The sequence below is a fragment of the Desulfovibrio desulfopostgatei genome (assembly GCF_053570645.1).
In genome coordinates this window covers 1396997-1512339 of record NZ_JBRBQS010000002.1, presented here as the reverse complement: position 1 = coordinate 1512339, position 115343 = coordinate 1396997, and the positions used below count along the sequence as shown (strand labels likewise).

Genomic DNA, 115343 nt, shown 5'->3' with positions numbered 1-115343 from the left:
TCACCAGCACCCACCGCGGCCACGGGCACTGCCTGGCCAAGGGCGGCGACCTCAAGCTCATGATGGCCGAAATCTATGGCCGCTCCACCGGTTACTGCAAGGGCAAGGGCGGCTCCATGCACATTGCCGATTTCAACATCGGCATTCTTGGCGCCAACGGTATTGTGGGCGGCGGCGGCCCCCTGGCCGTGGGCGCGGCCTTCAGTTGCCAGTACAAGGATACCAAGGGCGTATGCGCCTGCTTTTTCGGCGATGGCGCGTCCAACCAGGGCACCACGCAGGAATCGCTGAATATGGCCAGCGCCTGGAAGCTCCCCGTCATCTTTATCAATGAAAACAATGGCTACGGCATCTCCTGCCCGCAGAGCAAATCCATGGCCATCACCGACATTGCCGACCGCGCCGCCGGATACGACATGCCCGGCGTTGTCATTGACGGCAACGACGTGCTCGCCGTGTACGAAGCCGTGACTATGGCCGTAGAACGCGCGCGCAAGGGACAGGGGCCCTCGCTCATCGAATGCAAGACCTACCGCTGGCGCGGCCACTTTGAGGGCGATGCCTGCGTATACCGCAGCGAAAAGGAACTGGAAGAATGGAAGGCCAAGGATCCCATTCCGCGTTTTGCCAAAAAGCTGGTGGAAACCGGCACCGCCACTCAGGCGGAACTGGACGCCATCACCGTATCTGTGGCCGCCGAAATTGAAGCCGCCGTCAAGTTTGCGGAAGACAGCCCCTTCCCCAAGCCGGAAGACCTGCTGGAAGACGTGTACGCATAAAGCGTTTGCCTGAAACTGCGGAAACCACCTTCAGATTTTCAGAATGGAGAAAAATATGGCGATCAAAACCTACCTGCAAGCGCTTAACGATGCCATGCGTCAGGAGATGGAGCGGGACGAAAACGTGTTCATCATCGGTGAAGACGTGGGCAAGTTCGGTGGCTGCTTTGGCGTGACTCAGGGCCTTTTTGACCAGTTTGGCGAACGCCGCGTGCGCGACACCCCCATTACGGAAAGCGCCATTGTGGGCGCTGCCGCCGGCGCTGCCGCAGCCGGTCTGCGCCCCGTGGCCGAACTGATGTTTGTGGACTTCATCGGCGTCGCCCTTGACCAGCTCTTTAACCAGGCCGCCAAGATGCACTACATGTTCGGTGGCAAGGCCAAGGTGCCCATGGTGCTGCGCATGCCCCAGGGCGCTGGCGTGGGCGCTGCGGCCCAGCACTCCCAGAGCCTTGAAGCATGGTTCATGCACATTCCCGGCATCAAGGTATGCATCCCCTCCACCCCGGCAGACGCCAAGGGGCTGCTCATCAGCGCCATCCGCGACGACAACCCCGTTGTCTTTCTCGAACACAAGATTCTGTACGGCGTGGAAGGCGAAGTTGGCGACGAGGCGACGCCCATTGAGCTTGGCAAGGGCGATGTAAAGCGCGAAGGCACGGACGTAACCATTGTGGCTACCTCGCTCATGGTTCACTCCGCCCTTCAGGCCGCAGAAACCCTGGCTGCTCAGGGCATCAGCGCCGAAGTGGTAGACCCCCGCTGTCTGGTGCCCCTCGACAAGGACATCATCCTCAATTCCGTCAAGAAAACCCACGCTCTTGTGGTTGCGCACGAAGCCGTCAAAACCGCCGGAGCAGGAGCGGAAATCGCCGCCATGGTGGCCGAGGAAGCCCTGGACTATCTGGACGCGCCCATTGTGCGCGTGGGCGCTCCTTACTGCCCCGTTCCCTTCAGCCCGCCGCTGGAAAAGGCCTATATTCCCGGCGCGGATCAGATCGTCGCTGCGGTCAAGTCGTTGCGATAATTAAGCCGCTTTCAAGGGGCAGGCTCAGGCACAAGGCCTGCCCCATAGCGGCGGAGCACGATTGCAACAGCCATTGCAAGCACTGCGGCAGGCCCTGCCTGCTCACTACATCCACCGGAGTCAACGTGAAAGCAGCCATTATCGCCAATCCGGCATCAGGCAAGGACATACGCCGCATCGTCGCGCACGGCAGTGTTTTTGACAATCAGGAGAAGGTGCGCATGGTGCGCCGTATTCTGGTTGGTCTGGCCGCCGCCGGGGTACGTGATGTTCTGTATATGCCCGAGGGCTACGGCATCGTGCCGCGCGCCCTGAGCGATCTGGAAGCTCTGGAAACGCCTGTGAACGTGGCTCCGGTGGACATTTACCTGCACAACACGCAGGAGGACACCATCAACGCCGCAGCCCTCATGCAGCAGGAGGGGGTTGCGGTCATCATCGTCATGGGGGGCGACGGCACAAGCCGCGCCGCCTGCAAGGGCGCGCGCAAAACGCCTATTCTGCCGCTCTCCACAGGCACCAACAATGTTTTTCCTGTCATGGCCGAAGCAACCGTGGCTGGCCTTGCCGCAGGAGTGCTCGCCTGCGGCGGCGTAACCATTGACGAAGGCTGCCGCGAGGCCAGCCTGCTTGAAGTGCATGTGGACGGTCAGTTCAGGGACATCGCCCTGGTGGACGTGGCCGTGTACGATGATCTTTTTCTCGGCTCCCGCGCCATCTGGGACATCACCAAAGTCAGCCAGATAGTCGTTTCCCGCTGTCGGCCAGACAGCATAGGCCTCTCCACTGTGGCCGGGCAGCTCATGAGCATCTCGCCCGAAGAACCGCGCGGTCTGGCCCTTGATCTTGACCCCGATTTTGCCTGCCGCGTGCGCGCCGCCATCGGCCCCGGCCTGTTTGCCGACGTGGGCGTTTCCCGCGTGCGCCAGCTTTTGCCGGGCGACGATGTGCCGGTGGGGCTTACTCCCTGCGTGCTGGCGCTGGACGGCGAGCGCGAGGTGGAGGTTCGGCGCGGGCAGAGCGCCAGCATACGTTTGTCAGAAGACACCATGCGCGTGGTGGATGTGGCCCGCGTCATGGAATACGCCCGGCAACGAGGGCTGTTTTTGCGCGGCGCGCAGGTCTGCTACGCCAACTAGGCGGCATATCTGCATCATGCCTGAATACCCCAACACCAGGAGCATGTTTATGAAACTCAAGGCTGCATTCATTTTTCTGAGTCCGCGTGGCGAAGGCAACGGCGTCAAGGCCGAGCACCGCAGCTGGACGCGCACCCCCGGCGTGGAACTGCTGACCATTGGCGTGACATCCTACAGGGAGGCCGTTGAAGCGGCGCAGAAGGCCGTGGAAGAAGACGGCTGCGTTGCCATCGAGCTGTGCGGCGGCTTTGGCTACGAGGGCGCGGCAATGGTGGCACGGGCGGTCAAGGTGCCTGTGGGCGTTGTGCGCTTTGACATCCATCCCGGCCTCGGCAACGTCAGCGGCGACGGTATTTTTGCCTGACGCAACAACCTGTTTGCGGCCCGCAGGGTGCTGCCATCCAGTGCATTCCCGGTTTGCGCCCGGTTTAAGTCCGGTCTGATCCGGGCATGCGGCAACAAGGAGGATACGATTATGGCTATTAACGGCAAAGTTGTTCTGGTTACCGGTTCCGCCCAGGGTATAGGGCGCGGCATAGCCCTGCGCCTGGCCAAGGACGGCGCGGATATCTGCCTTGTGGACATGAACGCGGACAAACTGGCTGCCACAGCGGGTGAAGTACGCGCCCTTGGCCGCAAGGCCACCACCTTTATTGCCGATGTAAGCGACCGCGCGCAGGTCTTTGCCGCTGTGGATCATGCGGAAAAGGAACTGGGCGGGTTTGACGTGATGATCAACAACGCGGGCATTGCTCAGGTCAAGGCCCTGCTGGACGTCACCCCCGAGGAGCTTGAACGCATCTTCAGAATCAACGTCAACGGCGTGCTCTGGGGCATTCAGGCAGCAGCCACAAAATTCATGGCCCGCAAACAGAAGGGCAAGATCATCAGCGCATCTTCCATTGCCGGGCATGATGGCTTTGCCCTTATTGGCGCGTACAGCGCCACCAAGTTTGCCGTGCGCGGCCTTACCCAGGCGGCAGCGCGGGAGCTTGCCTCAAGCGGCATTACCGTAAACGCATACTGCCCCGGAGTGGTCGGCACAGACATGTGGGTGGCCATTGACGAGGGCTTTTCAAAAATCACAGGCGCCCCCAAGGGCGAAACCTACAAGAAGTACTGCGAAGGCATAGCCCTTGGCCGCCCCGAAACACCGGAAGACGTAGCGGCCTTTGTTTCCTATCTGGCCGGGCCGGACTCCGACTACATGACCGGGCAGGCCGTGCTTATTGACGGCGGCATGGTTTACCGCTGACGGCATCGGCCCGGCTGACGGCAAAAAGGCAGCCTTCCGCCCCAACACCCAACATCGCAGGAGAACAGCAGTGAGCATAGAACTTGCCATGCCGAAACTTGGTCTGACCATGAAGACCGGCAAGGTTTCCAAATGGTTTGTGGCCGAAGGCGCCGCAGTCAAGCAGGGCGATGATCTGTTTGAAGTGGAAACCGACAAAATCACCAATAAGGTGGAAAGCCCCGCCGATGGCGTGCTCTTCCAGATTATGGTGCAGCCCAAACAGGAAGTGGCCGTGGGCGCCGTGCTTGGCATCCTGGCCGAACCTGGTGAAACAATCGCCCGGGTTGAAGGCGCGTCTGACTCCCCCGCTTCCGCCACAGCGGAAGCGGGCGCGCCCAAGCCCGAAAAAACCAACGCGTCAGCCGCTGTGCAACCCTCTGGCACTGGCGGGATAGCGTCTCCTGCCGCGCGGCGGCTGGCGCGTGAACTTGGCATTGACCTTGCCTGCGTAGCAGGTTCAGGCCCCGAAGGCCGGATTGTTGAGCGCGATGTGCAGGCCCGCCACGAAGTTATCGGCAAAATCAAGATCACGCCCCTTGCCGCCGCCGTGGCCGCCAAGGCCGGGCTGGATATCTCCACCCTCACAGGCACGGGCGAAGGCGGCAAGATCGTGCGCGAAGATGTTGACCGCGCCCTGCACCCGGAAAAATTCGCGACGGCGGCCCCAAATGCGTCTCAGTCAACCTGCTCCAGCGCCGTTTGCGGCAGCGAGCCAAGCTCCGTGCCCATGGAAGGCATGCGCAAGATAATTGCCGACAACATGCTGGGCAGCCTGCAAAACTCCGCCCAGCTCACCCTTGTGAGCGAAGCGGATGTAACCCCCTGCGTGCACATCATCAACGACTTCAAGGCCCGCAACAAAAAGAACAAAGACTTCCGCCTTTCCATGAACGACATGCTCATTCTGGCCGTTTCCAAGGCCTTGAAAAAGCACCCCCGCATGAATGCCACCTTTGACGGGCAAACCATCACCCGTCACGGCGAAGTGCATATGGGCGTGGCCGTGGCCCTGCCCGAGGGCCTGATGGTGCCCGTGCTGCACCATACGGACAGGCTGACCCTGCTCGAAATAGCCAGGGAAGCCCGCCTGCTGGCTAGCCGCGCCCGCAAGGGCGAGCTGACGCCTGACGACATGAGCGGCGGCACCTTTACGATCACCAACATGGCGCATTCCGTGGTGGATTTCTTCACGCCCATTCTCAAGCCCGGTGAAACGGGAATCCTGGGCGTGGGCCGCGTGGTGGAAAAGCCCGTTATCCGCGAGGGGGCCATAGTGGCCCGCTCCATGATGGGTTTGAGCCTTACCTTTGACCACCGCGTTGAAGACGGCGCACCCGCCGCTGAATTTTTGAAGACACTTGTGGAATATCTGGCGGAACCGGCCCTGCTGCTTTTCTAGGGCATTCCCGGCAGGGCTGCGTCAATGCGCGCCCATACAGCAACCAGCACAGATCAGGAGAACACAATGTACGATGTAGTTGTCATAGGTGGCGGCCCCGGCGGCTATGCTGCGGCCATTCGCGCTTCGCAGCTCAAGGGCAAGGTGGCCTTGGTGGAAGGCGGCAACATGGGCGGCACCTGCGTTATGCGCGGCTGCATTCCCAGCAAGATATGGCTGCGCGCCGCTACCCTGCTGGAACAGTCGCGCAAGGCTGGCGAATTCGGTCTGGAACTCACTGTGGGCAAGCTGGATTTTACCGCTGTTCTGGCCCGCAAGCAGGGCGTTTCCAATGATATCCGCATGGGTATGGAAGCGCTGCTTGCCAACAACGGCGTGGATGTGATCCCCGGCATGGCCGTTGTAACCTCGCCCACTTCTGTGGATGTGGCGGGCAAAAAGGTTGAGGCCAAAAGCATTATCATCGCCACGGGCAGCACCCTTGCAAAGCCCGATGTTCCCGGTCTGGATCAGGCCGCCTTTACCAGCGACCAGCTGCTGGACATGACGGAAGCCCCGGCCTCGGTGCTTATTACCGATCCCACCTATATTGGCGTTGAAATGGCTACCCTGCTGAGCATCCTTGGCAGCAAGGTCATCTTTGCCGTGCCCGGCCCGCGCATTCTGCCTGACGAAGATCAGGATTCCAGCCAGCGCATGTCCCAGTCCCTGCGCGAGCGCGGCGTGCAGATCATTGCCCGCCACACCCTCGTCAAGGTTGCGGGCAAAACCTGCACCCTCAAAAGCGGCGACAAGGAACAGACCGTTGAGGCCGACAGGGTGCTGGTATCTGGCCGCAAGCCTGTTGCCGCTAATCTTGGTCTGGAAACGCTTGGCGTTAAATTCAATGAAGACGGCGGCATAGCAGTTGACCAGCAGTGCCGCACATCCTGCCCGGGCATTTTTGCCATTGGCGACTGCACGGGCGGCTGGATGCTCAGCCATGCGGCCTCTGCCATGGGCATCTGCGCGGCGGAAAACAGCATGGGCGTGCCCGCAAAATTCCCCTCCCACCTTGTTTCGCGGGCCATCTGGGGCAGCCCGGAAATGGGCTCCGTGGGCCTTTCTGAAGAACAGGCCGAGCGCAAGGGCTACGAGGTTGAAGTGGGCGGTTTTCCATATTCCATCAACGGCTATGCCATGTTGCGCGGCGAAGTGGACGGCGCAGTAAAAATGGTTGCCGATGCCGACACGGGCGAAATCCTGGGCGTGCACATCGTGGGCAGCAATGCTTCCGAGCTGATCGGCGAGGCGGTGCTTGCCATGCAGCTTGAATGCACGGTGCGCGAATTCGCCAAGGGCTTCCGCGTGCATCCCGCCTTTTGTGAAACCGTTGTCGATGCCGCGCGTGATGCCGCCGGGTGGGCCCTGTACCTGCCCAAGCGGGGCTGACGCCGTTGAAGGAACCGGCGGGGGTGCCGTTGGGCCCGGGGTAAAGGCCTCCCCGGCCCCCCGCCGTAAACAAGCTGAATCTGTTCTGCATTACAAGGAAGCAGCCATGTCCGCCTTATCCCTTTGCCAGCCAGATACCGATGCCAGCTCCGTGCCCGGCCAGCCTGTTCCGCTGGAGGTGCTGGATCTTGGGCGCATCGAATACGGCGAAGCCCTGAACTTTCAGAAGCGCCGCGTGGAGTCGCGCGTCAGCGATTCCGTGGACGATACCCTCCTGCTGCTTGAACACGACCCCGTCATCACAATGGGGCGCGGCGGCACAACGGCCCATCTGCACGTGACCGAGGAACAGTTGCAGCGTCAGGGCGTGGGCCTCTACTGGGTGGAACGCGGCGGCATGGCGACCTTTCACGGCCCCGGCCAGCTTGTGGCCTATCCCGTTATCCGTCTGCGGCAAAAAGACCTGCATCTGTATATGGAAAAGCTGCTGGCCGCCATCGCCTCGGTGGTGCGCTCCTTCGGGCTTGAGCCGCAGCTGGGCGTTCACGGCCCCGGCGTGTGGGTAAACGGCGGCAAAGTCGCCAGCGTGGGCGTGGCAGTGCGCAAATGGGTGACCTTTCACGGCATGGCCCTGAACGTGAATACCGATGTGGACTGGTTTCGCCTCATCACCCCCTGCGGCAACCCTGCGGAACGCATTACCTCCATAGCTGCCGAGCTGGGAAGTCAGGTTGATTTTGCCGAAGTTTCGCGCCGTTTTGTACAGGCATTTGCCCGCGAGTTCGACTTTGCACCCCGCACCGGGCTGGCTGCAAGCCGACCGGCCTGGCTGACTGTTTCCCTGCGGCCTGATGCCGGGATACGCCCGGTGGAGAACATGCTGGCCGACCTCAACCTGCACACCGTGTGTCAGGAGGCCCAGTGCCCCAACAAGGGCGAATGCTATTCGCGCGGCACTTCAACTTTCATCATCATGGGCGACAGATGCACCCGAGGCTGCCGCTATTGCGCCGTAGCCAAAGGACATCCCGCGCCTCTCGATTCCAACGAGCCGGGCAACGTCGCGCAGGCCGTGCACAGGCTTGGGCTGCACCATGCTGTCATAACGTCTGTTACGCGGGACGACCTGCCGGACGGCGGCGCGGATCATTTTGTGTGCACCATCAAGGCCATACGCCAGACAAGCCCGCAGACCAGCATTGAAGTGCTGGTGCCGGATTTTCAGGGCGACCGCAACGCTCTTGAGGCGGTGTGCGCAGCCCGCCCCGATATGTTCAATCATAATCTTGAAACCGTGCGGCGGCTTTTTGCTCAGGTGCGCCCTGGGGCCAGCTATCAAACTTCGCTGGAAGTACTGCGCTACGCGGCCAGTCAGGGCCTGCGCGTAAAATCCGGCATCATGCTGGGCCTTGGCGAAACATGGAGCGAAATTCGCCTCGCCCTGGCCGATCTGCTGGCGCACGGCTGCCGTTTTCTGACCCTTGGCCAATATCTTGCGCCCTCTGGTGCGCATGTGCCTGTGGCGCGGCATCTGGCCCCTGACGAATTTGACCACTGGAAGGCAACAGCCCTTGCCATGGGCTTTACGGGCGTGGCTTCCGCCCCGCTGGTGCGCAGCTCGTACCGCGCGGAGGCTATGCTGACCAGTCTGACAGACGCGGCCCCGCTGGCTGCCAATACTTGCGAAGCGTGCTGAGGAGAAACGTATGAAGCTGAGGATGCGCAAACGCGGCCCAATCATGGCCGCCCCGATGTTTCCGGCGGCCCGTACGCTGACGGCCCATGCTCTTGCGGCCTGCATGATAGCGGCCTGTATCGTGCTGTCAGCGGCTGCGTTGCCCGCCCATGCTGCCAGTGACCAGCAGAACACCGAGGTCAGGCCGGGCAGAACGTGGTTTATTGATGAATCTGGCTTTCATGCCTCTGCCCACGCCAACATGTCGTGCGCAGACTGCCACGCAGAACAGGCCGATCACCAGCACCCACGGGCCGACAAGCTCAACAAGCCCGCCAGTACGGCATTTGATAGGGAAACCTGCCTGCAATGCCACGGCGAAATTGAAGACAATCTGGCAAAGGGCACGCACGGCGGCAAACCGGTAATGAAAACGCAGGACTATAACAACTGCGTTACCTGTCACAACCCGCACTATGTTCTTGCGCCCGAGGCCAGAGCCAAGGGCCTGCGCCCTGCGGGCGACATGAGCCAATCCTGCGGCGTGTGCCACAAGGCTCAGACAGACCTGCCCAAACCAGCGCCCGATGTGGCCGCTTGCCTTTCCTGCCACGGGCTCACGACCGGCAAGGGCATAGCCGCTGGCGCTGGCGTCTCTGCCGCCAAACCTCATGGCGGTTCCCCAGCAGCGCCTGTGCCCTTTAACAAGGGCAAGGAACCGCTGGGGCCGGTTATGTGCCTCTCTTGCCACGGGCCGGAATCAAACGCTGCCGCGCCTGCCGGGGCCATGCCCAGAATCTCCGCCGAGGGCATGAAATCCATGACCCACGGCGACATGAACTGCCTCACCTGCCACAAGGATGCGGCACGGTACCCTCACAACAGGCAGGAGCGCGTCAACTGCCTCACCTGCCACACACGGCATGACGAAAAGACAATCCACGATGCCCACAGCAATGTGAGCTGCGGGGCGTGCCATCTTTCCGGCGTCACCCCGGTGCTCAAGGACGGCAAGGTTGATTATGTCATCAATTCCGGGCCGCTTAACGCGCATTCCATGACCCTTGCCAGCGGCACGGCCTCCTGCGTGCGCTGCCACAGCGCTGGCCCCGCTGTCACTTCCGCTACAGGCTCGGGCGGTACAGAGGCTGGTGGTGCCACAAACGGCTTTGCGGGCAACGGCAAGGTTGGCGCTGCCAACGCTATTCTGCCGCCCAAGAGCGTGCTGTGCATGGGTTGCCACGCGGCTACGTTCAGCGTGCAGGATACCCCCGGGCAGATCGGCCTCGGTATATTTGTGCTGGTCTTTGCTGGTATGGGACTGTTCTGGCTCTCCTGCGCCAATCTGGGCAAGGGTTCGCCGCAAAAGCCGCAGACTGCTGATGCCGCAACGGGCCAGAGCCACGGCTGCCCCACGCCGCACCAGCACGCAAGCGCGGAAAACCGCTGGGCTGCCCTGTGCTGCGATGTCTTCCTGCAACGGCGGCTCTATCGCGAATCCCACCTGCGCTGGGCCGTGCATGCGCTCATATTCTTCCCCTTCCTGTTCCGCTTTGTCTGGGGTCTGCTGGGTCTGACGGGTTCGCTTCTGTCGCCCGCGCAGGAATGGCCCTGGCTGCTGTTGGACAAAAACTGGGGTGCTGGAGCCTTCCTCTTTGATCTGAGCGGGCTTGCCCTGTTGCTGGGCCTGTTGCTGGCCGCCATGCTGTGGCGGCGTGAAAAAAGCGCTGCTGCAAACGCGCCGCGCCACGACTGGCTTGCGCTGTATCTGCTGCTGGGCATCACGCTTACGGGCTTTGTGCTTGAAGGCATGCGTATTGCCCTCACGGGCATGCCCGAAGGCAGCGGCTATGCCTTTGCCGGACATGTGCTGGCACTGGGGCTCGCTCCTCTGGGGCAGGCAACGCTGGCGCGCATCTACGGCTGGGGCTGGTACGCACATGCGGTGCTGACCGCGCTGACGGTGGCTTACATACCCTTCAGCCAGTTGCGGCACATGTTCACAACTCCCCTGTTCCTGCTTGTTCAGACCATTCGCGGCCGCCACTAAGGCCTTAAACCATCACATTAAGGAGTAAATCATGGAAATTGCCGGATACAACATGCCCGAGGAACTGTACTACGACCAGTACCACTTCTGGACCCGTGTTGACGGCGACGAGCTGGTCATTGGCATGGACGACTTTGCCGAAAAGCTGGCAGGCCAGATTGTGTTTGTGCAGCTGCCCTTTGTGGGCAAGGCCGTCACCGCCGGTAAAAAGTTTGCCAAGGTGGAATCGGGCAAATGGCTTGGCACCGTCTACAGCCCCGCCGATGGCGAAATCACGGCAGTCAACGAAGAGCTGGAGGCCAACCCAACCATTATCAACGCCGACTGCTACGGCAAGGGCTGGATGTACAGGATCAAGCCCGCCGACATGAGCCAGATCAATACCCTCATTCACGGCGGCAAGGACGTTCTTGAAGCATGGCTGCAAGAGGACATCAAGAAGTTCAAAAAGGATTAAATCATGCGTCACACAGCATTCAGCATACGACAGCGCATGGCGCTCGACGCCTGCACCGAATGCGGGCAGTGCCTGACCGTGTGTCCGGCGGTGGCGGCATCGGGCGACGCGGATCTTTCGGCTCAGGTGCGTATGGACAACCTGAAAAAGCTCCTGCGCGACCGCAGTTTCTTCTGGCGGGCCTTGGGCGAAGTGCTGGGGCGCGAACCTGTGGCCACGCCGGAGCGCCTCAAGGAATACGGCACTTCGGTGTTCCGCTGTTCGCTCTGCGGCGATTGCGAGGAAGTATGCCCCGCTGGCCTGCCCCTTAAAGATCTGTGGCTCGCCCTGCGCGAAGAACTTTCGCACACGGGCGACGCCCCGGAAAAAATCCGCATGATCCGCACCAATCTTGAAGACAGCCACAACGTCTTTGCCGAAGACAACGACGAGCGCGGCGACTGGGTGGACGACATGCGCAAGCCCCCCAAGGGCGGCGGGCAGAAAGCCAGGGCTGAAGTGGTCTATTTTACAGGCTGCGTGGGTGCGTACTTTCCTCTGGCGCAAAAAATCCCCATGGCCTTTGTGGAAATTCTGGAAGCCGCAGGCGTGGATTTTACCATCATGGCCGGCGATGAATGGTGCTGCGGCTTCCCCCTTGTGGGTTCCGGCCAGAGCGCCGATCTGCCCGCCATCATCAAACATAATGTGGAGGCCGTGAAGGCGCGGGGCGCCCGCAAGGTCGTGTTTACCTGCCCCTCCTGCTACCAGATCTGGCGCGAATCCTACCCGCCGGAATTTGAACTGGCGCATGCATCTGAAATGGTCATGCAGCTCGTGCTTGAAAACAAATTGCCCCTTGGCGAGCTGCCCATGACAGTGACCTACCACGACCCCTGCGATCTGGGGCGCGGCGGGCGCGTGTTTGACGAGCCGCGCGAGGTCATGGCGCGCATTCCCGGCCTGAAGCTAGTGGAAATGGAGCATAACAGGCGGCATTGCCTGTGCTGCGGCGGCGGCGGAAACCTGGAAATGATCGACCCCGATCTTTCGGCGGCCATGTCCAAGCGCAAGGTTGAAGAAGCCGTACGCACCGGAGCGCAAGCCATTGTGACCAACTGCCAGCAGTGCGTGCGCACCATGACCACCTATGCCAAGCGCAACAAGGTGAACATAGAAGTGCTGGACATGAGCCAGCTTGTGGCCCGCTCACTCCAGGCGCACGCCAGTGAGGCAAAAGCCAGGGCAGACAGCGCGGCACAAGCAGTTCAGACGGCGGCATCAGCGCAGGCATAATGCCCAACGACACTGTGGCATGCCGGCGGGCAGCGCAGGAACAACAAAACGCAGCACAAACGGGGTGTACAGCGCGGAAAGGGTAATCCGGACTGCAAGAGGCGCGTACACCCGATCAGGAGGCGCATATGCAGTGGCGATTGCTTGATCTGCCGCCGCTTACGGCGGCGGAGAACATGGCTCTTGACGAGGTGCTGCTTGAAATTCGCGGCAGTGGCCGCTCGCAGGATACACTGCGCTTTTTGCAGTTCAAACCGGCAACGGTGCTTGTGGGCTTTCATCAGTCAATTCAGGAAGAAATCCGCCTTTCCTACTGCCGCGAGCAGGGAATCGACATCAACCGCCGCATCACGGGCGGTGGCGGCCTGCTGTTTGATGAAAACCAGATCGGCTGGGAACTCATCTGCGACAAAGCCTTCTTTGGCGTGGGCATTCCCAATGCCAATCTGTTCCGCCGCCTGTGCGAGCCAACCGTCACTGCCCTGCGCGGCATGGGCATTGACGCGGCCTTTCGCCCCCGTAACGACATAGAAGTTGCGGGCCGCAAGATTTCCGGCACGGGCGGCACGGACTGCGACGCGGCATTTCTATTTCAGGGTACGTTGCTGGTGGATTTTGACGTGGAAACCATGCTCAAATGCCTGCGTGTGCCAGTGGAAAAGCTGAAAGCCAAGGAAATTGATTCCGTCAAAAAACGCGTCACCTGTCTGGCGTGGGAGCTTGGGCGCGTACCCGCCAGCGCCGATATCAAGGCTGCACTTGCCGATGCCTTTGAGCGGCACATGGGCATAAACCTTGTGCCCGGCGGCCTGACCGCCGAGGAGGAAGACCTGCTGGCCGAGCGGCTGCCCTATTTTCAGTCGCAGGAATGGATAGACATGGTGCGCCCCACCTATGAAAAAACGGAGGTGGTGCAAGGCGCGCGCAAATCGCCTTACGGCCTTGTGCGCGTGACCATGCAGCTCAACATGCCGCGCCGCGTGCTTAAAAACGTGTTTATTACCGGAGACTTTTTGTCTTTTCCCGCACGCGCCCTCTTTGACCTTGAGGCTGCCCTGCGCGGTCAGCCCCTGAATACGGAGCACCTCTGCGGCATCATCCATGACTTCTTCAACGAAGGGCATATCGCCATACCCGACATGAACGCGGAAGACATCTGCATTCCCCTGCGCATGGCCATGGAAAAAGCCGCCATTGCCCGCCACGGCATACCCATTGAACACTGCAACCGCATCTTCACCACCAACGGGAATTTTGATCAGGTGCTGGCCGCCGGGCCGCAAGCCCTGCTGCTGCCCTATTGCGCCAAACTCAAGGATTGCGACCTCCGCTTTACCAAGGCCTGCCGCGCTTGCGGCGAATGTTCCGTGGGCGAAGCCTGGGCTCTGGGGCATGAGCGCAAACTGCGCACGGTCTGCATAACCAACTTTGAAGATCTCATGGAAGAACTGGGCAAGCTCAAGGGGCAAGGCGTCTCCGCCTTCATCGGCTGCTGCTGCCAGCCCTTCTACATCAAGCATGCGGAAGATTTTGACCGCATGGGCCTGCCCGGCATTCTCATAGATATAGAAAACACCACCTGCTACGAGCTGGATCAGAGCGAGGCCGCCCATCAGGGGCAGTTCCGCAGCCAGACAAGCCTGAACATGCCCCTGCTGCACTCCATTTTACGTGTGGCGCAGCAGGCGCAAGGCCATGCCGGGAGGTAGCCCCATGCGCGTACTCAACTGCGATGTTCTTGTGGTTGGCGGCGGCCCCGCCGGGTCAAGCGCCGCGCGAGCGGCTGCTCTGGCCGGGGCTTCCGTAATTGTTGCCGAACGGCGGCGCATAGTGGGCAGGCCCGTGCGCTGCGCGGAATACATCCCGGCCATGCTGGTTGGTCAGGCCAATGTGGGGGACGAATATATCGTGCAGCGCACAACAGGCATGCGCAGCTTTCTGCATGGCCGCTGCATACAGGATATGAGCGCCCCCGGTTGCGTGATCGACAGGGAAATGTTTGATCAGGCCCTTGCCCGCGCCGCCGTGAGCAGCGGCGCGAGGATTCTTCCCGGTCACGCCGCTGTTGGCCGTGAAGGCGGCGCGGGCGGCAGAGTGCTGCTGTCCGCGCCCAACAGCGCCACCGTAGGCGTGTCGGCCAAGGTTGTTATCGGGGCTGACGGCCCTGTTTCGCGCGTGGCGCGCTGGCTTGGCCTGCCCCGCCCGCACTGCCTGCCGTCCATTCAGGTGCGTCTGCCCCTGCTGGAACATCTGGAACACACGCACATCTATTTTGATGAAAGCATCCGCGCTGGCTACGCCTGGGTTTTCCCCAAGGGCAATGTGGCAAACGTGGGCCTTGGCATGCTGTCCACCCCCGGCAGGCCGGGCCTGCGTTGGGCGTTGCGGCGCTTTGTGCGCGGCATGGCCGGGCTTGGCCTTGTGGCCGACAGGCCGCTGGGCCTCACAGGCGGCTGGATACCCGCAGGATCGCCCCGCCCTTGCGTGTATGGCGATACTGTGCTTGCAGGCGATGCGGCAGGGCACACCCATCCTATCACAGGGGCCGGTATTTTTCAGGCTGTGGTGGGCGGCGAAATGGCTGGCCGCTGGGCTGCCAAGGCCGTTCTGGAGGGGGATCTGGCCCTCCTGCTGGGCTACGAGGAAGAATGGGCCGATTTTTACGGCGACGCCCTGTCGCACGCGCACCAGCGCCGCCTTTTATGGGAGGCGCACACAGGCTCGCTCGACAAGGCCATCAACAGATTCTGGATAGGATTCAGGGAATACTATGCTGCAAGCTGAAGAATCCTGCGGAAATTCCGCCACTGGAACATACGGCGGCTACTATTCCTCGTGGCCGGCGGATATCCCTTCTGCACTGCGCTGGGATAGTGCGCGGCTTAATGAAGCACGTGAACTTTCGTGGAAAATCCACGGCAAAAAAATACTGTTCTATCTGCCCGGCATGTATGTACGCGACGGCGTGCAGGGCCAGTACCCGGCGCTTTCCATAACCGGGGCCGACTGCCGCCAGCAATGCGCCCACTGCGGCGGCAAGCTGCTGCTTAATATGCCTGACGTAAGCTCCCCCCAGAGGCTGCTGCAAAAGTGCCGCGATCTGATGGCGCAGGGCGCGCAGGGGGTGCTGCTTTCCGGCGGCTGCAACGGGCGCGGGCAGGTGCCGTGGCAGGATTTTACCGACACCATTGCTGCCATAAAGCAGGAAACCGACCTCTACATTTCCGTGCACTGCGGCATGGTGGACGACCGCGCGGCTCTGGCCCTGCGGCGGGCTGGCGTGGATCAGGCCCTGCTTGACGTTATTGGCAGCGAAAAGACCTATGCCAGCGTTTACCATCTGCCGGACGGCCCCCAACTGCTGGAGCAAAGCCTTGAAGCTCTGGCTGCGGCAGAGCTGCCCGTGGTTCCGCACATTGTGGCAGGGCTACATTTTGGGCGGTTTGCGGGCGAAAACCACGCGCTGGAAATTCTGGCGCGTCACCCGCCCGGGCTGCTGGTGATCGTGGCCTACATGAACCTTGCCGGAACAGTCATGGAAAACGTGCGCCAGCCAGACCCGCGCGGCGTGTGCGGGCTTGTGATCCGCGCGCGGGAGCTTATGCCGCAAAGCCAGATAAGCCTTGGCTGCGCCCGCCCGAGGCGGGATGCCAGCGCGCTGGAAGTTCTGTCGCTGCGAGCTGGCATCAACCGGATGGCCCTGCCCTCGCACGAGGCCGCCGCACTGGCGGCCCGCATGGGATTACAGGCGGAATTTCGCAAAACATGCTGCTCGGTGCTGTTGGGCGAGGGAACAAAGGGCTGGTAGCCACCGCCGCCAGGCCTGCCTAAGTGTTACCCGCACAACGCTTGCCGCAATAACTTTTGCTGGAGACAACATATGAGCCAAGCCACCCAACTTGAGAACCAATGCCCGCCCTGCTGGCAGCAAACACAGCCCCAAAGCCCTGAGGTTGCGCGCATGAGCCTTGCCGCCGCCATGACGCTCGACTTCGCCCCCGGTTCCTTCTACCGCAACGCCTGCCTTTCGTGCATCAACCTGCTGCTGACCTACCGCTCTGGCTGCGCGGCAAAGTGCGCTTACTGCGGCCTTTCTGGCGCAAAAGAAAAGAAGGAAAGCACGAGCAAAAGCTTTATCCGCGTGACCTGGCCAGCATTTACCGTTGATGAAATTGTGGCGGGCATTGTGCGGCGTCAGGAGCGCGTCAAGCGCATCTGCATTTCCATGCTCACCAACAGCCGCGCCCCGCGCGACGCCGCAGAGATATGCCGCCGTTTGCGTCAGGCCATTGATATACCCGTTTCCATGCTGGTTTCGCCCACCATCCTTACCCGCAGAAACCTTGAAGAACTGCGCGATGCCGGGGCGGACAAGGTCGGCGTAGCCATTGATCTTGCCACGCCCGAGCTGTTTGACCACTATCGCGGTTCAGGAGTTGGCGGCCCGCACTCATGGAAGCGCTACTGGCAGTGCCTTGGCGAAAGCCTGGACATATTTGGCAAGGGAATGGCCGGGGCGCACTTTATGGTGGGCATGGGCGAAACCGAGCAGGACATGTGCCGCGCCATGCAGCGAGTGCACGACATGGGCGGCAACACGCATCTGTTTTCGTTTTTCCCCGAAGGGGGTTCGCCTCTGGCGCACCGCCTGCCACCGCCCATTGACCAGTACCGACGCATTCAGCTGGCGCGCTGGCTCATCGACAATGACCACGCCCACGAGCGGTTCTTCACCTATAACGACCGCCGCGCCCTCACGGGATACGGCCTCTCCAAGGGCGATCTGGATGCAGTCATTGACACTGGCGAGCCGTTCCGCACCTGCGGCTGCACCGGGCGCGACGGCGAGGTGGCCTGCAACCGCCCCTACGCCAACTCCCGTCCAGGGCCTGGGATACGCAACTATCCTTTCAAACCTGAAGAGGCGGATGTACGCCACATCCGTCTGCAAATGGGATTGCCCGCCTGATGCGGGCGCAGGCGGCCCTTGCCCGTACGCCCCTGCTGGCGCGGGCCGCCTGTTGCGAATATTGCCCGATCATCCACAAGGGAATACGCTGCAAACATGATTATTGCTTGTCTGGGCGACAGCCTCACTTACGGCTACGGCATTCCGCGCCCCAAGGTATGGACAACCCTGCTGGCGCGGCGCACGGGCATTGACGTGCGCAACTGCGGCATCAACGGCGACACCACGGGCGGCATGCTGGCCCGCTTTCACCACCATGTGGTGCAGGCGGGCGCTGACGCGGTTCTGATCATGGGCGGGTTCAACGATCTGGCGTTAGGAACAGGGCTTGGAACTGTCAAGGCCAATATTTTTGCGCTGGTGCAGCACAGCTTCAACGCACGGGTGCGCCCGGTGCTGGGGGTGCCCATTCCTGTGCATGCGCCCATAAGCTTTCCCCTGCTGGGCAGCGTTGACCTGCCGCGCGCCAGTGCGGACTACGCCGCCCTGCATCAGTGGATGCGTGTACTTGCCGAGGATTTCTCGCTGCAATGCGTGGATTTTTCGCAGGCTTTTGCTGGTTTACCCAGTCAGGCAGGGCCAGCGGATGGCAATGCCTCTGACAGGCTGTCCGCACTCTATACAGACGGTCTGCACCCAAGTGAAGCGGGCCACGAGCTGATGGCGCAGCAGGCGGCCCGCATACTTGGCTGATTACAGATCGTCGTCTGAATCAAAATGAAATTTGGGGGTGTGCACGACACTCCCGCGGCGGCTCACCTTGACCAGCACTTCTGTAACAAAGAGCGAATCATTGTTGGTGGTCCAGAAGTCGGTAATATAGCGCTCATGCGAGCCATTGTCGCAAACATAGTTGTTTGAGGCGCACCAGCGCTGCAGTTTGCGGTAGGTGCTACCGATGGTTTCGTGCGAGCCTATGTGGTAGCAGCTTGCCGCCAAGTACCCGCCATAATCCGCCATTTTATCTTCCCCGCAGGGGAATACGGTTTTTTGCAGCAGTTTGACGGGCTGCTCCTCGTTTTGCACCCTGTTTTCTATGGAAGAAAAATTGATGATGACCGGCCCGGTGATATTATTGCCCACTTCTTCAACATAATTGGTAAAATCCATGTTGATGATGGCAGACTTGATATCAGAAACAAAGGTCTGGTCCATAAAAAGCATGCGTTCCGGCGGAATATACTTCACCGAGACACTCTGCTGGCAGTTTTCCAGCACAATTTCTGCTTCGTGCAGCAGTTCAAGCCAGTCGCGCACAGATGTAAGCCGCAGAAACAACAGCTTTTCATCCTGCTGCAACAATTCAATCTTGCTCATGAATATTTTTCGCAGCGCGGAAAGCGAGGTATTGCTGCCCACTTCAAAAGCGGCGCGGATCTCGCTGAGGTTGAACCCCATCTGCTTGTAGTATTTCAGCGGCGGGATGGCGAGCAGTTCATCCTGCGTATAGTAGCGGTAGTTGTTGCCCCCATGCCTCTTGGAAGAAATAAGGCCGAGGTCGTCATAAAAGCGCAGAGCCTTTTTGGAGATCTTGGAGATCTCGCTCATCTGGCTGATGGTGTACCCTTGTTTTGTCATGGCGTTGCCCGGATTTTTGAAGGGTGGGCAAAAAGGGATGATTATGCGCCTGCCCGAACCTCACAACATCCTATATCGAGCATTTGCGCCACCAGCCAGAAGCAAAAACGAGGCCGGGCACATCCCTTGCGCCGGGGAGAGGCGCACCCCTCCCCGGCAATGGACATTTAGTTGGAAATGTAGCGGTTTATGGTCGCTGCACCTTCGGCATGGGCACGAAAGAACATGCGCACCTGGCCTTCATCATCCAGGTCATAACGCGATTCTTCCAGCAGGCCGTTGGCTTCCGCGGTCAGGAGGGCGTTGAGCACGTCAGACTTGTTGAAAGCCCGAAACGAACTGTACCCGTCTTTGAGCGCGCACAGCACATCTTCTGTGCAGGCCTCGTTAACCGTTGTCATATACTTGAGAATGGCGAAGTTAAGCGGCTTTTTCATGGCAAATTATCCCTTCTTTCTGAAAAAATCCAGCGGATTGACGGCAATGATAAAGATGCCGACGATCATCACGACTGCGGCCAGCCAGGCAATGGGGGCAAGGGCGTAGCCGTCGATGCCGAACCACAGTCCGAGCACCAGCCAGCAGAAGAAAGGTCCCCAGAAAGAGAACGCGCCGTTGCACGACATGCCAAGCGCCGTTCCGCACATGGCGTTGCCCTTGTACCAGAGCATAAAGGCAAAGTACGCGCCAAAACCAGCCACGATAAACCAGGGCATGGCGTCAACATCGGTAAAGACAGTGCGGATCATCCCAAAGGCCGAATCGCCGCCAATAAAGGCAAACAGGGGCACAAGAATCAGCAGGTTGGTCAGGGCCGAGGTAAGCTGGCGGATGGTGATGCCGATTTCAGGATCAATCATGGAAGTGGCGTAGCCGCCCACGCAACCTTCAAGCCCCCAGCCAAAGGCGGCCAGAAAACCAAAGGCAATGCCCACAAAGAGGTTCGGCGGCGCGTTGTCGGCAAGCCCCGTGCTGCCGATCATGACGCTGGCCATAAAGCAGATAAAGATACCCAGCATGGTGCGCGGGGTCAGGGCCTGCTTGAAGAGAATGCGGCTCAGAATGGCGCCGATGGCCGGGCAAAGCGCGCTGATGGGCACAATGATGGAGCCGGCGCTCTGCAGGCCAAGCACGTAGCAGGTACTGGCAAGGGGGCCGCCGATAACTGCGGCTGCCATGAGGATAGCGCCGGGCTTGGAGGCCATGCTGCGAAAAACATCGCCAAACTTGCCCTTGCCAATGGCAATCAGCACTGCCCACACGGCGCTGCACGCGTCAGTGGTGGCCGCGCCAAGCGCGCCAAGCAAAAAAAGCTTGGAAAATTCAGAAAGAGTGGAATCGCCGCCGTACCATACTCCCCACACGCCCAAGGTCATGGCGAGCGTCATGAACGCGGTGTATGTTCCGTATGCTACCCCAGACATGGTGGCAGTAACCATGCCACGTCTTCTGAAACTTGTGGCAAGCTGCTTTTTGGCTGCCTGCGCCGAGGTTTCCATACCTGTTGACCCAAATTGTGCTGATTGCTCCATGGCATTCTCCTTCCCTCGGGAATTGGTGTCGGCTGCGGGCTGACCCAGCCCTCAAAGGGAGGCTCGGCCCACTTTGATTCACCGTAAGCATTCTCCGCACTGGAAGATCAAGGCCTTTTACAAAAAAATGCCCCTTGATGGGCATCTTTTTACATAAATTTTGTTCCGGATATCGATAATTAAAAGTAGTAATTATATTTAGTAAATATAATTAATGCAATAACAATGACCTTAATAGTCTGTTTTAATTTGAAATTCATAATCAGGCCTGCTGGTTCATTTTTTCACACAAAATGGCATTGGATAGTAAAAAAGTTTGCAAAAACCCTTGACCTTCCCCCTAGGGGTAAAGGTTGACTTAGCATCATGCCCGCACTGCCCTTTTGCAAAAAGGCTGTGCAATGTCGGGCTATCACGGAGCTAACAGACTGGTATCCGTAGCAAAAATATCCACGCCCAAAGGCGTGAAAATGGCTGCTCAAGCGCAAGCAAGCGTGAACCGCTGACGATAAAAGATACGCCGACGCCAAGATATCCTTTCTTTCTTTGCGCCGCCTGTGGAGGACGACGTGACCCAGTTTTACGGAAAAACAAAGATCTGCTACGGCCCTTACGCGCTGGAAACCCTTGAGACCTTTCCAGCCAGCCATGCCTTTGTGGTGACAGACCCTTTTATGGTCAAAAGCGGATTTGCCGATCAGGCCGTGAGCCATCTGAAACGCAAGGGCATTGGCCACACGCTTTTTTCTGGCGTGGAACCTGACCCATCTCTTCAGGCCGTTGTTGAAGCTACGCGCCTTTTTTTGGGCAGCCAGGCAGACATGATTATCGCCATTGGCGGCGGCTCGGCCATTGATATGGCAAAGGCCATCTCCTACTTCGGGCGCAGGGCCGACAGCAACAGAAAAACCACGCTTGTCGCCATCCCCACCACCAGCGGCACAGGTTCGGAAGTGACCTCCATTGCGGTTATCACCGACAAGGTCAATTCGGTGAAAATTCCGCTGAATGACGAAATGCTCATTCCTGACGCCGCCATTCTTGATGCCCGCTTTACGCGCACCGTGCCCCCGCACGTGACCGCCGCAACCGGCATGGACGTGCTGACCCATGCGGTGGAAGCCTATACTTCGCGCTACAGCAACGTGTTTACCGCCATTTATGCGGAGCAGGCCATCCGCAATGTTTTTACCTACCTCAAGCGCGCCTATGACCACGGCGACGACATGACCGCGCGCGACAACATGCTCATCGGCTCCTGCATGGCCGGGCTGGCATTTACCAACAGCGGCCTTGGCGTTACCCACAGCATGGCCCACAGCCTGGGCGGCCTGTTCCACATTCCGCATGGCCTTGCCAATGCCGTGCTGCTGCCCTTTGTCATCGGCTTCAACAGCTTTGACGCGGGCGTCAAATACACAGAAATTGCAGCCTTTATCGGCCTTGAAAGCACCACTGTGGAAGAAGGCACGCGCAACCTGATAAACGCCGTGCGCGACCTCAACACCTCCATGAAGATCCCCGCACGGGTTCGCGAGCTCAAGGTAGACGAACAGGTTTACCGTCAAAGCCTGGATTCCATGGCCGCCAACGCGCTGGAAGATATCTGCACCAGCAGCAACCCGCGCATGCCCTCGCACGACGACATCGTCACCCTGCTCGAACAGGCATGGTAGTACAGGCCTCGTAGCAGATCTGCAGGATTTTCTGCAACCGCCCATGAAAAAAGGAGTTACCAACAGGTAACTCCTTTTTTTGCGCTTGCGCACTGATGGCGGCAATAGCCTGTTTGCCGTCAATACAGACCAATATTAGGCCTCTGCCCTGCCTGCAAAGGCCTGCCCGCATAATCCGTGTTAAATTCTATCGGCACGCCCGCGCCAATCAAGGGGGAATCCTGCCCCGGCCTGAACGATGTCTCGCCGCCCGCAGGGCCTGATTGCCAAGGGCCGCGGTATGTCCACGGCCCGGTGGATTCGCACTGCTCCTTGACTATGGCGGCTATTTCCGCAAGCCCGGCTGTTTTCACCGAGCGGTTCTCGTGCAGCACTTCAAAGAGGTCTATCCACTGGTTGGCCGTCCATTCGTTGGCCCCGTGTCTGTAGAGGCCCATGATGGAACCGTGGTACTTCAGATAATCCAGATAGATGCGCAGCATTTCCTTAAGATTGGGCGTTGGCGCACCGGGCACTATATCTTTCAGAGAAATGCTTTGCAGGGCAGATATCCAGGCGTTCTGCTACGGATGGGAAGCGCTGCGTCATATGGCTGCGCGCAACCTGAAAACCCGTTGCCTGCATGGCCTGCCGTATGTTTGCCTGGTCTCTCAGTAGGGGCACACAAAGGCTGGGCCGGTAAAATCCGCAACGCCGGGCCCCGCCAACCTTGCCGTTACTGCCGTGACTTGCAAATCTTCAGCACTGCGGCATCCGCCGCGTCATTTGCTGAGGGCTCAAAACAGACAATCTCCCCATTGCAGTATGAAACCTGAAACATTTTTTCCGGCGCAGAATCGTCAGCATCGTCCTTATCTGTCAGGGCGATTGAGTATAAAATGCCAAAGTCGCCCTCGGCATTTTTGTAGGGAATGGACTTTTCTATTCGAATCCTGATGGAATCAGGATTTTTGAAACCATACACCATACTGTATGTTTCAAGATACCGCACAAGTACGTTGCGCAATATATCTTCATCCATGACCTGATACGTGTCACGCGGAATGAACTTTTCCGTCATGGATTCATTATAGGCTAAAAACTTATCCGCACTTTCTCTTTCTGCATTGTCAATATACAGAAATTCCTTGCAATATGCGGTCAGCTTGTCTGGCTTAATGGCGTTTTTCTCGATATTTTCCGCCAGTTTCAATCTGTACAGCACATAGTTGGGGGGTAATGCCCTGTATTTGATATTAATGGCGTTTGCTTCATCAAGGTTTTGAAAAAGATCGCTTTCAAATTTGCCTTGCGCTTCTGTCAGGTCGCGTCCCTTCATTTCGAGGTATGCCTTGGCTGATTCAAATCCATAGGCTCCGCCCGCAACGGCAACCTCTTGGGAGGATGATGCGGCTAAAGCCCCTTGGCCTAGGCAGAGGATCAACAGGGCGGTGCACCAGTAAAGAAATCTTGCCGTAGGTTTCATCCAGCGCCTCCCTTTACTGTTCAGACAACAATACTAAAAAGATAAGAAACGGAACAAAAATGGCATAATTTGACAATAAATATCTACCCCAGTCTCTTGGACAGGGCAACAACGTACACTGGCCGATAAGTCAGCCGAACCCCCAGCCCCATGCTGTAGCGGGAAGTGTAACCGTCAATAAATTCAAGATATTTGCGTTTGTTCCAGCCCACAGGCCTGATGCCCGTTACGCCAGTATGCCTCAGGTGCAGCAGCACGTCATGCGGGCTGGCAAAATCCAGCGTGATTTCGCCCTGCTCCATTGCAACCAGTTCAAAATCCTGCTCAAGATAACCTTGCAGAGCGGCAGCATCGGGATAGTCCAGCCCAACACCCGTAAGTTCGGCAACTTCGTACAGGTTACCGGGCAAAAAACTGCTGAAGGCCAGTAGCCCCCCCTTGGGCAGATACCGGGCGCAACGGTGCAAAAAATCTTCAATATCCGCAAACCACTGCACGGTTGAGGCACTGCAAATGGCGTCATACGGGCCGCAGAAGTCCAGCGTTTCCGCATCCCCCTCGCGGCAGAAAAGCACGTCTGGCTGTTGCTGCGCGAGGGCCTGCACTTGCGGGCTGCTATAAAGATCGTTGACGGTGAGGCTGCTGGGCTGTGCGCTCAGGATATGCTGCGTCAGCAGGCCCGTTCCCGCGCCTATTTCCAGTATGGTTGCACCACTGGGAATGTGCGGCGCTGCAAGCGCCCAGAGGTGCGAGGCAATCTGCCGTTGGGCCTGGGCCTCAGCATCATAACTTGCGGAAGCAGCGCTGAAGCGCCGCCTGACTGATGAAGCACTCATGGCAGTTCTACAGACACAAAAGGAATATCCGGCATATAGTGCGGCTCGTCCAGCTCCAGCACCGGGATTGCAGACCAGGCTTTGCGCATGTTTGCAATGGGAAATATCCTGTCTCTTTTGCTCAGAATTGCCATGTTCCAGCCAGTAAACTGCACCCTGCCCGGGCGGGCAGAACATTCCCTGATATGCCTCAGCTCCGCCAGCAGTGAATCCACGCTGCGTGCCAAACTGTGTGGTGATCTGCGCGCTTCAAAAACGGCCCGGTGCGCGCCGCACATGCGCCGGTTAAAACGATCCACGCTTTCGGCGGAAAGGTTCTCAAGCGTGGCATCATAGACCGCCACCGGTATGCCAAGAGTATCATCAACAGGCGTGAGCGTTCCGTTAATAGCAAGGGCGCTGCTCACAGCACAGTGCAAGCCCGGCAAGACCAGAGAGGCCGCATATACGCCAAGCGACCATGCCCGCACCCGCACCTCGCTGTAAGGGCGCAGGGCCTCCGCATCCAGCGTCATGTCAGAATAGTCATAACACACGGCAAAATCGCAGTGCGCGGTATGCGGGGAATCTGCAGCCCAGGCAAAGGGGCGGCTGTCCATGCCCCACCCGGCAAAAAACAGTTCCAGGGTCGGACAACCGGCGCGCCGCAAAAAATCAATATTCATGCAGCAACCTGTTCAGCAGGGCTATGAGGGATTCAACCTCCTCACGCGCGGTTCCGGCTGTGAGCGAAATACGCAGGCGCGAGCTGCCCGCAGGCACCGTGGGCGGGCGTATGCCCATAATGTAAAAACCCTCGCGCTGTAAATGCCCGGCAATGGCAAGTGTGCGCTGGTTTTCGCCCGTAATGACGGGCACGATCTGCGAGGTGCTGCGTACCGATTGCCCAAGGCCATCAGTAAAAGCATGCAGCATGCCCGCCAGCCCGGCAAGATGCTCCCTGCGGGCCGCAACCTCGGCGCTGGCAAACTTTGCAAGCACAAAGCGGCTCCAGGCAATGTTGACCGGTGGCAGGGCCGTGGTAAAAATAAACGGGCGCACGGTATTAACTAGGTATTCCCGCAGGCCTGAGGAGCAGATCACATACGCGCCCAGAGAGGCCCAGGCCTTGCCCATTGTGCCCACCAGAAAATCAATGTCCGCCGCGCAGCCCTGCTCCTCGCAGCAGCCAAGCCCCTTTGCGCCGCGCACCCCCACGGCGTGGGCCTCATCAATATAGAGCTGCACAGTGGGGTTGGCCTTTTTCAGCGCCACCAGCCGGGGCAGATCGCAGGCATCGCCGTCCATGCTGAAAATGGATTCGGTGACGATGATGATGTTCTCGTAATCCGCAACGTGTTTTTGCACCAGCATTTCAAGCTGGGCGTAGTCATTGTGCCTGAAGCGGATGCACTTTCCCTCGCTCATGCGAATGCCGTCAATAAGGCTGGCATGCACCAGCTTGTCGGCCAGAATAAGCGTGCGGCTTGTACACACGGCGGGCAGAATGCCCTGATTGGCGTGGTAGCCGCTGCCGAACACAAGTGCGGCCTCCGCGCCATAGGCCATCGCCAGTTCCCGCTCAAAAGCCTCCTGCTGGTCGCAGGTGCCCGTGAGCAGGCGCGAGGAACAGGCGCTCATGCGCAGGGTGGAAGCATCCTGTTGCGACCAGAATTCCTTCCGCAGGTCGGCATCGTCGCCAAGTGAAAGATAATCGTTGGAGCTGAGGTTGATGAAGGGCGCTCCGGCCTGCTCCCTCTCGCGCCGCACTGCATCAATATTGCGCAGGGCGCGCAGGCTGCCGTTCTGCTTTTTTCCATCAAGCCACTGTGTATATTGCATCATTCTCTGTCCGTTAGGCATCTCTCGTCTGGCAGCAAGGGGCCAGCCGCGTATCAAAGGCATGCAGAAAGCATTGAAAGAAACGGCGCAAACGCCTGCCAGTACTACGACGCTGCAAACAGGGTAGCCGCTTCCTTAGCAGGATATCGTCACCCCCAAAGGGCGGCAAGTCAATCGCGCCGCATGGAGGCTGCCCTGTTTGAAGTTCGTCACTCTGGCCGTTGCTGAACTGTTTTTCTGTGAAATCAGGCAAAATTGCAAATAACTGCCGGGGTCAAAACCGCAAGCAGCCATTGTTATTCACAAATCCCTCTTGTCTGCCGTGGCAGGTATGCACATCCAATCAGATCAGATGCGCCTCTGCTCCGCAACACCCTCCACATGGATTGCGGCAAAAGGGCGCGCCGGACAAACATACTCGCATGCGCCGCAGCCTGTGCAGCGCTCTGCATCTACAACCGGCTTTTTGGGGGCATCATCCGGCCCCACCAGATTGATCACCCTTGGAGGGCATATCTTGGCGCAAGCCGTACAGGCTACCTTGTCCGTCACGGTTATGCAGCTCTCAAGGACAATAACGGCCCGCCCGATCTGCATGGAGCTTTTTACTGCCGGAGTGACAGCCCGTATGGCCCCTGCGGGGCAGACTTCCGAGCAGGTCACGCAGTTGACGCGGCAGTAGCCCCGCTCAAAGGAAAGCGTGGGTTGCAGCATGCCGCTGCCCATATCCGATGCGCGCAACACCAGATTGGGACAGGCAGAAACGCAGAGCTGACACCCGGTGCAGCGCGCGCCAAGCATCTGCGCGGACTGCGCCCCCGGCGGCACAATGGCCGTTTGCCGCTCATGGCTCTGCCTGCGGGTAAGCGCCGGAATGGCCGAAGCGCTTCGGCCAAAGGCAAGCCCCGGCACGGCAACGCCAACCAGAGCTGCAAGCACGCTGCGCCGTGCGCCATTAAGCTTGCCTTCTGCCGCTGTTCCCGCAGGGGCTGTAGCCTGTGGCTGTATGTGCTCCTCCGCATGTCCTTTTGACAGCCTGGAGGCATAGCTGACGGCCCCCTGACGGCACACTCCCACGCAATTGAAACAGGCCACGCAACGGCTTGCATCAACGCTTCCGGCTTCTGCGTCAATACAGGATGCCTTGCAGGCCTTTTCGCACAGGCCGCACTTTTTACAAGCGCTTTCATTTATACGGAACTGGAATAGCGAAAATCGGCTTAAAAATCCCAGAGTGGTTCCCACAGGGCAGACCGCGTTGCACCACAGCCGTCCGGAACGCCACGACAAGCCCCCAACCACGGCAAGGGTGACAGCCGCTGCTGCCAGTGCTGCCAAACCTTTCTGCCACACCAGTGTGGGGGCGACACCATAGTTTCCCGCCCGTTCCGAGGCCCAGGCTAGCGCGTTGCTGCCTGTTGCCCAAAGGGGGGCCAGCAGATCAGCCGCCATACGGCCAAAGGCGCTGTAAGGTTCAAGCAGCGAAAAAACCAGAGGCACGCCCGTCAGCAGGGAAAATACAAAAATGCCAAGAAACGCCAGCCGCAGCAGGCTACGCGGGGAGGAGTAGCGGAAGCGGTACTTGCCAGCCCTTGCGCCGATAATGTCCTGCACCACGCCAAGGGGGCACAAGACAGAGCAGTAAATCCTGCCAAACACTAGCGTCAGCAGTGCTATGCCCGCCACAATACCCAGACTGCCCGCCAGCAGGGCAGGCACAAGCTGCACCTTTGCCATAAAGACCAGCGATGGAGCAAACAGCCCGCTCACATCCACAAACAGCAGACAGATTGCAGCAAAACAGAGCGCGGCCAGCACGATGCGAACGATCCGTAACATGGGCTATCCCTGCCTTGTTCTCAGATTTTCAACAAACTTGCCCAGACGCGCCATTTCATCCGGGATGGCGATCATCTGCGGGCAATGCGTGAGGCATTTGCCGCACCCAGTGCAGCGCGCCGCCTGCCGCAACTCGGGGACTGAACGCTCATATTCCACAAGGTAGGCCCGGCGGGCCTTTTCATAGTCAGGGTCGCGCGTCCCCTTGGGAATCAGTTCATCGTCAAGGCAACGGTTAAAGTGGGCAAATACAGACGGGATATCAACGCCATAGGGACATGGCATGCAATAGCCGCACGTGGTGCAGCGGATGTTTGACTGGGTCAGAAAAACATTCAGCGCCGCTTTGAGAACTTCCATTTCGCGGCCGGAAAGCGGCTCGTAAGGAGCCAGCGCCCGCAGGTTGTCCTGAAGGTGTTCCATATAGGTCATGCCGCTCAGCATGGTGATCACGTTGGGCAAGCCCGCCACATACCTGAAGGCCCACGATGCGCCCGAGGCCTCGAGCCTTTCCGCCTGAAGGATGGCAAGCGCCTTTTTGTTCAGCCGGGCAAGCCGACCGCCAAGCAGAGGCTCCATGACAATCAGCGGCAGGCCGCTTTGCTGCATTTTTTCAAACATCCACTGCGTGGGCGCAGGGTCTTTGGGAATGAATTTTGCCTGATTGGGCGCAATCTTGTATTCGTGCAGCATGTCGTGATAATTGAGCTGCACCATGGCAAAATCCCACGCGACGTCACGCGAGAGCAGATATTCCAGCGTTGGCGCATTGCCATGAAAAGACCAGCCAAGGTTGCGAATGCGGCCTTTCTTTTTCTCTTCAAGCAGATATTCGAGCACGCCGTTCTTTTCGTAAACAGTCTGATAGGCTTCTACAGACTGTATTGCGTGCAGCAAATAGTAATCAAAGTATTCTACCTTGCATTTTTCAAGCTGCTTTTCAAAAATTTCCCGGGCCTGTTCCCTTGTGGGCATAAGAAACGTGGGCATTTTGTCGGCCAGATAAAAGCTCTCGCGGGGGTAGTGCTGCAAGGCCTTGCCGATGACGCTTTCTGAAACGCCGCGATGGTACGGCCACGCCGTATCAAAATAGTTCACCCCGTGGGCAATGGCATAGTCCACAAGGGCAAAGGCCCCCTGCTCGTTCACTTCCGGCCCGGTGGGGCTGTCTGCACCCGGCAGCATGGGAAAGCGCATGCAGCCAAAACCCAGCAGCGATACCTTGTCCCCATTCTTGGGATTGACGCGGCAGGTCATCCTTTCCGCAGGCGGCACGGGCTTTGGCTGCTCAAAACTGGGCAAAAGGCGCAGCTTGTCCAGCCCGTAAAGCACCGCGCCCCCTGCAACGCCTGCCCCCGCGGCCTGTAAAAGGCGGCGCCGCGATACCCCGGAAGACTTATCATTCTTGTCCATAACAGCTCCGCAGTGGAAGTATGTTCAGGATATCAGCAGGCTGTCTGCCCGCTCTGTGTAGTGGTATGACTGCCATAAAGACAGCCCGGCAATATGCACAAGGCCTGCGCCTGTGCGGCATGCTGCCGGGAACAAAGACGCATGGCCCTGGCAGAACGCGCAATCACGCTGTCCAGATTTTGTGGGGGGAATATAAAGGCAAGTGTCCGCTGCCGGACCGTTCAGGTTTTAGGTTTTGCTGTTGCCCTCGCAGGCATTGATAATGCGGCAGGCGGCGCAGGCAGCGCCGAAGCCGTTGTCGATATTGGTCACAGTGACGCCGCTGGCGCAGGAGGTGAGCATGCCAAGCAAGGCGGACAACCCCGCAAACGATGCCCCATAGCCCACAGAGGTGGGAACCGCCACAACGGGCTGCGGCACCAGACCGCCGACCACGCTCGCCAGTGCGCCCTCCATGCCCGCAATCACAATGACGGCGCGGGCGGCAAGCACCTCCGGCAAGTTGTTGATCAGGCGGTGGATGCCCGCCACGCCTACATCTGCAAGAATTTTTGCGCGCACGCCAAGCATGCGGCAGGTCTCACGGGCTTCTTCCGCCACGGGCAGGTCAGAGGTGCCCGCGGTAACAATGGCAACTTCGCCCTGCTTCCAGACAATGGGCTTGACGACAAGCGTAAGGGCGCGCCCAAGAGGATTGTATTCGGCATTGGGGCACACCGACTGCACATGGGCCGCCATTTCTGCCGAAACCCTTGTGGCCAGCACATTGCTGCGGTCGCCCACGCGGAGGAATATTTCGCCCACCTGCTCAGGGGTTTTGCCCTCGCCGTAAATGACCTCAGGAAAGCCATTGCGCGCCGGACGCTGCAAATCAAACTTGGTGTGCCCAAGATCAAGCACCGAACTCTCGCGCAGCAGATTCATGCCATCGGCAACAGAGAGGCTTCCGTCCCTGATATCTGTGAGCAGTTTTTCCAGTGAACCACCTGACATACTTCTACTCCGACATGATCGGGCTTCATTGCCCGCGATCTTTATTTGCCCCGTACAATCTGTAGCGTCAAGATTACGCCAGAGCAGGCAGAATCAACTGGCTGGGCCAGCGACCGCAACTTCGTCCACTTCCGCAAGATGTACCCGCAGCATATTGGGCCGCTCTGTTTGGCGGTGGCCGATGCCGTAACCCGTGCTCAGGGTTGTCATGGCCGGGGCTGCCTTGAAGACATGGGCCAGAGCGGCAATGATGGCCGCCCCGGTTGGGGTTGTGGCCTCATGCTCCACCCCGCCGCGTGTGGTGGGGATGCCATGAAGAATCTCGACTGTCGCCGGGGCAGGAACTGGCATCATGCCGTGCGCGCAGCGCACAAAACCGCCACCAAGCTCCAGGGGCGAAGACCACACGGCATCAACATCAAGGGCATGAAAACAGATGGCTGCGCCCACGATGTCCACAATGGAATCCGTAGCGCCAACTTCGTGAAAGTGCACGTCTTCCAAAGCCTTGCCATGCACTTTGGCTTCTGCCTCGGCAATGCGGCGGAATATGTTCAGGCTCGTCTGTTTGACCGGGTCTGCCAGTGTGCTTTGCGTGATGATTGCTGTGATGTCGGCCAGATTCCTGTGGGGCAGGTGACTACCCTGCGCGGGGTTGTGCTCATGCCCGTGAGGGTGTTCATGACCGTGGCTGTGCCCGTGCTGGTGACCGTTCAAGCGCACATGAACCTGCATCCCCTGAATGCCGTTGCATTTTTCTGGCTGACACTGGAGCGCAAACTCGTCATCAATGGCGAGCTTGGCCAATTCTGCCTTGAGATAATCGGGGCTGACCCCAAGATCAATCAGGGCGGCCAGATTCATATCGCCGCTGATTCCGGCAAAGCAATCGTAATACAGTATCTTCATAAAGCCCCGGCAAGAGGTGTGCATCTGGAAAAATAGGGCAGGCTGCCGCCGCCCGTGCGCAATATAGGTATTTTGCCCGCAACAGGGAATAGACAATACAGTTTGATTCTTGCCTATTTCTGCATGATGGCGGCGATCCGGCACACCGCATGTGCTGCCTCTACACGTTTTTGCCCATTTCAAAGGCCTGCGCCATGCTGGGGGAGCCCTTTATATCACCCTTGTTCCACGCGCCAACGCCGTACACAACGCCCTTTTCCACCGATCCTTCAAGGCAGTAGGCAAAACCCCTGAAGCACTCGATGGTTCGCTCCATGTGCGACAAATCAGGGTCCGCAGCGGCAATAATGTAATACATGATCTTGTTCTTGATTTCAGTGTAGCGAGCAACTGTCCTGTCCATGAGGGCTTTTATCTGCGCGCTCACAGAATAGAAATACACGGGCGAGGCCAGCACAAGAACATCGGCCTTGATCATTTTTTCCAGCATGGTTTCCATGCCGTCCTTTTGCACGCAGGCTCCCTCATGGCTCTGGCAGTACCCACAGCCAAGACATGGAGCGATTTTATGTTCCTGCACAAAAATCTTTTCCACCTTATGGCCTGCCTCCTGCGCTCCCGCCATAAACTGCTCGCACAAGAGATCAGAATTACCGCCCTTGCGTGGGCTGCCGCAAAAAATCAGGATGTTTTTCATTACTCGCTCCATATGCTGCTTTGTAGGTATTTAATCCCTTGCCAGTTGCTGGTCAGACGCAGATTCTAGCTATTCAAGGGCGTTTTTGTGAACTTCAACCCAAATATTTAAACTATTACTTTAACTTTTTATCAGGCATTTTTGCTGTCAAACTGCCTTTGCGTCAGGCACGCAAACGTGCTCGCTATACCCCAGCCGCTGCTTTATTCTTTTAAGAGCCTTAGCAAAAAGCGTATAGTCCGATTCTCCCAAATTATTGCCCGATTGTCCGATGATTCAAACTATTGTGTTGTTTTTATCCATGCTCTTCTGGTAAAAAGCCAGAAAGGGAGAACGACCATGCCCCAGCAAGACAAAGAAAAATGCGACATGCTCAATATTCAGCGGCAGGCGCTGGCCCGCAACATTGCCCGCCAGACCGAGCAAAACCACCGTCTGGAAACGGCAGTGCCGGGCCTTGTGCTTGTGCGGTACGAAGCGCCGACCCAGCCCGCAAGCTGCATGTACGAGCCAACTATCTGCCTTGTTGCCCAGGGTGCCAAGCGCGTTATGCTGGGGGGTGAAGAATATCTGTATGATGCCAACCACTACCTGATTTCTTCTGTCGGCTTGCCGGTGGTGGCAAATGTGGTGGAGGCCAGCCCGGAAGTGCCGCTGCTGGGCATGGTGCTCAAGCTTGATATGCGCATGCTGGCCCAGATGATGGTGGACAGCAATCTGCCAGTCACACGCGCGGCAAAATCCGGGCGCGGCATGCGGGTCAGCGAGGTGTGCATGCCCTTGCTCAACGCCTTTCAGCGGCTGCTTGACCTGCACGACCACCCGCAGGATATCGCCGTGCTCTCGCCCCTGATTCACAAAGAGATACTTTATCGCCTTCTGCTGGGCGAACAGGGGCATTATCTGCGCCAGATCGTAGCTGCTGGCAGCCATGGCTTCCAGATCGCGCAGGCCATTGACTGGCTCAAGAAAAACTACGTCCAGCCCTTGAAGATAGACAGCCTTGCCAGACAGATCGGCATGAGCACTTCAACCTTCCATTTGCATTTTCGCGCAATGACCAGCATGAGCCCGCTGCAATACCAAAAGTGGATGCGCCTGCACGAGGCCAGACGCCTCATGTTCATGGAGCATCTGGACGCCACCAGCGCCGCCTTTCAGGTGGGGTACGAAAGCCCCTCGCAATTCAGCCGCGAATATCGCCGCCAGTTCGGCACGCCGCCCCTGCGCGACATTAAGGGGCTGATCAGCACCCAAAGCGACTGCACTTCCAGCAGCCACAAGACAATGTGAAGCCATCCGCACACTAAGGGCACTTTGAGTTTGCGATGCTGTGCGGTGGCAAGGCTCGCGCCGAAGCGGGGCAACCTCCCCCGCCATGCCTCTATTTCTTCGTGTCCATCTCCTGCATTTTTGACTGATATTGACTTTCATTTTCTTTTCCTTCATTTTCCTGGTTCATCAAGTGCCTCAGCCGCGAACAAATGCACGCTGCCCTCCTCCAATCACAGCTAGTTCAGGAAGAAACATGACGCCTTTACAGGTTATTTCCGCTCTGCAGACCCTCACCAGCATTCATCAGCCCGTATTTTTGTGGGGCGCGCCGGGAGTGGGCAAAAGCCAGATAGTGTCCCAAGTCGCCGCCATGCGGGGCATGGCCCTGCGCGATATCCGCGCCGTGCTGCTTGACCCCGTTGATCTGCGCGGCTTGCCGCGCCTTACAGATGCTGGAACCGCCGTATGGTGCCCGCCTGCTTTTTTGCCAGGGGCGGGCGACCCACCGCAAGGCATACTCTTTCTTGATGAACTCAACGCCGCCCCGCCGCTGGTGCAGGCGGCCTGCTATCAGCTCATACTCGACAGAGCCATTGGCGAATACCGCTTGCCGGATGGCTGGTCTATCGTGGCCGCTGGCAATCGGGAAAAGGACAAGGCAGTCTCGTACCGCATGCCTTCTGCCCTGGCTAACCGCATGGTGCATCTGGAATTTGACGCCAGCCTTGACGACTGGCTCGCCTGGGCGCAGGGAGCGGGCATTCGCCGCGAGGTATGCGCCTTTTTGCGTTTTCGCCCCCGGCTGCTGCACGATTTTGACCCGCAGCGCATGGAAAAAGCCTTTGCCTCGCCCCGCTCGTGGGAATTTGTTTCGCGCATACTGGAGGCTACACCTGCCCACGAGGTGGAATACGAGCTGTTTCAGGGCACAGTCGGCCCCGCAGCCGCGGCGGAGTTCATGGGCTTTCTCTCCGTATGGCGCGAGCTGCCCACGGTGGATTCCATCCTGGCGCAGCCAGAGGCCGCAATGGTGCCTCAGGAGCCAGCCGCCCTGTACGCCACGTGCGAGGCGCTGAGCCTGCGCGCGGCAGAAGACACCATGGATGCCCTTACCGCCTATGCCGAGCGCCTGCCCGCAGAATTCAGCGTATTGCTGATGCGCGACGCCGTCTGCCAGAATACGGATGTGGTGAACACCCCGGCCTTCAACCGCTGGGCAGAAAAAAACGCGGAAGTTCTGCTCTAAGCCATGCACACATTCGAGAACCAGCCATCTACCCAGCAAAAGCCAACCGCAACCGCAGCGGACGCTGATGCTGCAACTCTGGCGGCCCAGCACTGCATCACGCACGCCCGCGCAGCGTTGGTCATGGAGCATCCCTTCTTCGGCTCTCTGGCCCTGCGCCTGCGCTTAAAGGCAGACCCAACCTGCGCAGATATGTGGACAGACGGCAAAACCCTTGGCTACAACCCGGCATTCTCCACGGCCCTTTCGCAAAAATCGCTGGTGGGGGCAATGGCGCACGAGGTTCTGCATCTGGCCTTCGGGCATCATCTGCGCCGCAAGGGGCGCGATGCAAAACTGTGGAACCGCGCCTGCGATCTGGCAATCAATCACATCTTGGTGGAGTCCGGCTTTACCCTGCCTCAGGGCTTTGCCCACAATCCGGCCTATGCGGGCATGAATGCGGATGAAATTTTTGACGCATTGGCAAGCCTGCAAGACGCCCCCACCAACAAGGGCGGGCAGAACGCGCAGGTTGCGCAGGGCGCGGAACAGACAGAAGGCGCTGGCGCAGCGGCCTTTGATGGTGGCAAGCAGACAGAGCAACCGGAGCAGCCCACCCCGCAAGGCGCGCAAAACAGCAAGCAGCAAAAGGACGAAGACGCCGACCCGCAGTCCGCCGCTGGCAACAAGGCCGCAGCCAAACGCGAAAAAGGCCGCCCGGAACAATCAGAGGGCAAAACCAGCTTCACCGGCGAGGTGCAGGATCACCCAGATGCGCAAGGCATGCAGAGCGATCAGGCCCTCAAGGCCGCCGAGCAGGAGGCGGATATAGCCATGATGCAGGCCATGCAGCGCGCCCGCAACATGGGCAGCATGCCCGCAGGTCTGGCCCGTCAGCTTGACCGGGCGTGGCGGCCCAAGCTGGACTGGCGCACGCTTTTGCAGCGTTTTTTGGAGCAGTGCGCGCAAAACGACTATTCGTGGACAACGCCCAACCGCCGCTATCTGTACCAGAACATCTACCTGCCTGCCCGGCGTGAGGCCCGCCTGCCCCACGTGGCGCTGGCCGTGGACTGCTCCGGCTCTGTGGACGAGCAGGCGCTGGCCATGTTTTGCGCAGAGCTTGCAACCGTGCTTGAAGCCTACGACACCACGCTCACAGTACTGTTTCATGACACCAAGGTGCAGAAAACCCTAACGCTTACGCGCATGGACATGCCCGCCAGCCTGGCGCCAGTTGGCGGCGGCGGTACGGATTACCGCCCTGTGTGCGCCCATATTGAAGACGAGCGGCTGGCCCCCACCTGCCTGATCTGGTTTACCGATCTGGAGTGCGACCGCTACCCCGCCGAGCCGGAATATCCTGTGCTGTGGATTTGCAGCGCCCCGCACGAGCAACAGCCGCCATTCGGTCAGGTGGTATGCCTGACGGAACCTGCGGCCGCGCTGGGCGCGGTCTGAACCGACCGCCAGAATTAAGCGCATTAACCAATTGCCCGAGCCGCCCACAGCAGGCCCCCAGCATCGGCCAGCGGTTTGCCGCATGCGTCAGATCAGCAAATGATGCCAGCCTCCAACCAGCACCCAAGCACCACACGAGGTCGCCATGCATATTGAATGGAAAATAACCAAAAAACGAGGCTACATGCGGCCCATCCTGCAATATTCCGTGCGGCTTGAAGAACACGAAAAAGCCCTGGCCCTGCCCATAGTAAGCATAGTTTCAACCATTCCGCAGCCAGAAGAAGAGCGGCAGGATTACTGCTATCCCGGCCTGTTCGAGCGGGCGCAGGGCTACACCCCCACCCGTTTTCACACCCTTGAGGCACCATCGCACAAAGGGCATTCGTGGACACGCAGCCTCACCCTGCCCTGGCGCGAAACCAACGAATACCCGGAAGTGGAAGAATCGTTCCAGCGCCTGCGCGCCGCCCTGGAAGCAGAAATTGAAAGGGCAGACAACAGCCAGCCCATGAGCGTGAGCGGCACCGTACAAACCTCTGCCGCCGCCAAGGTAATGCTTGCCCCCAACCTGCTTGCAGAGCGCTTTTTGCGCCTTGCCGCAGGAGCACAAGCCGCAGGGCAATAACTATAATGATGTGTTACTGCAAATATGTGAACATGGACATGCTTTTAATTAGCAACCTAACAATAAAAAAATGGTTACATACTGCGCGTAAAAATCATCACACATCTATCAGCATAAAATATATGGTTTTTTAAATATTGAAATAAACTCATAAGATATGAGTATTATTTTGACATAATCATCATACGACTGTATATTCACAAAAATTCTGATTCATACAGACAATACAAGGCATTTTCCAAGTCATAACTTGTTATTAGTCTGTTTTTCCTGCTTCACCTTCCCGCATCACCAGATACACCGCACATCACAAGACCACGGGCCTGAGACTGATAACGTGCCATAGGCTGACTGAGAGGCTGCTATGCGCATCAAGTACAAGGTTTGGTGCCTTACCGCTGCAATTATCAGCATAATCGTTTGTGCTGATATCTATTTTGGTTATCGCGAAATTGAGTCTTCCATCCGCACAGAATTGCTGCGTGATGCAGAGGACTTCCGCGCCATTATCATGTCCACCCGCCGTGTTTATCAAAAACAGTTCATTGAAAGCGACCTGCCCGTAACCGATGCCACCATCGGTTTTTTGCCTGCGCATGCGCTCTCCAGAATTTCGGCAGAATTCCATAACTGGAGCACCAGCGGGCTCAGGTTCAGCAATGTGTCTGACAGGCCGCGCAATCCCGCCAACATGGCAAATCCTCTTGAGCTTGACGCCCTGGCATGGTTCCGGGCCAACCCTTCCGCCAAAAGCCGGATGGTTGAAGTGAAAGAGAACGGCCTTTCCTTCTATCACTATACCAGCCCCATCAAGGTTGAAGAATACTGCCTGCGATGTCATGGCTGCCGCGAGAACGCCCCCCAGGCCATTGCTGCGGCCTATGCTGATTCATACGACTACAATGTTGGCGACCTCCGTGGAGTTTTGAGCATTTTCTTGCCGTCTGAAGAACTGCGCCACCAGTATTATTCTGAATGGATATTCCAGATTGTGATGCACATTCTGGGGTATCTTGTGCTCTTGCTTGCGCTTGGCTCCCTGCTCAACAAATACGTTGTTGCCCGTTTGGCGCGGTTGGAAGAAAGCACCCAAAAGCTCGCCGCAGGCGATTACAGCGCGCGGGTCGATACAATGGGCAAGGATGAAATTGGCGATCTGGCCGAATGCATCAACAGGATGGGCGCTGAAATCCAGAAGCGCGAGCAAACCCTGCGCGAGAATGAGGAGCGCTTCCGCCTGACCACAAACAGCATCAAGGACGCGCTGATTCTGCTGGATTGCTCCGGGCACATCATCTTTTGGAACAAGGCGGCGGAGACCATTTTTGGCTATACGGCAGACGAGGTGATGGGGCGCGTTTTGCACGAATTTTTGGTGCCGCCCCGCTATCGCGATAAAATGGCTGAAGGTCTGAAAGATTTTTGCCTCAGCGGCCAGGGGGATTTTCTGGGTTCTGGCGTTGAATTGAGCGCCCTGCGCAAGGATGGGCAAGAATTTGCCATTGAGCTTGCGCTGTCTACCATGAACATGCAGGGTCGGTGGATTGCCATCGGACTGGTCAGGGATATCACAGAGCGCAAGCAGGTTGAGGCCGAGCTTGCGGCCCACCGTGAACGGCTGGAGGCGCTGGTGGAGTCGCGCACCCAGGATCTGATTATTGCCAAAAATGCGGCAGAGGCTGGCAGCGTTGCCAAGAGCGCCTTCCTCGCCAACATGAGCCACGAGATTCGCACCCCCCTGAACGCCATCACGGGCATGATCCATATTTTGCGCAAATCGGGCCTCACCCCCAATCAGGTGGAAAAGCTCACCAAGATCGAGATCGCCAGCAGTCATTTGCTGGAAATCATCAATAATGTTCTTGAATTATCAAAAATTGAAGCCGGAAAGTTCGTGTTGCAACATGTGCCAGTGCATGTTTCTACCCTGCTTGAGAACATCACTTCCATTCTGGGGCAGAAGGCGCAGGAGAAAGGCATTGAGCTGATTGTGGACGCTGCGCCAGAAACCTGCCCCGTCTATGGCGATGACAGCCGGTTGCAGCAGGCCCTGCTCAACCTCGCCACCAATGCGCTCAAGTTTACGGATCACGGCTATGTTAAGGTGGCAGTGCGCCCGGAATCGCAGACAGACAGCACTGTGACGTACCGCTTTGAGGTGGAAGACACAGGCATTGGCATCAACCCGGAAATGCAGCCGCGCCTGTTCAGCGCATTTGAGCAGGCGGATAATTCCATGAGCCGCAAATACGGCGGCACAGGCCTTGGCCTTGCCATCACCAAAAAGCTTGCGGAACTCATGGGCGGTAAGGCGGGGATGACCAGCGTGGAGGGCAAAGGCAGCACGTTCTGGTTCACTGCCGTGTTGCGCAAAGACGCGCCCCCGCACAACGAACCAACCAGAGTCAGCGCTGAGGATGCGGAACGCACCATCCGGCAAAAGCTTGGCAGCAAGCGCATTCTGCTGGTGGAAGACGAGCCTATCAACCGTGAGATTGCCCAGGCCCTGCTGGAAGACGTGGGCTTTATCGTTGACCTTGCGGAAGACGGCGGCAAGGCCATTGAGCGGGTGCAGGCCGCTACCTATGACTTGATACTTATGGATATGCAGATGCCGCACATCAACGGACTGGAGGCCACCAGGCAGATTCGCCTGCTCCCCGAAGGGGCCGCAATCCCCATTATCGCCATGACAGCCAACGCCTTTGCCGAAGACCGGGAACTGTGCATCGAGGCTGGCATGAACGACTTTATCGCCAAGCCCGTTTCAGTGTCGCTGCTCTACCAGAAGCTCTGCGCGTGGTTGCAGAAGGGGTGAAAAAGGCAAATTGCCACTAGCTAAAAATAATTGGGGCCGGAGGATTAACAAATCCCTCGGCCCCAATCCATATAATCAGATTTTGTTCAACGATCTTCTTTTATTGCTTGTGTCCTTCGTGTCCCGCGGGCGCTTGATCCGCTGCGGCTGCAGGGGGAGTCTGCCCCATGGCATCGTGCTTCATGCCGCCCATCATTCCACCGCCCATCATGCCACCCATCATGCCGCCGTGCAGATCTTTGATGCCAAAATCTTTTGCAATTTTGTCTTCAAAGGCTTCACGCTCAGATTTGAGTTTGCTGAAAAGCTGCGCAAGCTCGGTAGCAGTCTTGCTTACAGCCTTCACATCCGGGTTTGTCGCATGTTGCAGGGCTTTCAGTTCTTCATGCTTAACAAACAATGCCTGCTGCGTGGGCTCAATTTTTTTGCTGTAATCCTTCAGGGCTGCGTCAAACGGAGCCACCTGTTCGGGCTTCAGCTGACCTTTGACATGCTTGACCATACCGGGAGGGATTGCCCCCATGCCCATATGCGGCATCATGGGGTCCATTTCAGCCCCCCCCATCATGCCACAACCTCCCATTTTTCCGTCCATGGCCGCCGCTGTGGTTGAATAGGCAGTGGTGCCAACCATTGTTGCGGCCAGAAGGATGGGAAGAATAATTTTTGAAGATTTCATGAGCGTTCTCCTTTTTTGAGGGCGCGACTTTTTTTGAATACGTTTTTATTACATATCAAATTAATATGAAATGTCCAGCTAGATAAGTCTCACATACTGGGCAACCCTGCTGCCAGCGTTCCACGCGGGGCTGCGTTCTCACAGCCTAGGCAATTTTAACATTAAGCATCATCCCTTGATCTTCATGCTCAAGGTTATGGCAATGAAAGAGGAACAGTTGCTCCCCAGGATATTGCGGGCTGGAAAAATCGATACTCACAGTGACCGTCTCACCAGGCCAGACCAGTACGGTATCCTTGTAGCCGAGATCCGTAGCAAGCCGCCCGTGAGCATCCACAGCACGATTTTTCACTTGCGTGGGGCTGCCGCTCCTTTCCTGCACACGATAAAAGTATCCATGCAGGTGCATGGGATGGGGCATGCTGGCTTTGGCATTACTGATACGCCAAATTTCAGGGCCACGTTTTTTTACAACTATGGGCAAACTGTTCATATCAAAAGTGTGATCATTAATAGTCCAGCCGCCCATATGCCTCATGGCTAAACTAATGGGGCGATCAAATCCCTCGATGCGGGGGGCGGGAATGTCAAAAAGATTCGTTGGTAGTTTTCTGGCATAAGTAACCTTTTTATCCACCAGCAGCCTCAAAACGGGATAAGTGCTGCCCTCGCCCAGACTACCGTGACTTCCGGCATGTCCACCAGCGCCCATAGCATGCTGGCTACCGCTGCCGTTCGCGTGACTCATGGAAGCTGCGCCTGTTGAATGCTCCATGTTCATCATGCCGCTCATTCCCATCATTTCTCCTTCATTGTGCATGGGATCGAAGGGCACATTTTGAAGAAATATTTCGTTCCCCAGGGAGAAGCTGCTCATATCCAGCAGTATGTCCGCGCGCTCACCGGGGGAAAGGAAGAGGCCGTCAATTTGTTGTGGTGCAGGAAGAAAGCCGCCATCGTTGCCGATCAGCAGGAAGGGAAGCTGCCTGCCATCTGAAATGAACGAAAGGTTGTAGATACGGGCGGTGGATCCATTGAGCAGGCGGAAGCGGTACAAACGTGTGGAAGTTTTGAGTGTGGGGTTGCTCTGGCCGTTGACCAGTATGGTGTCTCCCATATAGCCCATCATCAAATCATCCTTGGATGGGGAATAATCCAGGCGGCCATCATGTGTAAGGCGCTTGTCCTGAATTACAAGGGGAATATCTGTCTCGCCCAGGCGGAAATCATATTCTTTGGCAAAGGATTCTTCCTCGTCATCACGGACTATGAAGAAAGAAGCCAAGCCCATGTATGCTTGTTTTGCCGTCAGACCGTGGGGATGTGGATGATACCAGTAGGTACCTGCCCGGTTTGTGATTGGAAAAGAATACTCATAGCTACTCTTCGGCCCAATGGCATACGATGGATGCCCTGCCTGTTTCCAGGGGCAGTCTACGCCATGCCAATGAATGATGGTTGGCTCATCAAGGCCGTTTACTAGCGTCGTTTCAAAAGGCTGCCCTTTGCGCAATACAAGGATAGGGTTCAGGTATGACTCTCCTTTATACTGGGCAGAATAGGCAAGCATGGACGCGCCCGTTGCGGGCAGTGCTCCTTTTACCTCCGCTGCCGTGAGAGTAAATTTTTCTTCAGGGGCGAGCAGCCCAAAGAGGCCCGACTTGCTCGGAACTGGTAGTTGCGTAGAATTAAAATTTGTCGTTGCGGCTTGGAGTAAGCCTCCAAAGCCAAGGTCAGCACCGATTGCGAGCAGGACTGCTGTAGATGAAAGAGACAGGAATTTTCTACGACTTTGCTGCATCTGGCACCTCTCAGAATGGTTATCCCTAAGCCTGGAGTTGCTAACGCTGGTGAGTCAAAAGACCTTATAAAAAATTACTCTAGTCATACCGCATTAGCAAGCACATAGACGCTTTCAATACACATCTATCTGAGATTGCTTGCTTCTTATTGTGAAGAATCAGACCGTTACGATACAACACACAGTATATGCTGAGGCAATTAAAAATACATATGCTTTAACGTTCCACCTCATGCTATTTCGTTCCTTGTTAAACTACTTTAAAATAACAGCCGAAGCCAAAAACAAAAATATAGTTCTGCAGCCGAAGCCAAAAAAGACAAACACCTCGCAGAAAAAAATCTTTTTCGCTTCGCTGCCGTGCTGCGCAAAGACGCGCCCCCGCACAACGAACCGACCAGAGTCAGCGCTGAGGATGCGGAACGCACCATCCGGCAAAAGCTTGGCAACAAGCGCATTCTGCTGGTGGAAGACGAGCCTATCAACCGTGAGATTGCCCAGGCCCTGCTGGAAGACGTGGGCTTTATCGTTGACCTTGCGGAAGACGGCGGCAAGGCCATTGAGCGGGTGCAGGCCGCTACCTATGACTTGATACTTATGGATATGCAGATGCCGCACATCAACGGACTGGAGGCCACCCGGCAGATTCGCCTGCTCCCCGAAGGGGCCGCAATCCCCATTATCGCCATGACAGCCAACGCCTTTGCCGAAGACCGGGAACTGTGCATCGAGGCTGGCATGAACGACTTTATCGCCAAGCCCGTTTCAGTGTCGCTGCTCTACCAGAAGCTCTGCGCGTGGTTGCAGAAGAGGTGAGGGAATGTCTTGCACCTCATTTAGTTAAAATATTTTGAAAATACTTTTTGCATCTTTTTCCTCCAACTTTTTGGAACATCATCCCATGTCTGCCCCCAGCTAGTTACATGCTGATATGCTTTAAATGGCTTATCACTAGTAGGAGCAGGATACCCCAACTCGTCTTCAATACATGTGTGTAAAAGCAACACAAAATCACGATCACCAACAGCTTCCATAATTTTATCGTTAAACTGTTCCGCTCCAGCTGTACCGGTGTCAGCGTCATGCACTACAAAAGGCTTAATACCAAATGCTTGAAGGTATTTTACAAGTGAGATTATAACTGGTTTACCTCTCGCCTTAAAAATTTGAACGCAAGAATAAATTTTCTTACGTATTGCTTCTGGCATTCTGCGAATGGTTTCACGAAAGACTATTTCCTCAGTATCACCCTCAACAATAACAATATATTCTGCAAAAAATATCCGAGAAGCATAATCATCCATTCGTAACAACATTTTAATATATTGCCTATCATCATTTTGTAATTCTAAAAACTTTTCTGTAATTGAAAATGGGTTACAACAAATTCCAGTTCCATCATGGCGCAAGCAATTCAAAACCTGCCGTTCTTTTTTGTTCAGGTCGACCATGAAAGGGGAGTGTGTCGTGCACACAATCTGAACGTCACCTTTAGTAAGTTCATATATAGTATCACGCATTTGATTAGCGGCATTCGGATGCAAGTATATCTCAGGTTCTTCAAAACCGATTATAAATCCACGTGTTGGTTCTTTTCCACGCGCTGAAAACCATTGTTGCCGAAATTTTAGTAAAGCAAAAACAGCAGAACGGATCATTCCTGATCCTTGTAAGGAAATTGGAGTTCTTACGTTACTTGACATTGAATATTGAAAACAAGGTTTAATTACATTTTCAGCTTTTGATAAGTCTGCCTTTGCATAAAATTGTGCCTGATCAAAGACACTCCCTAAAACATCATTCAATTCATTCATTAACATTCCAAATTGCGTATTTTCATCCGATGGATCAAGCTCAAGTGACAGATCTTGAAGATATTTTTCAGCCTTTTTATAATTTTCAGATACACTTCTAACTTCATTAAATAATTCATTCATTATTTTTTCAAGAGCACCACTTTTTTCTGTTATTTGTAATCGCCCATCATCAATTGGAATAGAAATAAACACTGGAAGCTTTGACGCAAAAATTGCAGAAAATCCACCAGGATTGCTGACCCATAAAGGCTCACTATTTTCAGTGACCCAAGCATTATTATACTCTTCAAGTAGTACTCTTTGCTTGGGTGAAAGTTTACCAGAGTCTTTTCCGAAAAAATCTATTGCACCTTCCGGAGTCATTCCAGCAGCAATCAAATCTTCAATACTATTTGCAGAATCAAAACCTGGCGCAGGATTTCTCTTATACGATAAGACTTCTACAGTCGGATCAAGGCTATCAATCTTGAATGTCTTTTTATATATTATGCTTAATCCAGATTCGTTGCTTCCTTGGGGCACAACATAAGGCAACAGTCGGCCTCTGAATCCACGCCATTCTTTCGCTTCCTCAGGAACGTCACGAAACTCCCCCTCTAAAACAATAGTGTCAGTCAAACCACATTGATTTCCTTCATCATCAATACATTGATGAAAATCATCAACGCTAATTGAAGACTTTCCAGGCTTCAATAAATGCTCTATTGCTGCAAATACACTACTTTTCCCAACATTATTTGATCCGATTAAGAACGTAGCATCACCAAATACGACTTCGGCATTGTATATTCTTCGAAATCCTTGGATTTTAATTTTATACAGCTTCATTTTTTCTCCATTTACATATGTTTTATGCAGTATCAACAAAAAAACCACTACAAGTAGTGGAAAAGTTTAATTACTTCCGCCTTATTATTTACTCAGCTACACTTAAGCCAAAAGGTCTGAACTTAAACCCTGAAGGAGTCTCAAGTTCCCACAGAATCCGAAAGAAGTTGAGGACTGCATCAATAAAAGTTCAAAAATTGCTTTCATAAATAATATAAGTTAAGTGGGTTGCAGCAATAAACTTTTTTATGGAAGTGCCATGTTTCATAAACACCTCCTTTTTATTAAGACAAAATATCTTGTGAGTTGCCCTCGCAGCACAAAACTTCTGTCTTTAGGCGTAATATATTTTAAATATAAATTAGTTCAACCAACTTATATGATAAAAAATATCTAATATTACTATTTTAGCGAACAAAATTAGAATATTACATGCTATATTTTTTAAATATTATTATGTATTTTTAAAAAACTTACGGGATTTTACAAATCATCAAGCATTATTGAAATTGAAATTTTTTATTCTACCACCACGACTTAGTACAAAGGCAAAAAGGGCACATGAAGATCATCTTCATGTGCCCTTAAATATGGTGCGCCCGACAGGAATCGAACCTGTGGCCTACAACTTAGGAGGTTGTCGCTCTATCCAACTGAGCTACGAGCGCAATCCGAATTTTGTAGTAATTCTTTAGGGTCATGTCAAGCTAGGCGTCTACGGTTCCACAGGCAGCAAGCATCTTGTACATGGCTGGCACTTTTGCCGCGCGTGGCATGGGTAAGAATCCAAGTTACGCTGGCGGGGGAAAAGGCCAGGTGCCGATAATTGCCGGACTCCCCGCAACTATGGCCTGCAACAGGCAGTCTACAACTTAGGAGGTTGTCGCTCTCCCGGTAGGCGCAAGGGGGGCCGCGTAACTCAAGACGAATGCGCGGCCAAGCCGAACCACAGCAGTTTCTCCACCCGCCCACTACCCTGTTGCCGCCACTTCTCAGTTGCGCCGCTTCTAGTTGCCGCCCCAAATGAGCAAGGCCAGCGCGCCCAGCGTTCCCACAAGCACGGCGTAGGCCTGCCGTGTGCGCAGCGACAGCACCGCCCCAAGCAGGGCCGCCACATACAGGGCCGACCACGTCACCGCCCGCAGGGCCGGTATGGCATGATGCGCCGAAAGCACCGCCAGCAGCATATAAATCAGCCCAAAGCACGCAATATACAGCGCCGCCTGCCACAAGGCGCGGCACAGCCCGGCCCGCAGAATAACCCGCCCCGGCGATGCTCCCCCGCTGCCGCTCCCCCACGCCACCACGGCATCCACCATCGGGTTCAGGCTGATGCGCTGGCGCTGTTCACACCAGCTCGCCGTGTACGCCGCCATCATTGCAAGTATGAGCGGCAACAGCGCCATACCGGGCTGATCCAGCCCAAACTGCCTGCACAGGGGAAACACCAGCAGAAAGCTCAGGCTGCCATACGGCGGCACCACGCTGCCAAGTTCCAGCGCGTCAAGCCAGAGCAGTTCGATGATTATGCCAAGGGGGAGAGCCAGCGACCAGTCGCCGGTAAAAAAGCCCGCGAACAGGGCCAGACAGATGGGGCGGTCTACAAGGCCAACGATGCAGGTTGAACGCGCAGCGCCAGCCAGGGCAAAAAAAAAGCGTAGGGAGCCCCAGCAGCGAATACATCAGAAAAGTTGATCATTGGGGCCTCGAACTGTCTCTGTGGGAACGCAGCGAAAATCAAGCTGCACAAGATGATCCTGTATAACGTGCAGGTCTTCCCTGTCCTGTGCGGAAAGGGCCACATGGGGCAGCACCTGTAGCTTGTCCGGCGCGTAGTGCAGGTTGCCCATGTTCAGCACCTGCATGAGGATGCCGGCATCACAGGCGCGCCGCGCATCCTGACAATTGGCAAACAGCACAAAACAGTCATCGCCGCAGGAATTGAGCGTGGCAGCCAGTTCCTTTACGCTGATGAAATGGGTCATCACGCGCTGCGGCACTGCCAGTTCAATTATCTGCTGCCGCATTATGTCGTCCGCAAGTTCGTCGTTGGCTACCACCAGATGTCGCGCCCCTGTGTAGGGTAACCAGGCCTCGATTACCTGGCCGTGAACCAGGCGATTGTCCACGCGAAACCACATACTAGCTATCGGCTTTGTCACGTTTGTTGCGCAGCATGCTGCCCGCAACCACAATGCCTTTTGCACCTGCCTCGCCAGCTATGCGGGCCACTTCTTCAAGCTCCTTGTCACGCGAGGTAAACACCTTGAGCAGCATGGGCAAGTTAACGCCGGTAACAACCTCAACCTTATGGGTTGCCAGCAGCGAAAGCGCAAGATTGGTGGGCGTGCCGCCAAACATATCGGTAAGAATAATGACGCCCGCGCCCTTGTCGAGCCGCTGGGTTGCGTCTGTAAGGCGGCGAACGGTTTCGGAAACCTCGTGCGCCACGTCAACACTGATGGAGCTGCAGTCGCTCTGCTGCCCGAGTATGAATTCGGCGGTGCGCAGCATGGCCGAACCATAGTCGGCATGCGAAACCAGAATGATTCCAACCTGAGTCTTCTTGTTTTCGTCCGTCATGACAACCTCACGCAACAGAACGTGCCAGCTTTTTTAGCCAAGTTCAAGGTGCCGATGCTCCAGAAAAGCCGGATAATCAGCCTGCCGCAGCGCCTGTAAAATTTCTTCGGCCATTGCCACCGAGCGGTGGCGGCCGCCGGTACAGCCCACGGCCACGGTTATGCGGTAGCGGCCTTCGGCCTCCATGAGCGGCAGCATGAAAAACAGCAGATCAACCAGCTTGTCGCGGTATTCGCGGGCGTGGGGCGAATTGAACACATAGTCGGCAACGGGTTTGTCCTTGCCGCTCATGGGGCGCAGCTCGTCCACAAAATAGGGATTTGCCAGAAAACGCAGGTCAAAAACCAGATCAGCCTCGCGCGGTACACCGTATTTGAAGCCAAAAGAAATCACGTTGACCCTGATGGCCCGCAGCTTGCCCTTGTTGCCGCTCCAGCGCTTCTGGATGGCGCGCCGCAGGTCATGGATGGAAAAACGCGAGGTGTCGATGACCAGATCAGCCATTTCGCGCAGAGGGCGCAGGCTGCTGCGCTCTGCCAGCAGCGCCGCCTCAAGGCCCATGCCCTCGCGTTCCAGCGGATGCGGGCGGCGTGTCGAAGCGTAGCGGCGAATGAGTTCCTGATTGTTGGCCTCAAGAAAAAGCAGCATGGGGCGGATGTTTTTGCCCGCAAGCATGCTCAGGCAGTCGTTGATGTCTTCCACAAAATTGCTCTGGCGCAGGTCCATACCCAGAGCGATGCCCTTGAAATGGCTCATGGAGGGGCGCGACATCATGTCCACCATTTCCATGACAAGGCTCACGGGCAGCCCGTCGACCACAAAGTGGCCCATGTCTTCAAAAACCTTGAGCGCCGTGCTTTTGCCAGCGCCGGAAAGGCCCGTGACAATGCACACCTGCACATCCACGCCGGGAACGGGCGCGTCAGCATCAGGCTTTGCGTCAAGGGTGGAATCTGTGGGGGGTATCTGCGCGGAATCCTTCATGACATTCGCCTCTTCGGGGTCAGATCGCCGTTTGCAGCCGGGGTTGTGCGCCACAGGCTTCTGACGGACGTTGCCAAATCCGCGCCGCGCTCAAGCCCGTGTAAGGCCATTGCGCGGCAACCGGCAGGGGGGGTGCGCCTGAAACGGGGGCGGGCCGTTGCCAGCCCGCCCCCTCATTATGAATGATTACAACACGGGGTCAATGAGGGCATAGCCGCTCACCTTGGTGCGGTATACCACATTGATGCGGTTGTTTTCTGCGTTAAAGAACACCAGAAACTCGCTGCCGATGGAATCAAGCTGCATGAGCGCTTCATCCAGATGCAGGGGCTTGGTGGCGAGGCGGTCGGTGCCGTCAACGGGCTGCTGCACGTCGGCTTCGGCATCGAGGTTGTAGGTAAACACGTCCACATCCGTATTGCGGGCGTGCCGCCGCTGGGCCTTTACGCGGGCCACCTGGCGCTTGATCTGCGATTCGACCTTGTCTGTCACAAGGTCAATGGCGGCGTACATATCCGAGGTCTGTTCCGTGGCATTGATGTGCAGGCCTTCGCCCGTAACGGTCACTTCGCAGCGATGACGGAACTTGTCGACTGTCAGCACAACGGCAACTTCAAGGCCAGAGGCCTTGCCAAAAAACCGTCCCAGCTTTTCCATGCGGCGACGGGCATACTTCTTCAGATGTTCGGAGGCTTCAAAATTCTTGAATGCAAATGAGATGTTCATAAGTTCCTCCTAAGTATTGAGCCACTCGACGGGGAATCAGAAATGCTCCTTGCGCCTTGACGAAGATGGAATATCAAGTGCCGTGCGGTATTTTGCCACCGTACGCCGCGCAATATTGACCTTGAGGCGTTCCTTGAGCATTTCGCCGATACGCTCATCGCTGAGGGGGGATCGGGTATCTTCCTCAGAGATGAATTTCTTGATCAGAGCCTTGACGCTTTCTGAGCCTACCTGACTTCCGTCATCGAGTTCAAGGCCGCTGTTAAAGAAAAACTTCAATTCAAAGATGCCGTGGGGCGTTGCCACATACTTGTTGGTGGTAATGCGGCTCACCGTTGATTCGTGCATGCTGATGTCGTCAGCAATATCCTTGAGAATGAGCGGCGCGAGCTTGGTCACGCCGTCTTCAAAAAACGGCTGCTGATGGCGCACAATGCTTTCCATAACCTTGTAAAGCGTGCGCTGGCGCTGATACAGACTCTTGATAAGCCATGAGGCGGAGCGGATCTTTTCTGCGCAGTAGTCCTTTTCCTTCTCCGAGCCGCCAATGTTCATCTGGCTCATGGCCGAAAGCTGCAACTGGGGCAGGCCGTCATCGTTGAGCAAAATCACAAATTCGTCGCCCATCTTGTACACAAATACATCGGGGCTTACGTAGGTTGGCTCGCCGCCGCCAAAACTTGCGCCGGGCAATGGGTCAAGGCTCTGGATGATATCCAGATACTCCTTGAGCTCTTCCATATCGAGCTTGAACTTGCGCAGCAGGGGCTTGTAGCGCTTGGCCTCGAGGTCTTCGAGGTGCGATTCTACCAGCTCCACGAGGATGGGGTCGCGAGCGTAATTGAGGTTCTTGATCTGCACCATCAGGCATTCGCGCGCGTCACGCGCGGCAACGCCGATGGGGTCAAAAAGCTGCACCCTTTCAAGCACGGGCAGCACGGCCTCGGGCGCAACCTCGGCCATTTCGGCCACTTCTTCAATGCTGGCTTGCAGATACCCGGCTGAGGAGAGATTGCCGATAATGACCTCGCCAATGGCCTTCTGCTCTTCTGTCAGCGAAGAAAGGCGCAACTGCCAGAACAGATGCCCCTCAAGGGTGGGCTTGGCCGCATAGCGGGCTTCAAGAGGCGAAATTTCTTCGGCAAGTTCATATTCGCGCGACTGCGAAAGGCGGGGGGTGCTGGCAAACTCGCCGAGGTAATCTTCCCAGTCGGCATCCTTGGCCAGTTCCCTGTCGTACACTTCCTCCTTGGGCGCTTCGCGGCTTTCCTCGTGCTGCTCCAGGGAGGAATCGTCAGTAAGTGAAGATTCTTCGAGAAAGGGGTTTTCAAGCAGTTCCTGCTGCACAGTTTCCAGAAGTTCCACGCGTGAGAGCTGCAGCAGCTTGATTGCCTGCTGCAATTGCGGGGTCATTACCAGTTGCTGTGACAGCTTGAGTTGCTGCCGTAGTTCCAGTGCCATGTGTACTCTTTTGCCTTAACTAGCCATAGGACTATAGAATTATCTGTTTACAAGTACTGTGCCACATCTGCAAAAATTATGCAATAGCTAACAGTTGCAAGATCAGGTTCACGGCATCCCCAGCCAGCGGCAAGGGCTGTCAGCGCCAAAAATCCAGATTTGGCGCAGCATTTGCGCCGTTGGAAATAATCTGCGCACAAAAAAAGGAAGGCAATGCCCTCCCCTTTTTGCGCGATTTTGCGATACCCAAGCTTGGTGGAAACCAACAAGCCTCGCTGCGTTAACGCCGCGAAATTACACCTTGGCGAACTTTTTAGCCGCTCCGATAAATTCACGGAACAGCGGATGCGCGTTCATGGGCCGGGATTTGAATTCGGGGTGGAACTGACAGCCAAGGAACCAAGGGTGGTTCTTCAGTTCAATGATTTCCACAAGCGAATCGTCAGGGGCGGTGCCGCTGAAAACCATGCCCTTTTCGCCAAGCATTTCCTTGAAGGCATTGTTGAATTCGTAGCGGTGGCGGTGACGTTCATCAACCATGCCCTTTTTGTAGGCCACAAAGGCCTTGGTATCGGGCTGCACCTTGCAGGGGTAGGAGCCAAGGCGCATGGTGCCGCCCTTGTCGCTGCCCGCGTCGCGTTTTTCAACGTTCTTGGTGCGGAAGTCGAACCACTCGGTCATAAGGTAGATAACCTTGTGGTCAGAAAGCGGGTTGAATTCTTCAGAGTTGGCGTCATCAAGGTTTGCCACGTGGCGGGCAAATTCGATAACCGCGCACTGCATGCCAAGGCAGATGCCGAAGAAGGGAATGTTGTTTTCACGCGCATAGCGGATGGCGGCAATCTTGCCTTCCACGCCGCGGTAGCCAAAGCCGCCGGGCACAAGAATGCCGTGACAGCCCTTGAAGGATTCCGCGCAATTGCTTTCGTCCACATTCTCGGAATTGACGTAGCGCAGTTCCACTTCAACGCGGTTGGCAACGCCGCCGTGAATGAGGGCTTCGTGCAGGCTCTTGTAAGCTTCCTTGAGGTCAACGTACTTGCCCACAATGGCAATGGTGACCTTGCCCTTGGGGTTGGCGCAGTCGCTCACGAGCTTTTCCCAGGCTTCAAGGTGGGCATTGCGCGCGGGCAGGCGCAGCATGATGGCCACCTTCTGGTCAAAGCCTTCCTCATAGAACTTGAGCGGCACTTCATAAATATTGTTCACATCAACCGAAGAGAACACGGCGTCCTGATCCACATTGCAGAACAGGGCGATCTTGCGGCGCAGTTCTTCGGGGATGCTCTGCTCGCAGCGGCACAGAATGATATCGGGCTGAATGCCGATGGAGAGCAGTTCCTTGACGCTGTGCTGGGTGGGCTTGGTCTTGTGCTCGCCAGCGCTGCGCAGGTAGGGAACCAGGGTAAGGTGAATGTTCAGGCAGTTGTCGCGTCCAAGGTCGGAACGCAACTGACGGATGGCCTCAAGAAAGGGCAGGCCTTCAATGTCGCCCACGGTGCCGCCGATTTCGATAATGGCGACATCGGGCGCGTCCTCGCCTTCAGAAAGGGAAAGCACCACGCTCTTGATTTCATCAGTAATGTGCGGGATCACCTGCACAGTGGCGCCCAGGTAATCGCCGTGACGTTCCTTGGCGATGACGTGGTTGTAAATGGCGCCGGAAGTGGTGTTGTTCTTCCGCGACATGGGCACGTTAAGGTAACGTTCGTAGTGCCCGAGATCCAGATCCGTTTCCGCGCCGTCATCGGTAACAAATACCTCGCCGTGCTGGAACGGGTTCATGGTGCCGGGGTCAACATTGATGTAAGGATCAAGCTTCTGGATGGTTACCGTAAGCCCGCGCGTTTGCAGCAGCGCGCCCAAAGACGCAGCCGCGAGGCCCTTGCCTAACGACGACAGAACGCCGCCCGTCACAAAAATGTATTTAGTTTTCATGCACTTCCACCTGTACTTGGGTATGTTGAATAGTTCAACCAAACAGTCTTAACCCAAATTGAATTTTTTGGCTAGCATTGACTAAGTAAAACAAGCTAAGTAATGTGTTATTCCCTTTTCAGCGTGCGTGCCCACCACAAGCGGCCCGCGCGCCGGTCATCTGTTGTGCCCGGCGCGGGTCTGCCAAGGTTTCCAAGGCAAAAGCACGTCCGGCCCACGCCTTAGGGCTTGGCCGGAATTATCTGCGTTGCAAAGCCAAGGAGGCTTCCCCCGCATGGGTACGGTCAACACACTGGTCATCACCGGCTACGGTACAAATTCGCACATGGAAACAGCCCACACGGCCCGTCTGGCCGGTGCCGACAAGGCCGATGTGGTGCATTTTTCCGATCTGGTGGCGGCCAAGGTTCGCCTTGCCGACTATCACTTTTTGATTTTCCCCGGCGGGTTTCTGGATGGCGACGATCTCGGCGCGGCCCAGGCTGCGGCCATGCGCTGGCGTTACCTCAAGGACGACGCGGGCGCGGCCCTGTTGCAGAGCTTGCGCGAGTTTTTGGATGAGGGCAAGCTGATTTTGGGCATCTGCAACGGTTTTCAGTTGCTGGTCAAGCTGGGCGTGCTGCCTGCCCTTGGCGGCCAGCGCTTTGAGCGCCAGGTTTCGCTGGGCAACAATGATTCCGCCCGGTTTGAAGACCGCTGGGTGCATCTGCTGCCCAATGCGGCAAGCCCCTGCGTGTTCACCAAAAACCTGCCCCTGCTCTCCATGCCAGTGCGCCACGGCGAAGGCAAGCTCGTTGCCCGCGATGCGGACTGCCTGCGCCGCCTGGAGGAAGAAAACCTCATCGCCCTGCAGTACGCCGACCCCGCAACTGGCAAGCCTACGCAGGAATATCCGCTCAACCCCAATGGCTCCACCCTTGCCATTGCGGGCCTGACCGACCCCACGGGCCGGGTGCTGGGCCTTATGCCCCACCCCGAGGCCTTCCACCACGTGACCAACCACCCCGGCTGGACGCGCGGCGAACTGGACGCCCCCGGCACGCTCATTTTTGTGAACGCCGTGCGCTACCTGCGCGGTCAATAGAGAGGGTACAGGCAACACCCGAGGCTGGCGGGCGTATATAATGCTCCGTACAGTCCGGCTCACTTTGCCGCCATATTATTCTCGCCATGATTATTTTGGGGGAGGCTTTACGAAGCCTCCCCTTTCTGTATACATTTTGCGGCACGGCGCGGCCTTGCGGCAGACAGCTTCCGCGTAATGTTTATTGACAAAGCACCCGGGCTTGGATAGGTTCTCTGATTCCGAAGAGCTGAACCCCCTTTGGATTTTCCTGCGCGCACGCGTCAGACAAGGTGCGAAACAACATTGCCACAACACGTTGCACATTTTTTTACGCCGTATTCAACGAGGCGCTTTCTCTGCACCAGCAAGAAAGTGCCTTTTTTTATGGTGGGTGATATCTATGCAACCTATTGAAATTATTAAGGCGATAGAGGAAATTGCACCTCTGGCCGCTGCTGCCGGCTGGGATGTTTCGGGCCAACAGGTGGCGGCGCACAGGCAGGGTGTTGCCAGGCTTGCCGTCTGCCTCGACCCAACGCCCGCATCCGTGCGTACAGCGCTGGAAAAGGGTGCGCAATTTGTGCTCAGCCACCACCCGCTGCTGCTCAAGGCCGTGCTGCCCAACAGGCTTGACGACTACCACGAGGTGCTGCGCCTGCTGTTTCAGGCCGATGTGCCGCTGTACGCGGCCCATACCTCGCTGGATGTCAACGCTTACGGCCCGGCAGGCTGGCTGGCCCGAGCGCTTGAGCTTCGCAATCTTGCTGTGCTGGAGCCTGTGGCCCCGGCTGTGGGCAATGATCTGCCGCTGGGCTTCGGCCTTGCGGGCGATCTGCCCAGGGCCATGACCGTGGCGCAGATTGCAGGCATCATTGCCCGCAACGCCCCCCTTGCCACAGCCACAGTGAGCGGGCCGGAGCCGCAAACAATTACCCGCGTGGCCTACTGCACGGGTTCGGGTTCATCGCTGCTTGGCGCGGCGCAAGCTGCCGATGCGCAGCTTTTCATAACCGGTGATGTCAAATACCACACGGCGCTTGCCGCGGAAATCTGCCTTCTGGATGTGGGCCACCACAGTCTTGAGGAAGAAATGATGCTGCGCATGAGCCGGTTGCTGCAACAGCGCCTGCCAGAGACGGAAGTGTTTTTTGTGCCTTCCGCCTCGCCCTTCCGCCCTGTTGCCCTGTCATGATTTTATCAGGAGGACTCTCATGAGCAATGCCGTATATTTTGACCAGATCAAGCAGCTTGTTGAGTTGCAGAAGGTCGATGACGCCATCCACGCCGTCAAGCAGGACCTGAGCAGCGCCCCGAGCGAGCTTGATTCCCTTGAGCAGCGCTTTGCCGCCATCGAAACCCAGCGCAACTACATTCTGGACAAGCTTTCGCACCTTCAGGATCAGCAAAAGCGCCTCTCGCTCGAAATTGATGACGACTCCGCGCGCATCAAAAAAAGCAAGAACAAGCTCATGCAGGTGGGCAATCAGCGTGAATACCACGCCATGATGCGCGAAATGGACAGTATGGAAAAGGTCAACCGTTCCCGCGAAGAAGAAAAAATGACTCTTCTTGAGGAACTGCAGTACCAGAACGATGCGCTGGCCGAAATCGACCTGACCTACACCGCCATCAAGGCCGAGCTTGAAGTCAAGCGCGATGGCCTTGAAGAAAAGCTGCAAAAGGGCAACGCCGCTCTTGAAGGCCTGAACGAAAAGCGCGCCGCCGCCAGCAAAAATATTCCCCAGCCCGTGTTCATGCGTTACGAATTCATCCGCAGGCGTCTTGAGCACCCCGTCATTGTTGCCGTGAAAGAAGGCATCTGCTCCGGCTGCCACATTGCCGTGCCGCCGCAGTCTTTCATTGAATTGCAGCGCGGTCAGCAGATTCTGAGCTGCCCCAACTGCCAGCGCCTCATTTTCTGGTGCGAGCATTTTTCTGTTGAAGATGCCCCGCAGTGCGCCCAGAAACCGGTGACCATTACCGACTAAAAACAATCCTTTCTCCGGTGCGTCATGTTCCGCAGACCGCGCTGGAGAACCAGATCAGCAAGTGGGAGTCGGACAGACCGTCGCTGCGGGCCGCAAGGCCCGGGGAGGAAAGTCCGGGCTCCACAGGGCAGAACGCTGGGTAACACCCAGGAGGGGCGACCCTCGGACAGCGCCACAGAAAGCAAACCGCCCCGCCACGCGGCGGGGTAAGGGTGAAACGGTGGGGTAAGAGCCCACCAGATGCCGCGGTGACGCGGCATGCTCGGCATACCCCGTTTGGAGCAAGACCAAATAGGGAAGGTGGTCGGCCCGACCATTGCCTTCCGGGTAGGTTGCTTGAGGGCGCAGGTAACTGCGCTCCTAGAGGAATGACGGTCTGGTGCGGGCAACCGCATGACAGAACCCGGCTTATCGTCCGACTCCCACTTGTTAACAAGGTATGTAATGTCAGAAAGTTCCGGCACATCATCTGTTGCGGCAAAACCCTGGGCGCTCATACTGGCTGCCGGACAGGGTACGCGTATGGCCGATGCCACTGGCGGCACGGCAAAACAGTTTTTGCCCTGGCAGGGCGCGCCGCTTTTCTGGCATGCCGCCCGCGCCATGAGCCGCAGCGCCTGTGTGGCCGGAATTGTCTTTGTTTTTCCTCCCAGCCAGCTTACCGAAGCCAACGAACTGTTGGCCAACCTGCACAGGCACGATGATCTCGGGCTGCCGTGGGTTACAGCCTGCGGCGGGCCTTTGCGCCAGGATTCCGTGCGCCTTGGTCTGGCCGCCCTGCCCCTGCGCCCTGCCTGCGTGCTGGTGCACGATGCCGCCCGCCCCTTTCTTTCCCCGACGCTTGTACGCCGCGTCTGCGAGGCGCTTGCAGAAGGCGCGGCTGGCGTTATCCCCGCCATATCAGTTACCGACACCATCAAGACGGTGGAAAATGGCCGCGTAACGGCCACCCTGCCGCGCGACGGGCTTGCGGCTGTGCAGACCCCGCAGGGCTTTCAGCTTGAAGCGCTGCTCTCGGCCCACGCCCACGCGGTTGAGGCGGGGCTTGCCGTAACCGACGATGCGTCGCTTCTGGAGGCGCTTGGCCTTGAGGTACGCGTCATACAAGGCGAGGCTGCCAACGTGAAGATTACCCGTCCTGAAGATTTGGACCTGCTGCAAGACGAAAATCCCCTTCCTTCCATCCGCACGGGCATGGGCTACGATGTTCACCGTTACGGTCAGGGCCGCCCCATGCGTCTTGGCGGCGTGAGCATTCCCAACGCACCAGAAGTACTGGCCCACTCTGACGGCGATGTGCTTCTGCATGCCCTGTCCGACGCTCTGCTTGGCTGCGCCTGCCTTGGCGACATTGGTCAGCATTTTTCAGACAAGGATCCCCGTTTTGACGGCATTTCATCCGCCATTCTGCTGCATCAGGTTCTGGACATGGTGCGCGAGGCGGGCTGTACGCCCTGTCACGTGGATATGACCATAGTGGCGCAGGTTCCCAAGCTCGCGCCCTTCCGCGAAGAAATCAGAAAAAACGTCGCCCGGCTCATGGGGTTGCCCGCATCATGCGTGAACCTCAAGGCTACCACAGAGGAACACCTGGGCTTTACCGGGCGCTCCGAAGGCATCAAGGCATATGCAGTTGTGACCGCGCGGGGGCGCTGATTAGCTCCGCCTCCCCTGCCATAACGATTCGACACCATAAGGAAGGACATGAACACAGAACTCAGCAGGCCCTGGTTTGCCCACTACGACTCCTTCGTTCCGCGCACTTCCGAGGTGTGGAACAAGCCGCTCTATGCCTTGCTGGATGAGGCCGCAGACAAATATCCCAATCGACTGGCCGTCATTTTCCAGAATACGCGCATCACCTACAAGCAGTTGCGCGAGCAGGCGGAGCGTTTTGCAGGGGCGCTGCGCCGCATCGGCGTAAAGACAGGGCACCGCGTTGCCCTGATGATGCCCAACATGCCGCAGACCGTGGTGGCCTTCTGGGGTATCATCAAGGCCGGGGGCGTGGTGGTCATGACCAACCCCCTGTATATGGAAAAAGAAATCATGGCCAACATGCAGGATTCGGGCGCAGAACACATGGTGCTGCTCGATCTGCTCTGGCCCCGCGTTTCCGCCCTGCGCGACCGCCTGCCTCTGAAAAACTTCATCGTTACCGGTGCTGCGGATGCGCTTTCCTTCCCGCTCAACTGGCTCTACCGCCTCAAAAAGAGCCGCAGCGCCAAGGAACCCGTGCCCTACGACGGCAAGAACGTTCATGAGTGGAAGCACTTCTGCAAGGGCGCGGAGCGTTATTCCGCCCCCATTGCCGACCCGCTGCGCGACCCCATCATGTTGCAGTATACCGGCGGCACAACGGGCCTGCCCAAGGGCGTTACCCTGACACACAGCAACGTGGGCACCAACTGCCGTCAGGTGCTGGACATCATCCACGTCAAGGCGGAGGACAAGCACACCTTCATTTCCCTGCTGCCCTTCTTCCACGTGTACGGCCTCACCACAGGCCTGATTATTCCCATCGCTCTGGCGGCCACCACCCTGCCCCTGCCGCGCTATGTGCCGCAGGATGTGCTGCGCCTTATTGCCAAGTACAAACCCACGGTCTTTCCCGGCGCGCCCTCGGTCTATATTTCGCTCCTGCAACAGAAGAATCTGGCGGAGTTTGACCTGCGCAGCATCAAAATCTGCGTTTCAGGCTCAGCGCCGCTGCCGCGCGAAATATTCCGCAAATTTCAGGAAACCACCGGCGCGGCCATTCTGGAGGGCTACGGCCTTACGGAAGCCTCGCCCATCACCCACTGCAACCCGCTTGGCCAGGAAGGGCAACGCCCCAATTCCATCGGCATGCCTGTGCCCGGCACGGATGCCCGCATTGTGGATATGGAAGGCGGCTCCCTTACCCTGCCCCCCGGCAAGATGGGCGAGCTGATCGTGCAGGGGCCGCAGGTCATGCACGGCTACTGGCGCAGGCCTGACGAAAGCGCCAGCGCCCTGCGCAACGGCTGGCTGTATACAGGCGACCTTGCCACCATGGATGAAGACGGTTATTTTTATATTGTTGACCGTAAAAAAGACATGGTCATTGTGGGCGGCTACAACGTGTACCCCCGCGAAGTGGACGAAGTGTTGCTGGAACACCCCAAGGTGCTTGAAGCCGTCACTGTCGGCATTACCGACGAGATGCGCGGCGAGATACTCAAGGCCTTTGTGGTGCGCCGCCCTGACGAAGAACTGACCAAGGCCGACGTTATCGCCTGGTGCCGCCAGAAACTGGCTGGCTACAAGGTGCCGCGCCTTGTGGAATTTCGCGATGAACTGCCCAAAACCATTGTGGGCAAGGTTCTGCGCCGGGCTCTGCGCGAAGAAGAAGAGCAAAAGATGGCCAACAGGAAAAACCGGCGCGCTGCCGCCAGTGCTCCTGCCGCCAGCGGCGAAGATGAACAAGTGGGCCATGCCTGATGCGAATTATCGCGCAAAGGGTTAAAGAAGCTTCTGTTAGTGTTGATGGCCGTCTTGTGGCGGCCATCAACACGGGCATTATGGCCCTTGTTGCCTTTGGGCAGGAGGATGGGCCAGAATTTCGCTCTTCCCCGGCTTTTACGGGCATGGCCCGCAAGCTTGTGGGGCTGCGCATCTTTCCCGGCACAGGAGAGAATGCCCATAAGTTCCACCTTTCATTGGACGAAATCGGTGGTCAGATATTATTGGTGCCGCAGTTCACCCTTTACGCCGATTGCCATAAGGGCCGCAGGCCTTCCTTTACTGATGCAGGCGACCCAGCCTGGGCCAAAGACATGTTTACGGATTTCGTTCAAATGGTTGACGAAACTTGCGCCGTCAGCGTATCGTCAGGCATCTTCGGAGCGGACATGGATGTGCGCCTGTGCAACTGGGGGCCTGTGACCATATCTCTGGACTCTGCCAACCTGTTTTCCCGTTGAAGCGACCTGTTGCCTTACGGAGGAAATACAGCCATGTTTGAGCTGAAGGCGGAATCGCACACCAACGTCACGGTATTGCGTTTTTCTGGAAATCTTCTGCTGCCCGATGTGGCCGAGTTCAGCAAGCTGCTTGAAGAGCATCTGCTGGCGCCTAATATTCGCCAGGTGGTGCTTGATCTGAGCCACGTTGAAAAAGTGGATACTTCCGGGCTGGGAGTGCTGGTAAGCGCCAGCACCAAGGGCCGGGGGCGGGGGCGCAGGCTTGTTCTGCTGATGCCCGCGCCGCACGTGGCCGAATTGCTGCGCAAAGCCGAGATTGAGGGATTTTTCCCAACATTCGAGAGCGAAGATGAACTGAAAGGCTATATTCCCGATACTGCTGAGTAACAATATCACGGGGTTTTGCCCTTCAGCCCGACGGATGGTGCATGGTGCAATACTATCTGAGGCATTACTTCAATCCCGATTTCGATTATCTCAATCTCAAACCGAGTGGAGATAATGGGAAGTCCGATGTATACAGTCTGGGCTACGTCCAGAATGTTATCGCCGGGCAGGTACTGGCTGAGCTTGTACCTCTGGACGCAGCCGGGCCCAAGGTTGACCAGCGCTTCATACTTGAAAATGACGCCTTCCCCATGGGTGGCAACACCCGCGTAGATCCGCGCTATCCCAACTATCTGCTTGCCGCCGCCAAGGGCTATGTTTTTTACCTTAACGGCAAAATTACCGTAAAAACCCTGCTCAACGTGCGTCAGGACGTGAGCTTTCAGACCGGCAACATCTTTTTTGTGGGCGATATGGCTGTGCACGGTTCCGTGCGCGCCGGGTTTTCTGTTCAGGGCAACAATGTGCGCATCATGGGCATGGTTGAAGGCGGCGTGGTGCGAGCCCGCCGTGATCTCATGATTGATGGCGGGGTGCGGGGCGGCGCAGGCAAGCACAGCAAGGTTGATGCCGGCGACAAGCTCATGACTCCCTTTCTGGAAAGCGTGGACGCCCGCGCGCGCGGCAACATGGTTATTGAAAAAACCTGTCTGTACAGCACGATATACGCGGGCAGCAACATGGTTGTGCGCGACAAGCTCTACGGCGGCACGACCAATGCCTACGGCAGCGTTTACGTGGGCGGACAGCTTGGCAACAAGGCGGCCCTGGCCACCAAGGTTTATCTGGGGTACGACCCCCTGAGCATCCGCCAGCTGGAAAAAATCGACAAAATTATCGCCCAGTTGTCGCAAACCATCACCCATCTCAATGCCATCGCCGGGCATCTGCCGCCCGAAACCAACGATGCGTCCCGCAAGCTGCAAGCCCTGCGGCTACAGCGCAGGCAACTCATCAACCGGCGCGACGAACTGTGGAGCAGACTGGCCCAGGACGAAAACTACATGCAGAACTGCCGTCTGCTCTGCCAGGGCACCGTATACCCCGGTGTGGAAATCTCCATCGGACGGGCGTTTATGGTTGTTGAACGCATATACCAGTGCACGCTGTTCCGCCTGGTGGACAATGAAATCATTGCGGAACCCATGCAGCCCTCGCAGATGAGTCCCAAATGATGAAGCAGACTGAAACGCCGCATTTTACGGCGGTGTATTCCGAGCATTCCGTACATCAGGGCCAGACCGCGCAACAATCCGGGATACCAGACGATATTGAAGTCAGGCTGGACGAGCGTGTTTTTCACATGCTGCGCCCTGGCGGCGCTGAACGTGAAACCGCAGTTGTAACCGGGCAGATGCAGGAATTGCAGCGCGATTGTCTGCCAGTTCTGCTTGGCTGCGGCCTTGGGCATGCACTGCGCCAGGTGTTGCAGTGCGTTGACGGGCCTGTGGCCGTGGTGGAAAAGGAAGCCGGGCTTCAGGCCATCACAGGTGTGCTGCAAAGCCTGCCGACCAACCAGCGTGAGCGCATCACGCTCATCACCAGCCAGAGCCATCAGGATGCCCTTACAGAGTTGACCCACTGGCAGATGCTCCACGGCGGCCTGCGTCTTCTGCCTCTGGCCCTCCCCTTTTATCTGCGCCTTGACCGCGATTATTATGGTTCCCTGCAAAAAGATCTGCTCGCCAGCGCCAGGTTTGACTTCTGGAGCCGCGCCGCAGGGCCGCGCTTTGCCGATGCAAACCCCCGCGTACTGCTGCTGACCAGCAAATATTTCCTCATGGGTGAAATCGAGGGCGCATGCCGCAAGCTTGGCATTGAGTACAAGCTGGTGGTCATCCGCGACGAAGCCTTGGCCCGCGCGGATTTTGTGCAGCAACTGCTGGAAGCCGTGGTTGCTTTCAGGCCAGACTGCTGCATTACGCTCAACCATATGGGCGTGGACGTAGAGGGTGTGCTCATGGACCTGCTGGCCCGTTTGCAGTTGCCCCTGGCTTCATGGTTTGTGGACAATCCCCACCTCATTATCCATCTGTATTCCCGTTGCGTCAGCCCCTGGACGACCCTGTTCACCTGGGATTCTGACAATATTTCATCCCTGCGCGCGGCGGGTTTTGAGCATGTGTTCTACCTGCCTCTGGGCACAGATCCGGATCGCTTTCACCCCTCCAAGGGGGCATCCGCACCAGCCGCATGGAAGGCAGACATCTCCTTTGTGGGCAATTCCATGGTCTACAAGGTTGGCGGCAGGCTGAAAAACGGGCATTTTCCACGCCCGCTGCTGCTCTCCTTTTACGCCGTGGCCCAGGAGTTCATGGACAGCCACCACCGCTCGGTTGCTGGTTTTCTGCGCGACTGCCAGCCAGAAGCCTATGCGCACTATCAGGCCCTGCCGGACAACGAAGCCAAGCTGGCCTATGAAACTGCTGTCACCTGGCAGGCCACCCGTTTGTACCGCAATGGCTGCGTGCGGCGTCTGCTGCCGCTGCGCCCGCTTATTGTGGGCGATGCAGGCTGGCAGAAGGTGGAATTTCGCCACGAGCCGCTGCAACCCCGCTATCTGGACGCACTGAGCTATTACACGGAACTGCCCCTCTTTTACGGGCACTCAGCCATCAACTTCAACTGCACCAGCAAGCAGATGAAGGGCGCGGTCAACCAGAGGGTATTTGACGTGCCCGCCGCAGGCAGTTTTGTGCTTACCGACTGGCGCGAGCAGATGGAGCAGCTTTTTGAGCCGCACGAAATCGTCTGCTACCATGAGCCGGATGAAGCCCCTGAACTGGCCCGCCACTACCTCGCCCGCCCAACAGAGCGCCGCCGCATTACGCAGGCGGCCCGGCAGCGTGTGCTTGCCTGCCACACGTGGCAACACAGACTGCAGACCATGCTGGAACGCATGCGCGAGGTTTACGGCACACCTGCGGCCCGTCAGGCCGTCCGGGGCTGATAATGTCTGCTGATCCGATTCTGGTGCTGCAACTGCACCGCATGGGTGACCTGATCCTCACCTTTCCCCTGCTTATCCGCCTGCGCCAGCTTTGGCCCCACAATCCCCTGTGGGTTGTGGCAGAACCGGCTTTCTTTCAGCAGCTCATGCCGCTTGCGCCGGATGCAGTATTTTTTCCCCCTTCACACTGCCAGGAGCTTGCCCGCCAAACATACGCGGCGGCGATCAATCTGAGCAGCAGCCCGTTGGCGGCCCAGCTTATGGCGCGGCTTGAGTCACCCCTCAAGCTTGGGCCTGTGGCCGACAGCGATGGATTACGCGTTCTGGGCTTCTGGCAATTGTACCGCGCGGCCCTGACGCAGAATAACCACGCCAATGCCTTTCACTGGGCCGACCTGCACCTGCTGGATCTTTCACCCGCTCCCAACCTTGCCGCTGTGGGGCATTCGCGCCCCAAACCAGCGGGAACGCGCCGCGTTGGATTGGTGCTTGGGGCAAGCGAGGCAGCCAAAAGGCCGGATGCGGCTTTTTGGGCACGGCTTGCCATGCGCCTTGCGGCGGCAGATCTGCCCCCGGTTTTTCTGGGCGGCAAGGCCGAGCAGGAACTGGGAGATGAAGTGGCGCACCGTTCCGGCCTTGCGCAGGCAAACCTGTGCGGCAAGCTTGCCCTGCGCGAGGTTGCGGCCCTCATGGGCACGCTTGACCTGTGCATAACGCCTGACACAGGCCCCATGCACCTTGTCGATTACCTTGGCGTACCAGTGCTCAATCTCTCGATGGGGCCGGTACACGCCCGCGAAACAGGCCCATCTGCACCCGGCCAGTGGGTACTGCGCGCAGCCATGAGCTGCGTAGGCTGCTGGCAGTGCAGACGCAGCCGTCTTTTTTGCAAACAGGCCTTCATGCCCGCTTCTGTAGCCCAGCTTGCGCTGCAAATTCATCAGGAGCTTGCCACCGGCAAGCCCTGCTGCAAGGCCCCAGGCAATGGTCTTACGCTTTACCGAACCGGGCGTGACGCTCTTGGCCTGCATACCTTGAAACCTTACCCTGAGCCACGCGGCAATTCCTGTCGCCCCCAGCTCGAAGACGTCTGGCAGGCTGCCTTTCTTTTTCTGTATGATCCAGGCCAGCAAACCCTGCTGCGCCAGCGTCTGACAAACCTCCACGCGAAACATCCCGCACTTGCTGGGCGCCTTGCCGCCCGCCTTGCCCACCTTTGCGCCCTGTGCAGCGATCACCTGAAAAAGCGCACTCCCCTGCCCGATGATTTCTGGCGCGTCCAGCCCGGCATGATCCGCCTGTTCACCGGGCACCTGCACATGTTTTTGCAGAATGAAGGCTTCAACGAGCAGGGCTGGCGCACAGCAGTGCACAGGCTTGCCGCCCTGGCTCCTGTTTTTGCCAATCCTGCCTCCTAGCATGCTCCATATTCGGCAAGTATTGCCCTTTTCCCGCAATTCTCATTTACTTAACACATTGAATTAATTACACCAACAGTTTTGGAACACTCCTTGTATAGCTCAGGGCGCAAGGAGTGAACCATGCAGATTATTCCCACAAGCGTAAGCACCAATCAAACGCTTTGGAACGCCGCCAACAACAACCGCCCCAATGACGAGCGGACGTCTTCCTTTATGGACGCCCTCAACTCCAGTCTGAAGGCCGTTGAAGAGGCTGACGCATCTGCCGCCGTTTTTGAGGGCAAGTCAGAATCCAAGCCCAGTACTCCTTTCGCGCCCACCGCCAGAGCTGCCGCGCAGGTGCAAAGCCCTTATTCGCGCAACACCAGCAACGGCGTCACCTACACGCTGAACGAAGTCTGTTTTACCAAGCAGGAAGTGCAGGATATGCACAACAAGCTCATCAAGGCTGGCGCTGCGCCTGAAAGCCTTGCCAAGCTTGCGGCCCTGGCAGAAATGCCTGACGGCGCAACCCTCGCGCAGATAACTGCCAGCGTTAAGGGCGGCGGCGACATCCCTGTTCTCACTGATGAGGACAAGGCCAACATCACCTCGCTGCTTAAAAAGATCGACCCAACCGGCGTTCTGGATACCAATGTTCAGGCCATGATGTTGCAGGGCAACACACAGCAGGCATTCAACACCATATCGTCCTTTGTGAACAAGCTTGACCCGGCGGGCACCCTTGAAGTGAGCCAGGGTGAGGCCATCTCGCTTGGACGCGGCCTTGGGCTTGGCACTGCCAACCTGCAAACCCTGGCCAACAGCTTTGGCAACAGCGCCTCCATCACCTGCCTGAACGAACAGTTCGGCACGCTTATGGCTCCGGTGACAGATTTTTTCACCACGCAGGCCGCTGCGCAAAAAACTCTTGATACTGCCCTCAAAACCACGTTGCAGCCCATTATCAGCAAGGCACGGGCGCGCACGGAACAAGAAAAGCAGGCCAGTTCGCTGCGCGACCGCACGGTGCAACAGAGCAAGACTCTTATAGACAAAACCGTTCAGAAAAAAAGCAGCAATATTCTTGGTGAAACCCTTGAAGCAGGCCAGAAGGCCGAGCCGGGCGATATCAAGATTGCTGCGCAGAGCGAAGCCATCGGCAAGGATGCGACCGCCGCAAAGCATGAGGGGGAACGCACTACAGCCGAAAACAAGGCCACAGTGACCCAGCGCATGCCTGCGGAAAGAACTGCCGACACCACAGCCGCGAAGCAGTCAAACACGCAGACGGCGCAGCAGTCTGGTTCGCAGGCGGCGCAGCAGTCTGGGTCGCAGGCAGCTTCCCGCGCAAGTTCGCAGGCAGACGTGCAAACTGGTAAGACAACTGCGCAAAACAATGTGCTGCCATCTTCGCAATCGGACAAAACTCCCGCAGCCAATCAGATTCACGCGCAGTCTGCCACTCAGCAGGCCGCTGTTCTGGACGACAAGGGTCAGAAGAATGCTGACGGTAATTCCGGACAGAGCGAATCTGACAAGGATCAAAAGGGCAAGTCTGCGTGGGGCGATCTGATGGGCAAGGTAGACACGCAATCCGCTGCTGTTACAGGGCGCGGCTCCACTCCCGCCTACGCGGCAGCGCAGGCCATGCAAGCTGCCCATGCAGCCCAGAACACGTCTGACGTGCAGGATCCCTCAGCCGTTGCCCCCATCGGGCGACAGGTGGCGCAGCAGGTTGAACAGGGCATGCTTTCAACCGTCAAGGGCGGCGGCACCCGGCTTGACCTGCAACTTAACCCGCAGGAGCTGGGGTCCATCACTGTTTCCCTTTCGGTACGCAATGGCGAGGTCAGCGCGGTGATCCGTTCTGAAAAGTCGGAAACCAATGACATGATCAGCCGTCAGGTCGATGCAATCCGCATGAATCTTGAGCAGCAGGGCCTCAAGGTAGACAAGCTTGAAGTGCGGCAGGAAACGCGGCAGGAGCAGAACAGCGCATCCTGGCAGGATTTCAACCAGCACAATTCCCGGCAGGAAGAAGATGCCCGCAGGGAAGAACTTTCCCGGCTGAAGAATCTTGCAACAGTTCGGAATTCCAGCTTAAACATGGATATCTCAACTTTGGAACAGCCTGTGCATTCTCTTGGCAACACGGCAAGATATACCACCAGCAACCTCAACGTGGTTGCCTGAACCGGGCCGTGAGGAGAATGAAGTATGGCCAGCAGCGTATCATCAGCAATCACCCAGGCTAACAACGAGTTCAATGCTGTTGTTGGCAAGCAGAAAAATGGCGCGAACCTCGACAAAAACGCCTTTATGCTGCTTCTGGTGACGCAGTTCAAGTATCAGGACCCGCTGAACCCTATGGACGACAAGGAATTTGTCTCCCAGATGGCGCAGTTCTCCAGCCTTGAACAGCTCATCAACCTGAATACGAGTATGGGGTCGCTGACTGACGCCACCAACAACCAGCAGATGATCAACGCCACGTCGTACATCGGCAAGCAAGTGACCGTCTCTGGCAACAGTATAGGCAAGGTGACGGACGCAACCACAAAGACGACGTCCATAACCAAGTTCCGCTATGCGCCCAACGATGCCGTTGCCAGCGGCACCATTACGGTGCGGGATGCCGAAAACAACGTCATCTACACCGAAACTGTGGCTCCCAAGGCAGCCGGAACCACCTACGAGTTCAACTGGAGCGGCAAAAACGGCAACGGAACAGTTGCCCCGGATGGCGTGTACACGGTCAATTTGTCCCTGCTCAACTCCAGCGGCGAAGCAGTTCTTGCCGACCAGGTGGTGGATGCCAAGGTTACAGGCGTGGTCAACAACAATGGCACAGTGTATCTGGGTCTTGATGGCGGCCAGTTGATGGAGCTTTCAAAAGTGCGGCAGGTCACGCAAGCGACCACCACCGCTGCTTCATCGGATTCTTCCGGTTCATCGAGTTCATCTGGCAGTTAAACAGAATAGTTAACATTGCGGGCAGGCAGCCCAAAACTGCATACCCGGAAAAATATCCCCCTATCCCTAGACACGGAGGAAGATATGAGTCTCTCATCCAGCATGTGGGCAAGCGTTTCCGGCCTTATGGCGCACGGGAACAAAATGAACGTCGTCGGCAACAATATCGCCAACGTCAGCACCCTGGCCTACAAAGGCCAACGCGCGGACTTCAGCGACTATCTCTACACCGACAGCGGTAGCGTAAGCGGCACCACCCAGATTGGCCAGGGCGTCAGCACCTACGCGGTGCTCGGCGACTACTCGCAGGGTTCCCTTGAATCCACCAATTCAGGATCAGACCTTGCTATTTCTGGCAACGGGTACTTCAAAGTCCGCAAGCAAGACAGCGAGCAGGCGTACTACACCCGTGCCGGCGATTTCTATTTCAACAACAAGCGCGAGTTGCAAAATCCCCAGGGCTTGATTCTTCAGGGCTGGAAAGTTGACAATGACAGTTCTTCTGTTGTTTTCAACTCTGGTTCTACAACTACCAGCAGCAGCTCAGCCTCAACAACTGCATACAAAGGTACTGGTTCGCCCAAGGATATCGTGCTTGACAGCTGGAACCTTCCTCCCAAGCTCACGCAGAGTGTTTCTTTCACCATGCAGTTGTCGAACGACGTCGGCATGGACAAAACGACCAGTACTACAAGCCCCATGACAGCGCTGTTCGACCAGTGGGACGGCACCAATACGAAGACGCCGCTTGCCGACACAGCATATGCAGCCAGTTCCCCCATTACCGTCTATGACGAGGGTGGCACAAAGCACCAGCTCACAGTCTACTACGACAAGGTTGACACCAGCAACAGCTCGTACAAAATTAATAATCTGCCTTCCGGCTACACAGTGTACGAATACATTGTGACGATTCCTCCGTCAGAAGACAACCGGACATATGGCGGCACCACGCCGGTGACGTACGATTCTTCTGGCAATCCGATTCTTCCGGCAGACAGTCAGACATTTCAGGGCACCAAAAAGGCCGGTATGCTCATGACCGGGCAGTTGGTCTTCAACGTCAGTGGTCAGATTGTCAACCAGACTGCCTATACGTATGGCGCTCAGGATACCGCTACCGCTGATATGCAGTGCGCTCTTAACCCTACGCTTTCCACTTCATGGCAACCGACCAAGGTTTCCAACAATGGCCTGCCTGTGTTCAACGCCAACTTCTCAGGCTCGGCCCTCAGCAACAGCGTATCCGAGGTTTCATCCTACGGCGGCAGCAATCACAGCCTCGCTGAGAAAAGTATCATTGAGTTGGATCTGGGCCTGAGGGATACAAGTACCACACCGTGGAACAACTCCACCAACTCTTTGGATGATTTAAAAGTTGTTCCCCCAGTTGCGCCTGCCACTCAGGGCACCATTGACTACAATACCGCCCCGTGCACCATGTCTACAACCGTGCGCAGAAACGGCGCATCCATCGTGACAAGCGGTAGTTCACTTGTACAGGCATCAAAGGCTGACGGGTATGCATCAGGCGTACTCAACAACTTCAACATTGATGCGAACGGCATAATTTACGGCAAGTATGACAACAATGAAACCTTGGCTCTGTACCAGATTTCCATGTATGACTTTGACAACTTGCAAGGTTTGTACAGAGAAGGAAACAACCTTTACTCTGAAACAAAAGAATCTGGATTTGCCAGGCAGGGCGTAGCAGGCGACAATGGCTTTGGCAGCATCAAGGCCTACAACATTGAACAGTCCAACGTGGACATGTCGCGCGAATTTGTGCAGATGATTGCTACACAGCGCGGCTTCCAGGCCAACTCAAAGACCATCACCACGGTGGACAACATGCTGGAAACCGTTATCGGCATGAAGCGGTAAAATAGAGATTGCAGTAGAAAGAGGGCCGGGGGGCCGCAAGGCCCTCCCAGCGTTGGGGATAGCGCTGCAAACCTTTCTTTCCCGTGTCAGGCGTCGGCCATTTGGTCGACGCCTTTTCGCGTTCCAAACAAGCCTGCTGTGTCAGCTTGAAAATAAAATCAGAAAGGGAGAGGCAAGGGATTCCACAAATGAAGAAAGAACTATCGGACTCTGTCGCTCACGCCGAGCGGCTTGTTGCCGATGGTGCCGCGCAGCCAGTCGCAGTAATCGGGAAAGGTTGTCAGCAATATCTTGAGGGCATTTTCTTCTGCCAGAGCATAAAGGCGGGCCGTTACCTTGCCCGTACCTACCCAATGCTTGAGGTGGCGTGAAAGATCGGCATGCCGGGCGGTCATGCCGCGAGCATGCATCCCCCGGAACCACTCCACGCCAATATCAAGGCAGACAGGCCCGCACTGCCTGTATGCTCCGGGCGGCAACACCGGGCCATGCGGCACGCACAGGGGCCGCGTTTTTTCCAGATCAAGCAGGCAGGCCCATTCATTGACGCGGCATTCCGGCAGGGGCCAGGGCTGTGCATCAAAAATGCCAGCAAAGCCACGGTCATACGGCCTTGCAAAAATTTTCCTCTGGTGGGCCAGCGCATAAAGCTGCTGCAACTGACTGTAATCAGGCCGAAAATCCAAGTGTCGCTCAGGCCCGCACGGTTCGCAGCCCATGACCTCGCGCGTCAGTTCCGCCACACGGGCCGGGCAGTTCCAGCACTGACCAAGATGGCCCACAGCAACGGCATCCTCCATGAGGCCGCCCAGATAGCCAAGCACATCCTTGAGCACAAGCACATCGTTGTGCATAAGAAACAGCCTGCGGCTCGTGCTGTGCTCAAAGGCGTACTGGTAGCGGATGCCGAAGCGGTAGGCATCATCGGCAAAGCGTGATGGGTCTGCGGCATTGAGATCAAGCCAGTAGTCGGGCTGAAAAACCCGGCACCTCTCCCCTATCAGGCTGCCCAGATACTGCACCAGCGCATAGGGGCTGACAATATCATACTGCGAACCATAAGGCTCAAACTGCAACCAGACATTGCCAACATGCCTGCCGCTGTGCTTGAGCAGTGACAGGACAGAGAGCGCTGTCTGATACGGCTTGGCGAAAATATTCATCGCCACGTCTATCTTTTCAGAGCCGTCCTGCTGCACCGTCAACTGTTGCACTGCGCCCGTCATTTCGCCCTGCTCTCTATTCGGCGGCGGCAGAATTTTCTGACCGTGAGCCAGCGGATTTTTCCTGCTCACTTTGCCCGTCCTGCCCTTCCATTACACCGGATTCTGCGGCATGAGCAGATTTTTTGCTGGCCGCATCGGCGGTGGCAATGGCCTGTTGCAAATCTGCCGCAGCAACATTGGCAAGCGCGCTGACAATCTGGCTGTCAAAGCCCTTGTCCTTCATGAGCAGGGCAACGGCTTCTTCGGGCTGCATGCCCGCGCGGTAGGAACGTGGGCTGACCATGGCGCAGAAGGCGTTGACCACGGCCAGAATGCGCGCATTGTGATTGATGGCCTCCCCGGCCAGATGCTGGGGCAGGCCTGAACCGTCCATACGTTCGCCCATCTGGAAGACGGCGTCCGGCACTGGCAGGTTGAACTGCATGTCGCGCAGGATGCCATAGGCATACTCCGGCGCGCGCATAACCTCGGCCTGTTCCTCGGGGGTGAGCTTGCCCTTCTTGGTGAGCAGCTCGCGCGGCACAAAAATCTTGCCCACCTGCGAAAGGCGGGCCGCAAGCCGCAGGGTTTCCCTGTCCTTGTCGGGCAGGCTCATGGCGCCGGAGAGCAGGTCTGCCACATGCTCCATCTTCATGGAGTGCCCGATGAGGTTCACGTCCACACTTTCAATGGCCCGCACAAGGGCGGCAATGCTGTTGGCCTGACGTTCACGCGCGGCCTCAGCGCGGCGGCGGAATTCCGTAATATCCTGGAAAATACCCACGCAGCCGCCCTTGCCTTCTTCCCCGGAATTGTCGTGATCTTCAAAGGGGAACAGGGTCACGCGGAAAAGGCGCACATCTCCGGGTTGGGGAACAGAAATCTCTATGCTGCCTTCCTTGCCGCTGGCGCTTACCTGGGCCATGCCCTCCATGAGCCGAAGGGCGGCATCTTCCGGCAGGGCCTCGCCCACGGGGATTCCCTTGAGGGCTTCCTCGTCCTTGCCCGCCATCTGGCAGAAGGCCGGGTTGCACATCTGCAAGCGCCCATTTTTGTCCATGAGCATAAGCCCGGCCTGCAACGAGGCGTTGACGCTGTCGAGCATGATCTTCTGCTGGCGGATAAGCGTGTACAGATGCTTGAAATGCTGGGCAGTGGCCCTGTGCGAGCGGCTCACCAGCGAAGCCCAGATAAAGGCCAGCAAAAGCGCCGTGCCAAGGCTGCCAAGAATGCCCAGACCGTATATCTGCTTTGCCTGGCTTTCCACCAGCGCATCAACCATATCTGCCGGAGCTTCAATGGTCACAAGCCAGCCCAGACTGTTCATGTAGCTGCCGAGGGAATAGGCCTCCCCGCCGCCCACAAGCCCCTGCCGACGCTTGAAGCCAAGGCCGTCAGCCAGTGGCGTCATGTGCTGCACTGGCTCAAGCGCAGGTTTGGCATCGCGCAGCAGCACGGCCTCTGTGCCGTTGCTGCCGGCCTGCAAAATGCGCGGCAGCAGTCCGCCGTACTGATCCTGTCGCTGGGCAAGAAATGCCGTCAGCACCCTGTCCACAGGAAGAGTGGCAAAAAGCACGGCAACGGGGACGCTTTCGCCCCGGCCCAGCACTTCGTACATGGGATCGGCCAGATCAATAACCATTGTGTCGCCAAGGGCGCGCACAGGACCAAAAACAACAGTTTTCCTGTCCACGGCGCGGGTCACAAGGGCCACCTGGGCCTCGCCAAGGGGTGCATCCCCTTTGCTCACCACAAAGGGATTGCCCTTGGGCGAAACAATCCGTGCAGAAACCCAGTTTTTGCCGCGTGCAAAGTCCCGCAGCAGATCCTGCATATAGCCCATCTGCTCGGCAAGATTGCGCAGCGATTCATCGCCGTTTTCCATGGCATCAGGCGCGGAAAGGCGCGACTCGCCATCGGAGCCAAGGTTGCGCACATCCACGGCAAACAGGCGGAACATCTCCGCGCTGCTCACCAGCCGCGCCTGCTCAACAACGGTTGCATGCCACGCGCGGATGGATTCCAGCGATTTATCCACCCACGATTGCTGCATTTCACGCTGGTTATTCAGAATATCCTGCGTAACGTTCTTGAGCTGCAAGGTGCAGAGGCCGTAAGCCACAGCCGCAGCCACAGCAAAAAGCGACAGGCTGACAGCAGCCACCGCGGCTTTTTTCAGACGATAGCGACCAGCAACGGACTGCTCATTAAGTTCCTGCGTTTTCATAGGCTTATCCTATAGTACATTGCGCATTAACGTACCGTTTGCGGTGAAAACCCGCCCACACCAAGGGTGCGGGCTGCGCGCTGCATGCCTGCGGCGGCTTTAGTCTATTTTGCGGCCCTTCATATGGGCCCACCGACCGAACTCATTGACCGAATACTGCGGGCTGTACTGCCGCACCTTGGTGTGCGAAAGCACTGAATTACTGAGATTATCCAGAATAAAGGCATCGGCGTTCAGGTATACGACCAGAACAGCATGGGCAAAATTTCTGATTGTGTCGCGCACAACCACAACACGCATGTTTTCGGGCGGAATGCCCAATTCCTTAAGAGTAAAATACTTGATAATGGAATAGTCTTCGCAGTCGCCAGACTTTTTCAGAAACTCCGCCGGAATTTCCCAATAGTCTTCCTGCCGCCAGTTGACGATATCTTCCACATAGGGCCACGTATTCCAGAAAGAATTCACGTAGCGCAGCAGTTCCATCTTGTTGTTCAGCGGAGCTTTTGATTTGAACGTGTCCCATGTAACGCCCTTTTTGAACACCTTGCCAGGTATGAATATGGGATCCATCTGGTTGCGCTTGAGCAGATCAAGCCAGCCCGGCAGAGTAGATAAAGGGCGCTTGAACTCCACAGTGCCAAAAAGCTGCACCTTGGAATCGTGCGCAGGTGTTGCAGGCTGTGCTGCGGATTGCGCCGCGCCTTTTGCGGCATCCGGTACCGCGACCTTGGCGGGGGCATTGGGTGCGGCGGAAGAATCAGGTTTTCCAGTTTGTTGGGATGATTCCGGGGATGGGGGCTGCTCTGCGCTATCAGCGTCCGTCAGAGGTTGAACGATGGAATCAGCGCCTGCCTGCTGGATTGTCTGGGGGCCCGATTGCAGCCCCGACTGCTGTCCTGACTGCTGCGCTGGTTGCTGATCAGCAGTGGGCAAAGCTGAGTTTGCCTCATTGCTGCCGTTCTGTTCAGCCCCCGGACTCGCCGGATCGGGTGCTGCAACAGCCGGTACTGCATTGTTTTCCGCGGCGGCGGAAGACACTGCTGGCGGCTCGGAAACTTCGGCATTGCCAATGGCTGCGCGTGGCTGCAGATTGAGCGAACCAGCCAGGGCGGGGTTCCAGCCATTTACCCAGAACAGCAGACACGCCAAAAGGACCGCCATTCCCCCGGAGAGGGCCGCGACCAGAGCAAATTTGGAGTATCGAAGTTTGGGCATAGGCTCATCGATTACAGGTGTACATGTTGCCGCATACTATACTGCCGCCCATGGAGCGTCCAGTGGTCAGAGGCGTTTCGGCTTATTTTTCGGGTGCCTATGCCCCAGTTCCACCTGGTGCCGTGCACCATTCCTCAATAAAGCATTGCAGGACGTCGCGGCGCACACCTACCAGAGGCAACTATGCCGCCCGCAAGCTGCAAAACTTCACAGACACTGCTGCAAGAGTCAGTATGGGGCTGGATGCGCCTAGATGCGGGAGTTTGCCAGTGCAGCCACATCAAGCCAGTGCCGCACCTGCACATCCTTGCCCCCCGCAGCGGCAAGCTGCATGACGCAGCCGCTGCACCCGGTGACAATATGCCGGATTTCAGGAGCAAAGCCCTCCAGGCATTTGCGCGCCATGTCTGCTGAAAGATCGGGGTTGGACATTTTCAGTATGCCGCCCATGCCGCAGCACAGGCCAGTGCCTTTTTTCAAGCCTGGCAGCCCCGCCGTGAGCAAGGGCAAATCAGGATCAGCAGTACCCCAGTGGCAGGGCTGGTGATAGCCCACCGCTGCCGGGGCCTTGCCTGTGGGGTTGATCTGCGGTTCCACAAGCAGGGAGGAAAGTCCAACGCATTTCTGCTTCCACTCCTTGCCCTCCTCCGCCGATAAAACGGCGGTGTAGCTATCAAGGCTGTGCTTGCACGAAGCGCAAAAGCTCGCCATTACAGGCTTGCCAGCCTTGCGCCAAAGCTCAAGATTGCGCTCGCGCACTTCTGCCAGGGCCCCCAACTGCCCGGCATGGTGCAACGTACCGCCGCAGCAGGCAAAATCCGCAATGTCCACAAGGTCGTAGCCCCAGCCTGCCAGCAGTTGCCGGGCATTGGATATCCAGCGGGGACGCGCATTTTTTGCCGTACAGCCGCTGAACAGGGCCACCCTGACGCCGCTGACCTTCCGGGTAGGCCGCAGGGTCATCCACGGTTCGCAAGGCTCCAGATCAACCAGTGCGCGGGCGGTTTCCACAGAAGACCGCAACACGCCGGGAATAACGGAATCTGGGGCAAGCATGGCGATTTTTCCCGCCATGGGCCACAGTGGGCCTGCTCGACGAATCCACACATCCCAGAGAGTTTGCGTCCAGTGAGGATTACGTGCCCGCGCCTCGGCCAGCAGGTCGCTTGTGGAAAGCTTGCGCGCGCAGGCCTGCTGACACCGCTCGCACCCGGCGCAGAGGCGCGCCAGTTCGCGGATATCCTCCCAGGGCAGGGACGAATCCGGGCTGCCGCCGAACTCGGGATCAATCTGTTCCAGAAGCAGGCGTTTGCCCTTGGGCGCGTATTCCTCGCGCTTGTAGAGCGCGTACACAGGGCAGACGTTCAGGCATTCGCCGCATTGCGTACAGCCGCGTTTCATTTCAGTACCCCTTGCCGGGATTGAGAATACCGCTGGGATCAAAGACACGGCGCACGCGCAGCATGAGGGCGTGCTCCTTCTGCCCGAGCTGTTTGCCAACTTCTTTCAGGCATCCGCCGCCGTGCTCGCCAGAAAGGCTGCCGCCACATTCAAGGGCTGCCGCATCCAGTTCATGATGGGTTTTCTGTGTGCGGCGGGCATCGTCGGCGTCAGAGGCATCATAATGCAGATTGGCGTGGATGTTGCCGTCGCCAGCATGCCCAAAGGCGATGAGGCGCTTGCCGTTGCTGGCGGCAATTTCTTCAAATTTGCGCACGGCCTTGAGAATGGAACCGCGCGGCACGGCCATGTCGCCGCCGATGCGGTCTGGGCCGAGCACATAGGAGGCAGCCGAAACCCTGCGCCTGTAGGCCCACAGCTTGTCTTCCTCTTGCTTGCCAACGCCCTCCATACGCCACAGGGCGTCATCAAGCTGGTTGGCGAGGCGGGCATTCTCAAGCGGCACAGTCTCCTTGCTGCCGTCCACCTGAAACAGCAGCAACGATTTAACGCTGTCCGGCCACGGCACATCGCCGGTTCTGGCAAGGATTTCCAGCACGGTTTCATTCATGAATTCCACCGCGCAGGGCAGAATACCTGCGGCAAAAACCTTGCCCATGGAGGCCAGGGCGGCATCCAGCGAAGGATAGCCCACAAGCACCGATGCTGAAGCCTCGGGCCGGGGCAAAAGCTTGAGAATAAGCCTGGTCACAATGCCAAGCGTGCCCTCGCTGCCCACAAAGAGCCGCCCGAGATCAAGGCCTATGACATCCTTGTGGGAGCGGCCCCCGAACTTTACCAGTTCGCCGCCGGGCAACACGGCCTCCAGGCCAAGCACGTAATCGCGGGTAACGCCGTATTTTACGGCGCGCAGGCCCCCGGCGCAGGTGATGACATTGCCGCCAACGCTGGTTGCCTTGCCGCTGGCCGGATCCGGCGGGTAAAACATGCCCAGCTTTTCGCACTCTGCCTGAAGCAGAGCCGTATTAACGCCCGGTTCCACCACGGCAACAAAATCTTCCTTATTGATCTCGATGATTTTATCCATGCCCAGCATGGAAACCACAATGCCGGGAACCGTGGGCACGCAGCCGCCGGAAAGGCTGGTGCCGCGCCCGCGCGGGTGCACGGCCACATGCTCCGCATCTGCCCAGCGCATAAATTCGCACAACTGCCCGGCACTTTCGGGCCGAACCATGGCCAGCACCGTACCCGTGAGCAGACTGGCATCCGATGCGTAAACGCGCAGCACCTTGGGGTCAAAGGACACGCCGTCCTTGAACAGATTCACAAGAAACTTCTTGTGCTCAGGGGTGAGCGAGGTCAGAAATTCCCCTGTCATGGCATACTCCAGTGCGGTTATTGCTGCGCAGCAACATTCATTCGGCGGGCCGCCGAAAGGGATACACGAAAATCCAGATATGCTTTCCCCCTGCCTGCCGCAAAGGGCGCAATCTGTCATGCACGCTCTGTAGCGATAGCGTCATTTGGCAGAAGAAAAGCCTCTGATTACAGGCTATTGACGGCAAATTCGCTGACGCTGACCAGTGCGACAACATAGCGCAGGTCGAAAATGATGTCACTCCCGCACGAAAAACGGCAACCGCAGAACGGTTGCCGTTTTCCTTCTCAGGTCATTGAACTCTGCCAGCCTATGACGACTGATCTTTCAGCTCCTTGATAAGACCGGAAAGCGACAGAGCCAGATCTTCCAGCCGTCGGGTGGCCTGGAGAGAGGCTTCGGCGCGCTCGTCCGTCTGACCGGCGATGGCGTTGATTTCGTCAATGGACTTGTTGATTTCTTCAGATGTGGCGGCCTGCTGCTCTGCCGCAGTGGCAATGGACTGAATCTGCCCTGCCGACTGGTTTGTGCTGGTAACAATATCGCCCAGCGCCGCGCCGGACTCGCCAGCCAGCGATGAGGCATGGTCAAGGCCCTGCACGGCTTCTTCCACAGACTGCACGTTGATTCCTGCTACCCGCTGGATGGAGAGGATTGAGTCGCTCACTTCCTTGGTGGCGTGCATGGTCTTTTCTGCCAGTTTGCGCACTTCATCGGCCACAACGGCAAAGCCTCTGCCCGCTTCGCCCGCGCGAGCGGCCTCAATGGCCGCATTCAGGGCCAACAGATTTGTTTGATCGGCTATGTCTTCAATGGTGGTCATGATCGCGCCGATGCCGTGAGCCTGTTTATCCAGATCGCCCATGGCTTCGCGCAGTTCAAGAGCCTTCTGCTCCGAGGCGCGCATGGCCTCAAGCGACCGCCCCACGACCTCGGCGCCCTGATTGGCTTTGTCCCTCGCATCTGTGCCCTGGGCGGCGGCATGCGAGGCGTTTTTGGCAACCTCCAGCACGGTGGAGTTCATTTCTTCCATAGCCGTGGCGGTTTCGTGGATGCGCTGCCGCTGCACGAGCGTGGCCTCGCGGATATCTTCTGAACTGCTCGCGAGTGTGCTCACTTCCTGATGGAGCATCTGCACCATATGTTCGAGCTGGCGCGCGGCTTCAAGCATGCCCTCGGCCTTGGCGTGCTCGGCGTGCAGGCGGGCGGCCTCGGCCTCGCGCGTAGCGGCGTTTGCTGCATCGGCCTGTTGCTGCGCTTCAACAGTTTTGGCCTCAATCTCCGAAATATTGGATTTAAGGGTAGCGCTCATGGAATTGAGGGACTCAAAAATCACGCCTATTTCGTCAACACGGCGATTGGCGAGACTGCCGTATACCCCAGCGGAAATATCTTTGAGGAAAACGCCCACGGTCTTCAAAGGCGTAATAATGAGCCGCCCGGCCAGCACCCAGATACCTATGCAAATGCCAATCAGGCTTGCCAGCATACCGGTAGCAAACTGCCACACAGCGGCGTTGACAGGCTCCATAAGTTCGCTTTTTTCAATGAGGCCAATAAACTTCCACTTGAGTTCCGGCGAATTGTACACCACAGCTTCATACTGCTTGCCGCTAAAGACAGCCTCGCCCGTAGCCGCACCGGACTTGAACAGGGCAGCCAGGGCATCGTTGCCAATGCCGTCTATTTTCTGAAAATTGTGCTGCGGGTTTTTGGGGTCGGATATAACCACGCCGTCATCCTGCACCAGAATAACAAAACCCGTGCGGCCAATATGCACGTTTTTGATGAGGTCTGTGAGGGTGCCCAGAGTAATATCTATGGCCGCAACACCTGTAACTTTGCCGCTGCTATCGCGCACGGCCCGGCAGGCGCTGACCATGGGCTGACCATCGGTGCTCTTGTAGGCGCTGGTGATGTAGCTCTTGGCCGGGTCAGACACGGCCATGCCCCACCAGGGGCGTTTGCGCGGATCGTAGCCAGATGGCTGGGTTTTGCCGCTCACGGGGCTGTTGAGCACAAATGCGCCTTCCATATTGCCCGCGTAAACATTGGTATATGAGGGGTGCGTCTCCCGGTACAGACGAAACACGGCATCAAGCGCCTTGCCAGCAGTATCGCCTGCATCGGGGCTGGACGGTGTGGGTTCCGTTGCTGTTACATGACTTGTGGTCATCTGCGGCAACTGCGCCATAAGGGGATCAACAGCCAGCATGCCAACGTTGAGCTTGTATTCATCAAACATGGCTGTGACAACATTGCTGACCTGCCGCAGTTCGCCAATGGCGGACTTGGCAAAGCTTTCTTCTGAAAGCGTTGCAATGCCACGCGATGTAAGGGCAAATAGTATGCCCATAGGTATGATGATGATTGCCGCAATGCCAAGCATCAGCTTGAGCGATATGGATCTGTTCATAACAAGCCCTTTTGCAAGTGTAGAATTCTTCTTACAGTATCCACCAGATACGTTGCTATTGTTGCAGCCATCATACAGTTCCGGGACACTTTTGCTCATATAAAATTTTTGCCTGCAAGATCAACCCCTTCAATGGAGAATATTGAGGGGGCAAAATGCAGAGATACCGCTTCTGTATTAATCGGAAGACGGCGGGAAAGGATTATGGTGACGAAGATAAAAATCAAGTAATCGAAATTGGATTAATATCAGCATAATATTTATAACAAACCTGAAAAATAGGTTATATATTTTACGCAAGACATCTTTAACACCAAGAAATAGATAAATCAGAACAGATGGTTCCAGTTGCTGCGGTATGTATGGGCTGTGCTCATGATAATATCAATCCCCCCCGCGCGGGGAGCGACACATCCGCTTTTTCACCCGGGGAGGCCAGCTCATGCTTCAATCCACGCTCCCGCACGGGGAGCGACTCTCAGGGAAAATCTATACGTTAGCCAGAAAGTGCTTCAATCCACGCTCCCGCACGGGGAGCGACCGATTTGCAGGAGCTTGCCGAGCGCCAAAAAATGGCTTCAATCCACGCTCCCGCACGGGGGGCGACGCTCACGCGCGCGGGTGTGGTCGCCATACAACTTGCTTCAATCCACGCTCCCGCACGGGGAGCGACGATCTGCAAAATTGCGGGGCGCGGGCTTTGGCTGCTTCAATCCACGCTCCCGCGCGGGGAGCGACGCACTGCTCCCCTGGCTGCGACCACTGCTACGCTGCTTCAATCCACGCTCCCGTGCGGGGAGCGACAGACTTTCGTAAACCAGGTGGACAACATCACCGAGCTTCAATCCACGCTCCCGCACGGGGAGCGACTGCGCGCGTTTCCGAAGCCCTGCAAAGCTACAGGCTTCAATCCACGCTCCCGCACGGGGAGCGACATGCTGAGTATTTTAGCCGTCTTGGCGGCTTGCTCGCTTCAATCCACGCTCCCGCACGGGGAGCGACCTGCGCACCAGACCAACTGCCAGGCGAATGTATTGCGTCAATCCACGCTCCCGCACGGGGAGCGACGCGCGGCGTAGTGCCACCGCACCACGGCCCCACATGCTTCAATCCACGCTCCCGCACGGGGAGCGACGGCTGGATACCTGTATCAAGCCGCTTGCGGCAAAGCTTCAATCCACGCTCCCGCACGGGGAGCGACCATCCAATATCTTTTCACAGTATTCGTTGACAGCGGCTTCAATCCACGCTCCCGCACGGGGAGCGACCCCGGCACGTAGATGGCGCCATTTTGCGCTGGCAGGCTTCAATCCACGCTCCCGCACGGGGAGCGACCGGCCCTGTCTTATCGACAGGATGTATCAGACGGCGCTTCAATCCACGCTCCCGCACGGGGAGCGACTGACGCGTAATGTGCGGCCGCAAATGGACGGAGGCTTCAATCCACGCTCCCGCACGGGGAGCGACATTCCTTGCCGTGCTTGTACGGCCTGCTTTTGTTGCTTCAATCCACGCTCCCGCACGGGGAGCGACTCGAAACAGTAAGCAGTACCATCACGATAGCGCCGCTTCAATCCACGCTCCCGCACGGGAAGCGACGCGCAGGTCGCGGGCCTTGCCGTGCTCTGCCTCGGGCTTCAATCCACGCTCCCGCACGGGAAGCGACCCCTGGCTATTTCTATCTGTCCCGCACGGGTGATTTTGCTTCAATCCACGCTCCCGCACGGGAAGCGACTCGTTTTGTGGTTGTCGGTCAACAAAGGATAGTGGGCTTCAATCCACGCTCCCGCACGGGAAGCGACGCGCGACCTGTCGGCGCGGGCACTGTTTTTCAAGCTTCAATCCACGCTCCCGCACGGGAAGCGACTATCCGCGCGGCATGACTGCTGTGATCGTCAACGGGCTTCAATCCACGCTCCCGCACGGGAAGCGACTTACCGGGTGAGGGAACTGCTGGCGAGGCAGATGGCTTCAATCCACGCTCCCGCACGGGAAGCGACGCTGGTGCCTGCTTTTGCCTGGCGGGTTGGGGATGCTTCAATCCACGCTCCCGCACGGGAAGCGACCGAGATGTAGAGGCCTTTTTTAATACTCAGGTTGCTTCAATCCACGCTCCCGCACGGGGAGCGACGGATGAACTGGAAACGCTGCTGCGTGCGGAGATTGCTTCAATCCACGCTCCCGCACGGGGAGCGACCTTCGGCCTGTGTCGGGTTGGTACGCAGGCCGTAGCTTCAATCCACGCTCCCGTGCGGGGAGCGACACAGCGGAAACCAGCGTAACGCACAAATCAGGGTGCTTCAATCCACGCTCCAAGGCAGGGAGCGCCCCCTGCTGACTGCCGCAGATAAACGCCTGCTGGAAGCTTCAATCCACGCTCCCGTGCGGGGAGCGACCAACCTGCGCCGCGAGGTTGCCGTACTCTGCGCCGCTTCAATCCAAGCTCCCGCACGGGGAGCGACCAGTATCTGCCCAGCCACCTTTTTCATCAGAGCGGCTTCAATCCACGCTCCCGCACGGGGAGCGACCTGTTTGGCCAGGTCACGCACTGCCATACGGCTGCTTCAATCCACGCTCCCGCACGGGGGGCGACCGCGTTCTGGCGTGATGCCCAAACCTCGAACCCGCGCTTCAATCCACGCTCCCGCACGGGGAGCGACGGCTGATCAAAGCTCGCATTGCCGCTAACGCCTGGCTTCAATCCACGCTCCCGCACGGGGAGCGACTGTCGGGCGGTCGTTGATCTTCACGCGCACAGGGCTTCAATCCACGCTCCCGCGCGGGGAGCGACCTTTGCAAAGGTTTGATTCCGGCGACCCGGAAATGCTTCAAACCACGCTCCCGCACGGGGAGCGACGATGGAATCGCCATCTTTGTACAGCGGCACCTTGCTTCAATCCACGCTCCCGCACGGGGAGCGACAGGAATACGCAGACATGCGCGACTTGCTCGAAGTGGCTTCAATCCACGCTCCCGCGCGGGGAGCGACCATCCTCCCGATCCAGTTTAAGCTGAATGCGGTCTGCCGCCATGCTTTTGGGGCGGCCCCGCTTGTATTCAACAGGATACGGCTGCCAGACATTGCCGTGCCGATGAAACTCCACAACGTCTGCCTGCCCTGTCAGGCCAAGAGCGCGCGAACAGAGCAACAGCCCTGAAACAGTTTTGCAGTCGCCGCGACATTCAGATGCGTTGCTGCGGGCTTTTTCGTGCAACTGACGGCCCTCGGCAGTGTACACGTTTTCCGTCCAGAGTTGTTCCAGATGGATGAGCGCAGACTGCCGGGGGCAGAACAGATAATGCTGCAAAGCCGATATGGGGATGGAATCGGCTGGGGGGTGCATTAGAAGCCTGGAATGGTTTCAGCCTTCAACCCCGGAGTTGCCTCGCCGTTGAGCGTATAGCTGCCATCAGGATTAACCGTGAGGCTTTTATGCACTTTTGCGGATGAATACTGCCCGGAAGCGCAGTTGTGTTGCCACCAGAACACCTGATTGACTGCCATGCTGCCCTCCGGACGGGCAGACGAAGCGTCATTTTCAAACAGCCTGGGCAAGATGGCCTTGAGCACGGCAGCGTCTTCATCGCTAAAGCCAGTGCGTTCGGCAAGCTGAGGATTCATGCTGCCGTAAAAAACATATACGCCTTTATCCACACGGTGCTTCATGCCCATGGTGTCCGAACCGCGCTTGCTGCCATCGCCCTCACCGCTGACGCTTTTGGTGATCTGAATACTTGCAACGCTGACAGGCTCCACGCTGAAGGCCGAGTGAATGCTCACCGGGCCGCGCACAGCAATGGAAACCCCCGCTGCATCGCCATCTTTGCCAAAGGCAAAAAGCTGCCCAAAAGCGCGCACGTCAAACCACTTGGCGCAAGCCTTTCGGGCGGTTTCTTCCTTGCTGCATTTTTTGGGATTAAAAGAATCCTTGCCAAGGCCGTGCTCCGCAGATTCGGCTCTTTCCTTGAGCGAGGCCATATTGTCCAGCTTGCGGTCGTCCGACTGCACAAAAACTTGCGTCCCCTTCTGCTCCATGAGCCGATCACGGATCTTGCGCTTAAGGCAAACATCGCTGATTTCCCCATAGCCATCATAATCGGTACGGGGACGGTTGCCGTTGAGCGGATCGCCGTTAGGGTTGGCGTGATCTACGGTGAGAATAACGGCGAAGTCGATCTTGTGTTGCAGACTCATGTTACGCTCCTTGCTGGTCATTGGCTTCAGTGGTGCTTTCTTTATCAGCCGTGGCGTACAAGGCTGACATCTGACAATGGTAGCCCAGCAGAAATTCGCCACTGAGCTTGTTTGAAGAAGTGAATTCTTCGGGGTCAAATTTATCGTAAATTTCTTTCCAGGCCTTTTGGAGCCGTTTAAGCAGCCCGGCATGGGAACAGCTCTTCAGCCGCTGTATATACGGCTGCAACTGAAGCTCAAGCTGTTTCCATGTGGCAAAAGGATGGTCGGCAAAGCGCTGCATCAACCGCTCGGCATTGGTGGGACGTTTTTCTCCCGCGAAGTTCAAAGCGGAACGTTCAATATATTCCGCAACCGCCAGAAGCCGCCCAAAGAGGTAGTCACGGGAGTTACGCGTTTCATCAAGTGCCATGCTGTATTCCCCTTCTTTTATGTGTCTGGCGAAATAGCCCCTGTACATGGCGCAGGCAACGCCCAGCACTTCAGCCCACTCCCATGCCTCATGCGCCGCGCGATTGCAGGCACGGCGCACGCAGCTCTCAACAATATCGCGCGGCAAAGCTGCCCTATCAACAACGCATGGCAACAACCGCTCTACAGTTGCCTTGAGCAGCTTGTCGTCAATACGCCTGCCGAATGCAACGCGAGCAATGGTTTCTGGCGTGGGGGCAAGGGGCGCGTAAACAGTGCGCGTTTTGGGTTTGCTCTGGCCTTCGCGCGCATCTTCTATGCGCACAGGCAAGACCCATGCGCATTCTTCCTGCCATCTTTCCAGATTGTAAAGGTAGTCCTTAAGCATCTGCTCGTGATAGAACGTAACAGAAAGCCGACCAGGGCTGGCCGCATCCATAGCCATGATGGCGATGCCGTCAGTTTCCTTGAGATCAGCCTTGTATCCCACGAGGGCTTTGTTCAGCCTTTTTGCAAAGGCCAGCCCCATATTTACGGGAGGAACAAAAGGAGGCTGGGCGGCGTCCTTCTCTGCCTGCACCTCAGGCGCGTCATCAAGCAAAAAGTCGTCGGCGCTCAGATCAAACAAATCTTCACAAGGATTAGGCACGGGCGCGCCGCTCACAGCCCAGGCCACAACAGCCTGATCCCCGTTGCGGTAGCCCTGCCGCGCTATGAGCCAGCGCAAGGCATTGTGCGCCTTGTGACTTACCTCATAGCCGACGGTGCAGGCCTGCTCCGGCTCCAGAAAGCGCCCACGGTAGGTAAAATTTGCGGAATCATTGGAGGAAATAAGCTTTGCACCATCACCGGGGCGGCGGATATTGCGCGGATGCTTTGCGGCAACAGCGCATTCCACCCCTTGCACCATGCAAAGGCTTTTTTGCTCCATCATGGATGCATCGTAGGCCATCCATGCCTGTTGCAGGCTGGTGTCCTTCCATGTGCGCGGTTCCATGTCATCAGGCAGGTTTACCACGCTCCATACCACCAGAGCGTCCCCCTGGTCGCGCACCGTGGCGTTGCCAATTTTTTTGGGCTGCAATCTGTTAAAGATGCTGTCTGTGCCGCTCTCTCTGTCTGCCTCGGTTGGTTCCGTCTGCAAGGAGCTGGCTGATTCACCGCGCAAAATTCCGCATTTCAACAGATCATTCACCAGATGCCCCTGCGAAACATAGGCATATACAGCCTTGGCCTTTGGATGACTGTGGGGAGAATCGCACCATGCCTGCAACTGAGCGGCATACAAGCTATAAAGATTCTTTTTGGCGCCAGAGTAGTCTTTGGCGCAATAATGAATTTTATCATCCAGAGGATGCGGGGAATCTCCGCTGGTACGACCTGCGGAATCTTCGGTTGCCGGGATAATAAACTGCATTTTCAACGGCAACAGCTCTGCCCTCACAAAATTACCAGCCCCGTCAATGACAACATGAATATGCGCCTGTTGGCTGGTATGGCTCACGGGCATAAGCGCCGGGGCTTCTTTGCCGCCATTCTCCGCCTGTGGCGGGTCCACAAAGGCGGGATTTTGGGAGCAGGCTTCATACGTTTCAAAAAGCTTTTGCATCCAGCTCACAGCGTACCCCCTTGCGGGCCGCCGTCAGAAAGCAGGCTGCGGGCATCAGGATATGCCACGGTTTCGGGCTGCTGCAAAAGGAGGGATAGCGCTTCTTCATCACAACCAGCGTAGTTTTTGCCGGGGTGGAACGCCTTGGGTTTCATGGGGCGGATTTTTTTACGCAGCAGCGAGGCGTCATCCGGCGAGGGAAATTCAATTATCCCCTTGCGCATTACAGGCTTCCAGAACCGTGCGCCAAAACTGGAGTTTCCGGTTTCATCAGGATAATCAAACCCGTGAAACATGAGGCCAAAGGCCAGCTCTTCCAGGTCATCATACGCACCGGGGCCTTCACCAAATCTGCAAGGTTCCACATACCCCTGACAGTCGCGCGTACCCAAAAAGATATCCTGTCGGCCACCGCGCGCCAGCATACGCTTGGCTATTTCGTAGTGCTTGCCTTCAATCTGGTCTTGCTTCAGTTCCGGCCTGTGCTCGTTCCATACAAAACGGGCCTTTACCTGATAGGCAACATCAGCCAGATAGGTGTAGATGGAAAGATCATTGCCGCCTGTGGTGGGCCTGATTGGTTTTACGCCCTTGGTTTGCGTGCGAAAGGGATGCAGAATGCGTACCTTGTCAATCACCCAAATCAGCGTTGGCTTCCAATATATAGATTTAACTATTCCCTTGAGTGCCTCGTAGGTGGGAATGTGGTAAGAACATTTTTCGCCGCCTACTCGAGTTACAGGATCAGAAAACAGGGCATAACGCCCATAAACAGTAAAGGATATGTCGTTATTCACTCAATCCTCCTATCAGTAATTACAAAGACGCAGTTTTTGCCCTGATTGCGCGCTAACGCCCTGTTCATTACAGTAAAAATTGGGTTTCAGAGCAAACATGCCACTATCCTGAATGGGATACAAGGCATTTTTCTGTATAAGCTCGCGTTCTGTATGTGGAAAAATGTTTACGGAAAAACGCTGAGCCTTACGTAAAAGCTCATATTTTTTATACAGCAAATCTGATGAACAAAGTGCGGCAATGATGCCCTCTCCATCTTTATAAGGCACCAAAATACTTTTTGATGTTGAGTCGATGGACTTGAAAATTTTTGCTGCGGCGCTGAATGATTGCCCCAGTATGGGGAATAGATTGTTATTGCCAGCACCTCGATTACTGCCCAGCATATCAAGCAAGGAATTGCAATCGCCTGCCGCATAAGAAAGCACGGCGCCCTTACGATGAAAATAATGGTCAAAATATGTTGCAACCAGCTGCGGCATGGTGAAATCGTAGCCAGATTCCAGAAGTTCTTGTGCATACTTTAGGCGCACTGTATCAAGAAAGATATCCCGACCATCTTTAATGTCTTTCAGCCAGTCCAGATTTTCTGCATCTGCCTTCACCAGTACCACATGCACCCTGCCCGGCTCATTTTCCCCATGTCGGTTGCAGCGCCCTGCCGCCTGAAGGATGGAATCCAGACCAGCGGCCATGCGAATAACAGATCGAAAACTGATATCCACGCCACACTCAATGAGTTGCGTGCTTACGCAAAGTACAGGACGCCCGTTTTTCAAATCGGCTCGCATGGCTTCAAGCTTTTCCATGCGGTGCGCCGGGCAGAGGTTGGTGCTAAGGTAGTAGAAGTTTATACCTTCCTGTTTGGCGCAAAGCGCATAAATCTTTTCTGCCATTCGCTTGGTATTGCAAACCACCAGGCATGAACCGTGGGATTGTTGCTCTTCTTGCGCCAGTGCGGCCACATCTTCTGCACTCATGGAGGTATGACAGTGGTCAAAAAATGTCGTGCGCTTGAGGCGCGTGAACAGATCTGGCACATTTGGCACGATTTCCATGCCGGGTTGTATATCAAGGCTGCCACGCAGCGGATGCGGCAGATTGTCCATCCTCGGCTGCGTGGCAGTGCAAAGCACTGCGGTAGAACCACATTGCCCGGTCAAAAAATCCACAGCGTTGCAAAACATACGCAAGCAGCGCACAGGGACAGTCTGCACTTCATCAAACACTATCACGCTACGTGCAAGATTATGCATGCGGCGGGCGGAGCTTGTGCCTGCGCCAAACAGGCTCTCAAGAAACTGCACCATGGTGGTGAAGATCACGGGGGCATCCCAATTTTCAGACAGTTTTTCCCACCGGCTGGCGACTTCTTCAGCGTCAGAATTTTCATCAGGCATGAAATTGGAATGATGCTCAAGCACTATGGATCCAGGGGCTTCGCCCTGCTCAAGAATTTTTCGGACTACATCGGCGTTTTGGTCAATAATGGATGTATAAGGAATAACATAGATGACTCTGTCCATCTGGTGCTTTTGCGCGTGCAGCAGGGCAAAACGAAGGCTGGCCAGCGTCTTGCCCCCGCCAGTGGGTACAGTGAGAGTAAACATACCCGGCGCATCCTGGGCACGCTGGGCGCAATGGGCAGAAATATCACCCCGGATGTGGTCGATGGCGTGTTGCGGGGTCTTTTGGGCCAAGGCTGCTTCAAAACGCTGCACCAGGGCACTCCAAGGACGCCTGACCCCGCTGCGCCGAATTTCCGCCCCTTTTTGATCTTCAAAATCTGCACTGTCAGTACGATCCGCATCAATCAGGCAGCTGAATAAAAAACGCGCCAGCAATCCAAGCTGAAAATCACGACTATTTGCGCAGTCTCGTTGGTCATTGATATCCGCACTCGCTGGCTGCTTGTTCATGACTCGATCACGCAGCTTCATCATAACTGCTCGCACTTCCAATAAAAGTGCATTCGAGATTTCATTTTCTATTTCTTCAAGGAATGCTTGATCGCAGCGCTCAACGCACTGCTTACGGTGTGTTTTTTCCTCCGGACGGGCCATGTAATTCTGTGTAAATGCATCCTTGCCGTCCTGGGATATGCAATCTTTTAGCCCTGAATGGTGGGACAGAATGCACAATGCAAGCATCCGGGCAATCGCTTTTTTCAAATCATTGCCTTGCAGGCGCTCCCATAGGTGCTGCCCTCCAGCAAAAGCATGATTGATCTTCCCTTTGCAAGCTATGGGATCGGTGTAGCCCGGTTCACCAGGAGTAATGCAGCCAGCAGCGGAAAGGATATAATTCTGGAATTCTTTTGAATACTTGCCAAAATCATGCAGCAGGCCAACCAGATGGCCTGTCAGGGGCAAGCCGACCTTGGCTGCCGCTGATGATGCCAGGTCAGCGACGTTGCGCAAATGTTCAGAAAGAGGCTGTACGCGGAAAGGTGCCCCATTCTCGGGGCAATAGACATGAGCCACGCAGCTATCCGGCAAGTTTGACATAATGGCCCTTTTGGTCACAATTCGAAGATTTTCTTTAAAAATTTAGTACCTTCTTTTTATATAGCATACTATTACTATTGTTGTGTTGCTTTCAAGTGATATGCAGCCGTCCGCGCGCCCAAGACTGACAATAATTCAAAAAGCGAATAAATATCCCCCGGCATAGCCGGGGGTTTTTCATATGCGCCTGTAAGGCTCTCTTACCAGCTGCGCCCTAGCAGGCGCATGCACGATCTGACATTTGCATTTCTGTTACTTGCGGCCCGTAAACGGGCTTCCTGGGTACGGGAGACTCAGTTGATCACCGAGTTTATCCCGATCCAGCTGTTTCTTTATATAATCTTGAATCGTTGCCGTGTTTTTTCCTACTGTATCTACATAAAAACCACGGCACCAAAACTCACGGCTGCGGTATTTAAATTTGAGATCGCCGAATTGTTCATACAGCATCAAGCTACTCTTACCTTTTAAGTACCCCATAAAACTCGATACGCTTATTTTAGGGGGTATCTCAAGCAGCATGTGGATATGATCAGGGCAGCATTCTGCTTCTAGTATTTTTACATCTTTCCATTCACAAAACTTACGCAAAATATCCCCTACCGCTCGCCTTTTCTCTCCATAAAATACCTGCCTACGATATTTTGGGGCAAAGACGATATGATATTTACAGTTCCACTTTGTGTGAGCTAAACTTTTTGCGTCACCTATTGTGACCTCCTTTTGATTTGTTCCGTTTGCAGTTGCCAGACCGCAAGTTGTTGTAACAAATCAAAAGGAGTTTTGCTGACATGCTTAAAGCTTTAAGCTTTACGGAACCCCCCGCCTAGCGGGGGGTTTTCTACATACAAAAAAGCTCCTACGATTTCTCGTAAGAGCTTGCTTTCTTGATTGGCGTCCCCAAGGGGCGACGATGTTTGTGTTAATATCTAGGTATTGTTAGGAAATTTTTCTATAAAATTGGTGATACCCACAGATATACCTACAAAATGAAATGTTGTGAAAATATTTTGATTAGACTTGCTGTTGCTCTTGATAGAGGCTTGTTATTTGAAATGCCCTTTTAAGAAAAGCGCTTTCTTGTTGACGATATATCTCATTTTAAGTAATCTTATAAGGCAGTCGTAGCTCAATATGGTCGAGCGACACATTCATGCCTACTTATGTAGGTGGTTTGTGAAGATCCTAGTTCGATTCTAGGCGACTGAGGGAGATAGTTAATTAACTATATCTTTCAGTCGCTTGGAATCTTTTTTACGCTGAATATTCTCTCTTTTTTTCTCAATAGTCCATGACTCAACACTTGCCATTCTCGTATTTATTTCTTCAACTTTTTGTGTATAGCCTTCGGGGCCTCTCTTGCTCCACGACTCTATTAAGTATAGTATACCTTGTGAAACAAGCTCAAAAACTGATTTCCATTGCAGTATGGTTACTATGTTTAAATTTTCAAGCTTATTTGTAAGGTCAATGTTTATTGCAGTATTTGTGCTGTTTAGTGCAATTTCAATTTGACCGTGCGCAATTCTATTCCTAAGATGGCTAGGCTTTTCAATGTATTCTTTACATAATGATTCAAAGTATTCTTTTATATGTTGTTTTGTAGCGTTGTCATCTGTAGCTATTTTTGCAGAAGCTATTTCTAAACATTTAATCCACTTACCATAAACATTTGTAACTTTGTTAATCCTTATTATTTCGGATGTTGTGAAACCATGTGGTGTATGAATCAATTTTTTAAAAAAAGATTCTGCCCAACTACAAAAAAGCAAAGCAGCTATTTTTGTATGTATTTTTTCACCTTCCATGTCATTTTTTGACATACAATTATTTATAACCATATTTATGGCTTTAAAAGCTTTTTCATGAGAGCGAACATTTTTTACACATGACTTATAAATTATAAGCTTTTCACTGTCCGTCATAATAGATACATCCTCAGTTTATAAATTGTATGATATTTCCCATCATATTCTAAAACTACATCCTTTGGAAAAACAACCCGCAATGACGTACAATTCAGTTTTTTTGCAACGGCGCTCCCAAATCATTATTTAACATGCCCTAAAAATGACTGCCTGACAAGACTCAGGAACTCTTTCGTAGTAGTGGAACCCATATATTTCCTTTTTTTCCTATGCTGCTCTTTCTTCTACAGACTTTGCATGTCCGTTGTTCTGTATGTGATAATTCAGAGTTGGCTGAACAAAATTCCGTCTTGCTAGTTACTTCTACATAATAGCTTATATTTCTTGTGAAGAAGTCCTAAGCACTTTTCACAAAAAAATATTTTCCTGCCCAAATCCCTCTCCGCACTTCCTGATACCATCCAAGCCTATCACACACCTCCTGCTACTTCACTAGCTTAGTTGACAAAATACACTCACTCTGTGCTATTATCCCTACAAATACCCCGTAGGGCGCTGGCGGAAACGCCGACCTCAAAGACTCGGGTGGAGTACGCCCTGGAACTCCCCAGCGGCACTTCCCTCACCGTTGCCGAGGGGCAGCCGGTGCGCCTTGCCGAGCCTGTAACCGGTGCGGTGCAGGTTTCCGCCAAGCTTGTGGGCGATGCCAAGGGGTCGCCCGTGCTCTGGCCCGGCTCGCAACTCTTGGCGGGCACGGTGCAGGAATCGGCAGACTATTACAGCCGCAGCATCCCGGCCACCGGGGCCGCCAGGGCAGTGTTGATCTACAACGCCGTTATCCCTTCCGGCGCGACCGTAACGCCGGAGATCCAGATCGACGGCGGCGCGTGGGAAGCAATGACGGCAGGCGCGACCGTTAACCAGGGCGATGGGCTGGTCGAGTTCCGCTTTACCCATGCCCTTGCTGGCGCGCAGCTCATCAAGGTGAGGCTCACCCTCACCGGCACAATATCAGCCCGGCCGCAGGTGCAGGACGTGCGGCTCATGGCCGTAGCGTAGGAGGCAACATGGTAGACAACAAGACAGCCCATCTGGCCCTGCCTTTGCCTGATCTGAGCAATATGCAGGATGAGGACGTGCCCCGCATTGGCAGGGCAATGAGCATGCTGGACGCACACGCGCAGCAGGTGGACAGCGCCTTGCGTGGGCTGGACTCGGCCCTGGAATCGCAAGGCCGTGACGTAGAGGGACTCAAGGCGGGAAGCCAGGTTCAGGCCGGGAGCCTTGAGGCGTTGGCTCGCGCGCTGGAAACCGAAAAAACTGAACGCTCTGAGGCTGATGAGGCGGCATCGGCCAAGTTGCAAGTTCTAACGACCGGGCAGGATGACCTTGGCCAGCGCGTGGATGCTCTGGGGGAAACGTCCGCTGATCATGGCACGCGGATGGATGCCGCGGAGCAAGGCATCACCGCCATCAGCACAACTCTGATCGGTAGCGTTATGAGCGTGATGGCGGCAGAGGGCTACGTGCCCAACGGCGCTGTCCCGGCTGACGCTGCGGAATACACGCGTGAACAATTCAGAGAGTTTTACGACACGTATCTTGTGGGCGGCAAACTGCTCACCTGCACATACGCCGCCTTCGCCGCCCAGGTGGCCTTGACGGGCAACTGCGCCAAATTTGCATTGGATAAAGACGCCCAGAAGTTCAAGGTGCCGCTGCTGAAAAACGGCGATTCCATCACTCAGGCCGCCAGTGCCGCAGAGCTGGGCAAGAGCGTCAAGGCCGGGTTGCCGAATGTTACAGGCACAACTGGTGGTGTCCGTTCCGATAATCCGGCGGCCACAACAGGAGCATTCTCAATACCCACGCCCGGCAATGCCGGTCAATTCGCAGGGGTTGGCAGTGGTGGGGTCGGATACTTAGGGACAATGAATTTTAATCTATCAGCTGGTAACGCCATCTACCGCAATGACGTTACAACTGTGCTCGATGAACAGGTACGCCTGCGGCATTTTGTGGTTCTGGCATCAGCGCAGAACAGCGCCAGCGTGTTCGACTGGTCGAATTACATGGCAGGTCTGGCGGGCAAGGCAAATCTGGATATGGATAACATGACGCGCACAGGTACCGCCAAAGTTGCGAACTGCGGCAAACCTAGCGCCAGAGCTATATCTGTTGCTGTGCCAGCATATGGCAGCAATACCCCGGCAGCGCCCGCCAGCGGGGCTTTTAAGTTTGGCGGCGTAGCGTCCGCAGCAGGACAGTATATCCGACTGAGTCGAGAAAGTTACACAACTGACGATATCCAGTGGGCTTCGGCAGGTGGGCAAACACTTATTTGCACCGTTGCTGTGCGTAAGGGTGACGCAGTGTGGATTAATGGTAATGTCCCAAACAATTTAGCTATGACATTCATATACGATGAAGGGGCAGACTAATGTCTACATATGTAATAAAAAATGCGGCTGGTGATATTGAGATGTGGGACGCGCAACCATTCCCCGGCAGTGTCGAGGTTGATTATGAGGTAGTGCACGGCTGGGACGGCAGGCTCTACAAGGCTGGTGAAGAACCGAAACGGCCTGTGGATTCCATCGTTGAAGAAAAACGCGCCGCCATCGATGCGGACACATCATCGGCCATCACTGCGGGGTTTGAGTACGCTGTGGATGGCGTGAGCTACCATTTCAGCTATGACGCCTTTGACCAGCAGAATTTTGCGGACACTGCCAACGTGGCCCTGCTTGCCCAGATGGGCGGCAAAGGTCTGCCAGATTCTGTGGCCTGGAACGCTTATAAAAACTGGAAGGACGGCCAGGGCGAGCTGGTACGGCTGACCTTTACGGCGGAATCCTTCCTTGCCCTGTACACGGGCGGCGCTGTGGCCCACAAGGCGGCGCGCATGGCAGAGGGTGGCGCGCGCAAGGCGGCGCTGGCCGAGGCTGTGGCTCGGGGAGCAAAAGCCGAAGAGTTGGAGGCCATATGAAGGATTCACGCAAGGCAGAGCTTGCGCACAACACCAAGCAGTTGCTGATCGCGCTGGATCAGGCTGCCAATGCCGCTATGGGCTTTGTGGCGGCATTGGTGGCCTTGTGGCCACGCTGCCGAAAAGCTGGCCTGTGGTGGGCGGATGAAACCATCAGCGCCCACTGCTGGCGCTGGCATATCCACGGCGTGCGCAGCTGGCCACGCCGCCTGGTGGATGGCGTGGCCCTCATCCTTGGCGATGAGAATCACTGTCTGGAAAGCTACAAGAGCGAGGTCGAGGGGCGGCAGTTGCCGCCCGAGATGCGGGAGTAGAGAAAAGGCCGGAGAAACCCGGCCTTATCTATAGATCATAGAGCAACACTCGCTAAAAGCATAACGACAATCTACCACTGACTATTTTTAATTAGCCTTTTCAAACCCGCTTCCAAGCTCTGCATACTCCTCTGCGGTCGGTGGTACAATCTTATACCATTCGAGGGTGAACACTCGAAACCTTGCTTCATCAAGCGGGGAGTATTTTTCCTTGTCGGGAAATCCATCCCCTGGTGAACCACCTACGTTGACAACCAGTGATGTTAACGGAGGAAGGCCATTTTTTTTACAATAAACAGCAATATGCCCCAAAGGATGAGCGAGAACTCTAGCCCCTTCAAACCCAAGTATATTTGCAAGCTCGCCGTAGGTCATGAGCTGTTTATTAACGGCCTTGGAGACCAAAATCTGCCATACTTGGACTGCTCTCCATGGCCAGTGCCTTTTGTCCTCATCATCAAAGTAGTTAATCATACAGGGCCCCCAAAAATATGATATTATTTGTGATGACTCACCCAAAACAAGAATCAATCCACTTTGACAGAGCGCCTATCCACCAATTGAAACACCGCTCGTTGGCTTGTTCCTTTCTTCAATTTCCCGGCGTTGCGCAGAGGATTTTCCATCAGGGGTTCTGTCATTCGCCACAGTACAAAACGGGTCAAGAAAGCCATCAGTAAATTGGGCATTTGCGTCTTTGCAAGTCACCCAATCTGAACGCTTTCCTAATAAATTATCAAGTCGAGCGAAGAATAGTTGATAGATGGCTGGGCGTGTCGTCATATTTTGCATTGCTGGAGAGGTGACGGCTGTCGTGGACATCCCACCATTAGATGTGGGCACCGCCATTGCTGTTACACTTGCGGCCTGGCCTGAATGTCTCGCCATAACCTTTGTTCCATCCCCGTCTGGTGTGACTTCAACGATCCAGGTGTCAGTCCCCATTGCTGCTGAAATCACAAGATAAATCATCCAATTCCGTTGAGCTTGGATAGCCGTCGGCGAATGGCTCACGGTGTAATCATCGTCGGCAAGGCTGAATATTCTGGCCGAGGCAAGCAAAACCTCTTCTGGCTTTTTATCAGGATAGTTACGGGTAATCATCGCCATTTGCCGGGTTCGCTCTGCGGCGATTTCTTCTGGTGTCATTGGCTTTTGGGGGGCACAGCCAGCACAAAGAATAAAGGCAATGGCAATCGTGAAAAAAACGACCTTCTGCATACTTCCCCCAGGTTGATTATGTACACTAAGCCAAGTGGTTCAGCCCTCTCCCAACTGTGAGGCATACGCCTCGCTCTATACCCTGCTCGATTTTCATACATACCAACTCTCAAATATCGGCTCAACCCAGCGCAGAGATAGGGGGGAAAAGCCCCTACTCTGCCAAACATAGTAGACTCCTCGGCAAATTGCTCAATTGCGACATTTGAGCAAACATGATGGAAAAACGAGCTAGGCGTGAGGCAATATGCGAGAAAAATTTATAATTGATGGCGCACGGTTTGACACCATTGGGGGCTTCTTCTGCGAGGTGGATGAGGTCTTCACAAAGGATCTTACTTTTAGGACAGGACACAACCTGGATGCCTACAACGACATTCTGCGCGGTGGATTTGGTCGACATGAACGGGGTGAGCCGATTGCAATCCTTTGGAAAAATGCAGCCAAAAGCCGCTCAGACTTCGGTTATCCAGCAACAGCAAAATACTGTGAAGATAAATTGAAGACTTGCCATCCGTTGAATCGAGATATCGTAAAAAAGCAAGTAATTGACGCACAGAATGAGGTTGGCCCTACACTCATGGACAAAATTATTGAAATTACCCTTTACGATAAAAGCTCAGGCCACGACTGCACTTTGGAATTCGAGGAATAAAGGCTTTGTACAAAAAGTAGGAGTGATGACATCGCCGCCCTCCGACCCTGCTTGTCCGCTATTTTCTCAGGCGTATCACTCCATAAGTCTCGGCTCAACCAAGCGTCATGATAGGGGACACAAAAAAGCCGAGCTAATCCCGGCATTTCCTATTTATGTGCAAGGTTGAACAGACGTTGGGTGGTTGATACCAAACGAATTACCTCAAAAATAGTATGATAGACGACATAAATTGCTTTCAAACAATACCAATAAGTTTAACTGCACACCACGAGACAAACCATGAGCCGCAAAACACTGACGCAATGCCTGGAAGTTTTTAACCGGAAAGAACGTTACTGGCTCATTCGGAACTGCTGCGGAAACGGAGACGATCTGGCCCTGCCTCTCAATGATGGGCTTATTGACACCTTGGCTGGCGAATTTAAAGAACTCTTAAGTATTGACCTTAAAAACGCATGGTGGGCGATGGACTACCATATCGATTGGCTTATCGCTGCTCTCACATTATACCAAGATAACGATACACACAGCCAAGAGAATGTGGGACATAAAGTCAGAAATAAAAGCAAAGTTTGCGACATTTTAGGAACACAAGAAGACTTTGATTTCATAATTTGCGCAGACAACACAATTATACTTATCGAAGCAAAGTTATCTTCTGGGTGGGATTATGATCAATTGTTTCACAAGATAGACAGGCTTGAAAGGATGCATGAGTTATTCAAAAATATAAATAAATATTTTATTATGCTTTCACCAAATTTTTCAAACATTGAAAAGACTTCTGAATTGGTTAAAAAGACTCTGACAAATACAAAAACAACATGCTATTGCATGCAAACACCCCCAACCACGGACATCCGAGCTTTTTTGGTGAAGGCTGGAAGCAATGAGCACGATGACTCTGACGAAAAACGCTTTCTGAAGGTAATCCGGTGCAACGAACATGGCACCCCTGACGATAAGGGAACCTACTGGAAAACTCACCCCTGTGCACGGTAGCACCAATAAAGCTGCCACAGATTATACAAAAGGCCGCCCATCTCTGGGCGGCCTTTGACTGCACATTGACCAGATCCAAATAATTTTAGCCCACAGCCTGCTTCACCGTATCCGCAATGAAAGCATTTAAGGACTTTCCTTGCGCGGCTGCTGCAACGCTTGCGCGATGATAAACGTCAGGCTCAAGGCGCAAGGCAAAATTTCCGCGATTGGGCTTGCGAGGCTCAATGCCATGCTTTGCGCATTCCTCAAGGAAAATGCGTAGCGATTCGCTCCCTTCCCGGCGTAATCCGGCAAGGTCAGAAGCGTAAAAATCTGCACCGCCGTTCAGCCCCACAAATTCACCGCGGAACATTTCCATTTCAGGATCATAGGCAATAGCAGCCTTGTATCCATCAAAATCCATTACATTTTTCATGGCTTCACTCCATGCTCTTCAAGCCATCTTCGCACACTTGCAACCGCCCCTTTGTCTGTGGTCGGTTCTGGATGCGGGCGATGAAAAATCTTTATTTCCCCAAAGAGGAACACGCATACTCTTGAGCCTTCTCGCTCGCTTATTTCTGCCCCAAGAGCAATGAATAACGCCTCAATATCCGCCCACCTAATACCACCTGGGACAGGCCTTGCAAAAATCTGCGTGAGGGTGGCGGTATGCTTGCGCTTCATGGTGCAATGATATTACTTAATGATATCATGTCAAGGCTTATCAACCTACTCTCGCTTACCCGCAAAGCCTGGGCCTAACGTGGAGGCAGCCTCTTTTTCAGCGCATAAGCCTGCTTCATCTTTACTGGAGTTTTTTTGCGCTCTCATAATTGCCCGAGCTGTCACTCCTCTCCCAAATGTGCAGCACCCATTCATAATTGCTCTAGTAGGTTGACGCAAAGCGCACCATGTGCAACCAAAGAAAACTTGTATCGTTTTTTTTGGGGGAGGAATTATGGATTCACAGATTGGAACCGCTGCCACCGGCTACGTCAAACTCTCAGATCCTGTTGCAGAGCAGACCTTTGACAACCTTATTGGCGACAGAAAAGTGCTGGTGAAGCGCCTTACCACGCTGATTCAGAACACATATAACCCCTATGTTATTGGCCTGAACTCTGAATGGGGAAGCGGCAAAACGTTCTTCCTGAATGCCTGGCGCAGCTACCTCAGCACTGAAAACCCCGAGGCAGTGTGCATATATTTTAATGCATGGAAAAATGACTGCTCGGGTGATCCGCTAGCCAACCTGATGGCAACAGTTGAGGAGCAAATTACTGATCCAGAAGAAAAAGCCAATAAAGCATACGCAGAAAGCGCGAGGGCTGTTGCGGCTGTCGCCTCAAAGCTGTTCAAGTGGGGCGGCAAAGTGTTAACAGCAACAGGTAACCCTGTTGGTGGAGCGGCAATCAGTTTTTGTGGTGAAGCTGGTGAATACCTGACAAATAAAATTAAAGAAGTTAATTCCGCTGCAAATGACTTTTGCATGAAATTAGAGGCTTTTTCAAAAATAGTAAGAGACACTACAAACTTTCCACTTTTCATCATGGTAGATGAACTTGACCGTTGTCGCCCAGATTATGCCATTGAATTACTTGAACGCATAAAGCACCTCTTTAGCGTATCAAATGTTGTTTTTCTTTTGGCCCTTGATGGAGAACAGATATTACAGCAAGTAGAGCACACCTTTGGCTTAAAACAACTAGGACAATATGGTAAACTAGATCAAACTTTCCCCCAAAACAACACCACAGCAGATACTCGCCTGAACTATCTTGGGAAATTTATCGACATTTTTTATCGACTTCCAGATCCAGACAAACAGCAATTTCTAAGGATTAAACTTGACCAACTTCTGGAAGTTAAAAAATATGATAATATTTATGGGGAGCTAGGATTTGTACAATGTGGATTAGCTTCAGTTCTGACTGCAGATAAAAATATATTTAAAAACAAATCTTTGCGCGAACTTATTCAAAATTTAGAACTATTCTCTATATTTTTAAGAATAGAAGAAAATTTACAGTTTGAAGAAATTTTTGTTGCCTTTCACATGATTTTTTTAACTAGAAATAGAATGAATTTAGAGTGTAATTTAGAAGAAAAATTTGAAAAAAAATTCAACATCAAAGAGTTTGAAGATATAACAGCAAAATTGAATAAAAATGAAATCCGTCATGAACAAGCCCTCAAATTGTTAGGCGATAGATTTGACATCACTGATCCCGCTAGCGCTCAGTATGTCTGGATATGCCTATCTATGACAAATCAGGACTTGAATATGATAATTGACTCTACTCCAACTTTTTACAAAAGATTAACAATGCAACTTGTGAGTAATGTTGGTTTTATTTCTGACAGGAAAGATTACTCAGCTAGCGCAACTCTATGTTCTCTTAAGAATATGTCAAAAATTGAAAAAATTGTATATAATAAAATATACTCTCTAAGTGATTTTACCTAACAATCTCATTAAAATGAGATAATAAACGCTACATGCAATCAAATACTATTTATACGCTATTTATAAAAATCGTATTGCTCTAAATAACAATGCTAATTATCCAACAATCGCGTAAGGAGACTACACATGACAGTTGCAGTTGCATGGGTCAAACAATGTGGATCATCAAAACAACTTCTAATTGCGTCAGATAGTAGAATTTGCGGTGGATTGAGATGGGATCAATGCCCCAAGATTATCACACTGCCACGAAGTGACTGCGCAATATGTTTCGCAGGGCAAACTGAATATGCTTACCCAATGATGATGCAAATATTTTTTGCAATGGGTAGCCATGCTCCAATTGTGGATAGAGCCATGGACATATGTGACGTAAATGGATATGCGCTTAAACATGTGAATCAATTGTATTCCGCAATATATGACGTAGCAGATCCGGCAAGTATAGAGGAAAATGAATTTGTTTTTGCTGGATACTCCTGGAGAAAAAAAGATTTTATGATCTGGAGATATTTTTTTGACAAGATTAATAAAAAATTTACCACTTTCACTTCAAGTATGAAATTGCATAATAAAAAAATTGATAAAATTATATATGCTGGAGATATGAAAAAAGAACTAAAGAAGGAGTTGTATTCCATACTGGAGGATAAATATGGAAAAGATTTTTCAAAATATAATAATTGTGGCTTTGACATGGAACCGATGCAGGCACTTATAAATTTATTAAAAAAAACGACTCGTAATGATACAATTGGCGGAGCTCCACAATTAGTAAAAATTTTTCCTTTTATGCAATGCCGTCCAATCGGTATTTACTGGCCTCATCGAGATGATAATAAATTCAAAAACAACCGCACGTTACTTGGAAGGAAGCTACCTGATTTTGAAAATTCTGACCATTGGTTCATGGACCCAGACACGCTAGTTACACATAAGGGATTTGTTAATTTAGACTAATCATGACTACATTATTTGTTGATGGGAACCACAACCAGCTACACGAAAGCTTGCTATAACCTAACAGTGGTAAACCCAATTGAAAACACTCTTGACATATGCCGTGGGCATTGCTTATGTGAGTTTATGGTGCTGAAAACACCACGTAGGCGGACACGCCAACCCGAAAATTGGCCTTTTTTTGCGCCCAAATTCTGGGCCGCTCCCTGCCATATTTGCCGGGTGTGGGCGAAATACAATACCCCGTTGGGGGAAACTAGCCCGCAGCTCCTACGGCTGTTTTCAGCACCCGGCAATCTCCGCTGGGGGGATTGCCATGTGAACCTGAAAAGTTCCGTAGGAGTCCCACCATGTCAGCTACCCAAGCCTCCCGGCCTCCCCTATCGCTTGAACAGTTCCATTCCCGCTTTCTTTTCTGCCTTGATACCGTTGCCCTGCTGCAGTACGCCCTGATGACGGCGCGAGAGAGCAAAAAAATGGGCCACATGTACGCCGCCCTCAGCCTGCTGCACTCCAACCTCGAAAGCCTTACAGAAACCGCAGAACCTGCCGCCCTTGCACTTCTAGCTACAGGTGAGATGCGCCATGTCAACTAGCTGCATCCCTTTTGCGTTTGACAGCGCTCTGGTACGAGTTGCTGTGGATGATACGGGAGAATCTTGGTTTTGCGCCAAGGATGTTGCCCTAGCATTGGGCTATCAGTGGAAAGGGGTTGCGACAATTTCGCATGTCCCGCAAGAATGGAGGGGGGTCTATTCGGTCCAGACCCCCTCGGCGCTTCAAGAAATGTTATTCCTTTCCGAGCAGGGCTTGTATTTCTTTCTTGGCCGCAGCGACAAGCCAGGGGCTTTGCCCTTTCAGAAATGGCTGGCCGGAGAAGTACTGCCCAGCCTGAGGCGCAATGGCAGCTATGCCCTACCCGCCCGGCAGAGCGCCAAACAGGGACAATTGCCACAGCTTGCGCGTCAACCCCAAATGCCCAATGTGCCAGAAATGCTGCACCTGCGGCCTGCCATGCGCCAGCGCCTTTGGCGCGACGCACTGCAAACCGCACGGCTGGACGAAGGGGATAGCACCACTGCCCTAGGCTGGTTTCGCATTTTGTGCCGCATGATGGCAGCAACGCCTGCGCCACCTCTGCCATTAAAAGACAAGGTAGCCCAGTTTGTGGCCGAGTGCTGCCAGCGGGCAGAAGACTGCCGCATCAGCGCGGCAGAGCTGTACGCCGCCTTTGTGCGCTGGCACAGAGGCAAAAATGGCGACACCCCAAGCAAGCGTGCCTTCGGAACGGTAATGCAAGACTTTGCCCACAGTATCCGCTCAAACGGCAGCTATTACGAAGGCCTGCACCTCAAGATAAATTAGCAACCCTACCATTCTGCCGTCAGGCTTTATGCCGTTGGTGTGCGCCACACAAGCGAACACCAACGGCTTTTTATTAATTATAGCTTGATATTATAGGGTGAACATCAGCTCTCAACAAAATAATTTTCAACTTCCAAAATTTCACTTAACTTTTTTACTTGTTTTTTACATTTTCTTCACATAAAAGAAAAAAACAAATCTGTACTTCATAGGAGAAAAAATGCCTAATCCCGCTGATCTGGACCCTCTGCTTTTTGAAAAATTGAAAGAAGAAATTGTTCCACGCTTACTCGACTCTGGAACTGACGCGATCAAGGTATATGAAGTTGGTACCACCCCAGAAGGCGATCTTAACTATTCAAATTACATCGTTGGGTGTGCTTTTTGGGAAGGCTCTTTCCGAAGGGTACAAAGGCTTTGTCTTGGCGGAAAATCTTTCTTCAACTGCAGAACCTACTCAAACATTCTTGAGCTTTCTGCCAATATCTCAGGCCAATACATACGATTTTTTATATCCAGAGTTGACAAAAACACTCGTCAACCGCGGTCCGCAAAAGGCCTTAAAAAACTTTTGCGCTCCCCAATAACTCAGAATCAGTGTTTCTTGTCTGAACAGCTTAAGAGGTCTGCCGTAAGCCAAGGTGAGTACACCATTGGTGTGGACCTGGACGAAGACAACGGCATTGGGAAAATCACGTTTGATATCCTTGTGCCTGCTGGCACTCGATCTTGCCAAGCCCTCACGATTGCAACTTTGTATGATAGCGAGGAAGAGCCACTTGCGGCACCAGTTCCAGAGGCTACCCGCAAACCCAAGGTTCACAGGGATGCTGCCCCCCACTTGGCAAAAACCGAGTTGCGTGATACAAAATTGCCCCCTGAACAGATAGATAAAAAACAGGCCATTAGGCAGAGCGTTGAACAGCCTGCCAAAAAGGCAAAGAAAATTATTCGCGAGTGAGGTTAATCCTCACCTATTTGTGACCCCTGTCGCAGGGCATTGGAGGCGAAGCCATGACTACAGGGAAATCTCTTCATTATTACTTCCAGCATTTGGATCCGGCGCGCATAACCCTGGCGCGTGAACGAATGGGGCTCACAAAAAAGCGCCTTTCCGAGATGCTGGATAAAAAGCCCAGCTCCATTTCACAATACGAATCGGGCAAATGTGGCCTTTCATTTGAGACGTTTGAAAAGCTGGTTGAGGTTCTTGAGGTTCCCGCAGTTTACCTGACCTCGATCATTTCGGCTGCTCCTACCTTACGGATGGAGGCTTGCCATTTCAGGGCCAACCGCTCTGTAACACAAACAGATAGATACAAGGCTGCCCGCTTCGCCCAAGACGTGCTGGCTCTTTATGATGTATTGGAGCAGCGCGGTATTGTTTTTCCCGAAGTGGGGTTTGAGCCGCACACGGGTGCAAGGCCATCTGAACGCCAGCTTGAGCTTTACGCGGTAGAAATAAGAAAGGCCCTAGGCCTTGGACTCGGCCCAATTTTGAATATGGCTGAGCTGCTTGAGTCCATTGGTGTGCGGATTGTTTTGCTTCCCACAGAATGTGCAGTGTTAGACGCCTTTGCAACCTGGGTGAATGAGCGCCCCTGCATCATGATTGCTGGGGATTCTCCGGCAAGCCGCATGCAGTTTGACTACGCTCACGAGTTTGCCCACTTGCTACTGGATGAAAACAATCCATCGGGAGATGTGCTGATTGAACGTGGCGCAAACAGGTTTGCGTCTGCCTTTCTCATGCCGCAGGCTACATTCATGCCAGACTGCCCCACTCGCTATAGCCGCAGTCAGTTTCTGTCAGTAAAGAAATACTGGCACGTTTCCATGAAGGCGGCGATCTACAGGGCAAAACAGCTCGGCGTGATGTCTGAGCGGCAGTACACCAACGCCTTTATTAGCATGGCGCGACAAGAGATCAATAAAAACGAGCCGGGGGAGTTTACCCCTCCCTTACCCTCGCTGCTTGAAGATGCCCTTGGCCTGCTTGTTGGTGAAGCTACGCTGGATGAACTTGCCGTTGAGATAGGCCTTACAGAAGCGCAGCTTGTATCCCTGCTGACGATTCAGAAGGTTTCGCCAGAAATGATTGAAAAACTGAAACCTGCGCAGCAAAAAGCCCGGGTGCTTCAGTTTGTAAAAAAATAGCAGACAGCAGATGGCAAAAATAAAAGTCCTATCGGCAACGGTAGGACTTTTGCTTTTGCTGTTACTGTTCTCAGTATTCCTATGAAATTCGTCTGGTTAGACAAGTCACCGCAAGATTATTATGAGCATGATCTCATATAAATACTGTGTAAATGCTTCAATGCAGAAATATACTTACTATCTTGGGTCGCATCTTTTCCAATCATGGTACAAAATGCAATATATTGTTTATAAACATCGACTGTTAGGGTACAATTGGGGCCAATATCTTGAAGGAAGCGTAAAACAAACGATTCCACTATAAGCTTGCCAATTTCTGACTTAAAAAAATCTGGCTTGATTTCAAATTCGAGAAATAGCCATCCGAGAAGAATAGCAGTTCGTTCTAGAAGTACAGCATGAATGGCATCTTGGCCTGTGATGGGAAATTTTGTTATATCATCCCCGTTAACAGCCTGCTGCACGGCCGCGTAGTGATCCATAACACAACACTTATTAACTGCCTCTGAAATGTACTTTTGCGCGGCTTCAAGCCGATCTCTGTCTTCAAGAAACAAAAAATTGAAATCACTGCTATTTAACTTGCTAGAATTATTCTGTTCTTTTTCAATTTTTCGATCAATAATATTGAATGTTAAAAATTCAACATTTGATATTGAAGATGTGTCAGAAATTTTAAATCCCCAAGGAATTTCGTTAAATAGACAAACACCTCCGTAAAGGCTTCCTCCAACATTTACAAGAAAAATTGAGTTATATAATAAGGCATTGCCCTTTAGTATGTTTTTAGCCGATGTAGAAATTTTGACTGTCAGTGGGAAGCCATCAAGACCAAGACTTTTGGCATATTGGACACGATCTTCATCGCTATTGTTATGGTCACAAAATTTAGCAAAGTCATATATTTTTTTTGCTTCAGCTTGAATTAGGGAAAGATCTTGCACTCTCCGCAAGAGACACCAAAAATTGATCAAACTCTTTCTGAGTGCAATGTATGTCGGTAAAGAAAAGCTAATTTCTGCTTTAAGCATCCCTACGGGCTCAGCACGATATTCATTAACGGAAATAGATTTTATTTCTACTCCATCTTTTATAAAACCTTTTTCTAATCCTTTGATTATCCCCTCAGTATTTGAAATTTGTGAAGTTACAGAAATCACTTGAGTTCCATCACTATTTTTTCTGATGATTACATCAGGTTTTTCCATAGTAGAGATAGCGCCAGTATCCCCATTTCTCGCTATTTTATTCCCGGATACATCTTCCATCTGGCAAGTCGGAACATTTCCCTTCTTACCACTAATAGATAGATAGTTTCTAAAAAATAAAAATTCTTTAGCAAGATTTCCATCTATTGTTCTGCCAAGTAAGTTATTGCATTCTGGACATAATATATTTTTCCTCTGAAAATCTGATCCTAGAGAGTCTTGCAAAATATGTTCACTAGATGTCGCTTCAGCATTACCGCAGTAAATACAAACACTCATCATTTCACCACGCCTTATTCTAGTAATCAGAGTTCTTACAGAATGCTAAAACTGGTTGTACTATACCGCCAAATCAAGCGGCAGGTCTGAAATGTCTTTCAGACGATTGCCTTTTACCATCACTGCCAAAAGGTCTGCCGCGTCTTCCATGCCCAAGGCCTCAACTGTTGCTTGCAGCTCATACAGGGCAAAGTGGTACACGCAGTCAATATCCCCTGTGCCCAGGGCAATTGAGGCCAAGCGGCTTGGCGTAGGCTCTGCCGTTACAACCACAATATGTGGCAGCCGCCCCTTGCGATTGCGCACAAGATTCAAGGCCTCTGAGCGTGCGTTCTGCGCCCGGTCGCTGCGAATCGTCCATTTGCACGAAATACTGGCGTGCAGCAGCGGCAGCCCGCCGTTTCTCTTCCTCAGGCTGGCAAGCGTGGTCACACTGTCGTCAACAAGGCAGGCCGTGGCATTGATTGAGCTGTCTTCTTCAGTATCGCGCACCACCACAATATCCGGCGTAATGGTATAGTCGCTGCCCAGGGCGGCTGCCAGTTCGGCGTCAGCCTTGGCCGCGCGGTCCAGTGCCACTAGGTGGGCGTATTGCTCGTAACGGGCAATCTCCAGCCGGTTGCGCCCGGTGACCTGATGCACGTCCCACAGCCCGGGGCGCAGATGTCCAAGTTTCAAAAAAGTATCCCGCACAAAGGCCGCGCAAATGTTCTCAAACTGGTTGCCCGATGTTTGCCCGGCAATGCGCTCGCCAATAGTTTCTGCTTTAAGCCGCTCGGCTATGCCCTTGGCAATGGCTTTGCTGGTGGTATTGCTGCTGTCTGCATTGCTGACCACCCCCGCGCTGTTGATGGTGAGGGTCGATTCAAGCAACGATGCATGGAACGCTTTGCGGGCCTCTAAAAACTCTGCGGAAGTTGTCATTACGCCACCTTAAAGATGCGTTGCACGGACAGTGCCGAGAAGATTTGCCGAGCCACAGCCGCCGCCACCGGGGGCGGAAAGGCATTGCCAATCTGGCGATATGCGGCGGTTTTGCGGCCAAAAAATTGCCATTCATCGGGAAAGCCCTGAATCCGCGCGGCCATGCGGGGCGTTAATCTGGGCATGCCCACAAATTCCAGTGGCGGCGCGTTATCCCACAGGCCCATACCGTCAACGCTCAGCTCTGCCCAGGCACGCTTGGCGCGAGTTGGGCCAAGGTCTGGGCCACCGTGCTTTTTAGAGCCACCCACCAGAGTGGGCGCAATGCTGTTGGCCTGCTCGCGCCAGCTATCGGCGCCAAGCCAGCCGTTGGCCTTCATCAGGTCGTGCAGCAACTCGCCAACAGTAAGCGGCTCCCTTGTGAGCGGCTCTGGCCACGAAAAGCCAGAGGCCAAGCCTTTGCGAATACCAACAAAAACCACGCGCGGCCTGAGCTGTGAAACGCCGTAATCCGAGGCATTCAGCAGCTTCCAGCCCGGCACGTAGCCCAGCTTTTTGAGCTGCTTCTCGACCTTGTTTCGGTAATCGTCAAAAACAGCATCAAGCAGGCCGCGCACGTTTTCGAGCATCACGGCCTGGGGGCGGCATTCATCAACAAGGCGAATGGCCTCGGGGAACAGATCACGCTCATCTTTTGCGCCAAGCTGCTTTCCTGCTTTGGAAAAAGGCGGACACGGCACGCCGCCGGCCACCAGATCAACGCCCTTGTAAGCAGCGCCGCCAAACTGGCGCAAATCGCCTTCAATAACGTTCCAGGCGGGGCGGTTGAGGCGCAAGGTTGCGCACGCTGCCGGTTCCAGTTCCACCAGGGCTTCATGATCAAAGCCCCCCATCTCCAGGCCAAGGGCCTGACCACCAGCACCTGCGCACATTTCAAGCGAACTAAACATCAACTTTTTCACAATAAAATCCAATTTCGAGTAATGCAGCGTGGTGCAAAAAAATCATGAGACCTCAGGGGCATCATTGCGCAAGAACATTCCAACAGCGCGGGAAAACCTCGCCCTCCCCTCACTGTAACGCGTCGCTTATCTGTTTCCAGGGGCAGTATGCGGCATGCGGGCAAGCCCCTCATCGCCTTGATCCGCCCCATCTTCCGTCATCCATTTCTGCTGGTGCAGTGCGTGCAAATTGCGCTCTGCCGCGTCAAGCTGGGCATGTAGTTTATCCAGCTCTTTACTCAGCGGGTTCGGCATAAGCTTGGGGGCAGATCCGTGCGGGTGATCACCATATTGAATCCAGCCGGGGTTAGGACCGTAGTGGCCCCAAAAGTAGTTCAACCATGCATCGGGGATGCGCGCTGGCGGTTCCGGCATGGTTTCTTCCGTTCCGCCCTCGGCCCGCCACTTTTGCATGGCTTCGCGGGCGAGCAGATAGGTTCCAAGCCAGGGGCGAATCTCCGAATAATCCACGCCAAAAGCAAGCTGTAGTTGCAGGGCATCGTGAGTATTCAGCCCTGTGAGCGCCGCTATGCGGCCAAGCGGATCATCGGGGTAGACAGTACGCTCCGCTGTTTCTTGCTGGGCGTCTTTCAGCATTGGCCCCTCGCCAAAGTAAAGCCACTGTCGTGAAAGATGCGGAAAGGCTTCAAGAATCAGAGGCAAAAGTGGCCAGAGATTATGCTGTCGCTGTTCATTGAGATAGCCAGAAAACGTGCTCTGCTTCATGCCGATGGCAGCAGCTATGGCAGAGTCAGATGTGGCAACAACCTTTCCAATCTTTTTAATGCGCTCAAATAATTCCATAAGCTCGCTATCTCGTCGTAAGCGAGATTTAAGTTGACTTGTAACTCAAATCTCGCTAGTTTTGCCAAAAGCTCGTTAGTGAGCTAAGCGTACGTTAACAACTCAAAAAAAATTTATCAGGAGGCCTTATACATGGCAACTGAACGTTATCATCGGCTTTTAGACTGGATGGGGGAACACAACATCACCTTTGCTGCCCTTGGCCAGCAAATAGGCAAAGGGCCAGCTTCTGCCCGATATGCAGTCTTTAACGACACCGTCGCCCCTGAAATTCACGAAATGCTGCTGAAGTTGGGCTTTCCCGAAGAACTCCTGCCCATTCCCAGCAGAAAGCGCAAGGGGCTAACTCCCAGGCAACCTCATTTCCCTGGCCTTGCCCAAGCCTAGATTCACGTTTTCAGTTCAACGAATTTTCTCGTTTATGACCACGCAATAGTCGGAGGCGCAATCGCATGGCCGGGAATATCGTTATCAAATCCTACCCTTCTCTGGTTGCCGTGGTGCACCAGATGGTCAAAGCCGCGCCATCCGGGCTTACACCGCGCAGCATTGCCGAATTTTCGGGCTACACCAATTACAACACCATGATGAGCGAAATTTCGCGCCAGCCCGGGCACAAGTTGGGTGCCGATATGCTGCTGCCGCTTATGGATGTGTGCAACTCTGACGCTCCGGTTGCCTTTATGGCCCGCGAGCGCGAAGGCATCTTTTTGAAGTTGCAACAGCCCGCCGCTTGCGGTGGCGAACTGGTGCAAAGTCTGGCGAATACCGTGAAAAATTTTGGCGAGTATGTGGCGGCTACGGCAGAACGCATTGCCGATGGCGATGTGGACCCGGAAGAAATGGCCCGAATCAACGGAGAAACCAATGACGTGGTGGAGGCCATTTTGAGCTTTCGCAAGCTGGCGCAAGCCACCCACGACGCAAAATACGGCCGCAAATAAAAACGCCCCGACGTGCTGGAACCACGGCGGGGCAAAACTCCATAGGAGCTACTGATGAAGAGAATTTATTTCGACAGAGGGCGATCTGTCAAGCCTGATGCCACAAAACAGGCACCTGTTGCGAGCACCTACCACATCACTCTGGGCGGGCAGCGCCTTTCTGTGCGCGCCACGCACCACGATCTGCTTGAAATGCTGCCCGGCATCATGAGCAATGTCAGGCGCACAACCCCGGAGTTACGCGCATGATCGCCGCAGATGCATTCAAGGTCTACACGGTTGCCTCGTATCGGCACTTGCATGCCGTGCGGCTGATTCAGGCCCGCATGCGGCGGCTTCAGGGCCTTGCCGTGCTGGACTGGACGCGTGAGGCCCCTTCTCTAAGTATTCCGCTCGCTGACCGCCGCCGCTTGCTGCGCGTGGGGCGCAACTGCGTAAGCGCCGAGCAGCGCGAGGCCGCCTGTGCTGCCGCAGACCTGATGCTCTATCTGGGCGATTCCGGCAAGGATTGCGCCGTGCAGGTCGGCATGGCCAAGGCCATCGGCACGCCCGTCATGGGCATAGCCGGGCCGCTGGAAGAAACCGGCCTCATGCTGCACAACGCCGTGGCCCTGTGGGTAGCAGGGCCGTTTGAGGCCATTTCGCGCATCCGGCGCATGCTCCGCTGCCGTAATCAGGCAGAAATTGAGCATGACTGCCGCAAATGCCCTGCCGAGCGCGTTTGCACTCTGGCGCAGTAGATTTTCTACACCCTCCAACGGGGGCCGCGCATCCGTCAATCACACGCGGAAGGTTTGCAAGCAATGCACGCCCCGGATTCCATCTTGACGCTGGCAGAAGTTGCCCAGGCTCTGCGCCTTGACCCTCGCACCGTTAAACGCGTAGCAGGGGAACTTGGCGGCAAGCGCATAGGTAACCGCTGGCGTTTTCAGTGGGGGCGCGTTTTGGAGTATTTCCATGCCGACACTGAGAAAAGATCGAGGAAACATGTGGATGGCGCGGATCATTGTGAACGGGAGGCAGGTAGCCTCCCGGATGTTCCCGCCTGGCAAGAAAGGTGGCCCGGAATGGAGGGCCGCGAAAGAATGGGAGGAAGACGAAACCCTGCGGGCCAGAGAGCAGCAGGAGCGCCAGACCCCTACGGGCTGCGAGCTGCTTTTGGAGTGGGGCGAGCGGTATCTGGCGCACGTGGAGCGCAGCATGAGTAAGCAGACGCTTGTTGAGAAAAAATCCGTCATGCGGGCTTTTTTTCAATTCTGCGCCAGCAACGGCGTGGACAAGCTGACCCTGCTCTCAGCTGCCAAGGCATACGCCCTGCTCGCCCAGGTGGCAGACGAGCGCGGCCCGCTGCGGGCCAATGTCTACCGCAAAAACCTGCTGGCTGCCTGGAACTGGGGCAAGGTCTACGTTGAAGGCTTTCCCCAGAGCGTTTCACCGTTTGAGATTGTGCAGCCCTTTCAGGCTACGCATACCGAACGGTATGTTCCGCCGGAAGAAGACGTGGTCAAGGTGCTCGAATCTGCCAGCGGGCAGGATCTGGTCATGCTGCTCACGTTCTTTTTCACGGGAGCGCGCCGGAACGAGGTGTTCCGGCTCTCGTGGAGCAAGGATGTGAATCTGGAAGAGGGCCGCATCAGGCTCACTGACCACAAGGGCAAGAATGGCCAGGAGCGGGTGCGCTGGTGCGACATCCACCCAGAGCTGCACAAGGCTCTTGCGTGGTGGCGTGAGGCGCGGCCCTGCAAGGCGGACAACGTCTTCATGCAGGTGCACTGCGACAGCATGCTTGGCGAACCCTTTCGGCAGCGCAGCAAGCTTATGGGCACGCTCTGCAAACGGGCTGGCGTGAAGCCTTTCGGCTTTCATGCCATCAGGCATTGCTCGGCGGCTGTGACATTCAAGGCTATGGGCCTCAACGGCGCACAGATATTCCTTGGGCACAGCCGGGCAACCACCACCGACCGCTATGTGCGCTCTGCGGGCCTGTATGGAAGTCAGGATGGAATCTTGGCGGCATTGGGCCAGAGCCTGGTCGGCTCTGCGGCAGAGAATCTGCTGGAAAAAGTAATGCCCCACGAGGGTCAAGCTCGTGAGGCATTTTGTAACCAAGGCATTGTAACCAATGCCATACAGTAATAGGGCAACTACGTTAACCCTTTGAATTCAATTGGCGTCCCCAAGGGGATTTGAACCCCTGTCGACGGCGTGAAAGGCCGTTGTCCTGGGCCGGCTAGACGATGGGGACGCGCTGTGAAGGGTGTATCTACGGCAATAGGGGGCAGGTGTCAAGCGACTTTTTAAAATTGGCATAAAATTCAGCGGTCAGGGGCTTCGCAATGGTCAGATTGCGAGATAGGTGAGTCCTAATTCTGTTGCGACGCCAGATCAGTTAGGCCGTTATCTGATCTGCTCCTCTTGCCCACAAAGTCAGTTCTCCCACTCCCCCACTATATTCCAAGCCTGCCCCAGCTCGCCCGCGCAAGTGCCCTCCCCCCGGCAGCTCTTTCTTGCGACCCGTAACCCGCTGACGGATTGCATGTTTGCCCCGGCCTGGGGTATAAGCACGGCATGCAAAAATCCAGCAATACATCCCCCCGTCCCGGCACCGTGTCGCGCTCTCCCGCCAACGCAGACAGCCACCGCGAAGAGCAGCTGCGCCTTTTGTTGGATCTTTCCAATGTGGTCAACTCTGCCACGGATGTGGGGGTTGCCCTGAACAAGGCGCTCCAGCTTATGGCAGAGCATCTGCACATGATGCGCGGCGCGATCACGCTTATTTCGCCCAACAGCGGCGAAATCCGTATTGAGGCAGCCTACGGCCTCAAACCCGCCGAAGCCCGCCGGGGCCGTTACGTGCGCGGCGAGGGCATCACCGGGCGTGTTATTGAAACCGGGCGCTCCATGTACATATCTAATGTATCAGAAGAACCGCTGTTTCTGAATCGCACCCGTTCGCGCGATCTGGGCAAGGAGGGCATTTCCTTCATCTGCGTGCCTATCCGCCTTAACGATCAGGTTGTGGGCGCGCTGTCTGTTGACCATCTGCTGGTGGACGATGCCACGCTTGAAGACGAAATGCGCCTGCTTACCATTATATCAACCCTGCTTGGTCACGCCGCCCTTGAATCGCAGGGCCGCATGGATGAAGAAGCCTCCTCGCCCTTGAGGCCGCGCGGCTTTGTGGGCAATTCTGAAGTGATGCAAAAGGTCTACGCGCAGATTGCGCAGGTGGCCCCCTCCAGCACCACCGTTTTTCTACAGGGCGAATCCGGCACGGGCAAAGAACTGGCAGCACGCTCCATCCATTCGGGCAGCACTCGCGCCAACAAGCCCTTTATTTCGCTCAACTGCGCCGCATTGCCAGAAAACCTCATTGAAAGCGAACTGTTCGGCCATGAACGCGGGGCCTTTACCGGCGCAAACGCTACGCGCAAGGGACGCTTTGAGCTTGCCAACGGCGGCACGCTGTTTTTGGATGAAGTGGGCGAGCTTTCGCTCATGACCCAGGCAAAACTGCTGCGCGTGTTGCAGGAAAGGGCCTTTGAACGCCTTGGCGGCATGGAAACGCATTATGTGGATGTGCGCTTTATCACCGCCACCAACCGCGATCTGGAAAAAATGGTGGAGGAAGAAACCTTCCGCCGCGATCTGTTTTACCGCCTCAATGTCTTCCCCATTTTCCTGCCGCCCCTGAGTTTCCGTCCAGAGGATATTCTGCCGCTGGCAAACCACTTTATCAAAAAATACGCGCTGGCAAACGGGCGCAACAACGTGCGCCTCTCCCTTTCTGTTATGGATATGCTGCAACGCTACACCTGGCCGGGCAACATCCGCGAGCTTGAAAACGTCATGGAGCGCGCAGTGCTGCTGCTGGGCCGCGAAGGCCTTGTTCTGCCCCAGCACTTGCCTCCTGCCCTGCACGGCAGCCGCGTTGCGGCCAGTTCCGGCCTCACGCCAGGGCTGATCCGCCAGGGGCTTTCCGGCAGCTTGCAGGAGCAACTGGACGAGCTGGAACGCGCATCAATCACCGAAGCGCTTGAGTTCAGCCAGGGCCAGATGGGCAAAGCTGCTGCAAGCCTTGGATTGACGGAAAGGATCATGGCCCTGCGCATGAAAAAGTACGGCATCACCTACAAGGCTTTTCGCCCCGTGTACCGTAAGGATGAAACCGAGTAGATATGAAGTTTCTACAAAACGGTATTTTGCAAAAAGGCATAAATTTTCCCCAAAAATGAATTTTTGTAATAATTTTTAGCATGTTATCTAAGCACAACACAGCCGTTACAAAGATGTACCAATAATTTCTACATTTTTGCAATTTTCTATTTTTTTCACATAATACGCTAAAATAAAACACCTATTTAGAAAGCCCCCCAAGTGCCACGAGACGGCACTCCGGGGGGCTTCTTTTTTTCTACATCATCGTAGAAATATTACAACGACGCCAACCTCCTGCAATTCTTCCTGTCTGCCTGAAAAAATAAAAATATTTATAAAATCATGTTGTTACAAGATTTAGCCACACAGCGAAACACATTTGGCACACTTCATGCCTAAGCAGGGTATTGCTGCGGCATTGTGCCGCAGTGTGGGCATGGCGCCAGCCCACGAGGATGAGGTTCTATTAAACGCGGAACGGAACGACGGAAACCAGCCTGCTGCACTGTGCGGCACACTGCCTCCCTCGCCGGTCCGAACTACGCTGAAGGATGTCCGTATGAACGCCTCGGATACTGCATTTATTCTGATCTGCGCCTCCATGGTCATGCTGATGACCCCGGCGCTGGCCCTCTTCTACGGTGGCCTGGTTCGCTCCCGCAATATCCTGTCCACCCACATGCACAGCTACGGCGCGCTGGCTCTCATCTCTGTATTATGGGCCGTTGTGGGTTACACTCTGGCCTTTGGCGAAGATGTGGGCGGTATAATCGGCGATCTTTCCTACCTCTTCCTCAAAGGCGTGGGCGGCGAATCGGCTCCTGCCGCCACCCAACTGCCCCACACGGTCTTTATGGGGTATCAGTGCATGTTTGCTGCTCTTACCGTGGCCCTTATTTCCGGTGCCTACGCTGAGCGCATCCGCTTCTCCGCCATGCTTGTTTTCTCTGGCTTGTGGTTGCTCTTCGTCTACTCGCCCATGGCCCACTGGGTCTGGGGCGGTGGCTGGATGAGCAAGATGGGCGCTCTGGACTTTGCTGGCGGCGCAGTTGTGCACATGTCTTCCGGCGCGGCGGCTCTTGCCTGTGCCCAGGCTCTTGGACCGCGGCTTTCCACTGGCAGCTCGCATGCCACACCCAACAACCTGCCCCTTACCCTGCTTGGCGGCGGCCTGCTGTGGTTCGGCTGGTTCGGCTTCAATGCTGGCAGCGCTCTGGTTTCCGGTCCTCTTGCTGGTCAGGCCCTTGTAACTACCCACATGGCTTCCGCCTGCGGTATTCTTGGCTGGATGCTCGTTGAATGGATTCGTACCGGCAAGCCCACAAGCCTTGGCGCTATCTCCGGCGCACTGGCGGGCCTCGTGGCCATCACTCCCGGCGCGGGCTTTGTTGAAGTGCTGCCCGCCATGCTGATCGGTTTTGTTGGCGGTATCATCTGCTACGGCGGCGTGCTCCTGAAGAACAAGTTCGGTTATGACGACGCCCTTGACGTGGTCGGCATTCACGGCGTTGGCGGCACCTGGGGTGCGCTTGCCACCGGCCTGTTCGCCTGCGCGGCCATCAACAACGCTGACGGTCTGTTCTACGGCAATCCTGAGCAGGCCTGGATCCAGATCGTGTCCATTGTGGCTACCTGGGGTTATTGCTACATAGTTTCCCGGATAATCCTCTATGTGGTTGACGCGGTTGTCGGCCTGCGGGTTACGCCTGAAGAGGAATTCACCGGCCTCGATTTGAGCGAGCACAACGAACGCGGCTACTCCTTGTAGTCCAACGGGAAACAGCAAAGGAACGACCTATGAAAAAGCTTGAAATCATCATCCGGCCCAGCATGTTTGACAAGGTTAAGGACACGCTTACCGACATGGGCATCCACGGCTTGAACTATGTTGAAATCAAGGGCTTTGGTCGCCAGCGTGGGCACACTGAAGTGTACCGCGGCACCACCATGCAGGTGGACTGCCTGCCCAAGATCAAGGTCGAGGTCGTGCTGCACGACGACATGCTGGAAACTGTTCTGAATGCTGTGGTGTCCATCTCCCGCACAGGACAGGTTGGCGACGGAAAAATTTTCATCAGTGATGTGATGGATGCCATCCGCATCCGCACTGGTGAGCGCGGCGATGAGGCCCTGTAATCGGGCTGTGCCTGATACTAGCAACAACTTGAGAAAGGAGACGAGGGTATGAGTTCCCCCCGTAAAAAGGCTTTGTTCAAAGCAGTGAACACTGCACCGGTCATCCCCACCAGCGCTGATGAAGTAGGCCGCAGCGCGGAAGACATCTTTGGCCGCTACGTGTTTGGTCTAGCCACCATGCGCAAGCGCCTTCCCAAGGATGTGTTCAAGAAGCTGGCCAAGACCATCCGCGACGGCGAACGCCTGAATCCCGAAATCGCTGATGTTGTCGCCAACGCCATGAAGGATTGGGCCATCGAGAACGGCGCCACGCACTACACGCACTGGTTCCATCCCATGACTGGCCTCACTGCCGAAAAGCATGACGCCTTTCTGTCGCCCACCATTGATGGCCAGGTTATCAGCGAATTCTCTGGCAAGATGCTGATCAGCGGTGAGCCGGACGCCTCCTCC

99 protein-coding genes, 2 tRNA genes, 1 other RNA gene, 2 pseudogenes and 1 CRISPR repeat array (2 of these 105 running past the window's edge) are annotated in these 115343 nt (G+C 55.4%); of the genes and pseudogenes, 58 read left to right on the top strand and 46 right to left on the bottom strand.

What is annotated here, in order from left to right:
• The 16 genes from ACUZ9Q_RS06735 to ACUZ9Q_RS06660 all read left to right on the top strand — a co-directional run.
• Nucleotides 1-779: the 3' portion of a thiamine pyrophosphate-dependent dehydrogenase E1 component subunit alpha gene (locus tag ACUZ9Q_RS06735; protein WP_192111701.1), read on the top strand. The gene continues 184 nt to the left of window position 1, outside the view; 779 of the gene's 963 nt are visible here — the last part of the coding sequence; its start codon lies beyond the left edge, outside the window; its stop codon occupies nucleotides 777-779.
• 55 nt (nucleotides 780-834) lie between these two features.
• Nucleotides 835-1806: an alpha-ketoacid dehydrogenase subunit beta gene (locus tag ACUZ9Q_RS06730; protein WP_276571463.1), complete on the top strand. Its 972-nt coding sequence runs from the start codon at nucleotides 835-837 to the stop codon at nucleotides 1804-1806.
• Nucleotides 1807-1931: 125 nt separating this feature from the next.
• Nucleotides 1932-2945 (top strand): ATP-NAD kinase family protein, encoded by a 1014-nt coding sequence (locus ACUZ9Q_RS06725; RefSeq protein WP_192111699.1) that lies wholly within the window; start codon nucleotides 1932-1934, stop codon nucleotides 2943-2945.
• Between the two features lie 49 nt (nucleotides 2946-2994).
• The gene (locus ACUZ9Q_RS06720; RefSeq protein WP_225529797.1) at nucleotides 2995-3309 is read left to right on the top strand and encodes a DUF6506 family protein; all 315 of its coding nucleotides are present in this window, start codon (nucleotides 2995-2997) and stop codon (nucleotides 3307-3309) included.
• Between the two features lie 111 nt (nucleotides 3310-3420).
• Nucleotides 3421-4200 carry an acetoin reductase gene (locus tag ACUZ9Q_RS06715; RefSeq protein ID WP_300554672.1) on the top strand — a complete coding sequence of 260 codons (780 nt, stop codon included), beginning with the start codon at nucleotides 3421-3423 and terminating at the stop codon, nucleotides 4198-4200.
• A gap of 70 nt (nucleotides 4201-4270) precedes the next feature.
• Nucleotides 4271-5641, top strand: a complete 1371-nt coding sequence (locus ACUZ9Q_RS06710; RefSeq protein WP_449247576.1) for a dihydrolipoamide acetyltransferase family protein — start codon at nucleotides 4271-4273, stop codon at nucleotides 5639-5641.
• A gap of 66 nt (nucleotides 5642-5707) precedes the next feature.
• A complete protein-coding gene (lpdA, locus tag ACUZ9Q_RS06705) occupies nucleotides 5708-7072 on the top strand; it encodes a dihydrolipoyl dehydrogenase (protein ID WP_323391258.1) in 1365 nt (454 codons plus the stop codon).
• A gap of 106 nt (nucleotides 7073-7178) precedes the next feature.
• Entirely contained in the window at nucleotides 7179-8768 is a 1590-nt protein-coding gene (gene lipA, locus ACUZ9Q_RS06700) for a lipoyl synthase (RefSeq protein WP_449247575.1), read from the top strand.
• Nucleotides 8769-8778: 10 nt separating this feature from the next.
• On the top strand, nucleotides 8779-10797 hold the full coding sequence (locus tag ACUZ9Q_RS06695) for a cytochrome c3 family protein (RefSeq protein ID WP_449247574.1): 2019 nt from the start codon (nucleotides 8779-8781) through the stop codon (nucleotides 10795-10797).
• A gap of 31 nt (nucleotides 10798-10828) precedes the next feature.
• On the top strand, nucleotides 10829-11254 hold the full coding sequence (locus ACUZ9Q_RS06690; RefSeq protein WP_192111692.1) for a glycine cleavage system protein H: 426 nt from the start codon (nucleotides 10829-10831) through the stop codon (nucleotides 11252-11254).
• 3 nt (nucleotides 11255-11257) lie between these two features.
• Nucleotides 11258-12529, top strand: coding sequence for a (Fe-S)-binding protein (locus tag ACUZ9Q_RS06685; RefSeq protein WP_449247573.1), 1272 nt, complete (start codon nucleotides 11258-11260; stop codon nucleotides 12527-12529).
• A gap of 128 nt (nucleotides 12530-12657) precedes the next feature.
• Nucleotides 12658-14238: a lipoate--protein ligase family protein gene (locus ACUZ9Q_RS06680; protein ID WP_215646625.1), complete on the top strand. Its 1581-nt coding sequence runs from the start codon at nucleotides 12658-12660 to the stop codon at nucleotides 14236-14238.
• A 4-nt stretch (nucleotides 14239-14242) separates the two neighbouring features.
• Complete coding sequence (locus ACUZ9Q_RS06675; RefSeq protein ID WP_192111689.1) at nucleotides 14243-15313, top strand: geranylgeranyl reductase family protein; 1071 nt, start codon at nucleotides 14243-14245, stop codon at nucleotides 15311-15313.
• Nucleotides 15300-16337 carry a hypothetical protein gene (locus ACUZ9Q_RS06670; RefSeq protein ID WP_449247572.1) on the top strand — a complete coding sequence of 346 codons (1038 nt, stop codon included), beginning with the start codon at nucleotides 15300-15302 and terminating at the stop codon, nucleotides 16335-16337. The genes ACUZ9Q_RS06675 and ACUZ9Q_RS06670 overlap by 14 nt, the downstream gene beginning before the upstream one ends.
• 72 nt (nucleotides 16338-16409) lie before the next feature.
• Nucleotides 16410-17498: a radical SAM protein gene (locus ACUZ9Q_RS06665; RefSeq protein WP_308586201.1), complete on the top strand. Its 1089-nt coding sequence runs from the start codon at nucleotides 16410-16412 to the stop codon at nucleotides 17496-17498.
• A 96-nt stretch (nucleotides 17499-17594) separates the two neighbouring features.
• Nucleotides 17595-18191, top strand: coding sequence for a GDSL-type esterase/lipase family protein (locus ACUZ9Q_RS06660; RefSeq protein ID WP_449247571.1), 597 nt, complete (start codon nucleotides 17595-17597; stop codon nucleotides 18189-18191).
• Here the strand turns inward: ACUZ9Q_RS06660 and ACUZ9Q_RS06655 are convergent, their stop codons facing one another.
• The 3 genes from ACUZ9Q_RS06655 to ACUZ9Q_RS06645 all read right to left on the bottom strand — a co-directional run bounded on the left by ACUZ9Q_RS06655 (nucleotide 18192) and on the right by ACUZ9Q_RS06645 (nucleotide 20608).
• Complete coding sequence (locus tag ACUZ9Q_RS06655; protein WP_192111685.1) at nucleotides 18192-19076, bottom strand: MerR family transcriptional regulator; 885 nt, start codon at nucleotides 19074-19076, stop codon at nucleotides 18192-18194.
• Between the two features lie 167 nt (nucleotides 19077-19243).
• On the bottom strand, nucleotides 19244-19513 hold the full coding sequence (locus ACUZ9Q_RS06650) for a hypothetical protein (RefSeq protein WP_192111684.1): 270 nt from the start codon (nucleotides 19511-19513) through the stop codon (nucleotides 19244-19246).
• A gap of 6 nt (nucleotides 19514-19519) precedes the next feature.
• Nucleotides 19520-20608, bottom strand: a complete 1089-nt coding sequence (locus tag ACUZ9Q_RS06645; protein ID WP_227119140.1) for a hypothetical protein — start codon at nucleotides 20606-20608, stop codon at nucleotides 19520-19522.
• Nucleotides 20609-21177: 569 nt separating this feature from the next.
• On the opposite strand from ACUZ9Q_RS06645, the gene ACUZ9Q_RS06640 reads away from it, so the two are divergent.
• Complete coding sequence (locus ACUZ9Q_RS06640; RefSeq protein WP_192111683.1) at nucleotides 21178-22284, top strand: 1-propanol dehydrogenase PduQ; 1107 nt, start codon at nucleotides 21178-21180, stop codon at nucleotides 22282-22284.
• A 119-nt stretch (nucleotides 22285-22403) separates the two neighbouring features.
• Here ACUZ9Q_RS06640 and ACUZ9Q_RS06635 read toward each other — a convergent pair whose 3' ends face one another.
• The 10 genes and pseudogenes from ACUZ9Q_RS06635 to ACUZ9Q_RS06590 form a co-directional block, all read right to left on the bottom strand.
• Nucleotides 22404-22799 (bottom strand): hypothetical protein, encoded by a 396-nt coding sequence (locus ACUZ9Q_RS06635; RefSeq protein WP_449247570.1) that lies wholly within the window; start codon nucleotides 22797-22799, stop codon nucleotides 22404-22406.
• A 200-nt stretch (nucleotides 22800-22999) separates the two neighbouring features.
• Nucleotides 23000-23749, bottom strand: a complete 750-nt coding sequence (locus ACUZ9Q_RS06630) for a hypothetical protein (RefSeq protein ID WP_449247569.1) — start codon at nucleotides 23747-23749, stop codon at nucleotides 23000-23002.
• A gap of 83 nt (nucleotides 23750-23832) precedes the next feature.
• Nucleotides 23833-24585, bottom strand: a complete 753-nt coding sequence (gene bioC, locus ACUZ9Q_RS06625; RefSeq protein WP_449247568.1) for a malonyl-ACP O-methyltransferase BioC — start codon at nucleotides 24583-24585, stop codon at nucleotides 23833-23835.
• Nucleotides 24582-25250 (bottom strand): pimeloyl-ACP methyl esterase BioG family protein, encoded by a 669-nt coding sequence (locus ACUZ9Q_RS06620; RefSeq protein ID WP_192111679.1) that lies wholly within the window; start codon nucleotides 25248-25250, stop codon nucleotides 24582-24584. The genes bioC and ACUZ9Q_RS06620 overlap by 4 nt, the downstream gene beginning before the upstream one ends.
• The gene (locus tag ACUZ9Q_RS06615) at nucleotides 25240-26409 is read right to left on the bottom strand and encodes an aminotransferase class I/II-fold pyridoxal phosphate-dependent enzyme (RefSeq protein ID WP_449247567.1); all 1170 of its coding nucleotides are present in this window, start codon (nucleotides 26407-26409) and stop codon (nucleotides 25240-25242) included. Before ACUZ9Q_RS06615 ends, ACUZ9Q_RS06620 begins: the two co-directional genes overlap by 11 nt.
• Nucleotides 26410-26754: 345 nt before the next feature.
• A complete protein-coding gene (locus ACUZ9Q_RS06610) occupies nucleotides 26755-28245 on the bottom strand; it encodes a 4Fe-4S dicluster domain-containing protein (protein WP_449247566.1) in 1491 nt (496 codons plus the stop codon).
• Between the two features lie 3 nt (nucleotides 28246-28248).
• Nucleotides 28249-29658, bottom strand: coding sequence for an aldo/keto reductase (locus ACUZ9Q_RS06605; RefSeq protein WP_449247565.1), 1410 nt, complete (start codon nucleotides 29656-29658; stop codon nucleotides 28249-28251).
• 228 nt (nucleotides 29659-29886) lie between these two features.
• Complete coding sequence (larB, locus tag ACUZ9Q_RS06600; RefSeq protein WP_192111675.1) at nucleotides 29887-30651, bottom strand: nickel pincer cofactor biosynthesis protein LarB; 765 nt, start codon at nucleotides 30649-30651, stop codon at nucleotides 29887-29889.
• A 120-nt stretch (nucleotides 30652-30771) separates the two neighbouring features.
• A pseudogene (locus ACUZ9Q_RS06595) lies at nucleotides 30772-31560 on the bottom strand (LarC family nickel insertion protein); the annotation flags it as partial.
• A 160-nt stretch (nucleotides 31561-31720) separates the two neighbouring features.
• On the bottom strand, nucleotides 31721-32257 hold the full coding sequence (locus ACUZ9Q_RS06590; protein ID WP_227119121.1) for a flavodoxin family protein: 537 nt from the start codon (nucleotides 32255-32257) through the stop codon (nucleotides 31721-31723).
• Between the two features lie 339 nt (nucleotides 32258-32596).
• Between ACUZ9Q_RS06590 and ACUZ9Q_RS06585 the strand changes: the two genes are divergently transcribed.
• From ACUZ9Q_RS06585 to ACUZ9Q_RS06565, 5 genes are all read left to right on the top strand, one after another.
• Nucleotides 32597-33550 (top strand): AraC family transcriptional regulator N-terminal domain-containing protein, encoded by a 954-nt coding sequence (locus ACUZ9Q_RS06585; protein ID WP_449247564.1) that lies wholly within the window; start codon nucleotides 32597-32599, stop codon nucleotides 33548-33550.
• 235 nt (nucleotides 33551-33785) lie between these two features.
• On the top strand, nucleotides 33786-34778 hold the full coding sequence (locus ACUZ9Q_RS06580) for an AAA family ATPase (RefSeq protein ID WP_449247563.1): 993 nt from the start codon (nucleotides 33786-33788) through the stop codon (nucleotides 34776-34778).
• Nucleotides 34779-34781: 3 nt separating this feature from the next.
• Complete coding sequence (locus ACUZ9Q_RS06575; protein ID WP_449247562.1) at nucleotides 34782-36221, top strand: vWA domain-containing protein; 1440 nt, start codon at nucleotides 34782-34784, stop codon at nucleotides 36219-36221.
• A 145-nt stretch (nucleotides 36222-36366) separates the two neighbouring features.
• Nucleotides 36367-36849: a hypothetical protein gene (locus ACUZ9Q_RS06570; protein ID WP_215648612.1), complete on the top strand. Its 483-nt coding sequence runs from the start codon at nucleotides 36367-36369 to the stop codon at nucleotides 36847-36849.
• Nucleotides 36850-37213: 364 nt separating this feature from the next.
• Nucleotides 37214-39667: a response regulator gene (locus ACUZ9Q_RS06565; protein ID WP_449247561.1), complete on the top strand. Its 2454-nt coding sequence runs from the start codon at nucleotides 37214-37216 to the stop codon at nucleotides 39665-39667.
• 100 nt (nucleotides 39668-39767) lie between these two features.
• On the opposite strand, the gene ACUZ9Q_RS06560 is transcribed toward ACUZ9Q_RS06565, so the two are convergent.
• Entirely contained in the window at nucleotides 39768-40346 is a 579-nt protein-coding gene (locus ACUZ9Q_RS06560; RefSeq protein WP_449247560.1) for a periplasmic heavy metal sensor, read from the bottom strand.
• Between the two features lie 145 nt (nucleotides 40347-40491).
• Nucleotides 40492-42147 carry a multicopper oxidase family protein gene (locus ACUZ9Q_RS06555; RefSeq protein WP_449247559.1) on the bottom strand — a complete coding sequence of 552 codons (1656 nt, stop codon included), beginning with the start codon at nucleotides 42145-42147 and terminating at the stop codon, nucleotides 40492-40494.
• Nucleotides 42148-42507: 360 nt separating this feature from the next.
• On the opposite strand from ACUZ9Q_RS06555, the gene ACUZ9Q_RS06550 reads away from it, so the two are divergent.
• A complete protein-coding gene (locus ACUZ9Q_RS06550; RefSeq protein ID WP_233482831.1) occupies nucleotides 42508-42963 on the top strand; it encodes a response regulator in 456 nt (151 codons plus the stop codon).
• A gap of 20 nt (nucleotides 42964-42983) precedes the next feature.
• Here the strand turns inward: ACUZ9Q_RS06550 and ACUZ9Q_RS06545 are convergent, their stop codons facing one another.
• The 9 genes from ACUZ9Q_RS06545 to ACUZ9Q_RS06505 form a co-directional block, all read right to left on the bottom strand.
• Nucleotides 42984-44792 carry an ATP-dependent nuclease gene (locus tag ACUZ9Q_RS06545; protein WP_449247558.1) on the bottom strand — a complete coding sequence of 603 codons (1809 nt, stop codon included), beginning with the start codon at nucleotides 44790-44792 and terminating at the stop codon, nucleotides 42984-42986.
• A gap of 591 nt (nucleotides 44793-45383) precedes the next feature.
• Nucleotides 45384-45460 (bottom strand) — tRNA-Arg (locus ACUZ9Q_RS06540).
• Between the two features lie 339 nt (nucleotides 45461-45799).
• Nucleotides 45800-46276 (bottom strand): hypothetical protein, encoded by a 477-nt coding sequence (locus ACUZ9Q_RS06535; protein WP_449247557.1) that lies wholly within the window; start codon nucleotides 46274-46276, stop codon nucleotides 45800-45802.
• 198 nt (nucleotides 46277-46474) lie between these two features.
• Complete coding sequence (locus ACUZ9Q_RS06530) at nucleotides 46475-46933, bottom strand: PTS sugar transporter subunit IIB (RefSeq protein WP_192111661.1); 459 nt, start codon at nucleotides 46931-46933, stop codon at nucleotides 46475-46477.
• A 1-nt stretch (nucleotide 46934) separates the two neighbouring features.
• A complete protein-coding gene (locus ACUZ9Q_RS06525; protein WP_215648471.1) occupies nucleotides 46935-47375 on the bottom strand; it encodes a PTS sugar transporter subunit IIA in 441 nt (146 codons plus the stop codon).
• Between the two features lie 33 nt (nucleotides 47376-47408).
• Nucleotides 47409-48359, bottom strand: a complete 951-nt coding sequence (gene rapZ / locus ACUZ9Q_RS06520; protein ID WP_022657415.1) for an RNase adapter RapZ — start codon at nucleotides 48357-48359, stop codon at nucleotides 47409-47411.
• A gap of 186 nt (nucleotides 48360-48545) precedes the next feature.
• Nucleotides 48546-49085 carry a ribosome hibernation-promoting factor, HPF/YfiA family gene (hpf, locus tag ACUZ9Q_RS06515; RefSeq protein ID WP_022657416.1) on the bottom strand — a complete coding sequence of 180 codons (540 nt, stop codon included), beginning with the start codon at nucleotides 49083-49085 and terminating at the stop codon, nucleotides 48546-48548.
• Nucleotides 49086-49121: 36 nt separating this feature from the next.
• Nucleotides 49122-50546: an RNA polymerase factor sigma-54 gene (gene rpoN / locus ACUZ9Q_RS06510; protein ID WP_192111659.1), complete on the bottom strand. Its 1425-nt coding sequence runs from the start codon at nucleotides 50544-50546 to the stop codon at nucleotides 49122-49124.
• Nucleotides 50547-50840: 294 nt separating this feature from the next.
• On the bottom strand, nucleotides 50841-52484 hold the full coding sequence (locus ACUZ9Q_RS06505) for a CTP synthase (RefSeq protein ID WP_192111658.1): 1644 nt from the start codon (nucleotides 52482-52484) through the stop codon (nucleotides 50841-50843).
• A gap of 274 nt (nucleotides 52485-52758) precedes the next feature.
• Here ACUZ9Q_RS06505 and ACUZ9Q_RS06500 point away from each other — a divergent pair, with 274 nt between their 5' ends.
• The 14 genes from ACUZ9Q_RS06500 (at nucleotide 52759) to ACUZ9Q_RS06435 (ending at nucleotide 69082) form a co-directional block, all read left to right on the top strand.
• Nucleotides 52759-53568, top strand: a complete 810-nt coding sequence (locus ACUZ9Q_RS06500; protein ID WP_227118514.1) for a phosphoribosylformylglycinamidine synthase subunit PurQ — start codon at nucleotides 52759-52761, stop codon at nucleotides 53566-53568.
• Nucleotides 53569-53950: 382 nt separating this feature from the next.
• Nucleotides 53951-54742, top strand: a complete 792-nt coding sequence (locus ACUZ9Q_RS06495; RefSeq protein WP_449247556.1) for a Nif3-like dinuclear metal center hexameric protein — start codon at nucleotides 53951-53953, stop codon at nucleotides 54740-54742.
• A 19-nt stretch (nucleotides 54743-54761) separates the two neighbouring features.
• Nucleotides 54762-55538 carry a zinc ribbon domain-containing protein gene (locus tag ACUZ9Q_RS06490; RefSeq protein ID WP_192111655.1) on the top strand — a complete coding sequence of 259 codons (777 nt, stop codon included), beginning with the start codon at nucleotides 54762-54764 and terminating at the stop codon, nucleotides 55536-55538.
• 64 nt (nucleotides 55539-55602) lie between these two features.
• Nucleotides 55603-55965, top strand: an RNA gene (gene rnpB / locus ACUZ9Q_RS06485) — RNase P RNA component class A.
• Between the two features lie 17 nt (nucleotides 55966-55982).
• A complete protein-coding gene (gene ispD / locus ACUZ9Q_RS06480; protein WP_449247555.1) occupies nucleotides 55983-57194 on the top strand; it encodes a 2-C-methyl-D-erythritol 4-phosphate cytidylyltransferase in 1212 nt (403 codons plus the stop codon).
• A 48-nt stretch (nucleotides 57195-57242) separates the two neighbouring features.
• Nucleotides 57243-59000, top strand: a complete 1758-nt coding sequence (locus ACUZ9Q_RS06475; protein ID WP_192111653.1) for a long-chain-fatty-acid--CoA ligase — start codon at nucleotides 57243-57245, stop codon at nucleotides 58998-59000.
• On the top strand, nucleotides 59000-59482 hold the full coding sequence (dtd, locus tag ACUZ9Q_RS06470) for a D-aminoacyl-tRNA deacylase (protein WP_192111652.1): 483 nt from the start codon (nucleotides 59000-59002) through the stop codon (nucleotides 59480-59482). The genes ACUZ9Q_RS06475 and dtd overlap by 1 nt, the downstream gene beginning before the upstream one ends.
• Nucleotides 59483-59515: 33 nt before the next feature.
• Nucleotides 59516-59869: an STAS domain-containing protein gene (locus ACUZ9Q_RS06465; protein ID WP_192111651.1), complete on the top strand. Its 354-nt coding sequence runs from the start codon at nucleotides 59516-59518 to the stop codon at nucleotides 59867-59869.
• A 41-nt stretch (nucleotides 59870-59910) separates the two neighbouring features.
• Entirely contained in the window at nucleotides 59911-61044 is a 1134-nt protein-coding gene (locus ACUZ9Q_RS06460; RefSeq protein WP_225529795.1) for a FapA family protein, read from the top strand.
• Nucleotides 61041-62819 (top strand): CgeB family protein, encoded by a 1779-nt coding sequence (locus tag ACUZ9Q_RS06455; protein ID WP_225529794.1) that lies wholly within the window; start codon nucleotides 61041-61043, stop codon nucleotides 62817-62819. Before ACUZ9Q_RS06460 ends, ACUZ9Q_RS06455 begins: the two co-directional genes overlap by 4 nt.
• 2 nt (nucleotides 62820-62821) lie before the next feature.
• Complete coding sequence (locus tag ACUZ9Q_RS06450; protein WP_449247554.1) at nucleotides 62822-64237, top strand: glycosyltransferase family 9 protein; 1416 nt, start codon at nucleotides 62822-62824, stop codon at nucleotides 64235-64237.
• 123 nt (nucleotides 64238-64360) lie between these two features.
• Nucleotides 64361-66415 carry a flagellar hook-length control protein FliK gene (locus ACUZ9Q_RS06445; RefSeq protein ID WP_308586397.1) on the top strand — a complete coding sequence of 685 codons (2055 nt, stop codon included), beginning with the start codon at nucleotides 64361-64363 and terminating at the stop codon, nucleotides 66413-66415.
• 24 nt (nucleotides 66416-66439) lie between these two features.
• A complete protein-coding gene (locus tag ACUZ9Q_RS06440) occupies nucleotides 66440-67195 on the top strand; it encodes a flagellar hook assembly protein FlgD (protein WP_297147770.1) in 756 nt (251 codons plus the stop codon).
• Between the two features lie 84 nt (nucleotides 67196-67279).
• On the top strand, nucleotides 67280-69082 hold the full coding sequence (locus tag ACUZ9Q_RS06435; protein ID WP_192111647.1) for a flagellar hook protein FlgE: 1803 nt from the start codon (nucleotides 67280-67282) through the stop codon (nucleotides 69080-69082).
• Nucleotides 69083-69282: 200 nt separating this feature from the next.
• Here ACUZ9Q_RS06435 and ACUZ9Q_RS06430 read toward each other — a convergent pair whose 3' ends face one another.
• From ACUZ9Q_RS06430 to ACUZ9Q_RS06370, 13 genes and pseudogenes are all read right to left on the bottom strand, one after another.
• Complete coding sequence (locus ACUZ9Q_RS06430) at nucleotides 69283-70377, bottom strand: hypothetical protein (protein ID WP_449247553.1); 1095 nt, start codon at nucleotides 70375-70377, stop codon at nucleotides 69283-69285.
• Entirely contained in the window at nucleotides 70322-72514 is a 2193-nt protein-coding gene (locus tag ACUZ9Q_RS06425) for an HD domain-containing phosphohydrolase (RefSeq protein ID WP_449247552.1), read from the bottom strand. Before ACUZ9Q_RS06425 ends, ACUZ9Q_RS06430 begins: the two co-directional genes overlap by 56 nt.
• A gap of 99 nt (nucleotides 72515-72613) precedes the next feature.
• Nucleotides 72614-73732, bottom strand: a complete 1119-nt coding sequence (locus ACUZ9Q_RS06420; RefSeq protein ID WP_308586406.1) for a transglutaminase-like cysteine peptidase — start codon at nucleotides 73730-73732, stop codon at nucleotides 72614-72616.
• 249 nt (nucleotides 73733-73981) lie between these two features.
• On the bottom strand, nucleotides 73982-75133 hold the full coding sequence (locus ACUZ9Q_RS06415; RefSeq protein WP_192111645.1) for a (Fe-S)-binding protein: 1152 nt from the start codon (nucleotides 75131-75133) through the stop codon (nucleotides 73982-73984).
• Between the two features lies 1 nt (nucleotide 75134).
• Entirely contained in the window at nucleotides 75135-76514 is a 1380-nt protein-coding gene (locus ACUZ9Q_RS06410) for an FAD-binding oxidoreductase (protein WP_192111644.1), read from the bottom strand.
• A gap of 310 nt (nucleotides 76515-76824) precedes the next feature.
• The gene (locus ACUZ9Q_RS06405; protein WP_449247551.1) at nucleotides 76825-78930 is read right to left on the bottom strand and encodes a methyl-accepting chemotaxis protein; all 2106 of its coding nucleotides are present in this window, start codon (nucleotides 78928-78930) and stop codon (nucleotides 76825-76827) included.
• Between the two features lie 444 nt (nucleotides 78931-79374).
• A CRISPR array of direct repeats spans nucleotides 79375-81919; the repeat unit is 32 nt; unit sequence GCTTCAATCCACGCTCCCGCACGGGGAGCGAC.
• A gap of 28 nt (nucleotides 81920-81947) precedes the next feature.
• Nucleotides 81948-82274, bottom strand: a pseudogene (locus tag ACUZ9Q_RS06400) (CRISPR-associated protein Cas4); the annotation flags it as partial.
• Nucleotides 82274-83125 (bottom strand): type I-C CRISPR-associated protein Cas7/Csd2, encoded by an 852-nt coding sequence (gene cas7c / locus ACUZ9Q_RS06395; RefSeq protein WP_323390120.1) that lies wholly within the window; start codon nucleotides 83123-83125, stop codon nucleotides 82274-82276. The gene cas7c and the pseudogene ACUZ9Q_RS06400, both read right to left, overlap by 1 nt.
• Before the next feature lies 1 nt (nucleotide 83126).
• A complete protein-coding gene (gene cas8c / locus ACUZ9Q_RS06390) occupies nucleotides 83127-85145 on the bottom strand; it encodes a type I-C CRISPR-associated protein Cas8c/Csd1 (protein ID WP_449248133.1) in 2019 nt (672 codons plus the stop codon).
• Nucleotides 85146-85150: 5 nt separating this feature from the next.
• Entirely contained in the window at nucleotides 85151-85942 is a 792-nt protein-coding gene (gene cas5c / locus ACUZ9Q_RS06385) for a type I-C CRISPR-associated protein Cas5c (protein ID WP_449247550.1), read from the bottom strand.
• A gap of 12 nt (nucleotides 85943-85954) precedes the next feature.
• Nucleotides 85955-88426 (bottom strand): CRISPR-associated helicase Cas3', encoded by a 2472-nt coding sequence (gene cas3, locus ACUZ9Q_RS06380; RefSeq protein ID WP_449247549.1) that lies wholly within the window; start codon nucleotides 88424-88426, stop codon nucleotides 85955-85957.
• Between the two features lie 276 nt (nucleotides 88427-88702).
• On the bottom strand, nucleotides 88703-89161 hold the full coding sequence (gene tnpA / locus ACUZ9Q_RS06375; protein ID WP_449248132.1) for an IS200/IS605 family transposase: 459 nt from the start codon (nucleotides 89159-89161) through the stop codon (nucleotides 88703-88705).
• A 506-nt stretch (nucleotides 89162-89667) separates the two neighbouring features.
• Nucleotides 89668-90375, bottom strand: coding sequence for a hypothetical protein (locus ACUZ9Q_RS06370; protein ID WP_449247548.1), 708 nt, complete (start codon nucleotides 90373-90375; stop codon nucleotides 89668-89670).
• A 528-nt stretch (nucleotides 90376-90903) separates the two neighbouring features.
• Between ACUZ9Q_RS06370 and ACUZ9Q_RS06365 the strand changes: the two genes are divergently transcribed.
• Genes ACUZ9Q_RS06365 through ACUZ9Q_RS06350 form a run of 4 tightly spaced genes read left to right on the top strand, consistent with a single transcriptional unit; the run spans nucleotide 90904 to nucleotide 93621 of the window.
• Complete coding sequence (locus ACUZ9Q_RS06365) at nucleotides 90904-91377, top strand: hypothetical protein (RefSeq protein ID WP_449247547.1); 474 nt, start codon at nucleotides 90904-90906, stop codon at nucleotides 91375-91377.
• 8 nt (nucleotides 91378-91385) lie between these two features.
• Nucleotides 91386-92759, top strand: a complete 1374-nt coding sequence (locus tag ACUZ9Q_RS06360; RefSeq protein ID WP_449247546.1) for a hypothetical protein — start codon at nucleotides 91386-91388, stop codon at nucleotides 92757-92759.
• Nucleotides 92759-93307 (top strand): DUF4376 domain-containing protein, encoded by a 549-nt coding sequence (locus tag ACUZ9Q_RS06355; protein ID WP_449247545.1) that lies wholly within the window; start codon nucleotides 92759-92761, stop codon nucleotides 93305-93307. Before ACUZ9Q_RS06360 ends, ACUZ9Q_RS06355 begins: the two co-directional genes overlap by 1 nt.
• Nucleotides 93304-93621, top strand: a complete 318-nt coding sequence (locus ACUZ9Q_RS06350) for a pseudouridine synthase (protein WP_297893698.1) — start codon at nucleotides 93304-93306, stop codon at nucleotides 93619-93621. Before ACUZ9Q_RS06355 ends, ACUZ9Q_RS06350 begins: the two co-directional genes overlap by 4 nt.
• An 87-nt stretch (nucleotides 93622-93708) precedes the next feature.
• On the opposite strand, the gene ACUZ9Q_RS06345 is transcribed toward ACUZ9Q_RS06350, so the two are convergent.
• Nucleotides 93709-94095 (bottom strand): hypothetical protein, encoded by a 387-nt coding sequence (locus tag ACUZ9Q_RS06345; protein WP_240825642.1) that lies wholly within the window; start codon nucleotides 94093-94095, stop codon nucleotides 93709-93711.
• Nucleotides 94096-94170: 75 nt separating this feature from the next.
• Nucleotides 94171-94842, bottom strand: a complete 672-nt coding sequence (locus tag ACUZ9Q_RS06340; protein WP_449247544.1) for a hypothetical protein — start codon at nucleotides 94840-94842, stop codon at nucleotides 94171-94173.
• Between the two features lie 247 nt (nucleotides 94843-95089).
• Here ACUZ9Q_RS06340 and ACUZ9Q_RS06335 point away from each other — a divergent pair, with 247 nt between their 5' ends.
• A complete protein-coding gene (locus tag ACUZ9Q_RS06335) occupies nucleotides 95090-95497 on the top strand; it encodes a barstar family protein (RefSeq protein ID WP_449247543.1) in 408 nt (135 codons plus the stop codon).
• 282 nt (nucleotides 95498-95779) lie between these two features.
• A complete protein-coding gene (locus tag ACUZ9Q_RS06330; protein WP_449247542.1) occupies nucleotides 95780-96502 on the top strand; it encodes a hypothetical protein in 723 nt (240 codons plus the stop codon).
• An 85-nt stretch (nucleotides 96503-96587) separates the two neighbouring features.
• On the opposite strand, the gene ACUZ9Q_RS06325 is transcribed toward ACUZ9Q_RS06330, so the two are convergent.
• Both ACUZ9Q_RS06325 and ACUZ9Q_RS06320 read right to left on the bottom strand, forming a co-directional pair.
• Nucleotides 96588-96920, bottom strand: coding sequence for a type II toxin-antitoxin system HicB family antitoxin (locus tag ACUZ9Q_RS06325; RefSeq protein ID WP_449247541.1), 333 nt, complete (start codon nucleotides 96918-96920; stop codon nucleotides 96588-96590).
• The gene (locus ACUZ9Q_RS06320) at nucleotides 96917-97171 is read right to left on the bottom strand and encodes a type II toxin-antitoxin system HicA family toxin (protein WP_449247540.1); all 255 of its coding nucleotides are present in this window, start codon (nucleotides 97169-97171) and stop codon (nucleotides 96917-96919) included. The genes ACUZ9Q_RS06325 and ACUZ9Q_RS06320 overlap by 4 nt, the downstream gene beginning before the upstream one ends.
• A 274-nt stretch (nucleotides 97172-97445) precedes the next feature.
• Between ACUZ9Q_RS06320 and ACUZ9Q_RS06315 the strand changes: the two genes are divergently transcribed.
• The 6 genes from ACUZ9Q_RS06315 to ACUZ9Q_RS06290 all read left to right on the top strand — a co-directional run bounded on the left by ACUZ9Q_RS06315 (nucleotide 97446) and on the right by ACUZ9Q_RS06290 (nucleotide 103436).
• The gene (locus ACUZ9Q_RS06315) at nucleotides 97446-98954 is read left to right on the top strand and encodes a KAP family P-loop NTPase fold protein (RefSeq protein WP_449247539.1); all 1509 of its coding nucleotides are present in this window, start codon (nucleotides 97446-97448) and stop codon (nucleotides 98952-98954) included.
• A 126-nt stretch (nucleotides 98955-99080) separates the two neighbouring features.
• A complete protein-coding gene (locus ACUZ9Q_RS06310; protein ID WP_449247538.1) occupies nucleotides 99081-99914 on the top strand; it encodes a hypothetical protein in 834 nt (277 codons plus the stop codon).
• A gap of 350 nt (nucleotides 99915-100264) precedes the next feature.
• Complete coding sequence (locus ACUZ9Q_RS06305; RefSeq protein WP_449247537.1) at nucleotides 100265-100510, top strand: hypothetical protein; 246 nt, start codon at nucleotides 100265-100267, stop codon at nucleotides 100508-100510.
• The gene (locus ACUZ9Q_RS06300; RefSeq protein ID WP_449247536.1) at nucleotides 100500-101279 is read left to right on the top strand and encodes a BRO family protein; all 780 of its coding nucleotides are present in this window, start codon (nucleotides 100500-100502) and stop codon (nucleotides 101277-101279) included. Before ACUZ9Q_RS06305 ends, ACUZ9Q_RS06300 begins: the two co-directional genes overlap by 11 nt.
• A 220-nt stretch (nucleotides 101280-101499) precedes the next feature.
• Complete coding sequence (locus ACUZ9Q_RS06295) at nucleotides 101500-102240, top strand: hypothetical protein (protein ID WP_449247535.1); 741 nt, start codon at nucleotides 101500-101502, stop codon at nucleotides 102238-102240.
• Between the two features lie 53 nt (nucleotides 102241-102293).
• Nucleotides 102294-103436: an XRE family transcriptional regulator gene (locus ACUZ9Q_RS06290; RefSeq protein WP_449247534.1), complete on the top strand. Its 1143-nt coding sequence runs from the start codon at nucleotides 102294-102296 to the stop codon at nucleotides 103434-103436.
• A 119-nt stretch (nucleotides 103437-103555) separates the two neighbouring features.
• Here ACUZ9Q_RS06290 and ACUZ9Q_RS06285 read toward each other — a convergent pair whose 3' ends face one another.
• The 4 genes from ACUZ9Q_RS06285 to ACUZ9Q_RS06270 form a co-directional block, all read right to left on the bottom strand.
• On the bottom strand, nucleotides 103556-104926 hold the full coding sequence (locus ACUZ9Q_RS06285) for an HNH endonuclease (RefSeq protein ID WP_449247533.1): 1371 nt from the start codon (nucleotides 104924-104926) through the stop codon (nucleotides 103556-103558).
• Between the two features lie 57 nt (nucleotides 104927-104983).
• Nucleotides 104984-105847 carry an NgoMIV family type II restriction endonuclease gene (locus ACUZ9Q_RS06280; RefSeq protein WP_449247532.1) on the bottom strand — a complete coding sequence of 288 codons (864 nt, stop codon included), beginning with the start codon at nucleotides 105845-105847 and terminating at the stop codon, nucleotides 104984-104986.
• Complete coding sequence (locus tag ACUZ9Q_RS06275; protein WP_449247531.1) at nucleotides 105847-106809, bottom strand: DNA cytosine methyltransferase; 963 nt, start codon at nucleotides 106807-106809, stop codon at nucleotides 105847-105849. The genes ACUZ9Q_RS06280 and ACUZ9Q_RS06275 overlap by 1 nt, the downstream gene beginning before the upstream one ends.
• A gap of 126 nt (nucleotides 106810-106935) precedes the next feature.
• Entirely contained in the window at nucleotides 106936-107652 is a 717-nt protein-coding gene (locus tag ACUZ9Q_RS06270) for a hypothetical protein (protein ID WP_449247530.1), read from the bottom strand.
• A gap of 132 nt (nucleotides 107653-107784) precedes the next feature.
• On the opposite strand from ACUZ9Q_RS06270, the gene ACUZ9Q_RS06265 reads away from it, so the two are divergent.
• The 5 genes from ACUZ9Q_RS06265 (at nucleotide 107785) to ACUZ9Q_RS06245 (ending at nucleotide 110732) form a co-directional block, all read left to right on the top strand.
• Nucleotides 107785-108039 carry a hypothetical protein gene (locus ACUZ9Q_RS06265; RefSeq protein WP_449247529.1) on the top strand — a complete coding sequence of 85 codons (255 nt, stop codon included), beginning with the start codon at nucleotides 107785-107787 and terminating at the stop codon, nucleotides 108037-108039.
• 65 nt (nucleotides 108040-108104) lie between these two features.
• Nucleotides 108105-108596 carry a phage regulatory CII family protein gene (locus ACUZ9Q_RS06260; protein ID WP_449247528.1) on the top strand — a complete coding sequence of 164 codons (492 nt, stop codon included), beginning with the start codon at nucleotides 108105-108107 and terminating at the stop codon, nucleotides 108594-108596.
• A 54-nt stretch (nucleotides 108597-108650) separates the two neighbouring features.
• On the top strand, nucleotides 108651-108845 hold the full coding sequence (locus ACUZ9Q_RS06255) for a hypothetical protein (RefSeq protein ID WP_449247527.1): 195 nt from the start codon (nucleotides 108651-108653) through the stop codon (nucleotides 108843-108845).
• On the top strand, nucleotides 108842-109336 hold the full coding sequence (locus ACUZ9Q_RS06250) for a translation initiation factor 2 (RefSeq protein ID WP_449247526.1): 495 nt from the start codon (nucleotides 108842-108844) through the stop codon (nucleotides 109334-109336). The genes ACUZ9Q_RS06255 and ACUZ9Q_RS06250 overlap by 4 nt, the downstream gene beginning before the upstream one ends.
• A 253-nt stretch (nucleotides 109337-109589) precedes the next feature.
• Nucleotides 109590-110732 carry a tyrosine-type recombinase/integrase gene (locus ACUZ9Q_RS06245; protein WP_449247525.1) on the top strand — a complete coding sequence of 381 codons (1143 nt, stop codon included), beginning with the start codon at nucleotides 109590-109592 and terminating at the stop codon, nucleotides 110730-110732.
• A 32-nt stretch (nucleotides 110733-110764) separates the two neighbouring features.
• Here the strand turns inward: ACUZ9Q_RS06245 and ACUZ9Q_RS06240 are convergent.
• Nucleotides 110765-110841 (bottom strand) — tRNA-Glu (locus ACUZ9Q_RS06240).
• A gap of 323 nt (nucleotides 110842-111164) precedes the next feature.
• Here ACUZ9Q_RS06240 and ACUZ9Q_RS06235 point away from each other — a divergent pair.
• The 4 genes from ACUZ9Q_RS06235 to ACUZ9Q_RS06220 form a co-directional block, all read left to right on the top strand.
• Nucleotides 111165-112772 carry a sigma-54 interaction domain-containing protein gene (locus ACUZ9Q_RS06235; protein ID WP_192111589.1) on the top strand — a complete coding sequence of 536 codons (1608 nt, stop codon included), beginning with the start codon at nucleotides 111165-111167 and terminating at the stop codon, nucleotides 112770-112772.
• Nucleotides 112773-113313: 541 nt separating this feature from the next.
• Entirely contained in the window at nucleotides 113314-114522 is a 1209-nt protein-coding gene (locus tag ACUZ9Q_RS06230) for an ammonium transporter (protein WP_022658690.1), read from the top strand.
• A gap of 29 nt (nucleotides 114523-114551) precedes the next feature.
• On the top strand, nucleotides 114552-114890 hold the full coding sequence (locus ACUZ9Q_RS06225) for a P-II family nitrogen regulator (protein ID WP_192111588.1): 339 nt from the start codon (nucleotides 114552-114554) through the stop codon (nucleotides 114888-114890).
• Nucleotides 114891-114938: 48 nt separating this feature from the next.
• Nucleotides 114939-115343: the beginning of a glutamine synthetase III family protein gene (locus ACUZ9Q_RS06220; protein WP_192111587.1), read on the top strand. It continues 1788 nt past the right edge of the window; only the first 405 of its 2193 coding nucleotides appear in the window; the start codon lies at nucleotides 114939-114941; the stop codon falls past the right edge of the window.

Bases quoted from the DNA above. Each gene is read 5' to 3' on its own strand.
- ACUZ9Q_RS06730 (WP_276571463.1), top strand. From the start codon at position 835: ATGGCGATCAAAACCTACCTGCAAGCGCTTAACGATGCCATGCGTCAG.
- ACUZ9Q_RS06720 (WP_225529797.1), top strand. From the start codon at position 2,995: ATGAAACTCAAGGCTGCATTCATTTTTCTGAGTCCGCGTGGCGAAGGC.
- ACUZ9Q_RS06715 (WP_300554672.1), top strand. From the start codon at position 3,421: ATGGCTATTAACGGCAAAGTTGTTCTGGTTACCGGTTCCGCCCAGGGT.
- lpdA (WP_323391258.1), top strand. From the start codon at position 5,708: ATGTACGATGTAGTTGTCATAGGTGGCGGCCCCGGCGGCTATGCTGCG.
- lipA (WP_449247575.1), top strand. From the start codon at position 7,179: ATGTCCGCCTTATCCCTTTGCCAGCCAGATACCGATGCCAGCTCCGTG.
- ACUZ9Q_RS06695 (WP_449247574.1), top strand. From the start codon at position 8,779: ATGAAGCTGAGGATGCGCAAACGCGGCCCAATCATGGCCGCCCCGATG.
- ACUZ9Q_RS06690 (WP_192111692.1), top strand. From the start codon at position 10,829: ATGGAAATTGCCGGATACAACATGCCCGAGGAACTGTACTACGACCAG.
- ACUZ9Q_RS06685 (WP_449247573.1), top strand. From the start codon at position 11,258: ATGCGTCACACAGCATTCAGCATACGACAGCGCATGGCGCTCGACGCC.
- ACUZ9Q_RS06680 (WP_215646625.1), top strand. From the start codon at position 12,658: ATGCAGTGGCGATTGCTTGATCTGCCGCCGCTTACGGCGGCGGAGAAC.
- ACUZ9Q_RS06675 (WP_192111689.1), top strand. From the start codon at position 14,243: ATGCGCGTACTCAACTGCGATGTTCTTGTGGTTGGCGGCGGCCCCGCC.
- ACUZ9Q_RS06670 (WP_449247572.1), top strand. From the start codon at position 15,300: ATGCTGCAAGCTGAAGAATCCTGCGGAAATTCCGCCACTGGAACATAC.
- ACUZ9Q_RS06665 (WP_308586201.1), top strand. From the start codon at position 16,410: ATGAGCCAAGCCACCCAACTTGAGAACCAATGCCCGCCCTGCTGGCAG.
- ACUZ9Q_RS06660 (WP_449247571.1), top strand. From the start codon at position 17,595: ATGATTATTGCTTGTCTGGGCGACAGCCTCACTTACGGCTACGGCATT.
- ACUZ9Q_RS06655 (WP_192111685.1), bottom strand. From the start codon at position 19,076: ATGACAAAACAAGGGTACACCATCAGCCAGATGAGCGAGATCTCCAAG.
- ACUZ9Q_RS06650 (WP_192111684.1), bottom strand. From the start codon at position 19,513: ATGAAAAAGCCGCTTAACTTCGCCATTCTCAAGTATATGACAACGGTT.
- ACUZ9Q_RS06645 (WP_227119140.1), bottom strand. From the start codon at position 20,608: ATGGAGCAATCAGCACAATTTGGGTCAACAGGTATGGAAACCTCGGCG.
- ACUZ9Q_RS06630 (WP_449247569.1), bottom strand. From the start codon at position 23,749: ATGAAACCTACGGCAAGATTTCTTTACTGGTGCACCGCCCTGTTGATC.
- bioC (WP_449247568.1), bottom strand. From the start codon at position 24,585: ATGAGTGCTTCATCAGTCAGGCGGCGCTTCAGCGCTGCTTCCGCAAGT.
- ACUZ9Q_RS06620 (WP_192111679.1), bottom strand. From the start codon at position 25,250: ATGAATATTGATTTTTTGCGGCGCGCCGGTTGTCCGACCCTGGAACTG.
- ACUZ9Q_RS06615 (WP_449247567.1), bottom strand. From the start codon at position 26,409: ATGATGCAATATACACAGTGGCTTGATGGAAAAAAGCAGAACGGCAGC.
- ACUZ9Q_RS06610 (WP_449247566.1), bottom strand. From the start codon at position 28,245: ATGTTACGGATCGTTCGCATCGTGCTGGCCGCGCTCTGTTTTGCTGCA.
- ACUZ9Q_RS06605 (WP_449247565.1), bottom strand. From the start codon at position 29,658: ATGGACAAGAATGATAAGTCTTCCGGGGTATCGCGGCGCCGCCTTTTA.
- larB (WP_192111675.1), bottom strand. From the start codon at position 30,651: ATGTCAGGTGGTTCACTGGAAAAACTGCTCACAGATATCAGGGACGGA.
- ACUZ9Q_RS06590 (WP_227119121.1), bottom strand. From the start codon at position 32,257: ATGAAAAACATCCTGATTTTTTGCGGCAGCCCACGCAAGGGCGGTAAT.
- ACUZ9Q_RS06585 (WP_449247564.1), top strand. From the start codon at position 32,597: ATGCCCCAGCAAGACAAAGAAAAATGCGACATGCTCAATATTCAGCGG.
- ACUZ9Q_RS06580 (WP_449247563.1), top strand. From the start codon at position 33,786: ATGACGCCTTTACAGGTTATTTCCGCTCTGCAGACCCTCACCAGCATT.
- ACUZ9Q_RS06575 (WP_449247562.1), top strand. From the start codon at position 34,782: ATGCACACATTCGAGAACCAGCCATCTACCCAGCAAAAGCCAACCGCA.
- ACUZ9Q_RS06570 (WP_215648612.1), top strand. From the start codon at position 36,367: ATGCATATTGAATGGAAAATAACCAAAAAACGAGGCTACATGCGGCCC.
- ACUZ9Q_RS06565 (WP_449247561.1), top strand. From the start codon at position 37,214: ATGCGCATCAAGTACAAGGTTTGGTGCCTTACCGCTGCAATTATCAGC.
- ACUZ9Q_RS06560 (WP_449247560.1), bottom strand. From the start codon at position 40,346: ATGAAATCTTCAAAAATTATTCTTCCCATCCTTCTGGCCGCAACAATG.
- ACUZ9Q_RS06555 (WP_449247559.1), bottom strand. From the start codon at position 42,147: ATGCAGCAAAGTCGTAGAAAATTCCTGTCTCTTTCATCTACAGCAGTC.
- ACUZ9Q_RS06545 (WP_449247558.1), bottom strand. From the start codon at position 44,792: ATGAAGCTGTATAAAATTAAAATCCAAGGATTTCGAAGAATATACAAT.
- ACUZ9Q_RS06530 (WP_192111661.1), bottom strand. From the start codon at position 46,933: ATGTGGTTTCGCGTGGACAATCGCCTGGTTCACGGCCAGGTAATCGAG.
- ACUZ9Q_RS06525 (WP_215648471.1), bottom strand. From the start codon at position 47,375: ATGACGGACGAAAACAAGAAGACTCAGGTTGGAATCATTCTGGTTTCG.
- rapZ (WP_022657415.1), bottom strand. From the start codon at position 48,359: ATGAAGGATTCCGCGCAGATACCCCCCACAGATTCCACCCTTGACGCA.
- hpf (WP_022657416.1), bottom strand. From the start codon at position 49,085: ATGAACATCTCATTTGCATTCAAGAATTTTGAAGCCTCCGAACATCTG.
- rpoN (WP_192111659.1), bottom strand. From the start codon at position 50,546: ATGGCACTGGAACTACGGCAGCAACTCAAGCTGTCACAGCAACTGGTA.
- ACUZ9Q_RS06505 (WP_192111658.1), bottom strand. From the start codon at position 52,484: ATGAAAACTAAATACATTTTTGTGACGGGCGGCGTTCTGTCGTCGTTA.
- ACUZ9Q_RS06500 (WP_227118514.1), top strand. From the start codon at position 52,759: ATGGGTACGGTCAACACACTGGTCATCACCGGCTACGGTACAAATTCG.
- ACUZ9Q_RS06495 (WP_449247556.1), top strand. From the start codon at position 53,951: ATGCAACCTATTGAAATTATTAAGGCGATAGAGGAAATTGCACCTCTG.
- ACUZ9Q_RS06490 (WP_192111655.1), top strand. From the start codon at position 54,762: ATGAGCAATGCCGTATATTTTGACCAGATCAAGCAGCTTGTTGAGTTG.
- ispD (WP_449247555.1), top strand. From the start codon at position 55,983: ATGTCAGAAAGTTCCGGCACATCATCTGTTGCGGCAAAACCCTGGGCG.
- ACUZ9Q_RS06475 (WP_192111653.1), top strand. From the start codon at position 57,243: ATGAACACAGAACTCAGCAGGCCCTGGTTTGCCCACTACGACTCCTTC.
- dtd (WP_192111652.1), top strand. From the start codon at position 59,000: ATGCGAATTATCGCGCAAAGGGTTAAAGAAGCTTCTGTTAGTGTTGAT.
- ACUZ9Q_RS06465 (WP_192111651.1), top strand. From the start codon at position 59,516: ATGTTTGAGCTGAAGGCGGAATCGCACACCAACGTCACGGTATTGCGT.
- ACUZ9Q_RS06460 (WP_225529795.1), top strand. From the start codon at position 59,911: ATGGTGCAATACTATCTGAGGCATTACTTCAATCCCGATTTCGATTAT.
- ACUZ9Q_RS06455 (WP_225529794.1), top strand. From the start codon at position 61,041: ATGATGAAGCAGACTGAAACGCCGCATTTTACGGCGGTGTATTCCGAG.
- ACUZ9Q_RS06450 (WP_449247554.1), top strand. From the start codon at position 62,822: ATGTCTGCTGATCCGATTCTGGTGCTGCAACTGCACCGCATGGGTGAC.
- ACUZ9Q_RS06445 (WP_308586397.1), top strand. From the start codon at position 64,361: ATGCAGATTATTCCCACAAGCGTAAGCACCAATCAAACGCTTTGGAAC.
- ACUZ9Q_RS06440 (WP_297147770.1), top strand. From the start codon at position 66,440: ATGGCCAGCAGCGTATCATCAGCAATCACCCAGGCTAACAACGAGTTC.
- ACUZ9Q_RS06435 (WP_192111647.1), top strand. From the start codon at position 67,280: ATGAGTCTCTCATCCAGCATGTGGGCAAGCGTTTCCGGCCTTATGGCG.
- ACUZ9Q_RS06425 (WP_449247552.1), bottom strand. From the start codon at position 72,514: ATGAAAACGCAGGAACTTAATGAGCAGTCCGTTGCTGGTCGCTATCGT.
- ACUZ9Q_RS06420 (WP_308586406.1), bottom strand. From the start codon at position 73,732: ATGCCCAAACTTCGATACTCCAAATTTGCTCTGGTCGCGGCCCTCTCC.
- ACUZ9Q_RS06415 (WP_192111645.1), bottom strand. From the start codon at position 75,133: ATGAAACGCGGCTGTACGCAATGCGGCGAATGCCTGAACGTCTGCCCT.
- ACUZ9Q_RS06410 (WP_192111644.1), bottom strand. From the start codon at position 76,514: ATGACAGGGGAATTTCTGACCTCGCTCACCCCTGAGCACAAGAAGTTT.
- ACUZ9Q_RS06405 (WP_449247551.1), bottom strand. From the start codon at position 78,930: ATGAACAGATCCATATCGCTCAAGCTGATGCTTGGCATTGCGGCAATC.
- cas7c (WP_323390120.1), bottom strand. From the start codon at position 83,125: ATGAGTCTGCAACACAAGATCGACTTCGCCGTTATTCTCACCGTAGAT.
- cas8c (WP_449248133.1), bottom strand. From the start codon at position 85,145: ATGCAAAAGCTTTTTGAAACGTATGAAGCCTGCTCCCAAAATCCCGCC.
- ACUZ9Q_RS06370 (WP_449247548.1), bottom strand. From the start codon at position 90,375: ATGACGGACAGTGAAAAGCTTATAATTTATAAGTCATGTGTAAAAAAT.
- ACUZ9Q_RS06360 (WP_449247546.1), top strand. From the start codon at position 91,386: ATGGTAGACAACAAGACAGCCCATCTGGCCCTGCCTTTGCCTGATCTG.
- ACUZ9Q_RS06355 (WP_449247545.1), top strand. From the start codon at position 92,759: ATGTCTACATATGTAATAAAAAATGCGGCTGGTGATATTGAGATGTGG.
- ACUZ9Q_RS06350 (WP_297893698.1), top strand. From the start codon at position 93,304: ATGAAGGATTCACGCAAGGCAGAGCTTGCGCACAACACCAAGCAGTTG.
- ACUZ9Q_RS06345 (WP_240825642.1), bottom strand. From the start codon at position 94,095: ATGATTAACTACTTTGATGATGAGGACAAAAGGCACTGGCCATGGAGA.
- ACUZ9Q_RS06340 (WP_449247544.1), bottom strand. From the start codon at position 94,842: ATGCAGAAGGTCGTTTTTTTCACGATTGCCATTGCCTTTATTCTTTGT.
- ACUZ9Q_RS06335 (WP_449247543.1), top strand. From the start codon at position 95,090: ATGCGAGAAAAATTTATAATTGATGGCGCACGGTTTGACACCATTGGG.
- ACUZ9Q_RS06330 (WP_449247542.1), top strand. From the start codon at position 95,780: ATGAGCCGCAAAACACTGACGCAATGCCTGGAAGTTTTTAACCGGAAA.
- ACUZ9Q_RS06325 (WP_449247541.1), bottom strand. From the start codon at position 96,920: ATGAAAAATGTAATGGATTTTGATGGATACAAGGCTGCTATTGCCTAT.
- ACUZ9Q_RS06320 (WP_449247540.1), bottom strand. From the start codon at position 97,171: ATGAAGCGCAAGCATACCGCCACCCTCACGCAGATTTTTGCAAGGCCT.
- ACUZ9Q_RS06315 (WP_449247539.1), top strand. From the start codon at position 97,446: ATGGATTCACAGATTGGAACCGCTGCCACCGGCTACGTCAAACTCTCA.
- ACUZ9Q_RS06310 (WP_449247538.1), top strand. From the start codon at position 99,081: ATGACAGTTGCAGTTGCATGGGTCAAACAATGTGGATCATCAAAACAA.
- ACUZ9Q_RS06305 (WP_449247537.1), top strand. From the start codon at position 100,265: ATGTCAGCTACCCAAGCCTCCCGGCCTCCCCTATCGCTTGAACAGTTC.
- ACUZ9Q_RS06300 (WP_449247536.1), top strand. From the start codon at position 100,500: ATGTCAACTAGCTGCATCCCTTTTGCGTTTGACAGCGCTCTGGTACGA.
- ACUZ9Q_RS06295 (WP_449247535.1), top strand. From the start codon at position 101,500: ATGCCTAATCCCGCTGATCTGGACCCTCTGCTTTTTGAAAAATTGAAA.
- ACUZ9Q_RS06290 (WP_449247534.1), top strand. From the start codon at position 102,294: ATGACTACAGGGAAATCTCTTCATTATTACTTCCAGCATTTGGATCCG.
- ACUZ9Q_RS06285 (WP_449247533.1), bottom strand. From the start codon at position 104,926: ATGATGAGTGTTTGTATTTACTGCGGTAATGCTGAAGCGACATCTAGT.
- ACUZ9Q_RS06280 (WP_449247532.1), bottom strand. From the start codon at position 105,847: ATGACAACTTCCGCAGAGTTTTTAGAGGCCCGCAAAGCGTTCCATGCA.
- ACUZ9Q_RS06270 (WP_449247530.1), bottom strand. From the start codon at position 107,652: ATGGAATTATTTGAGCGCATTAAAAAGATTGGAAAGGTTGTTGCCACA.
- ACUZ9Q_RS06265 (WP_449247529.1), top strand. From the start codon at position 107,785: ATGGCAACTGAACGTTATCATCGGCTTTTAGACTGGATGGGGGAACAC.
- ACUZ9Q_RS06260 (WP_449247528.1), top strand. From the start codon at position 108,105: ATGGCCGGGAATATCGTTATCAAATCCTACCCTTCTCTGGTTGCCGTG.
- ACUZ9Q_RS06255 (WP_449247527.1), top strand. From the start codon at position 108,651: ATGAAGAGAATTTATTTCGACAGAGGGCGATCTGTCAAGCCTGATGCC.
- ACUZ9Q_RS06250 (WP_449247526.1), top strand. From the start codon at position 108,842: ATGATCGCCGCAGATGCATTCAAGGTCTACACGGTTGCCTCGTATCGG.
- ACUZ9Q_RS06245 (WP_449247525.1), top strand. From the start codon at position 109,590: ATGGCGCGGATCATTGTGAACGGGAGGCAGGTAGCCTCCCGGATGTTC.
- ACUZ9Q_RS06235 (WP_192111589.1), top strand. From the start codon at position 111,165: ATGCAAAAATCCAGCAATACATCCCCCCGTCCCGGCACCGTGTCGCGC.
- ACUZ9Q_RS06230 (WP_022658690.1), top strand. From the start codon at position 113,314: ATGAACGCCTCGGATACTGCATTTATTCTGATCTGCGCCTCCATGGTC.
- ACUZ9Q_RS06225 (WP_192111588.1), top strand. From the start codon at position 114,552: ATGAAAAAGCTTGAAATCATCATCCGGCCCAGCATGTTTGACAAGGTT.